Below are 113,363 nucleotides of genomic sequence, written 5' to 3' on the forward strand. Positions count from 1 at the left end.
AGGTCGCCGATCAGGTCGGCGTCCTCGGCGAACTTCTCGGTGAGGACGGCGCGGGCGCCCTCCAGGGCGGCGGCCGCGTCGGCGACGCCCTTGTCGGCGTCGACGAACGCGGCGGCGGCCACCGCCGGTTCGACGGAGGGGTCCGCCAGCAGGCCCTCGGCCAGCGGCTCCAGGCCCGCCTCGCGCGCGATCTGCGCCTTGGTGCGGCGCTTGGGCTTGAAGGGCAGGTAGATGTCCTCCAGCCGGGCCTTGGTGTCGGCCGCGTGGATCCGGGCCTCCAGTTCGGCGTCGAGCTTGCCCTGCTCGCGCACGGCGTCGAGGATCGCCGTGCGGCGGTCCTCCAGTTCGCGCAGGTAGCGCAGCCGCTCCTCCAGGGTGCGCAGCTGGGCGTCGTCGAGCATCTCGGTCGCTTCCTTGCGGTAGCGAGCGATGAACGGCACGGTGGAGCCGCCGTCGAGCAGCTCGACGGCGGCCTTGACCTGCCGTTCCCGTACGCCGAGCTCCTCGGCGATCCTGCCTTCGATGGACATCGTCACTGTGCGGTCCCGCCTGCCTTCGTTTGCGTGGAAGGCTGCCAATTGTGGCAGGTGGCGGTGACGGACGGCGGGAGCCCCTCAGCCCTTTCCGGTGAGGTCGTGGGGGAAGGCTCCCGCGCCGACGGCCCGGCGGACGAATCCGCCGCCGAGTTCGTGGAGCCGGGCGAGGCCGTCCGCGCCGAGGTGCTCGTACGGGGCCGCGTCGAGGCGGTCGGTCTCGGCCTCCAGCCGCTCGCGCAGGGCGGCGCCCTCGTCGGTGAGGTCGCCGTCGGCGCCGAGGACACCGCGCTCGCGCAGCCGGTGGGCGGCGGCGTCCAGGTCCGCCTGCTCCCAGCCGCGGATGGCCTTGTCCCACTTGGGCGTCATGCCGCGGCCGGTCGCGGCGTGGCTGACCAGGGCCTCCACGGGGTCGAGGCCGGTGAGGAGCAGCGCGGCCACGTGCCCGTCGCCCCGGTGCTCGCGCAGCAGGGTGGTGGCGTGCCACAGGCGCAGGTGCGGCTCCTCGGGGACGGGGAGGTCGGCGTGGGCGGCGTAGAGGGTGCGGCCGGAGCGGACGCAGCCCTCGGTGGCGCGCAGCGCGAGGTCGGCGGCTTCGGCGAGTTCGGGGGAGGCGATGGCCTCGGGGCCGAGGAGGCGGCGCAGGGTGCTGTCGGCGGCGCGCAGCCGGGCGGCGAGGGCCTGCTGCGGGGTGATGGTGTCCCAGACCGCGGGGAGGTGCGCGGTGACGTAGTCGTGGCGGTAGTTGTAGAAGGTGGCGGTCACCGTACCGGGTCCGACGGCGCCCAGGGCCGCGGAGCGGCTGGCGAGGTTGACGGCGACCCGGTGGGTGACGCCGAGCGCCGCGAACTCGGTGCCGAGGTCGGGCGAGAAGTAGATCGTGGCGTGCAGGGGGTTGACGGCGGCGTGCCAGCAGCGCCGGGCGGCGTACGGAGGAAGCGTCATGCGCCGCAGGTTACCGACTGCTCAGTATGCGGGGTACCCCCAAGCCCCGGGCCCCTCCCGGGCCGAGTACGCGGGCGTCCCCGCGTCGGCGCGTGCACCCTGGTCGGGACCGGGAACGACACCGCCGTCCGCCACACGGGCAGCACGACCCGCACCGGTGGGAGCGGGGGCTGAGATCCGGCCAATGTGTCGCGGGCTGGTGACGGCGCGCCAGGAGGGTCCGGCCGACCGGAAGTCGCCCCCGGAGCACGCCCTCGGCGCGGGCGGGCCCGGTGCGCGACCCCGTACCGCACCGTTCACCGAGCCCCCGTCACCCGTACGGCGGGCTCCTCGCCATGTCCTGATTCCGACGCACCGATACCCGTCCGGCCAGGCCGGTGACCTCGGCTTCCTTGCGGCCGGATGGCGATCGTGTGACAGCAGGGGCCATGGACATGACCTGAGCGGCCAGGGGTGAATACGGTCGGACGACCAGACCCGAACCGATCTGCCTCCCCTACCCCTTGGAGCTCTTCGTGCGCCGCAAAGTCATCGCCCCGAGCGTGCTCGCCGCCTCCCTGCTGCTGGTGATCCCGGCGTCGGCGGCCAGTGCCGGTCCGGGTGCCCCGGGTATCGGCGACTCGTACTACCCGGCCAGCGGGAACGGCGGGTACGACGTCTCCCACTACGACCTGCGCCTGCAGTACCAGCCGAAGACCGACCTCCTGGAGGGCACGGCCACCCTCCTGGCCACCGCCAAGCAGGACCTGTCCCGCTTCAACCTGGACTTCGGCCTCAAGGTCAGCGAGATCCGCGTCAACGGGGTCAAGGCGAAGTTCGCCACCTCCGGGACCCAGGAGCTGGAGGTCACCCCGGCACAGCCGCTGCAGAAGGGCAAGGAGGCCTCCGTCGTCGTCAAGTACTCCGGCAAGCCCTCGGAGTACAAGGTCGACGGCTGGTCCGCCTGGCAGCGCACCCCGGACGGCGGCATCGCCGCGCAGGAGCCCGACTCGGCGGCGTGGTGGTTCCCGAGCAACGACCACCCGCTGGACAAGGCCACCTTCGACGTGTCGGTCAACGTCCCGGACGGCACCCAGGCCATCAGCAACGGCGTGCTCCAGTCGCAGAGCTCCCGGCTGGGCTGGACCCGCTACAACTGGCGTTCCAACAAGCCGCAGGCCACCTACCTGGCCACCCTCGCGGTCGGAAAGTTCGACATCACCACCGACAAGACCGCGAGCGGTCTGCCCGTCCTGAACGCGTACAGCAAGGACCTCGGCGACAACGCGGGTGCGGCGCGCGCGAGCGTGGAGCGGACCACCGAGGTCGCGGAGTGGCTGGAGGGGGTCTTCGGCCCGTACCCCTTCAACGCGCTGGGCGGCTACGTTCCGAACGTGCCCTCCGGTTTCGCGCTGGAGACGCAGACGCGGCCGTTCTACAGCCCGCGCCAGTTCGCCAACGGGGCGAACGTCTCGGTGGTCGTGCACGAGCTGGCCCACCAGTGGTACGGCGACAGCGTGTCGGTCGACAACTGGAAGGACATCTGGGTCAACGAGGGCTTCGCCCGCTACAGCCAGTGGCTGTGGTCGGAGAAGGAGGGCGAGGGCACCGCGCAGGAGCTCGCCGACTGGACGTACGCCTCCCGCCCGGCCGAGGACCCGTTCTGGCAGGTCAAGCCGGGTGACCCGGGTGCGGAGAACCAGTTCCACGGGGCCGTGTACGACCGCGGTGCCATCGCGATCCAGGCGCTGCGCAACGAGATCGGCGACGAGAAGTTCTTCAAGATCCTCAAGGGCTGGCCGACCGAGCGCGCCTACGGGAACGCCAAGGTCGGGGACTTCGTCCGGTACGCCGAGAAGATCTCGGGCAAGCCGCTCGCCCAGCTCTTCGACACCTGGCTCTACACCCCGGGCAAGCCCGCCTTCGCCCCGCCGGCCACGGCCGCCAAGGGTGCGGGCGCCCGCTCGCAGGCCCCGGCCAAGCCCGCCGCGGAGCCGAAGTCCTGGAAGAAGATCGCCGCGACGAACAACCTCCACGAGCACTGACCGACCCCGCGGACGCGCGCGCCGGTGCCCCTCAGCGGGTGCCGGCGCGCCGTCGTGCGCGGGCGGCGCGGGCCAGCGGCAGGTAGCGCAGCCGCTCGGGCAGCAGCGGTACGAGGATCCGCAGGGCCGTGCTCATCCGCCGCAGCGCGCGCTCCTGGGCGGGGGTCCACTCCAGGCCGAGGACGGCCCGCGCGTCGGGCGGCATGTACCCGACGGTGACGAAGGCCCGGAAGCGCAGGTACGCGGTGCGCAGCAGCGGCCAGCCGATCCGCAGCAGCAGCCGCAGGGCCGGGGAGGCGACCTCGGGGCGGGGCAGGTCGGTGTCGGTGGCGAGCAGCTCGCGGGCCACCTTGGTGGGCTCGATCTCCTCGGCCAGCATCCGCCGGTAGTACGGCCAGAACTCCTCGACCGTCTGTGGCATGTCCCGGTCGCGAAGCCCGAGGATGCGGCCCACCTGGAGCCACTCGCGGTAGAGCAGGCGCTCCTGTGCGGGGGTGATGCGGCGGAAGAGGTACCGCCCGGAGTGCAGGGCCACGGGGAAGCCGGTGGCGTGCACCCAGGCGTAGCAGGCCGGGTCGAGGGAGTGGTAGCGGCGCCCCCGGGTGTCGGTGCCCTGGATCTCCTTGTGCAGCCGGCGCACCCGGCGGCCCTCGGCGGCGGCCTCGTCCCCGCCGTACACCCACAGCTGGACGGAGCGCAGGGAGCGTTCGCCGCGGCCCCAGGGGTCGGTGCGGAAGACGGAGTACTGGTCGACGCCGGCGCCGACGGCCGGGTGGGCGACCTGGAGGGTGAAGGCGGCGGGCAGGGTGAGCAGCGACCGGATGTCCCCGGCGGTGGTCCACAGCACCCCGCCCGGCGGGGGCGGCTCGGGGTCCCGGCCGCGTACGGCGGTCGCTCCGGTGGTGGTGTCCGTGCTCATCCCTGCTGCTCCCCCGGTCTCGCCCCGCGCGCGTCGCGGTCCCTCCATTATCGCCGCCGCGGGGCCCGCGTCCCGCCCGGCGGGTCACCCCGGCCCCACGTTGTCGTGGCCCGGACAGAAAGTCTTGTCATGGGTGTTACCCCGAAGTAACCGTGGCTGCTTGGATGACGGCGTCGATCTTCCCCCGCAGGAATGACGGAGACCTTCATGCTGCTCACCCCGAACCGCCGCAACCGGGCCGCCGCCACGGCCGTCGCGGCGATCGCCGTCGGCACGCTGGCCCTCACGACCGCCCCCGCGGCCACCGCCGCCGGGACCGGCGCGACGCCCCGGCTCAGCGTCCTGACGTACAACACGTTCCTGATGAGCAAGAACCTGTACCCGAACTGGGGCCAGGACCACCGGGCTTCGGAGATCCCCAAGGCCTCCTTCTTCCAGGGCCACGACGTGGTGGTCCTCCAGGAAGCCTTCGACAACGGCGCCTCGGACGCGCTGAAGGCGAACGCGGCCGCGCAGTACCCGTACCAGACCCCCGTCGTGGGCCGCAGCAAGAGCGGCTGGGACGCGACGGGCGGCTCCTACTCCTCCACCACCCCGGAGGACGGCGGCGTCACGGTCCTCAGCAAGTGGCCGATCGTCCGCAAGGAGCAGGTGGTCTACAAGGACGCCTGCGGCGCCGACTGGTGGTCCAACAAGGGATTCGCCTACGTGGTGCTGGATGTCAACGGCACCAGGGTGCACGTGGTCGGCACCCACGCCCAGTCCACCGACCCGGGCTGCGGCGCGGGCGAGGCGGCGGAGATGCGCGCCCGGCAGTTCCGTGCGATCGACGCCTTCCTGGACGCCAAGAACATCCCGGCGGCCGAACAGGTCATCGTGACGGGCGACATGAACGTCGACTCGCGCAGCCCCGAGTACGCCAGCATGCTCGCCAACGCCGACCTGGCCGGCGCCGACAGCCGCACGGGCCACCCGTACTCCTTCGACACGGCGCTCAACTCGATCGCGAACTACCGCTACCCGACGGACCCCCGCGAGGACCTGGACTACGTCCTGTACCGCAAGGGCAACGCCCGCCCGGCGGACTGGAACAACAACGTGGTCAAGGAGCAGTCGGCCCCCTGGACGGTCTCCAGCTGGGGCACCTCGTACACCTACACCAACCTCTCGGACCACTACCCCCTCATCGGCTCCTGACCCCGAAGCCCCCTCTCACCTCGGGGCGGGAGGGGGCTCTGTCGAGTGTCCGGGGCCGTCACTAGGCTGGCCCGCATGACGATTCGCGCTGTGGTCTTCGACGTCGGTGAGTGCCTGGTGGACGAGACCCGGGAGTACGGCACCTGGGCGGACTGGCTCGGCGTCCCGAGGCACACGTTCGCGGCCGTGTTCGGGGCGGTCATCGCCCAGGGACGCGACTACCGGGATGTGTTCCAGGAGTTCCGGCCGGGATTCGACCTCACCGAGCAGCGCGAAGCGCGGGCCGCCGCCGGCAAGCCCGAGTGGTTCGGCGAGGACGACCTCTACCCCGACGTGCGGCCCACACTCGCCCGGCTCCGTGCGGACGGCCTGTGGCTCGCCATCGCAGGGAACCAGACGGTTCGCGCCGGCGGGCTGCTGCGCGAGCTGTTCACGAAGGACGTGGACCTGATCGGCACCTCGGATGACTGGGGCGCCTCGAAGCCGGACCCCGAGTTCTTCGAGCGCGTCGCCGCCGTCGTCCCGGCCGAGCCGTCGGAGATCCTCTACGTCGGTGACCGGGTCGACAACGACCTGCGCCCCGGCGCCGCCGCGGGAATGCACACCGCGCTCGTCCGGCGGGGCCCGTGGGCCACGATCCAGTGGGACAGCGTCGAGGCCCGCGAGCTGCCGACCTTCCGCATCGAGAGTCTCGCCGAACTGTCGCCCCGGATCGCCGAGTTCAACACGCGAGAGCGCTGACCACCGCACCCCAGCCGTACAGCCGGTCATCGAGGTCGCGGACGTACTGCTCGTGCTCCCACGGGCCGAGCGCGCGCCGCACCTCGCGGACCCGCTCCAGTCCGGTGGCATACCAGTGTGCCTCCAGCAGTTCCAGCGCGCGAAGGGCGTACTGCGCCGCCTCCTCCGGATTCCTGGCAGCAGCCTCGACCGCGCCGAGGTCGCCGAGGATGACCGTGCGCTGCTTGTCGGCGTCCCCGGGAAGCTCGTCGAGCACGTGCAGCAGCGTCTCGCGGGCTTGCGGCAGGTGTCCGGCGGCCAGTTGGACGTTGCCCTTGAAGGCAGCGAGCCGGATCGAGCTGAACCAGTCCATCCACTCGGGGGTCGGCTGGCCGGCAGTGTCCTCGACGACGGTCTCGCCGTGCGCGATCAGGTTGAGGGCGGCTCGCGTGTCTCCGCAGCGGGTGGCGCACTCGGCCTCTACGGCGTCGAGCCAGGCGATGACGTGGCCGTTGGCCTGCCCGCGGCGCGCGTAGGTGCGGGCTGCGGTCATGCGCTCCGTAGCCGCGGTGCGCTGCCCAGCCCACCCGGGAATGAAGGCCATGTGGGCGAGGATCGCAGCGCCGAGCAGCGCATCGTCGGCCTCTCCGGCCGCCTGGAGTGCACGAACCCAGGTGTCGCCGGCACGATCGGGTTCGCGAAGGTCGAAGAACTCGATGCGGCCCGCCAAAAGCCAGCTCTCCGCGAGGGCGGCGGCAAGGGTCTGTCGGGTACGGCCCGTGGTCGCGTCGAGGAGTTGTCCGCCGAGGGTGGCGTGCGCGGCGGCGGCCGGGTGCAGCATCGCCGGGGCGACGGTCCAGTACAGCCGGCGATGAGCGCGGGTGACCGCGAGGAAGTCGGCCCCGGCGGTGGCGGGCTGTGGTGCGCTGGACGTACGGAGTGGGCCTCGGTTCGCGGGCGCGATGAGGCTGGCGGTGACCTGAGGCCCGGTGCCGGGAGGCACGTTGAAGCCGAGTTCGTCGAGGGGCAGGCCGAGTAGGTCGACGAGGGCTTGCCGTACTTCTGGGTTCGGAAGGGGCGGATTCGCACCCTCGTAGCGGCGAGCCTGCCGTAGTCCGATGTGGAATCCGCGAGCCGCGAGGGCATCCACGAGTTCCTGCTGGGTCCGGTAGCCGGCGGCTTGGCGGGCTGCTTTGAACCGGGCGTTTCCGGTAGGTCGGCTCATTCCAACTCCCATAGTACGTAGGCGTCCTGACCTACTGTCTCAGGGAGCCCTCTTGACTGCCAGAGTTCACGGAAAAGGGACCCCAAAGCCCTACCAGAGGACCACAAAAGGCCGCTCCAAGGTCCTCGTAATGGGACTTTTACGGGTCCATGGTGTCTCTCACCACCCGCTGATGACGGTAGGGAGCACCCCATGAATTCCGGCGAAGCGCAGATCGAGAAGCTCATCGGGCAGGCACTGGCCCCCTACTCTGAACGGCCGGACGCCGAGGGCGTCGTCCGCCTCACCGCCGCCTTGATCACGAGCGGGCAGGCCCTGCACGCCCAGGTCTCCGCGACCCCGCCCGGCCGGCGGACGGAGCGCGCCCACGCGGCCCTCACCGAGTGGTCGTACTTCGTCGACGCCGGCCCGACGGGGCGGGGTGACCACGCGGCCTGGAACCACGCGCGCGTCCTGGCCCGCATCCTGCGGAACATGCTCGCGACCGTGGAGCAACAGTCGAGCCGGGTCCGGTGACCGAGCGCCTGCGGCAACTGCTGTACGTCGTGATCCTGCTCGGCGCGCTCGCCGTCATCGTCATCGGAACCCACTGATCCCGCATCCCGTCCAACCGAGAGGACAGCAGCATGACCACGCCCACACGCCCACCGCCCTGAAGCCGTCCGCCCACCACCTCCTCTCCGAGGAAGGGTTCGCCCGGGTGGTCCACCTCGTACAGCGCGACAACGACGGCGTCGAGGAGGCACTCGCCGTCCGCATCGTCGACGAGGCTCTGAAGTTCGTGGCCGCCGCGACCCGAGCCACGGGACGGCGCCTGCGACCGTCCAAGCTGGTCGAGCTCGGATGGCACGCCCTCATCCTCCGCACGGCCGTGTACCGGGAGCTGTGCACGGCGGGCGGCCGCTTCGTCGACCACCGTCCGGAGGGCCCGGACACGTTGCGGCGCCACGCCGACACGCTGACCCACACGATGGACGCGATCAGGGAGGCCGGCTACGAGCCGGACCAATACCTGTGGGGGCGCAGTAGTGGCCACCTGGGGTTCGCACCAGGTTGTGAGACGTCCCGGAGGGCGTCCACGCCGCGTTTGCCCGCATGGATCCGGGGTGATTCTGATGGTGGATCCCGAAACGGCCGCGCCTCGGAACGTCGAGTGCGGCGCGTGCTTCTCGCCTGAGGGCTGAGTCATCGAACGCCGCCCCGGCCGACAGTCCCCCCTGTCGGCCGGGGTTCCCCGGTGCGGTGCGGATCGGGTCGGGAGGTGCCCCGCGCGGGCACCCCTCGGCGGGCAGGGGCTCAGTCGCGCAGGGGACTGTCCGTGGGGAGTTCCACCCAGCGGCGGGGCGGGCCGAGCACGGGGCCCGGGTCGGTGATGCGCAGGTGTGCGCGGTCGCAGGCGTAGGCGAGGGAGCCCGTCCCGTACATGTCGCCGTACGGTCCCCACTGCCAGAAGCGGTGCAGCCAGAACCCCTCCGGGGAGTCCTCCCCGGCATGGAGGCCGATCTCCTCGTGGTGCACGGCGCCGCCGTCCACGGACAGGTGCCCGAACGTGCCGCCCTTCGGGTTGAAGTAGACCCCGTACGCACGCCCGCCCGGCGACACCGCGGCCAGGACGGCGGGCGAGGAGGCCAGGTAGCCGGAGGGATGCGTCAGGACGCAGCCGCCCGGCACCCCGCTCACCCCGAGGAACCACCTGGCCCGCGGTCCGTACGGGTCGAAGCCGTCGGGGCCCGTCCCGTACGGTCCGGGCTCCGCGTCGAGGTCCAGGACGGGGACGCGGTCCGGGTCCGCGCCCAGGCGGCGGATCACCTCCTCCTCGTCCACCCCGGCGACGAAGGCGACCGCGAGCCCCTCGGTGTGCACGCCCCGGAACACCCGGGCCTGCTCGTCGGCCGCCCGCTGCGCCGCCACCCGCGCGGGGTCCGGGTGCACCGCGCCCGGCAGGTCGGCGAAGAGGGGGGCCAGCTCGGTGGTGAGCGCGAGGCTCCCGGGCGAGCGGCCCGCGACGCGGGGCGTCCAGGCGTCGGCCCCGGCCGCCAGCAGGGCCGCGGCGTTGTCGGCCCGGCCGTGCGCCACCGCCTGCCAGAGCGGGGTACGGCCCTCCTCGTCGACCGCGTCGACGTCCGTGACGAGACGGGCCAGTTCGGCCACCGACTCCTCGGCGCCCTGCCCGGCCAGCCGGTGCAGCGGCCGCTCCACGGGGTCCTGCGGGTCCGCCCCGGCGGCGAGCCGGGACCGGATCAGCCCCGGGTCGCCCCAGCCCTCGTACCCCATCCCCTGCCAGTCGGCGCGGGGCGCTTCGGGCCCGGGCGGTGACGGGGTGGGGCGGGGCTCCGGCCGGGGGACCGCGAGCGCGTGGGAGGAGGGCGGGGGCGTGCCGCGCTCCCTGTCCGCCCCGGCGGACGGCGGTCGCGGGCCGGGCCAGACCTCGACCGCCTCGGCGGCCGCGGCACGCAGCCTCGTGGCGTCGAAGACGGTCCGTGTCTCGGGGACGCCCTGGGCGGGCCATTCGGTCACCAGGAGCAGCTCGCCGTCCGGCGGCAGTTGCGACAGGTGCAGGTTCACCCGCTGGTGGAAGGTGCCGCCGGAACCGCCGAGCGCGGTGAGGACGGGTCTGGGCCCCGCGCCCGTGGTCGGGGGAGCCGGCCAGGCCGTCCCGTCCAGGGTGGTGACGCGGCGCCCGTCCGCCAGCAGCAGGCCGAAGCGCAGCCCGTCGGCGCCGGGCCGGGGGTGGACCGGCCCGCGGAGGCCGTCCCTGGCGACCCGGCGCCGGAAGACCTCGATCCCGATGACCAGGGACCGGGGCCACACCTCCCACCCGGTCAGTACGAGCCGGGTGTCGGGTCCGTCCCCGACCCGGGCCGTCTGCGGGATCCTGGCCGGGACGAACCAGTCCGAGGGAGGGTGCTCCTCGTGCGGAGGGGGCTCGTAGGCCCCGAGGCGCCATTCGAGCGGTTCGGCCGCCGGGGGCGGGTCGGCCACGATCAGCCCTTCGAAGAAGCTCATGGGCCGATCGTGACACCCGCCACTGACAACCGGTCAGGGCTCGCTATTCCTGCCGCGGGGCCTCGTAGAGCTCCTCGATCAGGGGGCCGTACTTCTCCCGGACCACCCGTCGGCGCAGTTTCAGCGAGGGCGTCAGCTCCCCGGTCTGCGGGCCCCATTCCTCGGCGAGCAGCCGGTACCGCTTGATCTGCTCGGTGCGGTTGAGGCGGGCGTTGGCGGCGGCCACCGCGCGGGCCGTCTCCTCCAGCACGGCCGGGTGTCCGGCGAGCTCGGCCAGGGAGGCGGTCCCGATCCCCCGGGCGGCCGCCCAGGCCGGGGCCAGTTCGGGGTCCAGGACCAGGAGGGCGACGAGGTAGGAGCGGCCGTCGCCGTGGACGAGGGCCTGGCCGATCAGCGGGTGTTCCTTGACGGTGTTCTCCACCAGGGCCGGGGAGACGTTCTTGCCCGTCGAGGTGATGATCAGTTCCTTCTTGCGGTCGGTCAGCCACAGGAAGCCGTCCGCGTCGAGCCGGCCCACGTCCCCGGTGGGGAACCAGCCCTCGGCGTCGTGGGCGCTCTCGACCGTCCCGTCGGGGCGCAGGTAGCCGTCGAAGACGGTGGCCCCGCGGGTGAGGATCTCCCCGTCCTCGGCGATCCTCAGCTCCAGCCCCTCGATGGGCCGGCCGACGGAGCCCAGCCGGAAGGCGTCCCGGCTGTTGACGGTGCACACGCCGGAGGTCTCGGTCAGCCCCCAGGCGTCCATGATCGTGATCCCCCAGCCCGCCCAGAAGCGGACCACGTCGATCGGCATCGGCGCGGTGGCGCTGGCCGTCCATTCGAGCCGGTCCAGTCCGGCCCGCCGCAGCAACGGGTCCAGCACCCGCTCCTTCGCCTCGGCGTAGGAGGCTTCGAGCGCGGCCGGCACCTCCTCGCCGCGCTCCCGGTGCCCGGCCCTGGTGCGCGCCAGGGCACCGGCCCCCTCGATGGCCCGCTGCTGCTCCTCGGGCAGCCCGGCGATGACGGCCTTGACGGCGGCGGCGAGCTTCTCCCAGACCCGGGGGACCCCGAAGAACTGCACGGGGTGGCGTTCGCGGACCGCGGCGGCCACGGCGGTGGGGTCGGCGACCAGCCGGACGTGGGCCGCCCGCAGCAGCGGCAGGTAGATGCCGAGGATCCGCTCGGCGATGTGCGCGAAGGGCAGGTAGCAGAGGTGCTCGGCGTGTTCGGGCAGGTCCGTGTGGCGGTCGAGCCGCACCGACTGGAGCAGGATGTTGCGGTGGGTCAGCCGGACGCCCTTGGGGTCGCCGGTGGTGCCCGAGGTGTAGACGACCGTGAGGGGGTCCTCGGGGCGGCTCTCGCGCCAGCCCTTCTCGAAGGCGTCGGCCCGGTGCAGCCGCACGCCGTCCGACCGCACGGACGCGTACGTGCGGTGCGGGCCCGCCTCGGCGGCCTCGGCGACCACCAGCCGCTCCAGGGGCACCTCGGGGTCCTGGAGCAGCGGCTCCCAGCGGGCCAGTTCGCGGGCGCCCTCGACGACCGCCAGCCGGGCCCGGCTGTGGCGGGCTATGTGGGCGATCTGCTCGGGCGCGGAGGTTCCGTAGACGGTGACGGGGACGGCGCCGAGGTGGACGAGCGCCAGATCGCTGAGCCAGTGTTCGGGCCGGTTGCCCATCATCATCAGGACGTGTTCGCCGCGCTCGACGCCGAGGGCCGCGTAGCCGGCGGCGAGGACGGCGACCTCGTGGCGGACCTCGCTCCAGGTGAGGGTGCGCCAGTCGGCGGCGTCCCCCTCGCGCCAGGAGAGGGCGGGCAGCTCGCCGTGTTCGGCGGCGTTGCGGACCAGCAGGGCGGGCAGGGTGAGTTCTTCGGGTCGTCCGGGCAGTCGCAGGTTCGTGGTCATGGGCAGCTCCTGGCCGTTTCACATCGTTGGTGCGACAGCAATACTGTTGAACCCAAGCTGTGGAGCAGAGAGCGAGGAGCGGACGATGGCCGACCGGGCGACCGAGCCGATGCTCACCGTGGACGAGCTGGCGTCCCGGGCCGGTGTCACCGTCCGCACCGTACGGTTCTACAGCACGCGCGGGCTTTTGCCCCCTCCCGTGATCGGACCCCGTCGGGTGGGCCACTACGGACCGGAGCACCTGTCGCGGCTGGCGCTCATCGAGGAGCTCCAGCACCAGGGCATGACCCTGTCGGCGATCCAGCGCTACCTGGACGCGCTCCCCGACGACCTGAGCGCGCACGATCTGGCCATCCACCGGGCGCTGGTGGCCACCTGGGCCCCGGACGCGGCCCGGGAGTTCTCGCGGGCGGAGCTGGAGAAGCGGGCCGGGCGGAGCCTGTCGGACACCGACCTGAGCAGGCTCGCCGCGATGAACGTGCTCGCGGAGGCGGGTGAGGGGTTCCGGGTGGACGTGGGGCTGCTGCGGCTCGGGGTCGCGCTGCTGGACGTGCCGATCGCGCACGGGACGCTCCTCGCGGCCCGCACGGTGCTGATGGAGCACGCGCGGACGGCGGCGCACGAACTGACGGCCCTGTTCCGGGACGAGGTGTGGGGGCCCTTCACGGAGGGCGAGAGCGATCCGGAGCGGGTGGAGTCGATGAAGGCGCTGTCGGCGCACATGCAGCCGATGGTGGTGCAGGCGCTGGTGACGGCGTTCCAGCGGTCCCTGAAGGCGGAATTGCGGGCGGCGTTCGCTCCGGAGGAAGGGTAGTTTCGCGGTCATGGCAGTCATCCACCACACCACGCTGACCCCGACCAAGCTCGAACTCCTGGCCGAATGGCTCCCCTTGAGGCCCTGGTACCAGGGGGCCGGGGACGTCTCGCGGCTCGCCCGCGCGGGCGGGTTCCGCCTCGACGACCCCGAGGGCGAGGTGGGCATCGAGTTCATGGTGGTCACCGACGCCGCCGGGGACGGGCCGGTCGCGTACCTGGTCCCGCTCACCTACCGCGGGGCCCCGCTGGACGGCGCCGGGGACGTGCTGGTCGGCACGCTCGAACACGGGGTGCTGGGCAAGCGCTGGGTCTACGACGGTGCCCACGACCCGGTCATGGTCGAGCAGTTGCTCGCGCTGCTGGCGGGCCGCGCCGCGGCGCAGGCCCAGGGCGAGAGCGACACCCCCGACCCGACCGTCGGGGTGCTGGCCGGTCCGGCGGGCGTACCCGCGGCCCTGACGGGGGCCGGGAAGGTGTCCGACACCGCCGGCGCCACCGTCGTGGTGGTGGGCGCGGCCGGGGAAGCGGGCCCCCTCCACGACCTCACGCTGATCCGGGTGCTGCGCCCGGGTCCCGCCGTCGGCGACGGGATCCGGGGGCAGGTGCTGGCCGGGTGGACCGCCCCGGACGGCGCCGCGGAGCGCGGGGCGTTCGCGTTCCTGGGCGACACCGGCCGCTGAGCCCGCCGGCGTCCCGGGCCCGCTCGCGCGGGCCCGGGACGGACGGGTCAGTCGGTGTACGTCTCGCCGCGCTCGGCCTTGGCCACGAGGGAGGCGGGCGGGGTGAAGCGCTCGCCGTAGGTGGCGGCCAGCTCGCGGGCGCGGGCGACGAAGCCCGCCGGGCCGCCCTCGTAGCCGTTGATGTACTGGATCACGCCGCCGGTCCAGGCCGGGAAGCCGATGCCCATGATGGAGCCGATGTTGGCGTCGGCGATCGAGGTGAGCACGCCCTCGTCGAGGCAGCGGACGGTGTCCAGGGCCTCGGCGAAGAGCATCCGCTCCTTCATGTCCTCGAAGGGGATGCTGGCGTCCGGCTTGGCGAAGTGCTCGCGCAGACCGGGCCAGATGCGGGTCCGCCGGCCCGTCTCGTCGTACTCGTAGAAGCCGCCGCCGCTGCGGCCGGGGCGGCCGAACTCGTCCACCATCCGGTCGATGACGGTGTCGGCGGGGTGCTCGGTCCAGGTGCGGCCCTCGGCCTCGAAGGCCTTGCGGGTCTCGTTGCGGATCTTGCGCGGCAGGGTGAGGGTGAGCTCGTCCATCAGCGAGAGCACCTTGGCCGGGTACCCGGCCTGGGCGGCGGCCTGCTCGACGGAGGCGGGCTCCACGCCCTCGCCGACCATGGCCACGCCCTCGTTGATGAACTGGCCGATGACGCGCGAGGTGAAGAAGCCGCGCGAGTCGTTGACCACGATCGGGGTCTTGTTGATCTGGCGGACCAGGTCGAAGGCGCGGGCGATGGCCTCGTCGCCGGTGCGCTCGCCCTTGATGATCTCGACGAGGGGCATCTTGTCGACGGGCGAGAAGAAGTGCAGGCCGATGAAGTCGGCGGGACGCTTGACGCCCTCCGCGAGCCCGGAGATCGGCAGGGTGGAGGTGTTGGAACACAGCAGCGCGTCGGGCGCGATGACGTCCTGGACCTCCTGGAACACCCGGTGCTTGAGGGCGGTGTCCTCGAAGACGGCCTCGATGACGGCGTCGCAGCCCGCCAGGTCGGCGGCGTCGGCCGTCGGGGTGATCCGGGCCAGCAGCTCGGCGCGCTTGGCCTCGGTGGTGCGGCCCCGGGAGAGCGCCTTGTCGAGGAGCTTCTCGGAGTACGCCTTGCCCTTGGCGGCGGCCTCGGCGGTGACGTCCTTGAGGACCACCTCGATGCCCGCGCGGGCGCAGGAGTAGGCGATGCCGGCGCCCATCATCCCGGCGCCGAGGACGGCGACCTTCCTGACCTGGCGGGGCGCGACGCCCTGCGGGCGGCTGCGGCCGGCGTTGACGGCCTGGAGGTCGAAGAAGAACGCCTGGATCATGTTCTTGGCGGTCTGGCCGGTGACCAGCTCGGTGAAGTACCGGGCCTCGATGGTCAGCGCGGTCTCGAAGTCCACCTGGGCGCCCTCGACGGCGCAGGCCAGGATGTTGCGGGGGGCCGGGTACGGGGCCCCGTTCAGCTGCTTCTTGAGGTTGGCCGGGAAGGCCGGGAGGTTGGCGGCGAAGCGCGGGTTGGACGGGGTACCGCCGGGGATCTTGTAGCCGGGTACGTCCCACGGCTGCTTCGACTCGGGGTTGGCGTCGATGAAGGCGCGGGCCTTGGCGAGCATCTCCTCGGGGGTGGCCGCCAGTTCGTGCACGAGGCCGTTGTCGAGGGCGCGCTGCGGGGTGTACTGGGTGCCCTGGAGCAGGACCTTGAGCAGCGCGTCGGCGATGCCCATCAGGCGGACGGTACGGGTGACACCGCCGCCGGCCGGGAGCAGGCCGAGGGTGACCTCGGGCAGGCCGATCTTGGAGCCGGGCGCGTCGAGGGCGATCCGGTGGTGGGAGGCGAGGCAGATCTCGTAACCGCCGCCGAGGGCGGCGCCGTTGATCGCGGCGACCACGGGCACGCCGAGGGTCTCGATGCGGCGCAGCGAGCGCTTGATGGCGGTGCCGGTCTCGAAGGCGAGGCCCGCGTCCTCGGGGCGCAGCCGGATCATGTCCTTGAGGTCGCCGCCGGCGAAGAAGGTCTTCTTCGCGGAGGTGTAGACGATGCCCCGGATGGAGTCCTTCTCGGCCTCGGCGCGGTCGGCGATCGCCGCGATGGAGTCCTTGAAGGCCTGGTTCATGGTGTTGGCGGACTGGTCCGGGTCGTCGAGGACCAGCGTGACGATGCCGGTCTCGTCCTGTTCCCAGCGGATGGTGCGGGTCTCGGTCATGGGGTGGGTCTCCGTGGAAGTCTGGTTCGGCGGGGCCGGGCGGAAGGCGCCGGGCCCGGAGGGGGCCGGGAGGGTCCGGCTCGGGCGCACCGCGCGGCGGTCGGGCCCGGTGGCCGGGCCTTCGCCGCGCCGTGCTGCTGGTCGTCCGGTGCGGATCCCGGCGCGCGGGCGGGGCGGGATCCGGGAGGGACTAGAGGCGTTCGACGATGGTGGCGACGCCCATGCCGCCGCCGACGCAGAGGGTGACGAGCCCGTAGCGCTTGTCCTGGCGCTCCAGCTCGTCTACGACGGTGCCGAGGATCATGGCGCCGGTGGCGCCGAGCGGGTGGCCGAGCGCGATGGCGCCGCCGTTGACGTTGACCTTGTCGAGGGAGAGGCCCATGTCCTTGACGAAGCGCAGCACGACACCGGCGAAGGCCTCGTTGATCTCGACCAGGTCGATGTCGTCGATGGTCAGTCCGGCCTTGGCGAGGGCCTTGCGGGTGGCCGGGGCGGGGCCGGTGAGCATGATGGTGGGCTCGGAGCCGGAGACGGCCGCCGAGACGATCCGGGCGCGCGGGCGCAGGCCGTGGCGTTCGCCGGCCTCGCGGGACCCGATGGCGACGAGGGAGGCGCCGTCGACGATGCCGGAGGAGTTGCCCGCGTGGTGAACGTGGTCGATCTTCTCCACCCAGTGGTACTTCTGCAGCGCGACGGCGTCGAAGCCGCCGAGGTCGCCGATGTCGGCGAAGGAGGGCTTCAGCTTGGCGAGGGTGTCGGCGGTGGTGCCCGGGCGGACGAACTCGTCGTGGTCCAGGACCACGAGGCCGTTGCGGTCGGTGACCGGGACCACGGATCCGGCGAAACGGCCGTCCTTGATTGCCGTCGCCGCGCGCTCCTGGGAGAGGGCGGCGTACTCGTCGACGTCCCGGCGGGAGAAGCCCTCGATGGTGGCGATCAGGTCGGCGCCGATGCCCTGCGGGACGAAGTTGACGTCCCAGTTCGTCATCGGGTCGTTGAACCAGGCTCCGCCGTCGGAGGCCATCGGGACCCGGGACATGGACTCCACGCCGCCCGCGAGGACCAGGTCCTCCCAGCCGGAGCGGACCTTGGCGGCGGCCAGGTTGACGGCCTCCAGGCCGGAGGCACAGAAGCGGTTCTCCTGTACGCCCGCCACGGTGTCCGGGAGGCCGGCGGCGATGGCCGCGATGCGTGCGATGTCGGAGCCCTGGTCGCCGACGGGGCCGACGACGCCGAGCACGATGTCGTCGATGCCGGCGGGGTCCAGGCCGGGGTTGCGTTCGCGCAGGGCGTGGATGAGGCCGACGACCAGGTCGATCGGCTTCGTGCCGTGCAGGGCGCCGTTGGCCTTGCCGCGGCCGCGCGGCGTGCGGATCGCGTCGTACACGTACGCTTCGGTGCTCACTGGTCAAGCCTTTCTGAAGGTCCGGCGTCAGCCGAGGAGGGAGCGGCCGATGATCTCTTTCATGATCTCGGTCGTACCGCCGTAGATGGTCTGGATGCGGCCGTCGGTGAAGGCACGGGCGACCCGGTATTCGCTCATGTAGCCGTACCCGCCGTGCAGTTGCAGGCAGCGGTCGGCGACGCGCTTCTGGAGTTCGGTGGCCCACCACTTGGCCATCGAGGCGTGGACGTGGTCCAGTTCGCCGTTCGAATGGTCGGTGATGCAGCGGTCGAGGAAGGCCCGGGTGACCGCGCACTCGGTGGCCATCTCCGCTATCTCGAAGCGGATGTGCTGGAGCTTGGCGAGGGGCCTGCCGAAGGCCTCGCGCTCCTTCACGTACTGCGTGGTGATCTCCAGCAGGTGTTCGGCCGCGGCGATCGCGGCCATCGCGATGCCCATGCGTTCCTGCGCGAGGTTGGTCATCAGGTGGACGAACGCGCCGTTCTCCTCGCCGAGCAGGTTCTCCTTGGGGACGCGCACGTCGTGGAAGAAGAGCTCGGCGGTGTCCTGCGCCTTCTGGCCGATCTTGTCGAGGTTGCGGCCGCGCTCGAAGCCCTCCGTGCCCCGTTCGACGACCAGCAGGGACAGGCCGTGGGCGCCGCCTTCGGGGGTGGTCTTGGCGACCACGATCACCAGGTCGGCGAGGATGCCGTTGGAGATGAAGGTCTTGGAGCCGTTGAGCAGCCAGTGGTCGCCCCGGTCCTCGGCGCTGGTGCGGATCCCCTGGAGGTCGCTCCCCGCGCCCGGCTCGGTCATCGCGATCGCGGTGATGGTCTCGCCGGAGCAGAAGCCGGGCAGCCAACGCCGCTTCTGCTCCTCGGTGGCCAGCGAGGTCAGGTAGGGGCCGATGATGTCGTTGTGCAGGCCGATGGCGAGGCCGGGGGCCCCGGCCCGGGTGAACTCCTCGGCGATCACTGCCGCGTAGCGGAAGTCGGGGTTGCCGCCGCCCCCGTACTCCTCGGGCACGGCGAGGCCGAGGAGGCCCTGGCGGCCCGCGGCCCGCCAGGCCTCGCGGCTGACGATGCCGTCCTTCTCCCACTGGTCGTAGTGCGGCAGCACCTCCTTGTTCAGGAAGGTGCGGACGGTCTCGCGGAACGCCTCGTGGTCGGCGTCGAAGATACGGCGTTGCATCGGTCCGGTCCCCCTAGAGCCAGCTCTTGACGGTTTCGATCAGCCGGGCCGGCTCGGGGCCGACGGGCGTGACGTTGAGCATGGTGACGCCCGCCTCCCGGAACGCCTCGACGCGCTCGCGCACGTAGCCCTCGGGCCCGCACAGGGTCATGAGCTCGCAGAACTCGTCCGGGACGGCGGCCGCGGCGTCGCGCTTGCGTCCGGCGAGGTAGAGCTCCTGGATCCGACGGGCCTGCTCGCCGTACCCGTAGGCGACGGCGAGGTCGTTGTAGAAGTTCTTCCCGGGCGCGCCCATGCCGCCGACGTACAGGGCGATCTGCGGGCGCGCGAGGTCCCGTGCGGCGGCCGCGTCCTCGCCGATGGCCAGCAGGCCGCCCGCGACGGTCTGCAGCGGGCCGAGTTCCGGCGCCCGCTTGGCGGTCCCCTCGGCGAGCGGGCCGCCCCACACCGCGGCGGCCTTCTCCGGGATGAAGAGGGTGGGCAGCCAGCCGTCCGCGATCTCGGCGGTCATCCGCACGTTGGCCGGGCCGAGCGAGGCGATGTAGACGGGGACGGTGGGACGCACCGGCCGGGTGAGGATCTTCAGGGGTTTGCCGAGCCCGCTGCCCATGGGGGCCGGCAGCGGCATGTGGGTGATGCCGTGGTGGTCGATCGTCTCGCGGCGCCAGACGCGCCGGCACAGCTCGACGGTCTCCCGGGTCCGCCCGAGCGGCCTGTCGTACGGCTTCCCGTGCCAGCCCTCGACCACCTGCGGCCCGGAGGCGCCGAGGCCGAGCAGGGCCCGGCCGCCGGAGACCGCGTCCAGTCCGGCGGCCGTCTGGGCGATGAGCGCCGGGGTGCGGGAGTACACGTTGAGGATGGCCGAGCCGATCTTCATCCGCTCGGTGCGGGCCGCCAGGTACCCCATGATGGTCGGGGAGTCGAAGCCCCAGGCCTCGGCCACCCACACGGCGTCGAGCCCGGCCGCCTCCAGCGCCGCGGCCTCGTCGGCGGCCTTGCGGGGATCGCCCGCGTAGTCGAGCAGCATCGAGAGTTCCATCAGGCGCCCTCGCCCCTTTCCGTCGCGGTCCGCGTCGTTGTTCCCGTCAGGCCCGGCACGTCCCAGTCCCGGGCCACCGCCGCGGTGTCGGCGCCCGGCAGGGCGGGGCCCGCGGTGACGGCGGCCGGGGTCGCGGAGAACCGGGGCGCCGGGGCGGGCTGGGTGATCCCGCCGATGTCGGTGAAGGTGGCGCGGGCGGCGAGGTGCGGGTGGTGCGGCGCCTCGCGCAGGGAGAGCACGGGGGCCACGCAGGCGTCGGTGCCCTCGAAGACCTCGGTCCACTCGGCGCGGGTACGGGTCCTGAAGCGGGCGGCGACGGCTTCGCGCAGCGCGCCCCAGCGGGCCGGGTCCTTGCGGGCGGCGGCCTGGTCCTCGATGCCGAGGAGTTCCACGAAGGTGTCGTAGAACTGCTGTTCCAGCGCGCCGACGGCCATGTACCGGCCGTCGGAGGTCTCGTAGGTGCCGTAGAAGGGGCAGCCGCCGTCGAGGAGGTTGGCTCCGCGCCGGTCCTGCCAGCCGCCGGCCGCGACCATCCCGTGGATCATGGCGGTGAGGTGGGCGGTGCCGTCGACGATCGCGGCGTCCACCACCTGGCCGGCGCCCCCGGGGGTGCGGGCGTGCTGGAGGGCGGCGAGGACGCCGATGACGAGGTAGAGGGAGCCGCCCGCGTAGTCGCCGACCAGGTTGGCGGGCACGGCCGGGGGCCCGTCCGGGTCGCCGATCATGCCGAGGGCGCCGGTGACGGCGATGTACGCGATGTCGTGCCCGGCGGTGTGGGCGAGCGGGCCCTCCTGGCCCCATCCGGTCATCCGGCCGTAGACCAGCTTCGGGTTGCGGGCGTGGCAGTCCGCCGGGCCGACGCCGAGCCGCTCGGCGACCCCGGGGCGGAAGCCCTCGATCAGCACGTCGGCCCGTTCGACCAGGTCCAGCACCCGGGCGGGGCCGTCGGCGGACTTGAGGTCGAGCACGACGGAGCGCTTGCCCCGGTTGGTGATGTCGTAGGCCGGGTCGATGGCCAAAGCGCCGCCGCCGGGCCGGTCCACGCGCACCACGTCCGCGCCGAGGTCGGCGAGGACCATCGCGGCGAACGGCCCCGGTCCGATGCCGGCCAGTTCGACGACGCGTACTCCCGCGAGCGGGCCTGCTGTCACTGCCATCGAGCCCCCAGCATCCTGGTGTGCGCTTCCGAGGCGCCTGCGCATACGTGTGACACAACTGATGTAACACCAGCGATGCTAGGAACGTGTTCCACGCAGCACAAGAGCAAGCGCTTAGTCGATTTCCCGCGTGGCCGGTTCCGGGCTCCGGGCGTCCAGTTCCCTCACGTGCCGCTTGAGGGCGACGGTCCGGTAGCTCTCCTCCACCCATTCGCACAGCACCTCGGCCGACGGGGCCCCCTTCTCCCCCAGCGGTACGGAGACCCAGCCCGCCCGGCCGAGCCCGTACCCGGTGGGCGCCGCACCGGGAGCGGTCATCGCGTGCCCGTGCAGGGCCTCGTCCTTGAGCTTCACGGACAGGCCGGGCGGTTCGGGGCCGTCGGCGTTCCCCAGGAAGACGAAGATCTTCTTGTTGACCTTCACCACACCGTCCTCGGGCCCCCAGGGATGCTCCTCCACCGCCTCGGGCAGCCCGAGGGCAAACGCGCGCACCGTCTCCCACTTGCGCACCGCAGCCTTCATCGACGCTCCTCCTCACCACCGGTCACACCGGCCCGTCACCCGCCCGCGCGGGCGGCCGACCCCCACGCTAGCCTCAGCCACCGATACCAGCTGGGAGGAGCGGTTCATGAACGAGCACGTCCGGCGGAGCCGACCGCAACGGGCCTACGACATCGTCCTCTTCGGCGCCACCGGGTTCGTCGGGGCACTGACCGCCGAATACCTCGCGCGCCACGCCCCGGCCGGTCTGCGGTGGGCACTGGCCGGCCGCGACCTCGGCAAGCTGGAACGGCTGCGCGAGCGGCTGGCCGACCTGGACCCGGCGTGCGCCCGCCTGCCGCTGCTGCGGGCCGACGCCGCGGACACCGGCGCCCTGCGCGAACTCGCCGCCTCCACCGGAGTGCTGGCCACCACCGTGGGCCCGTACATCTGGTACGGGGCCGAGCTGGTCGCGGCCTGCGCCGAGGAGGGCACCGACTACGTGGACCTCACCGGGGAGCCCGAGTTCGTGGACCGGATGTACGTCGAGCACGACGCGCGGGCCCGGGAGACGGGCGCGCGGCTGGTGCACGCGTGCGGGTTCGACTCCATCCCGGCCGACCTGGGGGCGTACTTCACCGTGCGCCTGCTGCCCGCCGGGGTGCCCCTGCGGGTGGACGGCTTCGTCCGCTCCAACGCGCTGTTCTCCGGCGGGACGCTCGCCTCCGCCCTGACCGCGCTGGGGCGGGGCCCGCAGACCCTGGCCGCGGCGCGCGCCCGCAGGCTGCACCAGCCCCGGCTGCCGGACCGCCGGGCGCGGGGTCCCGTGGGCGCCCCGCGCTTCAGCCGGGAGACCGGGACCTGGGCCCTGCCGCTGCCCACCCTGGACCCGGCCGTCGTGGCCCGGTCGGCGGCTGCGCTGGAGCGGTACGGGCCGGACTTCCGCTACCGGCACTACGCCTCGGTGCGCCACCTCCCGGTCGCGGTCGGCGGGGCGGCGGCCGTGGGCGCGACGGTGGCCCTGGCTCAGGTCCCGGCCGCCCGGCGGTGGCTGATGGGCCGTTGGGAACCGGGCAGCGGGCCCGACGCCCAGCGCCGCGCGCGCAGCTGGTTCACGGTCCGCTTCGTCGGCGAGGGCGGCGGGCGGCGGGTCTTCACCGAGGTGTCGGGCGGGGACCCGGGCTACGGGGAGACCGCGAAGATGCTCGCCGAGTCCGCGCTCTGCCTGGCCCAGGACGCCCTGCCGGAGCGGGCCGGCCAGCTCACCACGGCGGTGGCGATGGGCGACGCCCTGCTGGACCGGCTCCAGAAGGCGGGGATCCGCTTCCGGGTGGCCGATTCCCGCTGAGGCGCGCCGCCGGGGTGGGCCGGCGGGGTGGGCCGGCGCTCAGGAGGCCTCGCGCAGGGCGCGCCGGCACAGCGAGTCGGCACGCCGGGTGGTCTCGGGGATCCGGTACGCGGGGCTCAGCGCGAGGGCGTGGGCGCAGGCGTTGTCCAGCGAGACCCGGTGGCCCACGGACACGTACACGGGCTTGACCCCGTCCCGGGTGCGCAGCGCCCGGCCGACGACGGCGCCGTCGGGCGCGAGGAGCGGGGAGGAGTCGCCGCGCCGGGCGCCCGGTTCCCCGTAGGAGAAGGTGAACGGGTTCTTGGCGACGCCCATGCTCGGCAGCCCGGTGACCACCCCGAGGTGGCAGGCGAGGCCGAAGCGGCGGGGGTGGGCGAGGCCGTAGCCGTCGCAGACGACGAGGTCCGGGACGACCGTGAGGGCGTCGAGGGCTGCCAGTACGGTCGGCAGTTCGCGGAAGGCCAGCAGCCCGGGGACGTACGGGAAGCTCACGTGCCCGACGGCGGTCGCCTCGCCGACCGGCTCCAGGGTGGCGGCGTCGAGGACCACGGCCGCGGCGGCGACCAGGTCCCGCTCGTCGTCGTAGGCCACGTCCACCCCGGCGACCAGTCCCCGGCCGGGGAGGGGGCCGGTCTCGTCGAGCACGACCCGGTCGCGGAGTTCGTCCTGTATCGCGCGGGCCTCGGCCTCGTCGGCGGGGGTCTTCACAGTCGTCATGGAGTGCGAGAGTAGCCTGGCGATCATGTTCGTCATGGAGCTCACCTACATCGCGCCCGTCGAATCCGTCGAGGAAGAGATGGACGCCCATCTCGCCTGGCTGGACGGGTACTACGCGTCCGGCGTCTTCCTGGCCTCGGGCCGCAAGGTCCCGCGCGACGGCGGGGTGATCCTGGCCGCGGGCGTCTCGCGCGCCGAGGTCGAGAAGATCGCGGCCGAGGACCCCTTCACGGTGGCGGGCGTGTGCGCCTACCGCATCACCGAGTTCATCGCCACGAAGACCTCCTCCCACCTGGCCGAGCTCCGCGAAACCCTCCCGGCCTGACCCTTCCCCCCGGCCCGGCCACCCGACGCGGACCGAACCCGTGGGCCCACCCGGCCTGCCACGAACCCGTCGGCTCGCCCGGCCGGGCCTCACCACCCGGCCGGGCCTCACCACCCGACCTGATCCGACCCGTCCACCGGGCCGCCGGGGTCACCGCGGGCCGCTACCCGTGGACGGACCTGATCGTCGAGGACCCGCTCAGCGGCCCGGCGTGCTGATCACCTCCAGGCGGGCCACCCGCCCCTTCTCCCCCGCCGCCCAGCAGCCGCCGTCGGGCGTGCAGTCGACGGTGTCGTAGGAGCCCGTGTCCAGGGTCCGCCAGGTGCGGCCCGCGTCCGTGGTGACGTCCGTGCCCGTCGGGCCCACCGCCAGGGCGGTCGAGCGGCCGTACGGGAACCAGGCCGCGCCCGAACGGTAGGCGGGCGGCGGGGTGTCCGCCCGGCTCCAGCCGCGGCCCGCGTCGGCGGTGCGGGCGGCGGCCTGCGGCGAGGCCTGGCCGGTGCGGTAGTCACCGCCGACCGCGAGGCCCGTCGTACGGTCGCGGAAGGCCAGGGCGAAGACCCCGCGGGCCGGGTCGCCGGCCGGGACCGTGGAGTCGGCGGCCCGCCAGGTCAGCCCCCGGTCCGAGGAGTGCAGCACCCGGGCGACCGGGCCGCCGCCGGTGGCCAGCCGGACGTCGCGCGGCCCGGAGGCCACCAGACACTGCCCGCTCGCCGCGAAGCCGGCCTCGCCGGGCAGGGCCGCCGGCATTCCCGCGTCCGGCAGCACCCGCCAGCTGCGGCCGCCGTCCTCCGTGGCCAGGATGCGGAACTTCCCGTCCACCGGGTCGCTCACCGCCAGTCCGTGCCGGGTGTCGAGGAAGGTCAGGCAGTCGTAGAAGGCCCGCGGATCGGGGTTGCGGAAGGTCTCGGTCCAGGTGGCGCCGGCGTCCTCGGTGCGCAGCACCCGCGAGGCCCCGCCCTCGCCGATGGACAGGGCGACCGCCCGCCGCGCGTCGAAGGCCTCGATGTCGCGCAGCTCCAGGCCCTCGGCGACCGCCCCCGGCGGTGACACGTCCTGCCAGCTGCGCCCCCCGTCGCCGGTGCGCAGGACGGTCCCCTTGGAGCCGGCGACCCAGGCCGTGCTGCGGCTGACGGCCGCCAGCCCGCGGAACCGGGCCTCCTTGCCGGTCGCCTTCGGTGCCCAGCCGACGCCGCGTAATCCCGGACGGGGGGTGTCCCCGGCTCCGGTGTCCGCCTGCGCCGGCGCGACGGCCAGCCCCACCAGCAGGGCTGCCGCGCACATGCCAACTCCCAGAAGTCTCATGGCGCGGGAAGCTAACGCACCCCACATCCGCCGTCCAGGGTGCGTCGGGAGCGCCACGTTCCTACTGTGGGGCCATGCCCTCCAACGGACCGAAGGCCTACGAAGGCAAGAGCGTCACCGTCACCTACGACTCCGGGCGGTGCCTGCACGCGGCCGAGTGCGTCCGCGGCCTGCCCGAGGCGTTCGACACCGGGCGGCGCCCGTGGATCGACCCCGACGGGGCCGGTCCGGAGCGGGTCGCCGAGGTGGTCCGGCGCTGCCCCTCGGGCGCGCTCCAGTACCGGCTGTCCGAGGGCCCGGTGGAGGAGGGGGACCGGCCGACCGGCGTCACGCGCTCTCCCGTCGGCCAGTTGGTACTGCGCGGGGAACTCAGCGTGACGACCCCCGACGGTCGTGCGCACCGGGAGACCCGGGTGGTCCTTTGCGCCTGTGGAGTGAGCGGTAACCAGCCTTATTGCGATCACTCCGGGGCCTGCGGCACCGACTGACCACCCCGCGTCCGGACTGTTCTCGCCCTCACTCTGTGCGATCACACAGGGGAGATCAGGCCAATCGGTGACACAGCTCACGTCATCCGCCGTGCACGGATTTGCCGATTCCGGCGTCTATCCGGTTGCCGGGTCCCACCCCACAGCCCGGCCACAGATCCGCCGCAAGGGAGTGTGCCTTGATCACTGTCATCGAGCAGGCCGTGCAGGCCCGTCTGGTCGCCACCGCGCCGAAGGTCGAGACCGTGCCCGTCACCCTCTGCTACGACCGCGCGGATCCCTTCGCCGTTCGCATGGCCTTCCCCGCGCCGGCCACGCTGGAGGGCGTGGAAGTCTCGTGGACCTTCGCCCGCGAGCTGCTGACCTCCGGCCTCCAGCACCCGGCCGGCTGCGGCGACGTGCGCGTGCGGCCGTACGACGGGGACCGGACGACGGTGGAGTTCCACGCGCCGGAGGGCGTCGCGATCGTGCTGATGCTGACGGCCGAGCTCCAGCGGTTCCTGGAACGGGCCTCCGCGCTGGTGCCACCGGGGCTGGAGCACATGTACCTCGACATGGACCACAGCCTGGACGAGCTGATGCGGGGCTCCTGCTGACGCGGGGCCCCTGCTCACCCCTCCCCCGTCCGCACTCCCCCTCGATCCCGGGCCGTGCCCCGTCGACCGCGCCCGCCCGGCGCGGTCCACGGGGGACGGCCCTAATTCGTTTGCGGACGCCTCCGGCCCTCCGTACCGTCGTGAACGCCCCATCGCCGTCGAAACGGAGCAGGACGTTGCTCTTCTGAGGTCCGAGACACCGACCGCCACCACATCCCTGTGACCGACACGTCGGCTGTCTCCCCGCGTTGCACTCACCACTCACGCAACCTGGAGGCCTCCATGAGTCACCCCTCTGCTTTTCTCTCCTGCTCCGCCCTGTCCTTCGACTGGCCTGACGGAACTCCCGTGTTCGACGGGTTCCAGCTGACCGTCGGACCCGGCCGCACCGGCCTGATCGGGCTCAACGGCTGTGGGAAGTCCACCCTGTTGAAGCTCGCCGCCGGTGAACTGACCCCTTCCGGGGGCCGGATCTCCGTCGCCGGGACCCTCGGCCACCTCCCCCAGGACGCCACCCTCGACACCGCCCTGCGCGTGGACGAGGCGCTCGGCATCCGCGCCGCCCGCACCGCACTGCACGCCATCGAGGCGGGCGAGGCCACGGAGGCGAACTTCGCCGCCGTGGGCGACGACTGGGACGTGGAGGAGCGGGCCCTGGCCACGCTCGACCAGCTCGGGCTCGCCCGGATCAGCCTGGACCGCACCGTCGGCGAACTGTCCGGCGGCGAGTGCGTCCTGCTGCGGCTCGCGGCACTGCTGCTCGCCCGCCCGGACGTACTGCTGCTCGACGAACCCACGAACAACCTGGACCTGAAGGCCCGGCAGCGCCTGTACGCGGCCGTCGAGTCCTGGTCCGGGGTGATGGTCCTGGTCAGCCACGACCGGGAGCTGCTGGAGCGGGTCGACCAGATCGCCGACCTGCACGACGGCGAAGTCCACTGGTACGGCGGCAACTTCAGCGCGTACGAGCGGATGCTCGCCACGGAACAGGAGGCCGCCGAACGGACGGTCCGGGCCGCCGAGGCCGACGTACAGCGGCAGAAGCGCGAACTGGCCGACGCCCACCTCAAATTGGCGCGGCGCAAGCGGTACGGCCAGAAGATGTACGACACCAAACGCGAACCGAAGATCGTCATGGGTGCCCGCAAACGCTCCGCCCAGGAATCGGCCGGCAAGCACCGCATCATGCACACCGAGCGGCTGGCCGACGCCCGCGAGCGGCTGGACCAGGCGGCCGAGGCGGTCCGCGACGACGCCGAGATCCGCATCGAACTGCCCGCCACCGAGGTACCGCCGGGCCGGCGGGTGCTCACGCTGAGCGATCTGCACCTCGCCCACGGGGCCTCGGCGCCGGGCGAGTGGGAAGTGCGCGGCCCGGAGCGGATCGCCCTGGTCGGCGGCAACGGCTCGGGCAAGACCACCCTGCTGCGGACCGTCGCGGGGCTGCTGCCCCCGGTGTCCGGCGAGGCGGTCACGCACGTGCCGGCACGCTTCCTGCCGCAGCGGCTCGACGTCCTGGACGACGACCGCTCGGTGGTGCAGAACGTGGCGCGGTTCGCCCCGCAGGCCACGGACAACCAGATCCGGGCGCGGCTGGCGCACTTCCTGTTCCGGGGCGCCCGCGCGGACCGGGCAGCCGGCACCCTCTCGGGCGGCGAACGCTTCCGGGCGACGCTGGCGGCCCTGCTGCTGGCGGAGCCGGCCCCCCGGCTGCTGATGCTGGACGAGCCGACGAACAACCTCGACCTGGCGAGCGTCCGGCAGCTCGCCGGAGCCCTGGACTCCTACGAGGGCGCCCTGGTGGTGGCGAGCCACGACGTGCCGTTCCTGGAGTCCATCGGGATCACGCGGTGGCTGCTGCTCGACGGCACGCTGCGCCCCACCTGCGCCGAGGAGGTCCGCGAGTCCCGCTGGCACGACTGATGACGGGCCCGGGGCCTCCGCACGCCCGTCCCCGCCGTCAAGGCGGGGGCGGGCGACCACCTTCTGGCGTGAATCTCACCTTTCTGAGGCCCCGGGAGACCCCCTCAAACTGCACAAATAACCGGACGTAACCGGACATACCGACGGGTGGGGCTTGGCTGGCCTTGATGTCGCGCTTAACCTACGACTCCGTAGGCTACGGAACCGTAGGTAATTCGCTTTGTCCCCAGGAGCACCCGTGACGATCACCTCTCCCCACCTCGGCAGCTCGGAGGCGTGGACCGACGCCAAGCTGCTGTACGCGCTGGAAGAGGTGGTCGAGAAGGAGCTGAACCGCCATCTGAAGGTCACCAAGGACTGGATGCCCCACGAGTACGTCCCGTGGAGCGACGGCCGGAACTTCCCGGGCTTCTTCGAGGACGGCGAAGCCTGGGACCCGCAGCAGTCCAAGGTCACCGACATCGGCAAGATCGCCCTGGTCGTCAACCTGCTGACCGAGGACAACCTCCCCAGCTACCACCACGAGATCGCGACGCTCTTCGGCCGCAACGGCGCCTGGGGCACCTGGGTGCACCGCTGGACCGCCGAGGAGGGCCGCCACGGCATCGTGATGCGCGACTACCTGCTGGCCTCGCGCGCCGTGGACCCGGACAAGCTGGAAGCGTTCCGGATGCAGCACATGTCGGAGGGCTTCGAGTCCGACAACAGCCACTCGATGCTGCACTCGGTGGCCTACGTCGCCTTCCAGGAGCTCGCGACCCGCATCTCGCACCGCAACACCGGCCACCAGTCCGGTGACCCGGTCTGCGACCGGATGCTGGCACGCATCGCGCAGGACGAGAACCTGCACATGATCTTCTACCGCAACCTGCTGGGCGCCGCCTTCGAGATCGCCCCGGACCTGACGATGCAGGCCGTGCGGGACGTGGTCGTCAACTTCCGGATGCCCGGACACGGCATGCCCGGCTTCGAGCGGATGGCCGCGCAGATGGCGATCGGCGGGGTCTACAACCTGCGGATCCACCACGACGACGTGCTGAGCCCCGTGATCCGCTTCCTCAAGATCATGGACATCGACGGGCTCGGCCCCGAGGGCCAGAAGGCCCAGGAGGAGCTCGGGCTCTTCATGAACGGGCTGGACTCCGAGGCCCGCAAGTTCGACGAGCGCCTGGCCGCCCGCGCCGCGCGCCTGGCCGCCCGCAAGGGCTGACCGACACCGACCACGGGCCCCTGAGGGGCCCGGTCCGTACGCCCGTACGGGGTGAAGCCCCGGCAGGTCCTCCTGCCGGGGCTTCACCCCGTACGGGGCCTGGCGGCGGGCGGCGCTCAGCGACGCGGGCGCAGGGCCTGCCGTTCCGTCTCCGAGAGGCCGCCCCAGACGCCGAAGCGCTCGTCGTTGGCCAGGGCGTACTCCAGGCACGCCGCCCGCCCCTCACACGCCCCGCACAGCCGCTTCGCGTCCCGGAGCGAGGAACCGGGCTCCGGGAAGAAGAAGGCCGGGCCCGTCTGGGCGCACAGCGCGAGGTCGTACCAGGCGGGGGCGGTGGTGGCAGTGGTGTTCATCGACATGCCGCCGATCCTGCTGCGCCCCGATGGACGTCCGATCAACAGCTCATCAACAGCAGGTCAGCCACAGCGCGAGGGCGTCGAAGTCCGCGGGCGTGAGACCCGAACGCGGATCGACCCGGTGCAGCAGCGCGGGCGCCGGGTGACGGTCGGCCGCCCAGGCCCGGTCGGCGGCGGTGATCTCGTCGTCCACCCAGACGAAGGGGCGCCCCTGCGCGCGGGCGAGGAGCGGACGGGTCTTCCAGTGGAGGCCGCCTCGCCCCTCGTCCTCCGTGGGCTCCGGCCAGTCGACCACCGGCAGCCGCGGCAGCCCGATCCGCGGGGCGATGGTCTCGTTGGCCTCCTCGCCCCAGGTCGTGGCCCACACCAGCTCGCAGGGCAGCGCCAGCAGCCGGGCCCCGTGACCCGGATCGAGCCGTCCCAGCAACGGATGACCGGCCGTGGCGGCCACGGGGTGGCCCGTTCCCCCGAAGGGGATCAGGGGCCCGTCGACATCCAGGAAGAGCAGCGGCCGCGCATCGGAGGTCCTCACGGGCCCGAGCCTAGTGCGGCGACCGCGAGAAGCCGCCGGGGTCGCGGTCTCCGGGCGTGGTGCACCGCGGAACGGAGCGCCCCGGTTTCCGGCTACGGGACGAGGACGAGCCGGCCGCGCAGGCCGCCCCGCTCCAGACGCCGGTGGGCGCGGACGGCCTCCGACAGGGGCAGCGTACCGGCCACCCGCAGGGTGAGCCGGCCCTCGTCCACCAGCGCGGCCAGTGCGGCGAGCTGCGCCCCGTCGGCCGCGACCCACAGCTCGCAGACCCGGATGCCGCGCAGCCCGGCGGGGGCCGCCCCGGCGACGACGGAGACGAAGGCGCCCCGGTTGCGGACCGCGCCCAGGGCGGGGAGCCCCACCACGGCCGCGTCCAGCGCCCCGTCCACTCCCCCGGGCACCGCCTCACGGACCGCCCCGGCCAGGTCGGCTCCGCGCGGTACGAACCACCGCGCGCCCCGGGCCCGTACGAACTCCTCGTCCGCCGGGGCCCCCGAGGCCACCACGCGCAGCCCCCGGCGCACGGCGAGCTCCACCGCGAAGCCGCCGACCGCCCCGCCGCCGCCGGTCACCAGGACCGTCGCCCCCGGGGCCGCTGCGAGCAGGTCCAGCCCCTGCCAGGCGGTGAGCCCGTTCAGCGGCAGGGTCGCGGTGGCCGTCGCCGGCACGGAGCCCGGGGCCCGGGCGACCGCGCCCGCGTCCAGCACCACGCTCTCCGCGTAGGTGCCGAGCGGGACGTCCAGCCGGTCCCGCAGGCCGATCACCCGGTCTCCGACGGCGAACCCCCTCACCCCCGGGCCGGTCTCCTCCACCACGCCGGCCACGTCCCAGCCGATGCCGGTGACCTCCCGGGGCGCCATCAGCCCCGCCTCGACCAGCGCCCCCGAACGCGTCGCGGCGTCGACGGGATTGACCGCGGCACCCTCCACCCGGATCCGGACCGACCCCGGTCCGGCTCCGGGTACCCGCGTCTCCACGTACTCCAGCGCCTCGGGCCCTCCGGCCGCCCGCACCACCACTGCCCTCATGAGCCCCTCCCCGCTCCGGATCCCCCGTACGGATCACGGGATCACGGGATCACCGTAGGAACGGCCGTGACGGAAGGAGAAGAAGGCACTTCGAAGTGCGTATCGCACCCCGACGTAAGCGGACCGGCGGCTCAGTCCTCGTGCTTCGCCCGGCTCGGCTGCACCCGCTTGGGCTCGCCCGGCATCTTGGGATGGTCCGGCGGATAGGGCAGGTCGCCCAGCCCGTGCTCGTGCTCGTCCCGCGCGGCGAGTTCCAGCACGGCCTCCAGGCCGAAGGCGTGCTCGTCCATGTCGGCGTGCAGGTCGCCCAGTTCGGCGAAGCGCGCCGGCATGGTCACGATGTCGAAGTCGCGCGGTTCCGCGTCGTCCACCTCGTCCCAGCGCAGCGGCGCGGAGACCGGGGCGTGCGGGCGGGGGCGGACGGAGTACGCCGAGGCGATGGTCCGGTCGCGGGCGGTCTGGTTGTAGTCGACGAAGATGCGCTCGCCGCGCTCCTCCTTCCACCAGGCGGTGGTGACCTGTTCGGGCATCCGCCGTTCCAGCTCCCGGCCCAGGGCGATCGCGCACCGGCGCACCTCGGTGAAGGTCCAGCGCGGGGCGATGGGCACGAAGACGTGCAGCCCCCGCCCGCCCGAGGTCTTGGGCCAGCCGCGCAGACCCAGTTCGTCCAGCAGCGCCCGCAGTTCGTGGGCGGCGGCCACCGCGTGGTGGTAGTCGGTGCCCGGCTGCGGATCGAGGTCGATGCGCAGTTCGTCCGGCCGGTCGGTGTCCGCGCGGCGCACCGGCCAGGGGTGGAAGGTGAGGCAGCCCAGGTTGGCGGCCCACAGGACGGCGGCCGGCTCGGTCGGGCAGATCTCGTCCGCGGTGCGCCCGCTGGGGAAGGAGATGTGGGCGGTCGGGATCCAGTCGGGGAGGTTCTTCGGGGCGCGCTTCTGGAAGAAGGACTCGCCCTCCACCCCGTCCGGGTACCGCTCCAGGGTGGTGGGGCGGTCGCGCAGCGCGCGGGTGATCCCGTCCGCCACGGCCAGGTAGTACTCGGCGACGTCCCTCTTGGTGAGGCCGCGCTCGGGGAAGTACACCTTGTCCGGACTGGACAGCCGTACCGTCCGCCCGCCGGCGTCGAGCTCGATCGCACCACCCGCAGCACCCATGAGCGCCACGGTAGGCGGGCCCGGCCGGGCGCGCACACCGGGCGGGTCCGCACGTACCACCGCAGAATCGACGGCATGGACCTGCCGGTGATGCCCCCCGTGAAGCCGATGCTCGCCAAGTCCGTGGCGAAGATCCCGCCCGGAATGCAGTACGAGGCGAAGTGGGACGGTTTCCGCGCCATCGTCCACCGCGACGGCGACGAGCTGGAGATCGGCAGCCGCACGGGAAAGACCCTGACCCGGTACTTCCCGGAGCTGGTGGCGGCCCTCAAGGAGAACCTGCCGCCCCGTTGCGTGGTGGACGGGGAGATCGTGATCGTGCAGGGCGGTCGGCTCGACTTCGATCGGCTCACGGAGCGGATCCACCCCGCCGCGTCCCGCGTGAAACTCCTCGCCGAGACCACCCCGGCCAGCTTCGTGGCCTTCGACCTGCTCGCCCTCGACGACGGGTCCCTGCTGGACACCCCGCTCGCCGACCGCCGTACCGCCCTGGTCAACGCCCTTTCCACCGCTCGGCCCCCCGTTCACCTCGCGCCCGCGACCACCGACCCCGCGCTCGCGCGGGAGTGGTTCGAGCGGTTCGAAGGCGCCGGACTCGACGGGGTCGTCGCGAAACCCCTCGACCTCCCCTACCGGCCCGACGCCCGCCTGATGTTCAAGATCAAGCACGAGCGTACGGCCGATGTCGTCCTCGCGGGTTTCCGTTTCCACAAGAGCGGTCCGATTGTCGGATCGCTGCTCCTGGGCCTGTACGACGACCGGGGCGCGCTCCAGCACGTGGGGGTCTGCGCCGCCTTCCCCATGAAGCGCCGCGCCGAGCTGGTCGAGGAACTGGACCCCCTGCGCATGCCCGACCCGGAAGGACACCCCTGGGCGGCCTGGACCGAGGAGTCGGCGCACGAGAGCGCCCGCCTCCCGGGCGCGCAGAGCCGGTGGACCGGCAAGAAGGACCTGTCCTGGGTCCCCCTGCGCCCGGAGCGGGTCTGCGAGGTGAAGTACGACCACATGGAGGGCGACCGCTTCCGCCACACCGCCCAGTTCGCCCGGTGGCGCCCCGACCGCACCCCGGAGACCTGCACGTACGCCCAGCTGGAGGAGGTCGTCGGCTACGACCTCGCCGAGGTGCTGGGGACCGGCGGGTAGGGGGTCAGCCCGCCGTCAGTTTTTCCCACTCCGCGCGGTCCGGTCCCACCGCGTTCGGGGCGTACTCCGGCCGGGCCGCGAGCCAGCGGGTGACGCGGGCGCGGATCAGGGGGTGGGCGTAGGCCCGGGCGGGCGGGTCGACGAGGTGGCGGACCCTGGCCCGGGCCCGCATCACCTCCGGATCCTCCAGTGCGCACTCGAACAGCGCGGCCGCCTCCCGGGCCGTTCCGGTCCGGGAGGCACGGGTCGCGAAGCGGTCCCCGATGGCCGCGTCGGCGACGACCTGGTAGTCGAACCAGGGCTTGACCGTACGGACGGCCCAGTCGTGGTACTCGGCGGCGAAACGGTCGGACCCCGGGTCCTGGTGCGCGGTCCGTGCCACCCGGTGCGCGGCCCACAGGGCGAGGGAGGTCCCCTGCCCCAGGGTCGGGTTCGTGTGCGTGAGGGCGTCCCCGACGGGCACCAGTCCGCTCACCACCGGGCCCCGGTCGTCCGCGAGGGCGCTCCACCGGTTGTCCAGGCCCGCGGTGGCCAGGACCCCGGACAGCGGAGTGGCGCCCAGGCCCAGCCAGGCCTCGCCGGGCGGGAAGGACCGGGCCGCGGCCTCGAAGACGACCGGCTCGCGCAGCGCCGAGCGGGTGGGGTCCTCGGTGTGGACGAAGAGGGTCACGGCGAAGGTGGCGTTGTCGGCCGGGAAGACGGCGCAGCCCGCGAAGCCCCCGCCGGTCACCGTCCAGGGCCTGCGCGGACCGTCCTCCATCCCGGCGGGCAGCCGGTACCAGCGGCAGAAGTAGGCGAGGCCGGTGCGGTGCCGCTCGACGGTGACCGGGCGGCAGCCTGCCGCGGCCAGCCACCGTTCGACGCCGCCCCGCCGCCCTCCGGCGTCCACGACGAGGTCCCCCTCGTACGCGCCGGCGGCCGTGGTCACCCCGGTCACCCGTATCCCCGGTCCCGCCCCCGTACCGCCCCCCGTACCGCCCCCCGCCCCAGCCCCCGACAGGGCCGTCGCCGCGGACCCGGCGACGGCCGTCAGACCCGAGACCGGCTCCCCGTAGCGCACCACCGCCCCCGGCTCGGACCGCAGCGCGGTGGCCAGGGCGCTCTCCAGCACGATCCGGCGCGCCTGGAGCATGATCAGGTCCTCGTCGCCCGGCCGGGCCGGCGGGCGCACGTCGAACCAGTCCAGCTCGTGCCGTTCGCGCGCGCCGAGCCGGAGCATCTCGGCGTGCACGTCGGGCAGTTCGGCGACCAGTACCTTGCGGGCGGCACCGAGCAGGGCGTGCGGCTGGGCGGCCTGGGGGACGGCCGGGCGGCGCCAGCCGAAGAAGTCCCGGTCCAGGGCGGTACCGGGGGCGCGGGTGTCCCGCTCGAACAGCTCGACGGTGTGTCCCCGCCGGGCGGCGAGCAGTGCCGCCGCCAGGCCCGCGACCCCTCCGCCGATGACCAGCACGTGTGCCATTGCGCCCCCCTGAGCCGACGGACCGTACGACGATCGGACCGCCCAGAGCCTGCGCGGACAGCCCCTGACCGAAACCCGTACAGCTGTCCGATTCCATGCGTTCGGCGGCTCACGGGCCCGGCCGGGTTTGACAAAGGATCGGGCGGGACCGGCAAATGGAGCCATGGCTACCGAAGATCAGGCCGCCGCCGCGACGGCTCCGGCCGTACGGGCCGTCCCCCAGCCCAACGCCGTCGTGGGCGTCGGGCTGATCGTGCTCGGCTCCGACGGCCGGCTGCTGCTCGGGCAGGCGCACGACGGCCGGTGGGAACTGCCGGGCGGCAAGGTCGATCCCGGGGAGGGCTTCGAGCAGGCCGCCGCGCGGGAGCTCGCGGAGGAAACCGCCCTGCGGGCCGCGCCCGAGGGCATCGAGGTGCTCGCGGTGCAGATCGACGCGGGCTCCGGCCTGACCCGGCTGACGGCCGCCGCCCTCACCCGGTCCGCCGAGGGCAGCCCCAGCGTCACCGAGCCGCACAAGATCGCACGCTGGCAGTGGTTCGCCCCGGACGAGGTCCCCTCCGCCCTCTACCCGCCCACGGCGGCCGTGCTGCGCAGCTGGCGCCCGGACCTTCCGATGCTGCCGCACGTGCCCTCGTACGACTACCCGACCGGCCCGGCCACCGGGGCCCCGCGGAGCACCCCGTAGGGCACCCGGCCGTTCAGACCGTCGTGGAGGCGGCCATGACCACCGTGACGGCCGCCACCGCGGCGTGCATGTCCCGGATGGCCGCGCGGACGCCCTCGCCCGCCCACTGCCCGGCGGCTATCTCCCCCATCCGCGGCGCCACCAGCCGGGACGGCCGGTCCGGGAAGGCGAGCCGGTGCAGCCCGGCCGCGTGCAGCAGGGCGATGAGGCCCGCCGTGCGCCCGTCGGGGTCGCCACCCGCCAGGACCACGGCCCCGAGCCGGTCCCGCAGCTCGCGCTCCACGGCGGCGTCGGCCTCGGGGTAGCGGCGCTGCGGGAACACCCCGAGCACCTTGTGTACCTGCGACCCGACGATCCCCCGCTCGCCGAGGCCGTCCAGCGCGGCGCCGACCGCCTTGGCGTGGTCCTTCGTCAGCCAGTCCGTCACCCGCCGCTTGCTGCGCCCCCGCAGCCAGGACTCGATCATCAGGATCCGGCCGTCCAGCAGCCGCTCCCCGGTGGGGGCGGTACTGCGCAGTTCGAGGTACTTGCCGGTCACCGAGACCCGCTCCGCCATGACCAGTTCGAGGAGGATGCCCCCCGCGGCGGCCCAGCCCGCCGACTGCCGCTGCCTCGCCGCCCCCGACGCCCCGTCCAGGGACAGCAGCACGACCTCCTCCGCCAATGTGATCGCCATGAGCGGTACCCCCCGCCTTGCCCGTACGCGACGCCCTTCGCCGGGAAGGACGTCCGGCGGCCGACGCGGGTTCCCCGGCCCTACCCCCGCGGCACCAGCCGTGGCGCGAAATTGCCGTCGCGCAGGTCCTCCGCGAGCAGCCGCTTCGCGATCGCGTCGGCCGCCGCCCTCAGTTCCGCGCTGCGCGGCCGTCCCCGGTCCTTCTCCAGCTGGTCGCCGAGCCACTGCGCCCACGCCGCGGAGATCACCCCCGCCTCCCGCTCCCCGCCCGCGGTCAGCGCGAAGTAACCGTTCTGCCGGGTCAGGAAGCCCTCCTCGGTCATCCGGTCGAACACAGGCAGCAGCACCTCGGGCGGGACCGACCGGCGCGCCGCGATCAGCCCGAGGCCGGCGTGCCCGACCGTCCGGGTCAGCAGGTCCACCTGCATCACGGCCCACGCGCCCGCGATGTCCAGCCGCGTGTCGGAGCCCTCGACGATCGCCCGTGCCGTGTCCTGGCCCATCCCGCGCACGAGTTTGCCCACGGCCAGCTCCAGCAGTTTGGCCGAATCCCCCGAGGCCGAGGCCGGCGAGGCGAAGCCCTCGCCCATGTCCGTGGACGCGGCCCGCGCGCTGTCGCGCAGGTGGACCTCCTTGAGGAACAGCGCGACGACGAAGCCGACCAGCGCCACCGGCACGGTCCACAGGAACACCGTCTGCAGGGCCTCGGCGTACGCGTCGACGACCGGCCCGGCGGCCGCCGGGTCGAGACCGTGCACCCCCTGCGGGCTCTGCGCCGCCGCCGCCAGCTGTGCCGGATCGGCCCCCGTGGCGCGGGCGGCCTCGGCCACGCCCGCCTTCAGCGCGGGCTCCAGGCTGTTGGCGTAGATGGTCCCGAAGACGGCGGCCCCGAAGGAGCTGCCGAGCGTACGGAAGAAGGTGACGCCGGAAGTGGCGGTGCCCAGGTCGGCGTAGTCGACGGTGTTCTGCACGGCGATGGTGAGCACCTGCATGCACAGGCCGATTCCCGCGCCCAGGACGAACATGTACAGGGATTCCAGCCAGGCGCCGGTCTGCGGCCCCATCCGCGACAGCAGGTACAGGCCGACCGCCATGACCGCGCTGCCCACGATCGGGAAGACCCGGTAGTGGCCCGTCCTGCTGGTGACGGTGCCGCTGAAGACGGACGCGATGAGCAGGCCGATGACGAGCGGCAGGGTCCGTACGCCGGAGACGGTGGCCGAATCCCCGTCCACGTACTGGAGATAGGTCGGCAGGAAGGTCATCGCGCCGAGCATGGCGAAGCCGACGATGAAGCTCAGCACCGAGCAGACCGTGAAGACGGGGTTGCGGAACAGCCGCATCGGCAGCATCGGTTCGGCGGCCCGCGTCTCCACCAGGCAGAACAGCGCCAGGGCCAGCGCGCCGCCCGCGAACAGGCCGATGATCACCGGGGAGTTCCAGGCGTACTCGTTCCCGCCCCAGCTGGTGGCGAGGATCAGCGCGCTCGCACCGACCGCGACGAGCGCGATGCCCAGGTAGTCGATGACGGGCCGCCCGGCGGCCCGCACCGAGGGGATGGTCCGGGCCGCCGCCACGACCACCAGGATGGCGATCGGGACGTTCACGTAGAAGGCCCAGCGCCAGCTCAGGTGGTCGGTGAAGAAGCCGCCGAGCAGCGGCCCGATCACCGTCGCGACGCCGAAGACGGCGCCGATCGCGCCCTGGTACTTGCCTCGTTCGCGCAGCGGCACGACGTCGGCGATCAGCGCCATCGAGGTGACCATCAGACCGCCGGCGCCGACGCCCTGCACGCCCCGCCACAGGATGAGCATCGTCATGTTGGAGGAGAGGCCGCACAGGAAGGAGCCGGTGATGAAGACGACGGCGGAGATCTGGAAGACGAGCTTGCGGCCGAAGAGGTCGCCGAACTTGCCCACCAGCACCGTCGCGACGGTCTCCGCGAGCAGGTACGAGGTCACCACCCACGACATGTGTTCCGCGCCGCCCAGGTCCGCGACGATGGTGGGCAGGGCGGTGCCCACGATCGTCTGGTCGAGCGCGGCCAGCAGCACGCCCAGCATGATCGTGCCGAAGACGACGTTGCGCCGCCGCCGGTCGAGCACGGGGGGCGCCCCGGCCGGGGCGGGAGCAGTGGTCACTCTCGCACTCTCACAGCGGACCGCCGCCCCCGCATGCCGCAAGCCGCCGTACGGGTGACCGGCCCGCCCGCCCCCGGGCTCCGGCCTCAGCGCAGGTAGCCGAGGCCCGGGTGCTCCTTCGCGTACCCGTCGAGCAGCCGCCGGGCCACGGCCACGGAGTCCACCAGCGGGTGCAGGGCGAAGGCCTTGACGGCGTCGGCCCGCGCACCGCTCGCCGCGGCGGCGAGCACCTCCCGCTCGGCGGCCTTCACCGAGGTCACCAGCCCCACCGCGTGCAGCGGCAGCGGATCCACGGCGACGGGGTGGGCCCCGTTGGCGTCGACCAGGCAGGGCACCTCGATCACCGCCTCGGCGTCGAGCACCGACAGGGTGCCGCGGTTGCGGACGTTGAGGATGAGGGTGGCCCGCTCGTCCCGGGCGATGGCCCGCATCAGCGCGAGGGCCACCTGCTCGTAGCCGCCGGACTCCAGGTCGCTCTCCTCGCGCTCCCCCACGCCCGCCACCTCGCGGTTCTCGGACATGTACGTGGCCTCGCGCTCGGCCCGGGTCCGGTCCCAGGCGGCGAGCGCCGACCCGGGCGGCCCGTCCGGCCGTCCGGTCCCGGCGTAGAAGGCGCGCTGCTGGTCGCGCAGGAAGGCGCCGCGCGTCCGCTCGGCCTCCTGGTAGGCCCGCACGGTGTCCCGGTTGAAGTAGTAGTAGTGCAGGTACTCGTTGGGGATCGCGCCGAGCGAGCGCAGCCACTCGGCTCCGAAGAGGCGGCCCTCCTCGAAGGACTCCAGTGCCACCTCGTCGGCCAGCAGCCGGGGCAGCTCGTCACGGCCGCCCACGTGCAGGCCGCGCACCCATCCCAGGTGGTTGAGGCCCACGTAGTCGATCCAGGCGTCCCGCGGCCGGGCGCCGAGCAGCCGGGCGATCCTGCGGCCGAGTCCGACGGGCGAGTCGCAGATGCCGATGACGCGGTCGCCGAGCACCTCGGCCATGGCCTCGGTGACCACCCCGGCGGGGTTGGTGAAGTTGATGACCCAGGCCCCGGGGGCCGCGCGGGCGATCCTGCGGGCGATCTCCCGCACCACGGGAACGGTGCGCAGCCCGTACGCGATCCCGCCGGCGCCGACCGTCTCCTGGCCCAGCACGCCCTCGGCCAGGGCGATCCGTTCGTCGGCGGCCCGGCCCTCCAGTCCGCCGACGCGGATGGCGGAGAAGACGAAGTCGGCCCCGCGCAGGGCCTCGTCGAGGTCCCCGGTGGCGGTGACGGCCGGGGCGTCCGCCACGCCCGGTGCCGCGGCCTGGTCGGCCAGCACCCGGGTCATGGCGGTGAGCCGGCCGGGATCCTCGTCGTACAGCGTCACGTGGGACACCCGGCCCTCGCCGCGGTCCCCAAGGAGTGCTCCGTAGACGAGCGGGACGCGGAATCCGCCCCCGCCGAGGATGGTCAACCGCACGCCCCTACCGCCCTTCCGCCGTCACGACCGGTGCCACGGACCACGACCGCGCGCCGGGCGGTGTCCCGTCCCGGCGCCACGGCGGATGCCACGATCCGTGACATCCGCGCGATGCCACGGATCGTGGCATCCGCCCGGCGGCACCCCCTTCGGGGTCCCGCGGCACACGCTTCAGGGCACCAGTGTCCCCCGCCCGCTCAGTCCACCGGTGACGGCACGGCCCGCAGGCGGGCCCCCTGCTGCTGCGGGAAGCCGGTGGTCCCGCGCACCGGACCGGTGGGCAGGCCCTGCGGGGCGGAGAGCACCAGGGTGATCCGGGTGAGACCCATGCCCTCCAGCATTCGGCTGGATTCCGCCACCATCCGGCACCTCACCACGCCCCGTCCGGGGTCGGGATGACGGACCGTCCGGACGGCGCCGTCCTGCTCCGCGGCGCGTTCTCCGTGGGCGCTCAGCCAGTGCGGGACCCCGTACCGGTAGGCGGCCTCCATGAACGGGTCGCGAGCCACCTCCTGACGGATGCTCCGCAGCCCCTCGTCGTCCGGCGCGGCGCCGAGTGCGGTGGCGAACTGCGCCAGCAGCGGTACGCACCAGGCCGGTTCGTGGTCCTCCAGCACGGCCGCGGCGTCCGGGTGGAAGAGCACGAAGCGCAGGAAGTTGTCGTCCGGAAGGGCCGTCGGATGCGGCCTGACCGACTGGAACAGCCGGTCGAAGGCCGAATTGGTGAGGGCCACGTCCCACCGGTGGTCCACCAGGAAGGACGGGTAGGGGACGGCCTCCATGAGGGCCGCGTAGTCGCACAGGTAGTCGCGCTGGGCCGGATCCTGCGGCAGCCGGTTGTCCTCGGCCGCACGCCAGGTGGGCGGCGGATCCCGGTCGACCATGACCCGGAAGAGCCAGAAGCACTGCCGCTCGCTCATCTCCAAGGCCTCTGCCAGGGCGAGGAGTTTGCGGTCCGTCCATTCCTTGACGAGCCCGCGCTCCCAGTTTCCGTACGCGCGCACGCTGATGCGCAGTCGTGACGCGAGGTCTTCCTGGCTCAGGCCCAGCTCCTCACGGCGCTGGCGCAAAATCTCCTTGCGTCGCTCCGACCGCACTGCGCCACGGGCGGACTCCTCGCCCGCCAGGCGTTCCTCACCGGCTCGGACGAGGCCATCAGACGGGCCCACCGCTGCGAGATGTGGCACCGAGAGCTCCCCCTCCTCACGGTCTGGATCTTCATTTCCGTGTGGCGATCCTGCTACCGACTTCATTCGAGTGTCAACTATTGTGGCAATTCCAGCCTTGCGACAGCTCATTCCCGCCACAGCTGTGGCAAGTTCTAGCTCTCCCAAAACAAACCGGATAGATTCCCTGAGGCCGACCACGTGCCCACTGACCTCGCGCGATCTAGGAGAACCACTGGTGACAGACGGCTTCCCGGCTCCCGTCGCGGTGGCCAACGCGCCCCTGGCAGCGACCGTCACGCGGGTCGCCGAACTCGCGAACAAATTGGGCCGCGCCCGGAACCAGGTCTTCGACCTCCGGCGGCTGTCGGAGGCCTCCGGGGTCCCCGCCGACGTGATCAAGACCCTGCTCGACGGGCGCCCGGCCGGCGAACCCGATCTCCAGGCGCGTTTCCTCCAGCGCCTCGACCTGCTCCGGCGGACCCGGGTGAAACCCAACGGGCGCCGCTACACCCAGCAGGAGATCGCGGACGGCGCCGGAATGTCGCGGCAGCAGGCCGGCGCCCTGATCAACGGCGACCGCCGCCCCACGATGGAGCACTGTGACGCCATCCAGCGCTTCTTCGGGGTCCACGCGGGCTTCCTCACCGCCCACGACGCCGACGCCCTCACCGACGCCCTCCAGCGGACCGAGCAGCAGCTGCTCCAGGACTTCGCGGGCCGCGAGCGGCAGCCCGTACCGGCCGAGACCGCTTCGGCGGGCGATCCGCTGGCAAGACTCCTGCAGAACCACGGCGTACGCGGCATCGCGTGGCGGGCCGCCCAACTGCCCAGCGACAAGCACCGGGACAAGGTGACCGAATGGCTGGACATGCTTCTCGAAAGCGTCAAACCGAACGAATCATGACCCAGTCGAAAGTCTGGATCTGATCCTTGAGTCCTGATCCGGATCCGCGCCGACGGGGAGAACGGTGAGCATAGGCAGAGCACAGCGGCGTTTGTGCGGGGAGCTGGTGGCCGGCATCAAGCTGCCCGCCCCCGTGGAGCCCCTGGACCTCTACGCCGCCCTCTGCGAGGGCATGAGCCGGCACCGCGGCCGCCCGGTGGAGTTCCGCATGGCCGCCTTCCCGCAGGGGACGGCCAGCGGGCTCTGGCTCGACATGGAGGACCGCGATCTGGTGGTCATCGAGGAGCGCACCGCACCCGACCACCAGCTGGTGATCCTGGGCCACGAGCTGTGGCACATGAAGGCCGGCCACTGCAGCCACCACGTCGACGGCGCCGCCGTCGCCGCCCGGCTCCTGGCCGACGGCGCCGACCTCGGCGAGACGGTCCGCAGCGTCGCGGCGCGCACCCGCGCCGACGTCCAGGAGGAAACCGAGGCCGAGACCTTCGGCCTCCTGCTGGGCAGCAGATGCCGCACCTGGCTCGCCGGCTCCTCGGGACTGCGGGCCCCGGCCCAGCGCGACGAGCTGGCGGGCCGCATCGAAACCTCCCTCGGCTACCGGGGGCACAGGAACGACCGTTGAACGGACAGGACTACTACATCCCGGCAGCCGCGATGGCGGTCTCGCTCGTCTGCAAACTGCCGGCCCTGCGCTCACAGTGGCGCGACCCTCTCCTGAGGTCCGTCTGCGCACTGCTGGTCCTGGCCACGGCGGTGTTCACCTTCGCCGCCCCGCCCACCATCGAGGCCGTCAACCGCTGGACGGGGATCCCGAACTTCTCCGCCCCGCTGGTCTACTGCCTGATGACGGCCTTCAGCGCCTCCTGCCTGGTGCTGATGTTCAACTGGCGCGGCGGTCCCGCGCAGGAGATCCGGCGCACCTCGGTGCGCTGGATCACGGGCTACTCGGTCGTGGTCGTGGCGATCGTGGTGTTCTTCCTCCTCGGCGAGGCGTCCGTCGAGCGGCTGCGCGACTTCGACACGTACTACGCCAACACCCCCTACGTCCGCCTGATGATCGTCTCCTACCTCGTGGCGCACAGCGTGGCCGCCGCCACCATGGTCGCGATGTGCTGGCGCTGGTCGGTCCAGGTCCGCGGCTGGCTGCGGGCCGGGCTGGTGATCATCGTGTCGGGGTACTCCATCAGCCTCACCTACGACGCCACCAAGCTCTCCGCGGTCGGCGCGCGCTGGCTCGGTCACGACCTGGACGTCCTGAGCACCTACGTGGCCCCGCCGCTGGCCTCCGCCGCGGCGCTGGTCAGCGCGGTGGGCTTCGTGCTGCCGCTGGTCTGCCAGCGGGTGTCGGACAGCTGGCAGACCTGGACCACGTACCGGCGCCTGGGCGCGCTGTGGCGCGAGGTGAGCAGCACCGCCCCCAGCGGCAGCCCCTGCGTGCGGATGTCCTGGTGGTCCCCGGCCGAGATCCGGGTGATCCAGCGGGAGTCGGACATCCACGACGGGTTCCTGCGGCTCGGCCCCCGCTTCGACCGCCGCCACCGCGACCGTGCCTACGAGCGGGCCCGCGCGGCCGGCGCGGACGAGGAGACCGCCCGCGCCGTCGCGGACGCGGCGATGGTGGCGGCCGCCGTACGCACGCCGTCCGCCGCCCCCGGGGGGACGGCGGACGGCGGGGCGGACGGGGAGCGGGTGCTGGTGACGGCCGACGGTCCGCGCGACCTCGTCCGCATCTCCGACGCCCTGCGGCACTCCCCGGTGGTGGCCGCCGCCCGGCACCGGGCGGCCCCGGCCGGGGGCTGACCCGGGCCGGGACCGCACGAAGGCCTGGCTTGCGGAGCACGACCCCCGGTGCGGGACCTCAGCGGGAGGCCGTCACCGTGACGGCCGGGAACAGGTCCTGGAAGGGCCCGGCGGAATCGGTCCCGTCCCGCCCGTACGGGGCGTCGAAGCTCCAGACCATGAAGAGCAGGAACACGATCAGCGCGCTGAAGAGGCCCGCCAGCAGCAGTTCCCGGCCGGAGCGCCGGATCTGCAGGGTGAAGATCAGCCCGATGGTGACGAGCCCGCCGACCACCAGCCCGACCCAGACCACGCTCGGCAGGGTGGACTCGTCGCTCTGGGTGCGCGAGTGGCGGGCGTCGTCGGCGGCCGCGATGTGGTCGAGCAGCGGCTGGTAGGCCTGTGCCTGCAGCTCGTTGGCGGGGCTCTGGTGGGTGACGTCGCCGCGCAGCTTGCCGAGCAGTTGCGCCCCCTCGTCGGAGGCGCTCTGCCCGGAGACCAGCCGCGGCCAGTCCACGTTGACCGTGTGGGAGACGTACGCGTCCACCTCGCCGCGGATCCGGTCGCGGACGGGTGCCGGGTAGACGTCGGCGCGCTGGCTGACCTCGTAGAGGGACTGCGCCTCGCGGCGCACGCTGTCCTCCGCCCCGCCGCGCGCCTCCCAGACCCCCGCGATGGCCAGGCCCAGGACGATCGCGTAGACCACGCCGACCATCATCGTCATGTACTCGATGACGTCAGGGGTTTCGCTGGTGTCCTCGTCGGCCGCGACCCGGCGGTGCCGGATCGCGGTGATGGCGAGGACGACGGCGCAGACGAGCGCCATGGCGATGGCCAGGACCAGCCATTCGGACACGAGAAATCTCCCGTTCGTGGGTGCGTGGGTGCATGGGGTGCGTCAGCCGCGGCTCTTGGAGCGGGGGCGCAGCGCGGCGGCCGCGAGCACGGCCGGGGTGGTGACCACCACCATGAGCATCATCGTGCTCAGGCCGTTCGGGCCGCGCCGCTCCAGGGCCGCGGAACGGTACGGGCGCACGTGGAAGGCGCGCACGGGCGCGGCGGCCCGCACCGCGGGCGGGGCGGGGGCCGCCGCGGGGACCGGCTCCGGTCCGGGCGCGGGCGCCGGCGGAGCCGGGGACGGCTGCGCCGGCGCGTCCGGCACCGGGGCGTCGGGCCCGGGCGCCGCCGGGAGGCCGGGGGCCTGCCCGGGGTGGTGCACGGTGGGCCGCTCCACGCCGGGCAGGGTCACCCGCACGGAGGGAACGGCCACGGGCGGCCCCGGCACCTCGGGCACCGGCGGCGCGGGCGGCCGCACGACGGGCGGCTTCGGATGCCCGCCCGGCACGCACAGGTCCACCCGCGCCCCGCGGCCGTGACCGTGGCCGTCGGCGTCGCCCGCGACCGCCACATGGCCGTGCAGCGGGCAGAGCGCCGCCACCAGACCCGCCCCGGCGAAGTACTGCCAAGCCGTCACCGCGCTCCTCCCGATTCGGCAGCCGATATGAGGGTTACGGCTGAAGAAACGATCAAGGCGCCGGTTCGACACGCGGCAGACAGGTCAAGATCCGCCCTCGGAGGGTGACTTCGGGGCGGCGGGAACGACGGAGGGCCCGCCTGATCGTTCGTCAGGCGGAGTCCGGATGACGGCCCGGGCGGGTCGTCGGCGGGGAATCAGGCGCCGTCCGCGCGCTCCACGTTGGCGATCATCGTGCGCAGGACCCGGAGCGCGGCGACGTAGTCCTCGTCGGCGATGCCCTCGTGGACCACCGCGCGCAGTTCGGTCACCACGGCCCGCACCCGCGTCCTGGCCGCCTCGCCCGCCCCGGTGAGGTACAGCCGCTGCCCGGCGTCGGCGCACAGCCAGCCCCGGTGCACGAGCCGGTCGACCACCCGGGCGATCTCGTCCGGACCGTCCGCGAGCGGCGTCAGCTGGACCACGGCCTCCGCGCGGGTGGGGGCCGCCGGGCCGCCGTGGACGCGGTTGAGCACCCAGTACTCGGGCTGGGTGACGTCGATCCGGGCCAGGGCGTCGCGCAGGTGGCGGGTGACCTTCGCGTGGGCCAGGCCGCTCCAGTAGCCGATGGGCTGGGTGGCCAGGGCCTCGTCGGTCGCGGCCGGGTCTGCGGGGGCCTGGTCGGCGGCGGTGCGGGTCGCGGATGTCATGGCCCCCACGCTAGCCGCCGCGTCCGGCCCGCCCCTCGGGTCGCGCCGGAGTCCCCGCGGCACCGGCGCCGGAGCGGCCGGTCACCCGCCCGGACCCGTCCGCCACCGCGCCCGCCGCCTCCCCGCCCCGTGATCGGAGCACGCGGGTCGCACCGGAGGACGGTGGCGCTCCCGGAACCGGGCGCCGCGACGTGACGGCCCGTCGGCCCGCGCGCCACAGACCTTAGGCTGGGACCCATGTCCGGTTCCACCACCCCGCTCCCCCCTCCGACGGTGACCGTGTGGGCGGTGGCGCGGCGGCCGTGGCGGTTCCTGCGGTCGTGGTGGCCGTGGCGGTGCTGGGCGTATTTGGGCAGCGGGTTCCCCCTCGGGTACGCGGTGCTGGTCGCCCTGGTGCTGCTCGTGGGACTCGGGGTGGTGCTGGCGGTCGCCGGGGTCGGACTCCTGCTGCTGGTCGGCGCCGTCGCCGGTGCCGTGCCGCTGGCGGAGCTGGAGCGGCGACGGCTCCGGTGGGTCGAACCGGCTCCCGTCGCCGATCCGCACACCTCGCTCGCCGGGGCCGGCGCGGCCGCCTGGCTGCGCACCCGGCTGCGGGAACGGGCCACCTGGCGGGAGTTCGGCTACGCCGCCCTGCTGGGGCCCGTGTTCGGCGCGGCCGGTCTCGGGGTGCTGGCGCTGCTGGCGTTCTCGCTGATCCTCGTGGTGTCGCCGGTCGTGGTGTGGGCGCTGGCCCCGGAGCCGGTGATGCTGATACCCGGGCGGGCCGTGGCGGGGCCGCTGGAGGCGCTGGGCGGGACGGCCGCCGGGCTGGCGGGGCTGGTGCTCGCGGCGTACGCGGGTGCGCTCATCGCGGGGGCGCAGGTGAAGACGGCCCGGCTGCTGCTCGGGCCGCGCGAGGAGGACGGCCGGGTGCTGGAGCTGACCCGTTCGCGGGTCCGGCTGGTGGAGGCCTTCGAGGCGGAACGGCGGCGCATCGAACGGGACCTGCACGACGGGGCCCAACAGCAGCTGGTCGCCCTCAGCATGACCCTGGGCCTCGCGGAACTGCGGCTGCGCGGGGTCCCGGAAGCGGCGGAGGCGACGGCCCTGGTCGGCCGGGGGCGCGCCGAGGCGAAGCTGGCCCTGGAGCAACTACGGGACCTCGTACGCGGCATCCACCCCCAGGTGCTGACCGACCACGGCCTGGCGGCGGCCGTCGCCGAGGTGGCGCTGCGCCATCCCGTCCCGGTCACGGTGGACCTCGCCGGCCTGCCCCGGCTGCCCGGACCGGTGGAGACCACCGCCTACTTCACCGTCACGGAGGCCCTCGCCAACGCCGCCAAGCACAGCGGCGCCTCGCAGGTCGGCGTCGCCGGTAGGGTCGAGGGGGACCGGCTCACTCTCACCATCACGGACGACGGCCGCGGCGGGGCCGATCCCGGCGCGGGAGCGGGCCTGGCGGGTCTCGCGGACAGGGTGGCGATGTTGCAGGGCAGGCTGACGGTGTCCAGTCCGGTGGGCGGTCCGACCGAACTGCGCGTGGAGGTCCCGTGCTCCGGGTGATCCTCGCGGAGGACTCCGTGCTGCTGCGCGCCGGCCTGACCGAACTGCTGACCCTCGGCGGCCACCGGGTCCTCGCCGCCGTGGGCGACGCCCCCGCCCTGCTGGAGGCGGTGGGGGCCGAGCGGCCCGACGTGGTCGTCACGGACGTCCGGATGCCGCCCGGACTGCGCGACGAGGGGCTGCGGGCCGCCCTCGAACTACGGGCCCGCGACGCCTCGCTGCCGGTCCTGGTGCTCTCCCAGTACGTGGCCACGGCGTACGCGGCCCAGCTGTTCACCGGCGCTTCGGCGGCCGGGCTGGGCTACCTGCTGAAGGACCGGGTCGGTGAGGTGACCGAATTCCTCGACGCCCTGGAACGGGTCCACGGCGGCCAGACGGTCATCGACCCCGAGGTGGTGCGCGTCCTGCTCGCGCCACCGGCGGCCCCGGACCGCCCGCTGGCCCGTCTCACCCCCCGGGAGCGCGAAGTGCTCGCGCTGATGGCCGAGGGTCTCAACAACCAGGCCCTGGCGGCCCGGCTGTTCATCACCGAGGCCGCCGTCGTCAAGCACGCGGGCAGCATCTTCACGAAGCTGGACCTGGACCCCACGGAGGGCAATCGCCGCGTCCTGGCGGTCCTGGCCCACCTCCGGGGCCGGGAGGCCGCGTAGGGCTCCCGCACGCCCCCGCCGACGGGCCGCCGCCAGGGCGCCTCAGTCGAAGGGGTCGATCTCGACGTGGCCGGGGGACGCCGAACAGACCTGCCACACCCGGTCCGTGCGGCGCAGGTCGAGGGAGTAGGCGACGGCGGGACCGTCGCCGTACCCGAGGTCGACGTTGACCGTGGCCTCCCCGCCGCTCTGGGTGGAGGAGACGATCCGGTGGCCGAACCGGGCACCGTGACGGTGCAGTTCCGCCCCCGGGTCGGTGGTGGCGCCCGCGCAGGGGGCTGCGGGCGCGCCGCCCCCCGTACCGACGCCGTCCAGGTACGCCTCCACGGCGCGGTACAGCGGGCTGCGCGCCGGATCGCCCGCCCGGACCAGGGCCGTCACCCCGAAGCCGACCGCCGAGAGCATCAGCAGCACACCCGCGACCAGCACCACCCTGCCGGTGCGGACCGGCCGTCCTGCGCGCACGATGCCTCCGTCGGCTCCGGGAAAACGGCTTGTCCCGGGAGGGACGCCGTGCGGCCCGCAGCCGTTCCCGGACGCACGGCGCGATCACCCGGCCCCGTGCCCGGCGGCGTCGCCGCACGCGAGGCCGCCGCCGTGGTCGGCCGGCCCGGATCCGCCGTGCGCGGCCCCGGCCCCGGCCGCGGCCGCCCGCGAGCGGGCCACGACCCGCGAAGGGACGCCGGCCTGCGCGCCCGCCCCGCGCGCCCACACCACCAGCAGCAACGGCAGCGCCAGGTAGCCGAACCGGCCCGCCGGGGCCAGCAGGAACGCCAGGGTCAGCCCCAGCGCGAGCCGGTCCGCGGCGGCGGCGAGCGTGCGGGGCGGGCGCACCCACAGGGAGAGCCCCACCCCCAGTCCGGCCAGGACCAGCAGGGCCACCGTCACGTGCCAGCCCCACGGGCCGAGTCCGGCGAGCAGGTGCCCCGGCAGGGGGCTGCTCGCCGGGGTCGGCACGTCCGCCCGGCCCGTCGGGAACGCGAACACCTGCCGCCACAGCTCCGTCGGCTGGAGCAGCGCCCCCGGGAGCACCAGCACCGCCGTGAGGGACGCGGCCACCACCGCGCAGCGCACCGCCGCCCGGGCGCCGCGCAGGGCGCCGAGGAGGGCGACGGCCACCGCCACGGCGGGCAGCGCGGTCCACTTCATGGCGCACGCCGCCGCGAGCGCCGCCCCGGCCACCGCCGGACGGCCCGAGGCGGCCGCCGCGAGCGCCAGGCAGCACAGCCCCGCCAGCGGCAGGTCCACCCCGCTCACCACCAGCGGAAAGGCCACCACCGGAGAGGCCACCAGCAGCGGGAGCAGCGGCGAGGGGGGAGTGCCGAGCATCCGGCGGCCGGCCCACAGCGAGGCGAACAGGGCCGCCCCGCACCAGATCCGGGCGTCGCCGAGGAGGCGGACCGCCCAGCCGTCGCCGCCGCCCAGCAGGGCGCGCGGGAGGCCGAGGAGGGCCATGCCGGGCAGGTAGGGGGTGTACTCACCGACTCCGGCGGGCTGCTCCACGTAGAGGCGTCCGGACTCCAGCAGGAGCCGCCCGGACCGTTCGATCACGCCCACCTCCGACTGGCCCTGACCGGTGAGGACCAGGTACAGCAGGGGCAGGACGACGGCTCCGGTCAGGGCCGCGGCGCGCGCCTGGCGCGGGTGGCCCAGGGCGGTGGCCCTGGCGGCCACCAGGTACCCCGCGGCCGCGCAGCAGCCCCACAGCCGGTGCGGGCCGAGCGCGGAGAACAGGGGGAACGCCAGCGCCCAGACGGCCGCGAGCAGCCAGCCGGCCGTCCACCGGGCGGCGGGCGGGGCGGGCAGGGGACGGGAGGCCGCGCGGGGGAGCGGGCGGGCGGAAGGGGTCATGGACCCATTCCAGCCGTGCGGCCCCCCTCGGGTCTGCACGCCCAGGCGGAGCCTTCGTGGTGGGGTTTTCCCTACCCCGGCCGCTCCCCCGCCCTCCCCGCCCCCGCCCCCTGCGCCGACCGCCGCCGCTCACGCCGAAGGGCGCGACCTCTGCAGGTCGCGCCCTTCGGGGGGCCGATGTCGGCGGGGCCGATGTCGGCGGGAGCCGGTGTCGGCGGGGCCGGTCAGGCCTCCGGGGAACCGCCGAAGCGGTCCCGGTAGGACTCCAGGTCCTCCTCGGTGACCCTCGCGAAGAGCACCGGCGGCACGGTGAACGGGGTCCCGGCCGGAACCGCGTCCAGCGCCTTGGCCTGCTCCGGGGTCACCCACGCCGCCGTGTCGTCCGCGAGGTCGAACGCGGAGCGCATGGCGCGCGCGGAGGCCGGGATGAAGGGCTCGGAGACCACCGAGTAGAGGTGGATGAGGTTCATCGCGGTGCGCAGGGTGAGGGCCGCGCCCTCCAGGTCGGTCTTGACCTCCAGCCAGGGGGCCTTCTCGTCGAGGTACGCGTTTCCGGCCGACCACAGGGCGCGCAGCGCGGCCGCCGCCTTGCGGTACTGGAGGGTCTCCATGTGGCCCTCGTACTCGGCGAGGAGCTCGGCGATCTGCTCGCCCAGCCTGGCCTCGGCCGCGCCGGCCGCGGTGCCCGCGGGGACCTCGTCGCCGAACTTCTTGCGGGAGAAGGTCAGCACCCGGTTGACGAAGTTGCCGAGGGTGCCGCCGAGGTCCTTGTTGACCGTGGCGGCGAAGTGCTCCCAGGTGAACGACGAGTCGTCCGACTCGGGGGCGTTGGCGATGAGGAAGTAGCGCCAGAAGTCGGCCGGGAGGATCTCCAGCGCCTGGTCGGTGAAGACGCCGCGCTTCTGCGAGGTGGAGAACTTGCCGCCGTAGTACGTCAGCCAGTTGAAGGCCTTGACGTAGTCGACCTTCTTCCACGGCTCGCGGGTGGCCAGCTGGGTGGCGGGGAACATCACCGTGTGGAACGGGACGTTGTCCTTCGCCATGAACTGGGTGTAGCGGACGTCCTCGGCCTCGTACCACCAGGCCTTGTAGTCGCGGTTCGCCGGGTCGAGGTCGGCCCACTCCTTGGTGGCGCCGATGTACTCGATCGGGGCGTCGAACCAGACGTAGAAGACCTTGCCCTCGGCGGCCAGTTCGGGCCAGGTGTCGGCGGGCACCGGGACGCCCCAGTCGAGGTCACGGGTGATGGCGCGGTCGTGCAGGCCCTCGGTCAGCCACTTGCGCGCGATGGAGGACGCCAGCTGCGGCCACTCCTCCTCGTGCTCGGCGACCCAGGCCTCGACCTCGTGCTGGAGCGCGGACTGCCGCAGGAACAGGTGCTTGGTCTCGCGGACCTCCAGCTCGGTGGAGCCGGAGATGGCCGAGCGGGGCTCGATCAGGTCCGTGGGGTCCAGGACGCGGGTGCAGTTCTCGCACTGGTCGCCGCGGGCCTTGTCGTAACCGCAGTGCGGGCAGGTGCCCTCGACGTAGCGGTCCGGCAGGAAGCGGCCGTCGACCGGCGAGTAGACCTGCCGGATCGCCCGCTCCTCGATGAAGCCGTTCTCCTGGAGCCTGCGCGCGAAGTGCTGGGTGATCTCGCGGTTCTGCGCGGAGGAGCTGCGGCCGAAGTAGTCGAAGGACAGCTCGAAGCCGTCGTAGACCGCCTTCTGGGCGTCGTGCGCCTGCGCGCAGAACTCGGCGACCGAGATCCCGGCCTCCTTGGCGGCGAGTTCGGCGGGGGTGCCGTGCTCGTCGGTGGCGCAGATGTACAGGACGTCGTGGCCGCGCTGGCGGAGGTACCGGGAGTACACATCCGCCGGAAGCATCGACCCGACCATGTTGCCCAGGTGCTTGATCCCGTTGATATAGGGAAGCGCGCTGGTGATCAGGTGTCGAGCCATCCTCGGATGCTCCATTCGTTTCATTTGTACGGGTTCATGCGTGACGGCGTGCCGTGACGGATTGTGATGCGGTTCATCGTATCGAACCGCCGAAAGGGCACGCGCCCGCATTTCGTCCGGGTGGACGTGACGCAAAAACAGCGAGGGCAGTGACCTCTGCGTCACGGCCCTCGCAATGGGCCCATGTTACAGCCGTGCCGCGGAGCCCAGGACCGGTGTCCGGGGTACGGGCGTCCCGTACGCGTCCCGTACCGGGCGGCGCCCTCCGGGTCCCGCGCCGGGTGCCTCCCCCGGCCGCTCGGTCACGGCCGCTCAGTCACGGCCGCCCGCCCCTCCGTCGAGGGCGGTGATCCGGGCGCCGCCGGTGAGCCGGCCCGTCAGGGAGACCGGGGCGCCCTCGGGTCCGGCGGGGGCGGTCAGGCTGCGGCCGTTCGCCTCCGCCCGGACGGCGCCGCCCGCGGTGATGGCGGCGACCTCGCGGCTCCCGGCGGCGAGCAGGTACCAGTGGCCCGCCGGGGAACGCCACCGGGTGCCCACGAGGAGGTGCCGGCCGAAGCGGCCGCAGGCGGCGGTGGACCGCGCCCGGACCACCTCCTGCGGGGGCCCGGCGGGCGGGCGCAGCCGTACGAGGACGTCGCCCGGGCCGGCCCAGCCGGAGGCCCGGGTGCAGCTCCAGGTGGCCCGGCCCGCGCCGTCGGGGAGTTCGGTGTCGGCGAAGTCCCAGACGTTCACGGCCCGGACGCCGGCGCCGCCCAGTTCGCGCAGTCCGCAGGCGCCCGGGGCCCAGGCCGCGCGGGCGGCCGCTCCGGTGGCCTCGCGGGGCTGCCGGGCGGGCACGGCGGCGGGGCCGTCGGGCAGCGGGATGTAGGTGAGGTGGACGGGGGTGAGCCCGCCCAGGTCGGCCAGGACGAAGGAGTGCTTCTCGACGATGCGCGGGGAGGAGGTCAGTTCGAGCGCGGGCCAGGTATCGCAGGCCCCGGTTGCGCGGGGGACGGCGGCGGGGGCCGTGACCCCGTCGGCGGCCACGGCCAGGGGCCGGGGCGCGTCCCCGGCGCGGAGCAGGTCGAGGGTGGCGGCGCCGGCGATCCAGGGGGCGAGCAGGTAGCGCGCGGCCGGGCCGCCCCGGTCCCGGGTCAGGGCGAGGGCGGCGGCGGTGGTGACGCCCGCCTCGTCGGTACGGGCGAAGTCGAGGGTGCGCGGGCCGCGCGGGCCCCGGGCGGCCTCGGTGTAGCGCACCACGCGGTCGCCGTCGAGCAGGAGCACGACCGCCGTCTCGGAGCCGGGCCCGTCCCCCCGCGTGCCCGCCCCGGGCACCTCCGCTGCCCCGGGCACCTGTGCCGCCGCCGACACGTTCCCGGCGTAGAGCAGCTGCGGCGGGTGCCCCGGCGGGTCGGTCGGGGTGCCGGGCGCGGCCGTCGTCCGGACCCCGCCGGGCCGGGCCGCCCAGACCCCGAGGGCGCGGGTGAGCAGGGCCCGGTCGGCGGTCCGGGAGCCCCGGGCGGGCCAGGCGGTGAAGTCCACGCGGGCGGTGTCGGCCCAGGCCTCCGCCGGGACCCTGGCCAGTCGGGCGGGGTCGAGCACCCCGGCGGCGACGGGTCCGGCGGCCGGCGCCGCTTCGGTGCGCGGGGGCGAGGAGTCGGCCGCGAGGACCCCGCAGACCAGGGCCAGTACGGCCGTAGCGGCCCACCCGGCGCGGACCCCGCGGCGGCGGCGCAGCAGGTCCGTGGGGCGGGCGCTGACCACGCTGGCGTCGAACTCCGGGTTCCGCAGGGTCGGCAGGAGCGTTTCCCCCACGGGTACGGCGAGCGCCTCGCGCACGGCGTCCGCCGCTCCGGCCGCGCCCGAGGCTCCGGCCGCACCCGCCGCGCCCAGCAGCCGGGCGACCGCCTCCTCGGGCAGTCCGTCGATCCGGTGCAGGACGAAGGCGGCCCGGACCGGGCCGGGCGCCTCCCCCAGCAGCCGGGCCGCCTCGTCGATGCCGCCGGCCGGGGGCCACAGCCGCAGCCCCCACACGTAGGGCGGGGTGGGCGGCCGGCCGGTCCGGGCCAGGAGGCGGCGGGGCCGCCCGGTGGGGGCGAGGACCGCGCGCAGGACGCGTACGCGCAGCTCCTCCAGGGGCCCGCCGGGGCTGTCGGGGCCGCCCGGCCCGCCGGGGTCGCGGCCGCCGGGCCCTCGGGGCAGGGCGTGCTGGACGGCGCGGTGCGCGAGGAGGACCCGGGTGTGCCGGCTCAGGGAGGGCGGGAGGGTCACGTAGGCAAGGCGGACCAGCCGGGGGTACTGCTCGACGAGTACCGCCTCGGCGCGCTCGAAGGCCGTCCGCCCCGGGGGCCCGGGCGGCGGCGCCGGGGGCGCGGGGGACACGGGCTCGGTCGGCCGGCCGGGCTGCCCGGAGCCGGATCGCGGTGTTGTGGCCACGGTCGGACAAACGAGTGAATCATGGGATGGTCACACGCGGTGTCGGCGACGGGTGCCCACGGTGGACGCGCCCCGCGTACCGGCATATGCGTACGCACTGGCAGGACCGCCGGCCGATCGATATCGATCACCAATCGATCATCACCGAACGTATTATTTCCAGGTTTCCTCTCTGCGCCCCCCGCGTGCGCCCGCGCTGCTTCCATGGACCCGCACAGGGGATGAGGTGGGGAACGGTGAGTGATGGCGGACCGGAGGAGTCCGGCGGGGCCGTGGGCCTGCCCAGCCGCAGGCGGCAGCCGACGCCCATGAGCCAGTGGGATCCGACCGCGCGCCTGTCGTACTGGGCCTTCCACGCCAACCGGCGGCCCCCGTACATGCGCTTCGCCTACCTCCAGCTCGGCTCGGACGCGGCCGCGGAGGACGCCGTGGACGCCGCCTTCGACTCGATCATGAACGAGTGGCACCGCATGCTGCACATGGACCGGCTCGACGCCTACGCCTGGACCGTGCTCAAGCGGCGCATCGTCGACTGGCAGCGGCGCCCCGGCCCCCGCCGCCACCGGCCCGAGCCAATGGACATCAGCGCCTTCGAGGCGGCCCTCAAGGAGGCCCACGCCGACCGGTACGAGGCGCTCACCGACACCATCCGCTTCTACTCGGCGGTCTCCCGCCTCGCCGAGCGCCAGCGCGACGCCGTGATGCTGCGCTACGGACTCCAGTGCACCCCCGGCGAGGCCGCCTCCGTGATGGGGGTCGACGAGGCCACCGTCCGCTCCCAGCTCGGCCAGGCCCACCGCCGCCTCGCCCGGCTCCTCGACGCGTCCGCCGGATCATGAGGCCCCACGAGACCGACGGCTCCCCCGGTGGGCGCCCGCGCCCGCTGGCCGAGTTCCTGGCCCGGGCGGGCGTGCGCGACCGCTACCCCCACTACGACCTCGGCGCGGCCGAGTCCCGGCTGCTGCGCCTCCCGCGCGCGCCCGGCGCGACCGCGGCGACGGCCGGGAACCGGCGCCGCCCCTTCGGCTGGAGCGACCCGGCCCGGGACCGTCCCCTCGACTCCGAACGGGCCCGCCGGGACCTCAAGGCCGCCTGCCTCGCCGTCGTCTGCGACCCCCGCGCCGCGCAGGACCTCGGGCGTTTCACCGACGGGCGGAGCGACCTGCCCGGAGCCCTGGTCTTCGGCTGCCTGCTGTACCTCGCCGGGCTGCGCGAGGGCTCCCGCTTCTGGTGGCAGTTCGCCGCGGGCTCCGGCAGCCCGCGCACCGCCCCCGCCGCGTACTGCCTCTTCCTCGACCACTCCCGCCGGGGCGAACACCACGACGCCCGGCTCTGGGCGCGGGAGCTGGGGCGGCGCGGCTTCCGCCCCGGCGGCCGCCGCGAGCTGCGCGAGGTACGGCTGTGCGCCCAGGCGGCCGTCCTGCGCTACGTCGACCAGTCCGACGACCCCGACCTGGGCCCGGTGCCGCTGCCCCGGGCGGGGCTGCCCGCGGTGCTCGACGCGTTCCTGCCGCCGCCCCCGCTCCCGGCGCGCCCGCCCGGCCCCGGACCGGGCCCGCTGCGACACCCCGCGCCGGCTCCGGCCGCGCGGGGGGCGGTCGTCCACGCCGACACGGGCGGGGCCCTGGCGGAGGCGCGGCGCGCACTGGCCGTCGTACGGGTCCTGGAGCGGCACCCCCTGGGGGTGCGGACCGCCCGGCTCGCACGCGACTCCGGCCTGACCGAGGCGGCGCTGCGCCCGCTGCTGGCCATGCTGTGCGAGGAGCAGTACGCCTACCGGCCGGGCGCGGGGGTGTACGCGCGCGGCCCGGCCCTGGACCGGCTCGCCGCCCCTGGCGGCACGGGCCTGGCGGGGCAGCTCCAGCGCACCCTCGGCCGGTACCCGGAGGGCGAGGTCCGGATCACGCGGACGGCGGGCGGGCCGGGGGCTGCGCCGGTGCGGGAGTGGGTGGACTTCCGTGCGGCCGTGCACGCCGGCGCGGTCGGCACGTGCCCGCTTGCCCGGCCCGACCCCACGGCCCGCCACCGCCCGGCCCGGCCGGCCCGGCCGGTCAGCGACGGCCGGACCCTGCTCGCCGCCCTGGACGCACTGACCCCCGGCACCCCCGTCTTCGACCTGCGCGAGTACTCCCCCGGGGCGGTCGGCGCGGCAGTATCGATCACCACCGAGGCCGCCGCCGGAAGCCTCGCGCTCTCGCTGCCCGCGGGCCACGCGCACCGGCTGCGCTCCGCGACCGAGGCCCTGCGCCGCAAGGCCGTACCGGTCCTGCTGGCCCTGCTCCTGTCCGGCGCCATCCCCCCGGATCCCGCCCCACCGCCCGCGCCCGCCCGCTCCGCCGGTCCGCCCGGTCCGGCGTCGGCGACCCGCATGACCCCGGAGACCCTGCGCCTGCTGGGCCGGCTCTTCCGCACCCCGCTGACCCGCGCCACCGCGCCGGAGGGCCCCCACCTGGTCAGCGACCCCGCGACGGCGGCGGCCTACCTCTTCGAGGCCGCCACCCCACCGGACCCCGACCGCCCCCGCCTCGCCCTCCCCCGCACCTTCACCCAGGTCGCCCCGGGCACCCTGCCCGCCCCGAACGGCCTGGTGGTCCTCCATATGTGACGGTTCATCAATTCGGGCCCGCATGACAGCCCAACGGAGCTGCGCGCATGTTCCCCAATCGGCCACAGCGGTTCCGCCGATGTGAGTAAGGTCATGTTTGAACCGCGGCACCCGGCCGGTTTGGCGCGGTGTCCGCTCACCCGCTCCCAATCCATGAGGTGGATGGATGGCGACTGCCAAGGTCGGGACCTTACTTCTGCGGAACAGGTACGAAATCACCGGAGGTCCGCACTCGGGCGACGGCGAATCCCAGGTCTGGGAAGCCTTCAGCGACGGCTACACGTACCTGCTCAAAACCTGGACCTACGAGGGCGGGCAACCGGACCGCGTGCAACGCGCCCTGTGGGACCAGGAGCTGCGGACCCTCTACAAGGTCGCGAGCAGCCCGAGGTCCGATGACGCCCTGGTCGTACTCAAGGACGCCGGCCTCGACCGGGAACACAACTGTTTCGTCATGGTCCTGGAGGCTCCGGGCTACGAGCGCGTCGCCGACGCGCTGCAGCGCCGGGCCCGCTACCCGTGGCTCTCCAACCGCGGAACGGCCGCGCGCGAACAGCTGTGGAGCGGTTTACGCCGCGTCGCCACAGGGCTGAACCTGCTCCACGAGCGGCAGGTACTGCACCGTGGCGTGAACGTCGACTCCCTCTTCTTCGACGAGGACCTCGGTGCCGAATCCCTTCGGCTCGGGGGCTTCGAATGGTCCGTCAAACTGGGCCGTCCGGTAGGGACCCAGCCCCCTGACGGCTGGCCGGTCCCACCCGAGCGCACCACGGGCGGCATGACCACCTGGCGGCAGGACGACGACTGGTTCGCCTTCGGCATCCTCTGCGCACGGCTGCTGCTCGACCTCGAACGCTTCACCACCAACCCCCCGCACGAACGCCACGCACGGGTTCTCCACACCATCGACACCGCCGTGCACGAGCTGACGGAGGCCGAGCGCAAACTGCTGCTCCACCTCGTCGCGGCGGACCCGCTGGAGCGGCTCACCGCGCCGTACGACATCATCAGCCGGATCCAGGACATCACCCGGGCACTGGCGAACCCCCTGCGCACCCAGCAGGAGGACGCACAGTACGTCCTGGCCCTCGATCTGCGGCGGCCGGAGTTCATCGACCACCTGATGGACAACGGACTGCGCGACCATCTGCGACTCGACCCCATGGGGACCTTCATCCCCATGGACCCGGTCCACCGCAAGGAGGCGTGCGAGTTCGTCCGCCAGGACCTGCAGAGGCCCCTCCTCTACGCCGTTCCGAACAGGCCCTACTTCATCCTGGTCGGAGGCAGGCTCTGTCTGAAGATCACGGCGCACCGGGGGAAGGACGGCACGTCCAGCTGGCAGGTCGCGGACTGCCGGACGGCCCAGCCGCTCCTGTTCAGCGAGGGCGACGACAGCTTCCGCGAACTTCCGCCGGGACGTGTCTTCGCCTACGCCAGGGACGAGGTCGCCCGGGACCGCACGATCGAGCAGAACGCCACGTCGTGGGAGCCCGTGCTGCCGAAGATCGACCGCAGTGCGCAGGTCTCGCGCGAGCTCGGCCGCTTCCACGAGTTCGTCCGCGTGAGCAACCAGATCGAGCTGCTCCTCCTCGACTCGCAGATCTTCCCGTACGAGGTGGTCCGCGGTCCGTGGCTGCAGGACGGCGTGGAGTGGGCCGTGGTCAAGGAGCGCCCGCGCCCGGAGGGACACGAGGTCTTCGAGGCGTTCCGGGTGGGCCTGATCGAGTTCCTGCAAAAGGAGGTGCAGGGCAGCGACCGTTCCAAGGTCATCCTCTCCGGAGCCCGCGACGGTGCTCGCCTGAACCTCCCGCCCCGCGACCCCCAGTCCGACGACGACGGCAACGTATGGCAGGTGGACGAGATGGATCAGGAGACCCATCTCGTCACACTCAGCCGCCAAGGCCTCAGCAAGGGGCGTGTGAAGCTGGAGAGGGAGGGATTCCTCCGCAGCGCCGGCATGCCCGGCCAGATCAGTCTGTTCCGGCGCCGCAAGAAGGCCATCGACGCTCTCGACCAGCACGGGTACCTCCTGCGGTCGCTGGCTTCACCGAGCCACGTCCGAATGGACACGGGGGCTTCCGAGCTTCCCGTCGAACTCGACCACGAACGGGTCGACGAGCCCAAGCGGGCCAGCATCGAAGACATCCTCCGGGTGCGGCCCATCTACACCCTGCAAGGGCCCCCCGGCACGGGCAAGACCACCCTCGTCGCCTGGCTCCTGCGCGAGATCCTCACCGAGGATCCCGTCGTCCAGGTACTGGTCACCGCCCAGGCCCACGGAGCCGTCGACGTGCTCAGGTCGAAGGTCGGTGAGGCGTTCCAGGACGTACCGGAAACCGACAGGCCGTTGCAGATCCGGCTGCGGGGGCCGCACAAGGCCGGAACCGCGTTGCCGGAGGACGGCGTCGAAGGCGTGGCGAGGCAGGTGCTCCAGCGCAGCATCTCCCAGCTCAGTGCCGTGAGTTCGCCCAGCACGGTGCAGCTCGCATGGCTGGACGACGCCAAGGCCATGGTGGGTGAGATCAACATGATGCAGGACCAGGGGGACCTCGGCCGTCGTTCGTCGGACTTCGTCGAGCTGGTCAAACGCGGTGCGAACCTCACGTACTGCACGACGAGCGCGGGCGACCTGGTCGCCCTCGCCGCGGGCCAGGCGTTCGACTGGTCGATCGTCGAGGAGGCGGGCAAGGCCCACGCGTTCGACCTCGCGCTGCCGTTGCAGGCAGGCCACCGCTGGTTGCTTATCGGGGACCACAAACAGCTGGATCCCTACCGGTACGAGGACTACCAGCAGGGGATCGAAAAGCTGGACCCGGTGGCGCAGACCCTCGGCCGGCTCAAGCCGAGGGCGTCCAGCCTGCTCGACCAGGACTGGCTCGACTCGTGGGAGCGGCGCAGCCAGGCGGACCGGGACGAGTTCCGCGAGTACGCCAAGGAATGGCTGAAGACCTTCCACCGCCTGTACGAGTACTGCGCCGTGGCCGCGGGGGCCGACCGTCTCGTCACGGACACCGAGGCCAAGGGCGCGTCCGCGGGACAGCTGATCGGCCAGCACCGCATGCACCCGAACATCGGTCGGCTCATCTCCGAGGCCTACTACCAGGGGCGGCTGGTCAACCGCACGCTGGACCCGGCGGGCGCGCCGGTGGAGCGCGTGCGGCACGGTTTCCAGACCCCGGAGGGCATCCGTGACCGGGCCGTGGTCTGGCTCGACGTGCCGTGGTGCCGCGACGACCCCACCACCCGTGAGGTCGGCCCGGACAGCGGCCAGTCGCGGTACACCAATCCGGCGGAGGCGCGAGCGCTCGCCAACTTCCTCCGGGCCCTGGGACCGGACGGCGGGTGTCAGGGCAAGCTCGCCGTACTGGCCCCGTACGCGCGGCAGGTGAGCCTGCTCAGCCAGCGGTTGCGCGGCACTCACCTGCCCGCGGGACTACAGGTCCAGCTCGGTCTCAAGGCCGAGGCGATCGACGGCAACCGGTTCCCCACCCACACCGTCGACTCCTTCCAGGGCAACCAGGCGGACGTCGTCGCCATCAGCCTGGTGCGCAACAACGAGGAGGAGATCGGCCGCGGCCTGGGGTTCCTCGACGACCCGGGCCGGATGAACGTCCTCCTGTCGCGGGCGGAACGCCTGCTGATCCTCGTCGGTTCCTGGAAGTTCTTCCACCACCAGGTGCAGGCGGTGCCCCTCGCGGACGAGTCCCAGCCGCTGTGGTCCTTCAAGAAGATCGTCACCCTGCTCGAAGAGTGGTTCGGCGACGGCCGGGCCGTACGCATCGAGGCTGACCTCAGGGAGCACTCGTGATCGTCCTCATTCCCGTGAGCATGTTCAGCGTCAACTTCAGCGTGGCCCGGGGCCGCCCGTACAGCCGTCTGGAGCGGCGGGTCCTCGAAGAGATCGGCGCACGGGCCGATGTCACCCCCCACCAGGGCGCGACCCTGACCTCGCTGTGCGACACCTTCCAGGTCCACGAACGGCTGATGGTCGAAGCCGTGGTGACCCTCGTCGGTGCCGGCTGGGTCGCCGTCACCAGCGGCCGGGAGGCCGCCTTCGTCCTCACCGACGAAGGTCAGCAGGCGTGTTCGTCCGGAAAGGAACCGGCGTCGGTCGTCGTGGCTCCGGCCGCGCCGTGCACCCTGGTCTTCGACCGGACGGCAGGACAGCTGGCCAGACGTGGTGAAGTACTGACCGTCCCGAAGCAGGAAGCACGGCTCGACCTCAATCCGTCCACTCCGGTCCGCATCCTGCGGGCCGCGCTGGACGAGTCCCAGATCCAGAAGCTGCTCCCGCGGAACAGCGGCGAGTGGGTCCGCAGCATCGGGCGGCCCCGGCTCGTGACGTTCAGGCGCTATCTGCCCGTGCGCGTCGACCTCGCCGACCGGGCCATCACCGGGCTCCCCCGAGGCTGGCACCAGGCGCTGTCGAACGAGATCCTGGCCGTGGCGCACACCAGGCAGGAGGAGTCGGAGGAAGCCCGGGTTTCCTTGCCGGCGCCCCGCGCCACCGCCAGGACGGAATCACTCCCGGCAGCGGTTCCGGCATCCACCACCGCCCCGTCGCGTCGGCCGACGCCCCTGAGCATCCCGGGGCGCAAGCTCCCGGCCGCCGTGTCGGCGTCCCCCCGACCGGGCACCTCCTTCCCCTGGCTGGACGAGGCCGATCCCGGCGTCAACGGCTCCGACGGTCCCACCGATCAATCGACCGTGGCGACCCTGTTCTCGGAGGTGTCCGGCGAGGAGGCCCATCAGCTCTTGATCAACGAGGCACTGGCCACGGCCACCCGACACGTCCTGATCGCCTCGCCCACCGTGAGCGTGGAGCGCCTGTCGAAGCTCGGCGAGGCCGTCCAGGCGGCGGTGACACGAGGCGTTCGAGTGGACCTCCTCTACGGCGACACGGAGGACGGAACGACCCCGAAGCGCGTCGTCGACCTGGTGCACCGGATCGGTTACCACGCCGCGGAGCGTCTGGGCCGCGACCTCCTGAAGCCCGCCAGGCAGCCGACGGGCAGCGGTGCGGGCCTTCTGATCTTCGACGGGAGGAACGGAGCGCTCGAAGCGGTCATCGGCGACTACGCGTGGACCGGCACACCCGGAGACCGGCCCGCGCGCTCCGTCCACGTGAGCGGAACCGAGTTCATGGCCCAGGTGGCACGAGCGGCCGCGGGCCTGTGGACGTGGAGCGACGATCCCGACTCCGCCGACCGCTGGCGTCGTGTGGCGGACCTCTGCCAGGACGACACGGCCGTCTCCGACGCTCGGGGGGACGACGTGGAGGACCAGGTGCTCGCCGAGCTGATCGTGGACGACGAGCACGCCCGGATCCCCCGGGAAGGCGACGCAGGTGCCCTCCGGATCGGCGGCTCGCGCCGACACGAGAACGGGCCCGCAGCGGGCATCCGGGGTATCTCGGCCGTGATCCGCCGCCAGGAGGGCCGGGGCACTCCGTGAGAACGCCTCCCGCGCCGCCACGGGCGGCGCGGGAGGGCGCCCGGGCCGTCCGCCCCGGGCCGTGGCGCCGGTCGGACGGTGACTTCACCGCCGGAAAAGAGAAGAACCCCACCGAAGTGGGGTTCCCGCTGGTGTCCGAGGGGGGACTTGAACCCCCACGCCCGATAAAGGGCACTAGCACCTCAAGCTAGCGCGTCTGCCATTCCGCCACCCGGACAGGTGGTCGGCCCCGGTTTCCCGCGGCGACACGGAGAACTTTACCAAGGCCTCGGAGTACTGTTGACCAGGCCTTTCACCCCCGGAAACGCAAAAGAACCCCACCGAAGTGGGGTTCCTGCCGGTGTCCGAGGGGGGACTTGAACCCCCACGCCCGATAAAGGGCACTAGCACCTCAAGCTAGCGCGTCTGCCATTCCGCCACCCGGACAGGTGATCTGCCCCGGTTTCCCGCGGCGACATGGACAACCATAGCAAAGGATCGGCGGGGCTCCGACCACTTATCCGGGGGGCCGCCGGTCCGACGCGCCGCGCTGACCTGCGGGCATGCGTGACCGGCGACGGCGAGACGGGTCGTCTCGGGTGGTTGCCGGCGGCTCGCCGGGAGCCCGTCGCGGTACGGGCGCGGGCGAGGCCCGCCCCGGGTGGGACGGGCCTCGTGCGTGGCTGTACGGGTGTGCCGCGGCTAGGGGCAGTGGATGACCTGGCCCGCGTACGAGAGGTTGCCGCCGAAGCCGAAGAGCAGGACCGGGGCGCCGGAGGGGATCTCGCCCCGCTGGACCAGCTTCGAGAGGGCCATCGGGATGCTGGCCGCCGAGGTGTTGCCGGAGTCGACGACATCGCGGGCGACGACGGCGTTCACGGCGCCGATCCTGGCCGCGAGCGGCTCGATGATCCGCAGGTTCGCCTGGTGCAGGACGACCCCCGCCAGGTCCTCGGGGGTGATCCCGGCCTTCTCGCAGACCTTCCGGGCGAGCGGCGGGAGCTGGCTGGTGGTCCAGCGGTAGACCGACTGGCCCTCCTGTGCGAAGACCGGCGGGGAGCCCTCGATGCGTACGGCGTGGCCCATCTCCGGCACCGAGCCCCACAGGACGGGGCCGATGCCCGGTTCCGCGGCGGCTTCGACGACGGCCGCGCCCGCGCCGTCGCCGGTCAGCACGCAGGTGGTGCGGTCGGTGTAGTCGGTGATCTCGGTCATCTTGTCGGCGCCGATGACCAGGGCGCGGGTCGCGGCACCGGCCCGGATCGCGTGGTCGGCGGTGGCCAGGGCGTGGGTGAAGCCCGAGCAGACGACGTTGATGTCCATCACCGCGGGCGCTCCGCCCATGCCCAGCTTCGCGGCGACCCGCGCGGCCATGTTGGGGGAACGGTCGATGGCGGTGGAGGTGGCCACCAGGACGAGGTCGATGTCGTCCGGGGTCAGGCCGGCGTTCGCGAGGGCCTTGCCGGCGGCCTGGTAGGCCAGCTCGTCCACGGGCTCGTCGGGGCCCGCGACGTGCCGGGTCCGGATGCCGACGCGCGACCGGATCCACTCGTCGTTGGTGTCGACCATGGCCGCGAGGTCCTCGTTGGTGAGCACTTTCGCGGGCTGGTAGTGCCCTAGCGCCACCACGCGTGAACCGGTCATGGGCGGGGTCCCCCTCTGTACGGCGGTCAGGAATTACCCAGCTTTGCCTGCTACCGGTGGGTACGGGTGCGCGTGACCCGACAGGATTCCTGCACCGTAATTTGGAGAATTCCGAGCAACTTCCTGCCGGGAGCCCCGCGGGCCGCGGATCCGCGAGAATGTCCTCGTCAAGAGCACGTCGAGGACGGAACGGGTGGCTGATCGCCATGGGACGGGTCACCGAGCGGCGCCGGGTCGTACGGATCCGGGGCGGGGCGGTCGGGGCGCGCCCCGACACGCTGGTCGCGGAGGAGCCGCTGGAGATCCGGCTCAACGGAAAGCCGCTGGCCATCACGATGCGCACCCCGGGTGACGACTTCGCGCTGGCGGTGGGCTTCCTCGCCAGCGAGGGCGTGGTCGCGCACGCCTCGGACGTCCAGGCCGTCACCTACTGCGAGGGCGCGACCGAGGACGGTTCCAACACGTACAACGTGGTCAACGTGCAGCTGGCGCGCGGAGTGCCGGTGCCCGACATCACGCTGGAGCGGAACGTCTACACCACCTCCTCCTGCGGTCTGTGCGGCAAGGCCAGCCTGGACGCGGTCCGTACGGCGACCCGTTTCCCGGGGCTCGCCGCCGACCCGGTGCGGGTGGGGGCCGACCTCCTCGGCGAGCTGCCCGACCGGCTGCGCGCGGCGCAGAAGGTCTTCGACCGCACGGGCGGGCTGCACGCGGCCGGGCTGTTCTCGGCGGAGGGGGAGCTGCTCGACGTACGGGAGGACGTGGGGCGGCACAACGCCGTGGACAAGATCGTCGGGCGGGCGCTGCAGGCGGGGCGGCTGCCGCTGGCCGGTGCGGTGCTGCTGGTGTCGGGCCGGGCCTCCTTCGAGCTCGCGCAGAAGGCCGTCATGGCCGGGATCCCGGTCCTGGCGGCGGTCTCGGCGCCGTCCTCGCTGGCGGTGGACCTGGCGCTGGAGTCCGGGCTGACCCTGGTGGGCTTCCTTCGGGGCCCGGACATGAACATCTACGCGGGCGAGCACCGCATCGTGCTGCCCGCGGGTCGGCAGTAGGCGCGCCGGCGCTCGACAGGGCCTAGCGGCGGCGGCCCCGGCGCGGGGTGGTGGGCTCCTTCGGGGCCGGGGGGTCGATGCGGTGCAGCTCCAGGGTGTCGGGGAGCGGGGTGCTGCCGGGACCTCCGGACCGGGCCCAGTCGATGATCTCGTCGGTCGCGGTGTCGTCGAGGGCCCAGCCGAACCAGACGGCCCGGGCGCCCCGGCTCCGGGCCTCGCTGGTGGGCTGGACCACGATCACGTTGGCCTGCGCGCACGGTCCGAGGCAGTCGCTGGTACGGACCGCCAGCCGGCCCCCGGACGCGGCGGCGGCCTCCCGCAGCCGGGCGAGCTGGCCGGCGTGGTCGGAACCGGGGTTCTTGCGGGGGTCACCGCAGCAGCAGCCGCGGCAGACCACCAGGGTGCAGGGGCGCGGGGCGTGGGCGGCGAGCGGGCGTATCCAGGTCACCGCCGCACGTTACCGGCCCTGCGGCGCCGGGTGTTGGGCCGGGGGCGAGACCTCCGCCACACGCCCCGGGGGGAGTTCGCCCCCGACGGCCTCGGGGTCCCGCGCGCGGCGGCGGGCCAGGACCGCGCAGACCATCAGCTGCATCTGGTGGAACAGCATCAGCGGGAGCACCGCGAGTCCGGCCTGGGCGCCGAACAGGACGCTGGCCATGGGGAGTCCGGCGGCGAGGCTCTTCTTCGACCCGGCGAACTGGATGGCGATCCGGTCCTCGCGGCCGAATCCGAGGCGTCCGGCCCCGTACCAGGTGACGAGGAGCATCACGGCGAGGAGTACGGCCTCCACCGCCAGCAGCGCGCCGAGGTGCGGGAGGCTGACCCGGTGCCAGACCCCGGCGGCCATGCCCGCGCTGAAGGCGGCGTAGACGACGAGCAGGATCGAGCCGCGGTCGACGTAGCCGAGCGCCTTCTTATGGCGGACCAGGAAGCCGCCGACCCAGCGGCGCAGGGCCTGGCCGAGGAGGAAGGGCAGCAGCAGCTGGACGACGATCTTGACGAGGGAGTCCGGGGAGAAGCCTCCCGCGTCGGCGCCGAGGAGGCCGGCGGCAAGGAGGGGGGTGAGGACGATGCCGGCGAGGCTGGAGAAGGAGCCGGCGCAGATCGCGGCGGGGACGTTGCCCCGGGCGATGGAGGTGAAGGCGATGGAGGACTGGACGGTCGAGGGGACCAGGCACAGGAAGAGCAGGCCGCTGTAGAGGGGCTGGGTCAGCAGGGTGGGGACGAGGCCGCGGGCGGCCAGGCCGAGCAGCGGGAAGAGGACGAAGGTACAGGCCAGCACGGTGACGTGGAGGCGCCAGTGGCGCAGCCCGTCGAGGGCCTCGCGGGTGGAGAGCCGGGCCCCGTAGAGGAAGAAGAGCAGGGCGACGGCGGCGGTGGAGGCGCCGTCGGCGACGGTGGCGGCCGGGCCCCGGGCCGGGAGCAGCGCGGCGAGGCCCACGGTGGCGAGCAGCGCCAGCACGTACGGGTCCAGGGGCAGCCGGGCGGGGAGGCGGGGGCGGCGTCGCATGGGCGGTGTCCACTCGCTGTCGGTCGGGGCGGGGGTGCGCGGACGGAAGGGGGTCCTCCGTTCATGCTGGCGGCTGCGCGGTCATCGGGAAACACGCATACCGCACTGACTGCCATCACGAACCGCAATAGGCTGGTCCCATGTACGACCCCGTTCAGCTGCGGACCTTCCTCACCGTGGCCCAGACGCTCAGCTTCACGCAGGCCGCGGCCCGGCTCGGCGTCCGGCAGTCCACGGTCAGCCAGCACGTGCGGCGGCTGGAGGAGGCCACGGGGCGGACGCTGTTCGCCCGGGACACGCACAGCGTCGGGCTCACGGAGGACGGCGAGGCGCTGCTGGGCTTCGCGCGGACCATCCTGGAGGCGCACGAGCGGGCGGCGGCCTTCTTCGCGGGGACGCGGCTGCGCGGGCGGCTGCGGTTCGGGGCGTCGGAGGACTTCGTGCTGACCCGGCTCCCGGAGATCCTGGAGGGGTTCCGGCACGAGCATCCGGAGGTGGACCTGGAGCTGTCGGTCGAGCTGTCGGGGACCCTGCACGAACGGCTGGACGCGGGGCGCCTGGACCTGGTCCTGGCCAAGCGGCGCGGGCCGGAGGACGAGCGGGGCCGGCTGGTGTGGCGGGACCGGATGGTGTGGATCGGGGCGGAGGGGGTGCGCGTGGACCCGGAGCGTCCGGTGCCGCTGATCGTCTTCCCGCCGCCGGGCATCACCCGGGCACGGGCCCTGGAGGTGCTGGAGCGGGAGGGGCGGGCGTGGCGGATCGCGTGCACGAGCGGCAGCCTGAGCGGTCTGATCGCGGCGGCCCGTGCCGGGCTCGGGGTGATGGCGCACACCCGGGGGCTGATCCCGCCGGGGCTGGTGCGGGTGGGCGGGCTGCCGGAGCTGGGGCCGGTGGAGTTCGCCCTGCTCCAGGGGCGGCGCCCGACCCCGGCGGCCGAGGCGCTGGCGGCCGCGGTCCTGGCGGGCGGCGACCGCCTCAGCCGGCCGGCGTAGGGCGGCGGCCTCTGCCGCGCCGGGCCGGGCCGGGCCGGGCCGGGCGGCGTCGCGTCGCGTCGCGCCGTTCTGTTCCGTGCCGCGCCGCGTCTCGGCTCTCCCGGCAGGCCGTCGCCGTCGTCCGCGCTGCGGGTCGGGACGGCGGACCGGGTGACGCTCCTGCGGGCCACGGTCGCACGAGTGCGCAGGTGGCGGGGCATGGCGCGCGGGGGGATCTTGTGGAGGTTTCCGCAGGGGTGCCGGGGGGCGGGGCCGGTGGGGTAGCGTCGCGGCGCCCGGCAGGAGAGGAGCGGAATGTTGCGCGAGTTCGGCGTTCCACCCGTGGTCACGGGCCCTGTGGTCGGCGGACTGGCCGACTGCGTCTTCCGGTACGCCGGGGAGGAACCCGAACGGGTGGTGCTCGGGCGCAAGGTGGACGGCGTCTGGCGGGACGTGACCTCCGGGGAGCTGGCCGCCGAGGTGCTGGCGCTCGCCAAGGGGCTGCTGGCGCGGGGGATCGGGTTCGGGGACCGGGTCGCCGTGATGTCCCGTACCCGCTACGAGTGGACCCTGTTCGACTTCGCCCTGTGGGCGATCGGCGCCCAGCCCGTCCCCGTCTACCCGACGTCCTCGGCGGAACAGGTGCACTGGATCCTCTACGACTCCGGCTGCGCCGCCTGCGTCGTGGAGGACGAGGACCAGGCCATGACGGTCGGCTCGGTGATCGAGCGGCTGCCGGGGCTGCGCCTGCTGTGGCAGCTCGACGCGGGGGCGGTCGCGGAGCTGGTGGAGGCGGGCCGGTCGGTGGACGGGGACGTGGTGCACCGGCACCGCCGGGCCGTGACCCCGGACGCGGTCGCCACCGTCATCTACACCTCGGGCACCACGGGCCGGCCCAAGGGCTGCGTGCTCACCCACGCGAACTTCATGTTCGAGGCGGACACCCTGGTGGACCGCTGGGAGTCGGTGTTCCGCAGCGGATCGGGCGAGCAGCCGTCGACGCTGCTCTTCCTGCCGCTGGCCCACGTCTTCGGGCGGATGGTGGAGGTGGCCGCCGTACGGGCCCGGGTCAAGCTGGGGCACCAGCCGGTGCTCGCCGCCGCCGAACTGCTGCCGGACCTCGCGGCCTTCCGGCCGACCTTCGTGCTGGGGGTCCCGTACGTCTTCGAGAAGGTGTTCGCGGCGGCCCGCCGCAAGGCGGAGGCGGAGGGGCGCCGGGGCCCCTTCGACCGGGCGGTGGACACGGCGGTGCGGTACGCGGAGGCGCGCGAGCAGAAGGCGTTCGGTACCGGGCCGGGGCCGTCGGCGGGGCTGCGGATGGAACACCAGCTCTTCGAGAAGCTGGTGTACGGGAAGGTGCGCGAGGCACTGGGCGGCCGGGTCCGGCACGCGATGTCGGGCGGGTCGGCGATGTCGCGGCGGCTGGGGCTGTTCTTCGACGGTGCCGGGATCACGGTGTTCGAGGGGTACGGGCTGACCGAGTCCTGCGCCGCCGCGACGGCGAACCCGCCGGGGGCGACGAAGTACGGGACGGTGGGGCGGCCGATCCCCGGCAGCACCGTGCACATCGCGGACGACGGGGAGGTGTGGCTGCGCGGCGCGCACGTCTTCTCGGGGTACCTCAACGACCCCCGGGCCACGGAGGAGGTGCTGCGCGGCGGCTGGCTGGCGACGGGGGACCTGGGGCGCCTCGACCACGACGGGTACCTGACGATCACCGGGCGCAAGAAGGAGATCCTGGTGACCTCCAACGGCAAGAGCGTGGCGCCGGCCGCGCTGGAGGAGCGGGTGCGTTCGCATCCGCTGGTGTCGCAGTGCGTGCTGGTGGGCAACGACCGGCCGTTCATCGCGGCGCTGGTGACCCTGGACGTGGAGGGGATGGCGCACTGGCTGTCGATGCGCGGGCTGCCGCAGCGGCCCGCGGAGCAGCTGGTGGGCGACCCGGAGCTGGCGGCGGAGGTGCGGCGGGCGGTGGTGGCCGCCAACACGCTGGTCTCGCAGGCGGAGGGGATCCGGGCCTTCCGGGTGCTGCCGGGGCAGTTCACCGAGGAGCGCGGGCTGCTGACGCCGTCGCTGAAGCTGAAGCGGCGGGCGATCGAGAAGGCGTACGCGCGGGAGGTCGCGGAGCTCTACCCGTCCTGAGGCGGGGGCCGCGGAGCTCTGCCCGTCCTGAGTCGGGCGGCCGCGAAGAGCTCCGCGGGAGCCTGCGCACCTTACCTGACGGGCCGCCATTTCATTCCGTCACTCATATTGACGGTCCGTCAGGTCGCCCACAGAATGCGGGGATTCCTACCGGAGGGGTCCTCACCATGTCGCGAACCGTCCGCGCCCTGGCCGCCGTGGCGGCCGCCCTCGCGCTCGTCTGCGCCTGCAACTCCGCCTCCACCTCCCAGGGCCCCGCTCCCGGCGGGCCGTCGGACCGGGCCGGGAACGCGCGCGGGGTGAGCGCGGACTCGATCAAGGTCGGCGGCATCGTGTCGATGACCAGCGCGAGCGGTTACAGCAAGAAGGACACCGACCTCGGGGCCCGGGCCCGGTTCCTGAGGGCCAACGCCGAGGGCGGCGTCGCCGGGCGCAGGATCGACTACATCGGCGCGGAGGACGACGGCCAGGACCCGGCGAAGAACCTGGCGGCGGCCCGCAAGCTGGTCCAGCAGGACAAGGTCTTCGCGGTCTCCCCCATGAGCTCGGTGACCTTCTCCGGCGCCGACTTCCTGCAGAAGGAGAAGGTCCCCACGTTCGGCTGGGGCACCCTGCCGTCCTTCTGCGGGCCGGAGTACACCTACGGGTTCAACGGCTGCCTGGTCCCCTCCCCCGGCGGCACCCTCAACCAGACCTGGCCCGAAGGCATCGGCCGGGTGCTCGGCGGGGCCCGGGGCAAGTCGGTCGCCATCATCGCCAACGACAGCGACGCCGGGAAGTTCGGGATCCGCACCTTCCAGCAGGGGTTCGCCGCCGCCGGGTTCACGGTGTCCTACGCCAAGGCCTCCGTACCGGCCACGGCCGTACCCAGCGACTGGTCGGCCTACGTCAAGGAGCTCCTGGCCGGCCCCGACGGGAAGGCCCCGGACGCCGTGGTCTCCGTCATGCAGACCCCCAACAACATCGGGCTGTTCACCGCGCTCAAGCGGGCCGGCTACCGGGGGGTGCTCACCGACCCCACGGACTACGACCCGGGGCTCCTCGCCAAGGACGCCACCAAGCAGGCCCTCGACGGGGTCTACGTGCTGCTCCAGTTCCAGCCCTTCGAGTCCGCGGACCCGCGGATGGAACGGTTCAAGGCCGACATCAAGGCGGCGGCGGGCGGACAGGACTCGCCGCCGCTGAACATGCACATGCTCACCGGGTACATGTCGGCCGACCTGTTCCTGTCCATCGCCGCGAAGGCGGGCCGCGACCTCACCGTGGAGTCCTTCCAGGCCGCCGCCCGGGGCTTCTCCGACACGGGGACCCTGGTCGGCGACCGGTCGGAGCCCAAGGGCCAGAAGGACAGCTTCGGCTGCGGCGCGCTGGTGCGGCTGAAGGACGGGGCGTACGAGGTGGCCGTGCCGTTCGCCTGCCACGAGCCCATCCCCTTCAAGTAGGGGCCCGGCATGGGGGATCTGCTCGTCTTCGTGCTGAGCGGTCTGGTCTCCGGGGCCCTGTACGCACTGCTGGCCACCGGGCTGGTGCTGTCGTACTCGGCGTCCGGGCTGTTCAACTTCGCCCACGGGGCCACCGCCTACCTGTGCGCCCTGGTCTTCTACGAACTGCACTCCGGGCTCGGCTGGCCCGCGGTCCCGGCGGCCCTGCTGGTGGTCTGCGTACTGGCGCCCGGACTCGGGTGGGGGCTGGACCGGATGATGTTCCGGCGGCTCGCGCGGGTCGGGGAGAGCGCGCAGATCGTGGCGACCATCGGCCTGCTGGTGGCGCTCCCGGCCGCCGGACTGTGGGCGGTGGAACTGCTCGCGGACGCGGGCGCGCCGGTCAGGCCGGCGGAGAACCAGTTCGGGCTGCCGGGGGTCGGGCCGAGCCCGGCGAGGTCGTGGCGGCTCGCGGACGGCGTCGGCGTCGACTCCGACCAGCTGATCACCTGGGCGGTCACGGCGCTGGTGGCGGCGGCCCTGTGGGTGCTGCTGCGGCACACCCGGCTGGGGCTGCGGCTGCGGGCCTCCGTGGACGACCGGTCGCTGACCGAGCTGCGCGGGATCAGCGCCGACCGGCTGTCGTCGGTCGCGTGGATGATCGCGTCCGGGCTGGCGGGCCTCGCCGGGGTGCTGGCGACCCCGCTGCTGGGGCTGTCCGCGCACGACTTCACCCTGTTCCTCTTCGTGTCCGCGACGGCCGCGGTGATCGGGCGGTTCGCCTCCGTGCCGCTGGCGTTCGCGGGCGGGCTGGGACTGGGGGTGCTGCAGAACCTGGTCGCCGGGTACGCGTCCTTCGCCGAGTCGGTCACCGGCTTCAGGACGGCTGTGCCCTTCCTCATCCTGTTCGGCGGACTGCTGGTGCTGACCCGGCGGGCGCGGACGGCCGGGGTCGCCTCGGCGGACTCGCCGCCGCCGGACCATCTGGCCGGGGCCCCGTGGGGACGGCGCTGGGGGGTGTGGGCGGCCGGGGCCGGGCTGCTGTGCGTGGCCCTCTACACCGTCACCACCCCGTTCTGGAGCGGGCTGCTCGCGCAGGGGCTCGCCGTCGGCCTGGTGTTCCTGTCCTTCACGGTGGTGACCGGACTCGGTGCGATGGTCTCCCTGGCGCAGGCCACCTTCGTGACCGCCTCCGCACTCGTGGCGGGGCTGCTGATGAGCCGGGGCTGGCCGTTCGTGGCGGCGCTGGCGGTCGGCACCTGCGCGGCCGCCGCGCTGGGGGCGCTGGTCGCACTGCCCGCCCTGCGGCTCGGCGGACGGTCGCTGGCGCTGGCCACCCTGGCGCTGGCGTTCCTGGCCGACCAGGTGCTGTTCCAGATGCGGTGGCTGCGGGGCGGGGACGCCGGGTGGGCGGTGCCGAGGCCCGTGGTCGGGCCGGTGGACCTGTCCGACGACCGGGCGCTGGGAGTGGCGCTGGTGGTACTGATCGCGCTGGTGGCGGCCGGGCTGGGGGCGCTGCGCGACTCGCCGTCGGGGCGGGCGATGCTGGCCGTGCGGTCGGCTCCGGCGGCGGCGATGGCCTCGGGGGTGTCCGTGCTGCGCACGAAGCTGCTGCTGTTCACCCTGTCGGCGGGGCTGGCGGGCTTCGGGGGCGTGATGTACGCCTCGTACAACACCCGGATCGCGGCCACGGACTTCACCGCGATGACGGGGCTGGTGTGGCTGGCGGTGGTGGTCGCGGCCGGGGTGCGGAGGCCGCCGTACGCGGTGGTGGCCGGGCTGGTGTACGCGGTGGCCCCGCGGCTGCTGTCGGACTGGGTGACGGAGTCGGCGCACCTGCCGGTGATCCTGTTCGGGCTGGCCGGACTGGCGCTGGCCAACGACCCCGACGGGTACTGCGCGGCCGTTCCCCTGCGCTGGGCGAAGCGGAGGGCCCGTGCCGGGGCCGGCCGGACGGCGGCTCCGCGGGCCGGGACGGCCCCCGGGGCGGAGCCTGCCCCGCCGGCCGCGCCGCGCTCGGGGCAGCCGTCCGACGCGGCGGGCGCCCGCCCCGGGCTCCCGGCCGGGGTTCCGGGACCGGCCCCCTCGGGGCGGGCCCCGGCCCCGCCCGGTACCGGTGGGACCCCGGCCCGGCGCGGCGTGGTGCCGGGGCCCGCGCTCCCCGCCGGGCGCGGGGTCGCGCTGGAGCTGCGCGGGATCCGGGCCGGGTACGACGGGGGGAACGTGCTGTGCGGGGTGGACCTCGGTGTGCGGCGCGGGGAGGTGCTGGCGGTGCTCGGGCCCAACGGGGCCGGGAAGAGCACCGCCTGCCGGGTTGCCGCCGGGCTGCTGCCCGCCACCGGCGGGTCGGTCCTGGTGGCCGGGCGGGACGCCACGCGCGACGGGCCCGTACGGCGGGCCCGGGCCGGGGTGCTGCTCGCTCCCGAGGGGCGGGGGATCTTCCCGGCGCTCACCCTGGAGGAGAACCTCGCCCTGTACCTGGAGGACGCCGGGGATCGGCGGGCCGTGTACGACCGTTTCCCCCGGCTCGGCGAGCGGCGCGGGGTGGCCGCCGGGGCCCTGTCGGGCGGGGAGCAGCAGATGCTGTCGCTGGCCCCGCTGTTGCAGCGCCCGCCGGCGGTGCTGATCGCCGACGAGCCCTCGCTCGGCCTCGCGCCGCGCCTCGTGGAGGAGGTGTACGCGCTGCTGGCCGAGCTCCGCGGGGCGGGTTGCGCGGTGCTGCTGGTGGAGGAGAGGGCCGACGCCGTGCTCGGGATCGCCGACAGCATCGCCTTCCTCGCCCGGGGCCGGGTCTCCTGGTGCGGCCCGCGGGCCGAGGTGGACGCGGAGCGGCTCACCGAGTCCTACCTGGGGGTGGCGCGGTGAGCGGGTACGTGTTCGAGGCGCGCGGGGTGGGCGTGCGGTTCGGCGGGGTGCGGGCCCTGACCGGGGTGGACCTCGGGGTCCGGGCCGGGGAGGTGTGCGGGCTGATCGGGCCGAACGGGGCCGGGAAGACCACCCTGTTCGACGTGCTGTCGGGGATCCTGCGGCCGGACCGGGGGCGGATCCTCCTCGACGGGGTGGACGTCACTCGCCGTTCCCCGGTGTGGCGGGCCCGGTACGGCGTGCGCAGGACCTTCCAGCGGCGGCAACTGTTCGGGCAGTTGAGCGTGGCCGACAACGTGCTCGTCGCCCAGGAGTGGCGGGGCGGCGGGGGCGGTCTGGCCGCCGACCTGCTGGCGGCGCCGGGCCGGCGGGCGCGGGAACGGGCCCGCCGGGAGCGGGGCGCGGCGCTGCTGGCGGAGTGCGGGATCGGGGAGCTGGGGCCCTCGTACGCGGGCGGGCTGCCGGCCGGCCGGGGCCGGATGGTGGAGCTGGCCCGGGCGGTGGCCGACCGGCCGCGGGTGCTGCTGCTGGACGAGCCCGCCTCGGGGCTGTCGGGCACGGAGCGGGAGCGGCTCGCCGCGGTGGTGCGCAGGCTCGCCGGGGAGGAGGGCTGCGCGGTGCTGCTCGTCGAGCACGACGTGGCCTTCGTGATGGAGCTGTGCGCGCGGGTGGTGGTCCTGGACCTCGGCACGGTCCTCGCCGAGGGAACCCCGGCCGAGATCCGGGCGGACCCCCTGGTCCGGGAGGCGTACCTGGGCCCGCGCTGAGCCCTGCCCGGTGAGTCCGGGTGGGGGCGGGTCGGTGGTGGGAATAGGAGGGCGGGGTGGCCGGTTGTCGGGGCTTGTACGTCGTGGCACGGGCCACACCGCACCGAACCCGAGGGAACGACCAGACGTGAAGCAGGTCCCCAGCATCAGGCTCAACAACGGCACGGCCATGCCCCAGCTCGGCTTCGGCGTCTGGCAGGTCCCGGACTCCGGGGCCGAGTCGGCCGTCGGTACGGCGCTGGAGGCCGGTTACCGGAGCATCGACACCGCGGCGATCTACGGCAACGAGCGCGGCACCGGCCGCGCCGTGGCCGCGTCCGGGGTGCCGCGCGGGGACCTGTTCGTCACCACCAAGCTGTGGAACGGCCCGAAGCAGCGCTGGGGCCGGGACCAGGTGCTGCGGGCCTTCGACGACTCGCTCGACAAGCTGGGCCTCGACCACCTCGACCTGTACCTGATCCACTGGCCGCGCCCGATGCGCGACGACTTCCTCGCCATCTGGAAGACCTTCGAGGAGATCGCGGCGTCCGGCCGGGCCAAGGCGGTCGGCGTGTCGAACTTCCGCCCCGCGGACCTGGAGCGGCTCCGCGGCGAGAGCGACCTGGTCCCGGCGGTGAACCAGATCGAGCTGCACCCGCTGTTCCCGCAGGAGGAGCTGCGGGCGCTGCACGCCTCCCTCGGCATCGTCACCGAGGCCTGGTCCCCGCTCGGCCAGGGCAAGGAGCTGCTCACCCTTCCCGCGGTCGCCGCCGTCGCCGCCAAGCACGGGCGCAGCGCCGCTCAGGTGGTGCTGCGCTGGCACCTGCAGCTCGGCAACGTCGTGATCCCGAAGTCGGTGACGCCCGCCCGGATCCGGGAGAACCTGGACGTGTTCGGCTTCGAGCTGGACGCCGCGGACCTCGCGGAGCTGTCCGCGCTGGGCTCGGGCGCGGCGGCCCGCCGCATCGGTCCGGACCCGGCCGTCTTCGACGTCTGAGGGGCGGGCGCGTGAACCTCGCGGACGGGGTCTACCGGATCCGCAACGTGGACAGCGGCCTGGTGCTGCAATTGGAGGGCGCCTCCCGGGTGCGGGTCGGCCCGGACGGGCCGCCCGCGCCGGCCGCCGCCCGAAGGTGGCGGATCTCGCCGGTGCACAGCGGCGGCGGGATCTTCCACGTGGTGAGCGAGGACAACGGGCGGCGCCTGGACGTGGCGAACGCCTCGACGGACAGCGGGGCCCGGGTGCAGGTGTGGCGGGCCAATGCCTTCGGGGCGCAGGAGTGGCTCGTCGAGGAGCACCTCGACGACCCGGGGGTGGTGTCGTTGGTCGCGTGCATCAGCGGGCTGCCGCTGGAGGCCGACGCCGAGGGCCGGGCCCGGCAGGGCGAGGACACCGACTCCCCGTCGCAGTGGTGGCGGCTGGAGCCGGTGTGAGCCCGTGTCAGGCGCGTACGAAGCTCCGTACCCGGTACGCCGGCCCGGGCGCGCCACGTCCGGGCCGGGCAGCGCGGCCAGCCGGGCGGTGACGATGCCGGTGCCGCAGCCGAGGTCGAGGCCGAGGTCGAGGTCGAGGTCGAGCAGGGTGCGCGGCGTGCGGCGGGAGCAGGCCGGGGACCGCCGCGGCGGCGGCCCCGGCGCGCGGGACGCCGCCGCGCGTGGCGTCGTAGGCCTCGGCTTCGGCGTCGTGGTCGAGCAGGGCGGCGGCGTCCGGCATCAGCTCGCGCCGTGGGCGGGTACGAGGGATTCGACGCGTTCGGCGAGGTCAAAGTCCTTCTCGGTGACCAGGCCGCCGGCGTCGTGGCTGTTGACCGACAGGCGGACGGTGTCGTAGCCGAGGGTGAGGTCCGAGTGGTGGTTCAACTCGTCCTGCACCACGGCGATGTGGGAGACCAGCGCACTGGCGGCCCGGTGCGTGGCCAGCCGGTAGGTGCGGACGAGGTGGTCGTCCTCGAAGGCCCAGCCGGGGAGTTCCCGCAGCCGGTCCTCGATCTCCTTCTGCGAAAGCGGTTCGCTCGGCATCCGCGTTCTCCTTCCCCGTGACGTGTGGTCAGTTTCCCACAGGAGCGCCGGATCGAACCTTTCGCGCCATAGTGCGACCGGGTGCTCCCACGCGCTATTCCGGGCCCCGGGCGGGCCCCCTATGCTCCTGCGCCGAATGAGCGTTACCACCGGTAACAAGGAGGCGGGGCATGGCGGCTCGTACGGGCGGTTCCAGGCGCGCGTTCATCGCGGGCGCGGCGGCGACGACCGCGGGGGCCCTGTCGGCCGCGGGGGCGGGCACCGCGCGGGCGGCCGCGGAACCGGGCGCCGCCCCCGCGACGGGCCGGCGCACCGTCGCCGTCCTCGGCGGCGGGGTGGCCGGGATGACCGCCGCGCACGAGCTCGCCGAGCGCGGGTACTCCGTCACGGTGTACGAACGCCGGGCGCTCGGGGGCAAGGCCCGCAGCATGGACGTCCCCGGCAGCGCCCGGGGCGGGCGGCGCCCGCTGCCCGCGGAACACGGGTTCCGCTTCATCCCCGGCATCTACCGCAACCTGCCCGACACCCTGCGGCGCATCCCCTTCCCCGGCAACGCCAACGGGGTGTGGGACAACCTCGTCGCCCCCCGCGAGATGATGTTCGCCCGCTCGGGCGGACGCGAGGACCTGCGCGCCCCCATCCCCTGGCCCGGCCACTCCCCCGCCCCGCTGACGCCCGAGGAGATCGGCCGCGCCCTGACCGGGATCCTCCAGACCCTGGTCCGGCTGCCCGCGCACGAGACGGCGTACTTCGTCAACCGCGTGCTCGTCTTCCTCACCAGCTGCGAGGAGCGCCGCGAGGAGGTGTGGGAGCGCACCCCGTGGTGGGAGTTCACCCGGGCGGCGCGGATGTCGACCGAGTACCAGCGCATCCTGGCGATCGGCGTGACCCGCAACATCGTGGCCACCAAGGCCGAGGAGGCCTCCACCCGCACCGTGGGCACCCTCGGCGAGGCCTTCGTCTTCAACCTGCTGGGGCGGGGCGCCGACGGCCCGCCGGACCGGATCCTCAACCTCCCCACCAACGAGGCCTGGATCACCCCGTGGGAGACCCACCTGCGCTCCCTCGGAGTGGAGTTCAGGATCGGCTGGAGCGTCGAGGAGGTCCGCTGCGAGGACGGCCGGGTGAGCGGGGTCGCGGTGCAGGAGCCGTCCGGGGCCCGCCGTACGGTCACCGCCGACCACTACGTCAGCGCGCTGCCCGTGGAACGCGCCCGCCGCACCTGGAGCCCGGCCCTGCGGGCCGCGGACCCGATGCTGGGGCGCTGCGACGCACTGCGGACGGACTGGATGACCGGCATCCAGTTCTACCTCACCGAACGCGCCCCGCTCGTCCACGGACACCTCAACTGCATCGACTCACCCTGGTCGTTGACGGCGATCCAGCAGGCCGAGCACTGGCCCTCCCGCGACTTCGCCGCGGACTACGGCGACGGAACGGCCGTGGACTGCCTGTCCGTGGACGTCTCGGAATGGGACAGGCCCGGGATCCTGTACGGGAAGACGGCCAAGGAGTGCACGCGCGAGGAGGTGGCCCGCGAGGTGTGGGCGCAGCTGAAGGCCTCCCTGAACGACACCGGGACCACCGCGCTCCGGGACTCCGCGCTGCACTCCTGGTTCCTGGACCCCGGGGTCGACGGCCTCGGCACGCCGCACCCCACCAACGAGGACGAGCTGCTGATCCACCCCACCGGCACCTTCCACAACCGGCCGAGCGCGGGCACCCGCGTCCCCAACTTCTTCCTCAGCGGGGACTACGTGGCGGTCGACATCGACCTCGCGACGATGGAGGGCGCGAACGCCTCGGCCCGGGCGGCGGTCAACGCCCTGCTGGACCGGGACGGTTCGGCGGCGGACCGGTGCACGGTCACCGGTCTTCACCGGGCACCCGAGCTGGAGTCCGCCCGGCGGCACGACCTGTGGCGCCACCGTCTCGGCCTGCGGAACGTCCTCGACCTGGGCTGAGCGGGACGGGTTACCGTCGGGGCATGACGACGGCGAGTGTGGGAGCGCTGCTGCGCACCTGGCGGGAGCGGCGCGGGATCAGCCAGCTGGAGCTGGCGGGCCGCGCCGACTCCTCGTCCCGGCACATCAGTTTCGTGGAGAACGGCCGGTCCCGGCCGAGCGAGGAGATGGTGCTGCGGCTCGCGGACCACCTCGACGTGCCGGTGCGGGAGCGCAACGCCCTGCTGCTGGCGGCCGGCTACGCACCCCGGTACGCGCACACCCCGCTGGACGCGCCCGCCATGGGTGCCCTGCGCGCGGGCATGGAGCAGCTGCTGACCGGCTACGAGCCGTACCCGGCGCTGGTGGTGGACGGGACCTACACGGTGGTGGCGGCCAACCGGGGCATCGCGATGCTGCTGGAGGGGGTGCCCGAGGACCTGCTGGAGCCGCCGCTCAACGCCATGCGGCTGACCCTGCACCCGCGCGGGCTGGCCCCCAGGATCCGCAACCTGCGCCAGTGGCGGGGCCACCTGCTGGCGCAGATGGAGCGGCAGATCGCGCTGGCGCGCTCGGAGCCGCTGCGCGCCCTGTACGAGGAGGTGGCGGCGTACCCGCTGCCGCCGGAGCCGGAGCCGGGATCCGGCACGCACCGGCCGGGCGGCCCGGACGACGCGGAGGCGCCCGTCCCGTACATCGCGCTGCCCCTGCTGATCGAGCACGACGGCCACCTGCTGTCGTTCGTGTCCTCGATCTCGACCTTCAACACGCCGCTGGACGTGACCGTCGCCGAGCTGGCCATCGAGACCTTCCTGCCGGCCGACCCGGCGACGGTGAAGTACCTGCGTTCACTGGGTCCCTGAGCCGGCCGCGCGCAGCGCCAGCTGCTGGAGCAGCGCGAAGCCGGCGACCGTGAGCGCCTGCGCCGGGATCCACACCGCGCCGGCCGTGGTGGGCGAGAACCAGAGGACGAGGGAGAGCAGGCTGACGGCCGCCCAGGCGTAGTTGGCCTCGATGACGAACTTCACCGGGAGGACCGGCGGCCGGCGGCGCGAGGCGAGCCGGCCGACGCCCGCGCCGTAGGCCGTGAGGAAGAGCCCGAGTCCCAGCAGGGTCGGCCCGGGAACGCCGAGCAGCCGGCCGAGGGGTGCGCCGAAGAGGGCGTAGGCGAGGCCGTTGCCGGTGGTGACCACGGCGTCGAGGGCGAGGAAGCGGCGCAGCGCGGTCTGCGGGACGGTGGTGCGGGCGAAACCGGCGAACAGGGTCGCGGACATGGCGGATCAGCCTCCGTCGAGGTCGGTCGGTGGTGGTCGGGGTGCGGGTCCCGGGGCCGAGTGCGCGGCCCCGGAGCCCGTGGACCCCACTGTGCCCGCGCACGCGCGCAGGGGTCGATTACCTCCGGGGTCATGACGGGGCCCGGGGCCGCCTTTTGGGACGGCGCTGGTTGGGGGGCGGGAACGGCGGCTAGGCTGCGCTGAAAACAAACTGATCGAACGTCTTGTCGACATATGGAGAACGACCCCGTGCGAGCCGCCGCCCGGCCCCACCCCGTCGGGGGTGAGGCGCCTTGAGGACCACACGGACCATGCGCAGGCTCGGCGCCGACCTGCTGGCCGGTACGCGGATCAGCGGGCCCACCGACGCCGCCGGGGTCATCGGCGCCCTCTGTGCCGCGTTCGAGCGCCGGCGCGCCGGACGGCCGGTCGACTTCCACTTCGCCCCGTTCCCCCCGGACTCGGCCAGCGGGCTGTGGCTGGACCTCGACGACCGCGACCTGATCGTCATCGAGGCGCACACCCGCCCCGAGCACCAGCTCGTCATCGCCTGCCACGAGCTGTGGCACGTGGACGAGGGGACCTCCTTCGACCTCGGTCCGGGCATGACGGTCGCCGCCCGCCTGACGGGGCGCCACGGCTGCCTCGCCGGACTCGTGGAGTCCGAGACGGGGCTGGCCTCGGTGATCCGGCGGGCCGCCGCCCGTGCCGACCTGGGGGACCCGGCGGAGATCCGGGCCGAGACCTTCGGCCTGCACCTGGGCAAACTCCTGCGGCCCTGCCTCCAGGCCCCCCGGGAGGATCGGCTGCCCGAGGCGATCGAGCGCATCAGCACCTCGCTCGGCTGGGGGAGCCCCGGCCTCCGCCGGTGAACCGCGCCCCCACCGGCCGCCGCCCCCGCGCGCCGCTGCCCCCGCCGCGGCCCCAGACAGAGAGCACGCCACGATGACCCAGTCCTCCGCGCCCCGCCACGCCGTCGTCATCGGCGGCAGCCTGATCGGCCTCCTCGCGGCCGCCGTACTGGCCGAGCACGCGACGGTCACCGTCATCGACGCGGACCTGCTGCCCGAGGGCCCGGCACCGCGCCGGGGACTCCCCCAGGCCCGCCACACCCACCTGCTGTGGTCGGGCGGGGCACGCGCCATCGAGCGGATCCTGCCGGGCATCACCGATGAATGGACGGACGCGGGCGCCCTGCGCCGCAGCCTGCCCACCGACCTGGTCACCATGACCGCCCAGGGCTGGCTCCCGCGGTGCGGGGAGAAGCAGTTCAACATCTCCTGCAGCCGCGACCTCCTCGACTCGGTGGTCCGCGCCCGGGTGACCGGCCTCGAAGGGGTCTCCACCCTCCAGCGGAGCCGGGTCCGCGGCCTGGAGGGCACCGCGGAGCGGATCACCGGCGTCCGGGTCGACACCCCCGACGAGCAGGACCGGCTGGTGAGCGCCGACCTCGTGGTCGACGCGAGCGGACGCGGTTCGCGGGCCACGTCCTGGCTCGGGGCGCTGGGCGTGAACGGCATCCGGCGGGCCGAGGTCGACTCCGGTCTCGTCTACGCCACGCGGATCTTCGAGGCTCCGCCGGGGGCGCACGCGGCGGGGTTCCCCATCGTCAACGTGCAGTCCGACCCCCGGGTGCCCGTACCCGGGCAGACGGCCACGATCGCGCCCATCGAGGACGGCCGGTGGCAGGTCACCCTCTCCGGCACCCGGGGCGGCGAGCCCACCGGGGACCCCGACCTGTTCGTACCGTTCGCCAAGGGGGTGCGGGACCCGATCGTCGGCGAACTGCTGGAGGGCAGGAAGCCCCTGACGGACGTCGCCGTCACCCAGGGCACCGCCAACCGCCGCGTCTTCTTCGAGAAGGCGGAGCTGCCCGACGGTTTCTTCGCCGTCGGCGACGCGGTCGCCACCTTCAACCCGCTGTACGGGCAGGGCATGTCGGTCGCCGCGCAGGGGCTGCTGGCCGTACGGGAGCTGCTCCGGGCCAAGGGGCCCGGCCACCCCGGCATCGGCCGCGAGGCTCAGCGCGCGCTCTCGCCGACGGTGAGCACCGCCTGGGAGCTCGCCACCGCGCAGGACATCCTCTACCCGGGGGCCACCGGCACGGAGCCGCGGCCCGGGGCCGGGCCCCTCGGCGCGTACGTCGGCCGGCTGATGAAGGGCGCCACCACCGACGAGGTGCTCACCGGAGCCCTGTTCGACGTCATCACGATGAGCGAGGTGCCCGCCCACTGGCTGCGCCCCTCGGTGTTCTGGCACGTCCTGCGCGCCTCGGACCGGGGCGCGTCCCCGGTGCCGCCGCTCACCGCGGCGGAGCGGGCCGTCGCCGGCCTGGCCCCGGCGGCCGACCCGGCGAACCCCGTCGGGCGGGGCCGGTGAGCGGCGGGATCCTGGTGCAGCTGCCGGGAATCCTGATGGTCCTGGCGCTGCTGATCAAGGCGCCGAGCATGCGCCGGGACTGGGACCAGCCACTGAACCGGACCGCGTGCGCACTACTGGTCCTCGGCGCCCCCATCAACTTCCTGGCGTCGCCGCCGACGATCTCGGCGGTCAACCGTTTCACCGGTGTGGTCAACTTCTCCGCCCCTCTGGTGTTCTGCCTGGCCACCCTGTTCTCCGGGGCGTGCGTCGTCCTCGTCCTGCAGTGGCGGGGCGGCCCGCCCGCGGCCGTGCGGCGGGCCACGCGGCGCACGATCGCCGTCTTCGGCGCGGCCACCATCGCGATCATCGCCCTGTTCGTGATCGGCGACGCGCCGGTGGAGCGGCTCCGGGACCTGGACACGTACTACGCCACGACGCCCTGGATCCGCGAGATGATCGTGTGCTTCCTGGTGGCGCACACCGTGGGCACCGCCGCGCTGACCTGGCTGTGCGGGAAGTGGCTGTGGCGCACGGACCGCTCGCTGCGCCCGTTGCGCAGCGGGCTGGCCCTGATCGTGCTCGGCGGGTCGCTGGACCTGTCCTACCTCGCCGCCAAGTGGGCCTCGGTGGCCGCCCGCTGGGCCGGCCGCGACTGGGTGTACCTGTCCACGGACGTGGCGCCCCCGCTGGCCGCGGCGGCCGGCGTGATGGTCGGGGCGGGGTTCATCGTGCCCCTGGCCGGCGGCTCGGAGGCCTGGCGGGACTTCAGCCAGTACCGCAGGCTGCGCCCGCTGTGGAAGGCGCTGCGCCATTTCGCGTCCCGCAACGTGACGACGGTCCCGCTGACCTGGTGGTCACCGGTGGGGATCCGGCTGATCCACCGCGAGTCGGTGATCGACGACGGGCTGCTGGCCCTGGCCGGCTGGTTCGACCCCGAGGTGCGTACGCAGGCGTACGGGGCCGCGCGCCGCCAGGGCCTGGACGAGCCGGCCGCCTCCGTGGTGGCGGACGCCGCCATGCTCGCCGCGGCCTGCCGGCTGCGGGCGGCCGCCGACCGGGCGGGCGACGGCGCCCCGCGGGCCGGGGCGCGGCGCAAGGACTCCGTCCCGCACCGGCTGGACGCCCAGCCGCTGGCGGCGCTCGCCCGGGAGTTCCGCGCGTCCCCGATCGTCGCGGCGGCCCGCCGGGGAGCGCCGGCGACGGGCTGAGCCGCCGGAGCGGCCCCGGCTGCCGCGGCGACGCCCTCGGCGCCCCCGCGCGGAGACGGCGAACGCCCCGGACCGCAGGGTCCGGGGCGTTCGGCGTACCGCGTACGCGTCGCGCGCGCGGCGGGGGTCAGAGCTCCGCGAGGTCCAGACCGGCCTGCGCCGCCGCGGCCTGCACCGTCTGCTCCAGCAGGACGGCGATGGTCATCGGGCCGACACCGCCGGGCACCGGGGTGATCAGGGAGGCGCGGGCGGCGGCCGACTCGAAGTGGACGTCGCCGACGTTGCCCTCGTTGTAGCCGGCGTCGAGCACGACCGCGCCCGGCTTGATGTCCTCGCCGCGGATGAACTCGGCCTTGCCCACGGCGGCGACCAGCACGTCGGCCTGGCGGACGATCGAGGGCAGGTCCACGGTGCGGGAGTGACAGTAGGTGACCGTGGCGTTGCGCTCCAGCAGCAGCATGCCGGCCGGCTTGCCCAGGATGGCGCTGCGGCCGACGACGACGGCGTGCTTGCCGGTGAGGTCGACGTCGTAGGCCTCCAGGAGGCGCATGATGCCGCCCGGGGTGCAGGAGACGAAGCCCGGCAGGCCGAAGCCCATGGCGGCGAAGGAGTGCATGGTGACCCCGTCGACGTCCTTGCCCGGGGCGATGGCCTCGAAGGCGGCGCGCTCGTCGATGTGGTGCGGGACGGGGTGCTGGAGCAGGATGCCGCTGATCTCCGGGTCCTCGGAGAGCTCGGTGAGGGCCGCCACCAGCTCCTCCGTGGTGGTCGAGGCGGGCAGCTCCACGTGGCGGGAGGTGATCCCGGCCTTGGCGCAACGGTTCTGCTTCATGCGTACGTAGGTGACGGACGCGGGGTCCTCGCCGACGAGGACGGTGGCGAGACAGGGCGCGGCGCCGGTGCGCTCGGTGATCTTCGCCGCGAGGGCGGCGGTCTGCTCGGAGATGCGGCGGGCGAGGGCGGTGCCGTCCATCAGCTGGGCAGTGGCGGTCGTCATGGGGTCTCCTGAACGTCGCTGCGGATCGCGGATCGCCCAGGCGCGCGGCAGTCGACGTACGGAGGTGGGTACGCCGGGCCGCTCCCCGGTGGTGATCCACCCGAACGCCAGTCACGGCCCGCCGCACAGTCTAGTCGACATATCCGGTGGTCGGCCGGGACCCGACCTGGGACGATCGGGGCATGACGCGCACTTTCGACCATCTCGTCGCCGAAGCCGAGACCGTCTCCGTGGACGGCTGGGACTTCTCCTGGCTCGACGGCCGGGCCACCGAGCAGCGGCCCTCCTGGGGGTACCAGCGGCTGCTGGGCGAGCGGCTGGCACGGGTCCGGTCCGTCCTGGACATCCAGACCGGCGGGGGCGAGGTGCTGGCGGGCGCGGGCCCCCTTCCCCCGCTGACGGCGGCCACGGAGTCCTGGCCGCCGAACATCGACCGGGCGACGCGGCTGCTGCACCCGCTCGGCGCGGTGGTGGTGGCCGACGCCGACGAGCCGCCCCTGCCCTTCGGCGCCGAGGCCTTCGAGCTGGTCACCAGCCGGCACCCGGTGACCATCTGGTGGGAGGAGATCGCACGGGTGCTGACGCCGGGCGGGACGTACTTCTCGCAGCAGGTCGGTCCGGCGAGCGTGTTCGAGCTCGTCGAGTACTTCCTGGGCCCGCAGCCGGAGGAGGTGCGCCGCGCCCGCCACCCCGACGACGCGGTCGCCGACGCCAAGAAGGCGGGCCTCGAAGTGGTCGATCTGCGCTCGGAGCGGCTGCGGACGGAGTTCCACGACATCGGAGCCGTGATCTACTTTCTGAGGAAGGTGATCTGGATGGTGCCCGGCTTCACGGTCGGGCAGTACCGGGACCGGCTGCGCGAGCTCCACGAACGGATCGAGCGCGAAGGCCCGTTCGTCGCACACACCGCCCGTTTCCTGATTGAAGCTCGCAAAACGGACTGAGGTCGGACCGGCGGAAGGTGCGGATCCGGCGCGGACGGATCCACGCCGGATCGGTTGCGCGGCCACAGCGTGGCGCAGGTCACTCAATTCAGCGCGTAACGAATCGACTCGGGCATGCGATGAACCGACAGGTGTCCTCGCGCGGCCCCGGAATACAGACCCCCCTCGGGTCTGTTTCCCGAGTTCGCGCGATGATGTCCCGCCCACCCCTTATCTGTTCGCAACGAGAGGCTCCTTGTGTCGCTCAGCCCGTCCCGTACGTTCCCTCCGGAGATCGCCGAATCGGAGGCCCTCGTCGCGCTCGTCGAGCGCGGCCGCGAGCAGGGTCACATCAACGGTGACGATGTGCGCCAGGCCTTCGAGGCCGGCCGCATCCCGGTGGACCAGTGGAAGCGGGTCCTGCGCAGCCTGAACCAGGTCCTGGACGAGGAGGGTGTCGCCCTCCACGTCAGCGCCGCCCCCGCCACCAAGGCTGCCGCCAAGAAGCCCCGCAAGGCGGCCGCCGCCCCCGCCCGCACCGTGACGAAGAAGGCCGCCGCCCCGCCGCGCCCCATCGGCGCGCGCAAGACCTCGGCGGCGGCCCCCGCCGCCGCGGCGGCGATATCCGCTCCGTCGGCCGCCGCAACCGGGGACGAGGCGACGGCCGAGGCCGCCGCCGAGCCGAAGAAGCGCACGGTCAAGAAGACCGCCGCCAAGAAGGCCACGGCCACCAAGAAGACCGCCGCCACGAAGAAGGCCGGCGCCAAGGACGGCGACGACGCCGAGAACCCGGCCGTCGAGGGCGAGGACTGGGCCGTCGAGGACCTCGCCGACGAGGCCGAGGAGGAGACGCCCAAGGCGGGCGGAACCCAGGGCTTCGTCCTGTCCGACGACGACGAGGACGACGCCCCCGCGCAGACGGTCATGGTCGCGGGCGCCACCGCCGACCCCGTCAAGGACTACCTGAAGCTGATCGGCAAGGTGCCGCTCCTCAACGCCGAGCAGGAGGTGGAGCTCGCCAAGCGCATCGAGGCGGGTCTCTTCTCCGAGTACAAGCTCGAAGAGGAGGAGGACCACAAGCCCGCGTTCAAGCGCGAGCTGGAGATCCTCGTCGAGGACGGCCGCCGCGCCAAGAACCACCTGCTGGAGGCCAACCTCCGCCTCGTGGTCTCGCTGGCCAAGCGTTACACCGGCCGCGGCATGCTCTTCCTGGACCTGATCCAGGAGGGCAACGTCGGTCTGATCCGCGCGGTGGAGAAGTTCGACTACACCAAGGGCTTCAAGTTCTCCACGTACGCGACCTGGTGGATCCGGCAGGCGATCACCCGCGCCATGGCCGACCAGTCGCGCACCATCCGCATCCCCGTCCACATGGTCGAGATCATCAACAAGCTCGCCCGTGTGCAGCGCCAGATGCTCCAGGACCTCGGCCGCGAGCCCACTCCGGAGGAGCTGGGCAAGGAACTCGACATGACCCCCGAGAAGGTCATCGAGGTCCAGAAGTACGGCCGCGAGCCGATCTCCCTGCACACCCCGCTGGGTGAGGAGGGCGACAGCGAGTTCGGTGACCTCATCGAGGACTCCGAGGCGGTCGTCCCGGCCGACGCCGTGTCCTTCACCTTCCTCCAGGAGCAGCTCCAGTCCATCCTGGGCACGCTCTCGGAGCGCGAGGCGGGCGTGGTCTCCATGCGCTACGGCCTCAACGACGGGCAGCCGAAGACCCTGGACGAGATCGGTCGCGTGTACGGGGTCACCCGTGAGCGCATCCGCCAGATCGAGTCCAAGACCATGTCGAAGCTGCGCCACCCGTCGCGTTCGCAGGTGCTGCGCGACTACCTCGACTGATCCGGCCCCGGCCCCGCGGGCCGGTGGTGGAACGCGGAAGCCCGCGCCGTTCTCAACGGCGCGGGCTTCCGCGTTCGGGCCGCGTCCCTCAGGCGGCCGGGTGTTCGAGCATGTGTTTCAGCTTCTCCTCGCCCCGGGGCATCTCCTTGCGGGCGAAGGGCCGCACCAGGAGCGGGACGAGGGCCCGCCCGACGCCGTGGCCCTCGAAGTCCATGGCGAGGGTCACCCGGGAGCGCCGGCCGTCGCCGAGGGGTTCGATGGTGCCCCGCACGTCGGGCCGTACGGGGCCGTCGATCCCGTGCAGGTGCCAGCTCCTGGGCGGGTCCAGTTCCAGGAACTCGATGGTCGTGGGGAACTCCCGCCCGCCGATCCGCCGGGTGACCTCCACCTGGGAGCCGACGTGGACCGGCATGTGGCCCAGCGGGCGGACCGACACCGCGCTGTCCTGCCATTCCGGCAGGTGGGTCGGGTCCGTCACGTAGGAGAAGACCTCCGCCGGGCTGCGGGAGATGTCGATGGTTTCTCTGATCGCCGACATGGCGACCCCCTTGCGACCCCCTGGTCGGTCCCCTGTGACCACGCTACCCGGCGGACCGGGCGGCGGACCGCTGTTTGCGGGCGGCCATCAGCGCGTAGAGCAGGACGCCCGCGAAGAGGAACAGCACGCCCTGGTACACGGCCGCGTAGCCGGATCCGGCGACCAGCCACATGGAGAAGGCGAAGGCCAGAGCGGCGAGGACGGCGTCGCGCACCAGCCGCCCGCGCCGGACCCGCTCCCCCTGGCCGGAGGCCAGGAAGTAGAGCTGTGCGGCGGTGGACAGCAGGTAGGGGACGGTGGCCGTGAAGGTGGTGACCAGCACCAGCGTCTCGAAGACGCCCGCGGAGCCCGCCGTGTAGTTGTAGACGGTCAGCGCGGAGGCCAGCACGGCGGTGACCAGGACGCCGACCACCGGGACCCCGCGCCTCTTCGTCTCGAAGACCTTGGGGAAGAGCCCGTCCCGGGCGGCGGCGTACGGGGTCTGCGCGCTGAGCAGGGTCCAGCCGTTGAGCGCGCCGACCATCGAGATCACCGCGGCGCAGGCGACGGCCGTGCCGCCCCAGGTGCCGCCGAACATCGCGTCGACGGCGTCGGAGAAGGGGGCCTGCGAGGAGACCAGCTTCTCGTGGGCGACCAGCCCGAAGACGGAGAGGGTGCCGAGGAGGTAGACGACGGCGGCGCCCGCGGTGCCGAGGATGGTGGCCCGGCCGACGTTGCGGGCCGGGTCGCGGACCTCGCCCGCGCTCACCGCGGCGGATTCCACTCCGAGGTAGCTGAAGAGCAGGATCGCGGCGGAGGCCGAGACGGCCCCGACGGGGCTCTGGCCGGTGGCCTGGAAGGGGCCGAGGTTCGCCGGGTCGAAGAAGAACAGCCCGCCGACGGCCACCAGCAGCAGCGGGGCCAGCTTCAGGACGGTCGCGACGAGCTGGACGGCGCCCACGTAGCGGGTGCCGGCGAGGTTGGCGAGGGCGGGCAGCCACTGGACGGCCAGGGCGGCCAGGCACATGGACCACCGGTGGGCGCCGACGGCCGGGAAGAGCACCCCGAGGTAACCGACGGCCGCGACCGCGAGGGCGGCGTTGGAGACCCAGGTGGTGATCCAGTAGCTGTAGGCGGCGAGGAATCCCGCGAAGTCGCCGAACGCGGCGCGGACGTACACGTACGGTCCGCCGGTCTGCGGGTGGCGCTCGGCGAGCCGGCCGAAGACCAGGGCCAGGGCGATCGCACCGGCGGTGAGGACGCCGAAGGCCACCAGGCTGACCGTGCCGAACGGTGCCACCGAGGCGGGGAGCAGGAAGATCCCGCCCCCGATGACGTTGCCCATGACCAGGCAGATGGCGACCGGCAGGCCGAAGCGGCGGGCGTGCCGGTCCCCGGGGCGGGCACCCGACGGGGCGGCGGCGGACCCGGGGGCCGTGGGTGCCTCGGGGGCCGTGGGGGCTTCGGGGGCCCGGTCGGCCTCGGTCGGCGGGGCTGCGGTGCTGGTCATCGGTGGTGCGCCTCGGGATGTCTCACATGGTGGGCAGGTCAGCACATGGTTGACCACGCCGGAGTCGGCACCAAATCACCGGTTTTCGTCCGGCGCCGACACCCCTGCGGAAGGAAGGGTTCCGCCCAGCGGGCCGTCCGGCCGGTGATCTTCCGGACGCCGGCCGGTGCCCGTCAGCGGGACCTGCGGGCCGTCCGCCTCCCGCAGCCAGCGGCGCAGTACGTGGTGCACGGCCTCCGCGCCGACCGGCGCCGGGCCGGGATCCGACAGCTCCGTCGGCCACATCAGGAAGGGGTGGCCCTGCTCCCCGCCGAGGCCCCCGTGCGAGCCGATCTGCTCCTCGAAGGCGTGCACGGCCCCGGTCTCCGGGTCGTAGGCCGAGTTGACCATGATGTCCGCCGCGTGCGGGAACGAGTCCGTCCGGCGGACCGCGTCGGCCGCGCCCGGGCCGAAGGCCGCCAGCAGCTCCTCCGCCGCGCCGGGCACGTCCAGCCGGGCCGCCGCCCCGCCCGGCCCGAGCACCTCCCCGTCCACCAGGAGGAAGCCCACGCCCGGATGGCCGGCCAGGGTGGGCAGCAGGGCGGGGTGCGTCCGCTCGATCCACCTCCGTGAGGCCCGCCCCGGCACGTCCGGGAAGGAGATCAGCCCCAGGTTGCCCGAGGCCAGCACCACCGGATCCGGCCCGGGCTCCGGGCGGACCTCCTCGTCCGCCTCCTCCACCGGCCGGTGCAGGGCGGCCCGTACGGCCGCGCGGGCCTCGGCCCCGCTGCGGGTCCGGCCGGCCCGGCGCGGGACGGGCAGCCCGCAGCCGGCCCGGACCAGGTCCTTCAGGCTCAGCCCGTAGCAGCCGAGGAAGGTCTCCCCGGGACTCTGGCCGTGGTCCGACAGCAGGACGATCCGGTACTCCCGCGGCGCGTGCTCGGCGACCCGGGCGATCAGCGCCAGGCTCCGGTCGAGGCGGGCCAGCACCTGGTCGGTGTCGCGGCCGTGCGGTCCCGAGTGGTGCGCGACCTCGTCGTAGGCGACCAGGTCGGCGTAGACGCAGGTGCGGCCCGCGAGCATGTCCCCGATCACCGCGTAGACGACCACGTCCCGTTCGATGACCGTCGCGAAGGCCCTGATCAGCGGGTACAGGCCACCGCGGGAGATCCGGGGCGTCACCTTCCGGACCCGGGCGCGCAGCGACTGGCCGATCTCCCGGACCACCTCGGCGGCCAGCGACAGGGTGGTGCGCACCGCGTTGGCCGGATCGGAGAAGTAGGCGAAGTACCCGGAGCGGGAACGGTTGGCCGGGCCCCGGCGGGCGGCCACCGACAGCACCAGGGCCAGTTGGTCGGCGCCCCCGCCGAAGAGGTTGCCGCGGCTGGCGCCGTCGAGGGTGAGCAGGCCGCCGTCGGCGGTGCGCTCGACGGCGCGGCGCTGGAGTTCGGCCGCGCTGGTGGGCCGGTTGCAGACCATCACCTCGCGGGTGTCCTTCTCGTACCAGCGGAAGGCCGGGACGTCGAAGTTCGAGCCGTGCAGGATGCCGAGCTGGCTGGCGCCGGTCTGGCTGGACCAGTCGGTGCGCCAGGACGTCACCCGGTGGCTGCGCTCCAGCCAGTCCGCCACCGTCGGCATCAGGCCCTCGGCCGCGGCGCGCCGCAGCACCTCGAAGCCGACCCCGTCGAGCTGCACGAACACCAGTCCGGGGCTGCCTCCCGGGGGCGGGCCGTGGCGGCGCCGGCGGCGGTCGGCGAGCCGGTACAGGCGGCGCCGGTACGCCTCGTCGTCGCGTACCGCGAGGGCGGTGGAGGTGGCCGAGGCCACGGCGGACATCACCGCCGCGACGACCACCGCGGTGTCGGGGGCGACCTCGGCGCCCCGCTCCCCCGGGATCAGGTTCAACGCCATCAGCAGCAGCGAGCCGTTGAGGAAGAACACCAGCAGCCCGAGGACCAGGGCGGGCACGAGCAGCAGGGCGCGTACGAGGGCGGGCCAGACCAGGGCGCTCAGCAGGCCGAAGGCCCCGGCGGCCCAGGCGGCGGTCAGCCCGACCCGGGTGACGCTGTCCCCGTCGGCGGACTGGAGGCGGAAGTCGGGCAGGAGCGCGGCGAGCGCCAGCATGGTGAGGGTGGACACCGCCCACACGACGAGTACCCGTACCAGTGCGCCGCCCGCGGCCCGCCACCGCAACCGCCCTCGCCTCACGCCGTACCGCCTCACTCCACGAACCGCGCCCCGCCCGCGGTCCCCTCGCCAGCGTCGCACAGGGCGGTGGACCGGGCCGCCCGACACGGGTGGCGCACGGATGCGGTGCACGGGCGTGCGGGAGGGGTGTGCGGAACGGGCGGCCGGGCGGCCTACGTGCCGTCGTACCCGGCGGTGGGCATGGACAGCCGGCGGTGCACCTCGGCCTTCATGGCGGGGGTGTAGTGCGGTTCGTCGAGTCCGGCGGTCTCCAGGCGGACCCCGCGGCGGGCACACTCGGCGGTGAACTCCTCGACGGAGCGCAGCGCGCGGGCGAGGACGCGCCGGTTGGGGGCGACGAACAGGTCGACCTGTCCGGCGTCCACGTCGCACCAGAGTCCGCAGTGGTCGGCCCGCAGCCCGTAGAAGAGCAGGTGGCGGGTGACCACGTAGCCCTGCTCGGCGGCCCAGCGCGCACACATGGCGTGCTGGCTGCGGGTGTCCACGGCGAAGGGGTCGGCGTCGAGTTCCTCTAGCGGGGCCAGGCTGGCGATCGCGGCCACGCGCAGCTCATCCATGGCGCCCGACCCTACTCCGATCCGGGCTCCGGGAGGAGGGGGCCGTCGGGTTCCGGTTGTCCGCGACCGCCTTGCGCGCGGATCGGCGGGGGAAGACCTACGCTCGGTGGACCGCGGGGGCCGAGGGAGGGAGTGCCGGGGTGCCGGTGGAGATCACCTGGTGGGGTCATGCCACGTGCACGGTACGGGATTCGGGGGTGCGGGTGCTGACCGACCCGTTGTTCGCCCGGCGGTTCGCGCACCTGCGGCGGCGCCGCGGTGCGGTGCCCCCGCCGGAGGCGGCGGAGGCGGACGTGGTGCTGGTGTCGCACCTGCACGCCGACCACCTGCACCTGCCGTCGCTGGCCCGGCTGCCGGTGGGCAGCCGGCTGGTGGTGCCGCGCGGGGCGGGCCGGGCGGTGCCGGGGCTGGCCCGGCTGGCGCGGATCCGCCGGCTGGCGGTGACGGAGGTGGCTCCGGGGGACGAGGTCGCGGTGCGGGAGGGTGTACGGGTACGGGCCGTCAGCGCCCGGCACGACGGGCGGCGGCTGCCGTTCGGACCGCAGCGGGCGCCGGCCCTGGGGTACGTGGTCCAGGGCGCGGCCCGCACGTACTTCGCCGGGGACACCGGGCTGTTCGAGGCCATGGCCGAGGAGGTCGGGCCGGTGGACGTGGCCCTTTTGCCGGTCGGTGGCTGGGGGCCCTACCTGGGGCCGGGGCACCTGGATCCGGAGCGGGCGGCGCGGGCGGCGGCGCTGCTGGGGCCGACGGCGGCGGTGCCGGTCCACTACGGGACGTACTGGCCGATCGGCATGGACGCGGTGCGGCCGCACGAGTTCCACTCGCCGGGCGAGGAGTTCGCCCGGTGCGCGCTGCGGCTCGCGCCGGAGGTGGCCGTACGGGTCCCCGGGCACGGGGAGCGGGTGCGGCTGCCGTGACGCCGTGGTGGGTGGCGGCGGAGGTGGTCGGCCGGGTGACGCCGGAGACCACGCAGCGGGCGGTGGGATATCCGGCGCTGTTCGTGCTGGTGGCCCTGGGGGCGCTGGTGCCGGTGGTTCCGACGGGGGCGCTGGTGAGTTCGGCGGCCGTGGTGGCCTTCCATCAGCAGTCGCTGCCGTTCGGGGTGCTGGGGGTGTTCGCGGTGGCGTCGGTGGCGGCCTTCTGCGGTGACGTGGCCCTGTACTGGCTCGGGCAGCGGGGGGTGCGGTCGCGGGGCGGCTCGCGGGGGCTGGAGTCCCTGCGGGGGCGGGCCACGCCGGAGCGGCTGGAGCGGGCGCAGGCCCGGCTGGACGAGCACGGGGTGCTGGTCCTGGTGCTGTCGCGGCTGGTCCCGGCGGGGCGGATCCCGGTGATGCTGGCCTGTCTGCTGGGCGGGGTGCCGCTGCGCCGGTTCGTGCGGGGGGACGCACCGGCGTGTCTGGCCTGGGCGGCGACGTACGCGCTGATCGGGATCGTGGGCGGCTCGCTGTTCTCCGAGCCGTGGAAGGGCGTGGTCCTGGCGGTGCTCCTGACACTGCTGATCAGCGCGGTCCCGGCGCTATGGCGCCGACTGCGACCCGAGGAACCGTACGGACCGGGCCGGGACAACGGCCCGGACGGAACGGACCCGGCGGGCCCGGCGGGCCCGTGAGCCCGGGCGGGCCGGTGGGGCACGGCTGCTCCGGCGGCGGGGCCCGGCCGGGGTCGCTGTGGGGTTGTCAGAGGGCCAGGCCGGGGATGCGGTGGGCCCAGGGGCGGGCGGCTTCGAGTTGGGCGCAGACCTGGAGGAGGGTCGCCTCGTCGTGCTGCCGGCCCACCAGCTGGACGGCGAGCGGCAGTCCGTCCGTCCCGAAGCCGGCCGGGAGGGAGGCGGCGGGGTTGCCGGTGACGTTCCACAGGGCCGTGTAGGCGATCATCGGGAGGGAGCGCAGCATCGCCCCGGCCAGGCCCGCCCCGTCCAGGGCGCCCACCCGCCGGGGGCGCCGGGCGAGCGTCGGGGTGAGCAGCAGGTCGGCGCGGTCGAAGACGCGGTTGGCCCGTACCGCCATCCGCTCCCCCGCGCGCACGGCCCGTTCCACGGCCGCCTCGGGTACCAGCCGGGCGAGCCGCAGGGTCTGCCGGGTGCGGCGTTCGAGCAGTTCGGGCCGGTCGGCGGTGCGGGCCTCCGCGCGGACGCCCCCGCAGAACTGCGGCAGGAACGCCGCCGTGGTGTCGGGGTAGCGGGGGTCGACCTCCCGTACGTCGTGGCCCAGTTCGCGCAGGGCCGTCACCGTCCGCCGCAGGGCCGCCACGTGTTCGGGGTGGGGGCGCACGCCGGGTACCGCGGGGGTGGCCGACCAGCCGATCCGCAGCCGGCCGGGCTCGGTGGAGGCCGCCCGCACGAAGCTCGTCGGGGCGGGCCGGGCCGCCCAGCGGTCGCCGGGGGCCGGGCCGTCGAGGACGTCGTAGAGCAGGGCGCTGTCGAGCACGGAGCGGGTGAGCGGTCCGATGGTGCCCAGGGCGTACCAGAGGTGGGGGTGCGGGGCCGTGGAGACGCGGCCCCGCTGCGGTTTGAGGGCGAAGAGCCCGCAGCAGGCGGCCGGGATGCGCAGGGATCCGCCGCCGTCCCCGCCGAGCGCGGCGCCGGCCAGTCCGGCGGCGACGGCGGCGGCGCTGCCCCCGCTGGAGCCGCCGGTGGTGCGGGCGGTGTCCCAGGGGTTGCGGGCGTAGCCGTGCGCGGCCGACTCGGTGAACGGCCACTGGCCGTACTCCGGCATCGCCGTCTTGCCGATGATCACGGCGCCGGCCGCCCGCAGCCTGCGGACCGCCTCGGAGTCCCGGGCGGCCGGGACGCGGTGGGCCGCGCCGCCGAACGTGGTGACCTCACCGGCGACGTCGAGCTCGTCCTTGACGGCGACGGGCACCCCGAGCAGGGGCAGGTCCCCCTCGCCGGCCGCGCGGGCCGCGTCGCGGGCGTCGGCCTCGGCGAGGGCCGGTCCGGCGAGGACCGCGCGGAACGCCCCGAGCCGGGGGTCCAGGCGTTCGGTCCGCCGGAGCGCGGCCTCGGTCAGCGCCCGCGCGGTGACCTTCCCGGACCGTACGAGGTCGGCCTGCCGGGCCGCCCCCAGGAACAGCAGTTCGCCGTCGTCCACGTACGCGCCCCTCACGGTGATGTGTGCCGGAACCGGCACGGTATGCCAGGCGGGGCCGGGTGCGACAGGGGGCGACGGGGACGGCGCCGCGGTGTCAGGGCGCGCCGGAGCGGGCGAGGCGGAAGCCGACGTCGTCGACGCGGAAGGCGGGGTGGCTGCGGCGGCGGGCCGAGGCGCGGCAGCTCCAGTGCTCGTCGAACCAGCCGCCGCCGCGCAGCACCCGGTAGGTGCCGTAGACCTCGGGGTCGTAGACGTCCCAGCACCAGTCCCAGACGTTGCCGAGCATGTCGTGCAGGCCCCACGCGTTGGGGAGCTTGCCGCCCGCCTCGCGGAGGGTCCCGTCCGAGTTGCCGCGGTACCAGGCGATGTCGTCGAGGGGGCCGTAGCGCGGGCCGTCGGTGCCGGCGCGGCAGGCGTGTTCCCATTCGGCCTCGGTGGGCAGCCGGTAGCCGTCGGCGGAGGTGTCCCAGGCGGCGCTCTCGCCGTCGAGGCGGTAGGCGGGGGCGAGGCCCTCGTGCAGGGAGAGGGCGTTGCAGAAGCGGACCGCGTCCCACCAGGAGACGCCCTCGACGGGCAGCCGGTCCCCGTGGACGGTGCTCGGGCGCAGACCGGTGACCTGCGCGTACAGCCCCTGGGTGACGGGGAGGGCGGAGAGCCGGCAGGGTTCGAGGGCGACCTGCCAGCTCTGCTGCGTGCGCCGGTCGGACAGGGTCACCCGCCCGGCGGGGATGGAGATCATCGTGAGGTCCGTACCGAGGTCCATGATCAGGTGATCCTATCGGTACGGCCCCCAACCGGTCCGTCCGCGAAGGCTGTTGGGCCCGGGAGCGGCGGATCCGGGGCGGGGGACGGGGCGCCGAGGGTGCGGGAGCCGCCGATGGGGAGGTCCCAGAGGTCCTGGCGGGGCAGGCCCGCGCGGGCCCAGGCGGCGCGGGCGCGGTGCAGGGGTTCCATGACGGGTTCCGCGGAGAGGACGAAGGTGGCCCAGTGCATCGGGGCCATCCGTCGGGCCCCGAGGTCGAGGCAGGCCCGGACGGCCTCCTCCGGGTCGGTGTGCACGTCGCGCAGCCACCAGCGCGGGGCGTAGGCCCCGATGGGCAGGAGCGCGAGGTCGATCCCGGGGTGGCGTCGGCCGATCTCGGCGAACCAGTGGCCGTAGCCGGTGTCCCCGGCGAAGTAGACCTTCCGGCCGGCGGCCGTGTCGGTCAGCACCCAGCCGCCCCACAGGGTGCGGCAGGTGTCCAGCAGCGAGCGCCGGGACCAGTGGTGGGCGGGGACGAAGTCGAAGCGTACGCCGCCCAGTTCGGCGGACTCCCACCAGTCGAGCTCGGTCACCCGGGTGAAGCCCCGGCGGCGGCACCAGCGGGCGAGGCCGGCCGGGACGAACAGGGCGGTGTCGCGGGGCAGCCGCTTGAGGGTGGGGGCGTCGAGGTGGTCGTAGTGGTTGTGGCTGATCACCACCGCGTCGACGGGAGGCAGTTCCTCCCAGCGGACCCCGACGGGGGTCATCCGGGCCGGGGTTCCCAGGATCCGCCGGGACCAGACGGGGTCGGTGAGCACGGTCAGCCCGCCGGTCCGCAGCACCCAGCTGGCGTGGCCGGCCCAGGTGACGCAGACGGCGCCGGGGGTGGCGGCGGGCAGCGGGGCGGGCTCGTACGGCAGGTCGGGGATGCCGCGCAGCCCGTCGGGGCCGGGACGGAAGGCGCCCTCGCGGGCCAGCCGGGCGAAGGCCCGGACACCGGGGAGCGGGGTCGTCAGCCGGTCCGCGAACGAACGCGGCCACGTCCGTGGCCGACCGGCCGCCCGGACCACGGCACCGCCCGTCGTCCCGAAGCCGGGCGGGGCGGGGGCCGCGGAGGCGGCGGGGGCGGGCGGGGGCGCGGCAGCGGCCGCGACGGGCGGGAGCGCGGACGTGGGCAGGGGTGTGGGGGTGGGTGGCGCGGGGGCTTCCGTCTGGTCCCTCATCGGGGAGTCTCCGTTCAGCGCGACCGGTTCGGGCGGGGAAGGTCAGTCGGCCAGCCCGGCGAGCACCGAGCCGAGCCGGTCCAGCGCACCCCGGACGTGCGGCAGCCCCAGCGGATCGCGGGCTCCGAGCGTGGCGAGCCGTTCCTCCGGGGTGGCCCCCAGCAGCGGCCCCGTCGACAGCCGCACGCGCAGCGCGCCCAGGTCGTCCGCGAACCGCTGCCCGCCGGGGGTCGGCGCGCCCAGCCGGGCGCCGAACCAGTCCTCCAGCTCCATCGCGTCGCCCACCCCCTGCCGGGCCAGCCCGGCGCGCAGCGGGTTCAGGTCCGCGTACAGGTGCCGCCCGGCCTGCGGCGGGCGGGCGAGCGCCCCGACGGCCAGCAGTTCCCGGTGCGCGGCGGCGGCGACCGCACCGTGCAGCACGGCGGCCGCGTACGCCCGCCCGGCGACGGCGTCGGGTTCGTCGAGCGCGTGCGCGGCGGCTCCCGCGACGGGCCCGGCGACGAGCGCCCCGGTGGCCGTGAGGACGTCGAGGGTGCGGGCCCTGAGCCAGGTGCCCCGCGAGGTGCCGGGGAAGCGGAGCACGGCGGCGGGCCAGCCGGGCGGCAGCAGGGATCCGGCCAGGTCCACCAGGACGGCGGCCTGTTCGGGGAGCATCTCGGCGGGGCTCAGCACCAGGGTGTCGTACGGCCGGTGCACGGTGTCGCGCCAGCTCTCGTCGCTGACCACGAACAGCCCGGCCGACTCCGCCGCCTCACAGGCCTCCCGCAGCATCTCGGGCGGCGGCACCGTCGCGGTGGGGTCGTCGGCCACCGACAGCAGCAGGACGCGCGGGTCGCCGCCCTCGGCCCGGACCCGCCGGACGGTCTCCAGCAGCGCGTAGGGGTCGGGGATGCCGCCGCACTCCGCCGGGGTGGGCACGTGGTAGGCCCGGCGTCCCAGCAGCCGGACCTGTGGCGTCCACCAGGCGGGACAGGGCCTGGGCAGCATGACGTCGCCGCCGTACGCGGCGAGCAGGGCCAGCAGCAGGGCGGGGGCGCCCGGCCCTGCGGCCACGTTCTCGGGGGCGGTGGCGAGCCCGCGCCGGGCCCAGTGCCGGCAGGCCGCCTCGTGGACGGCCTCACCGCCGCCCGGGGGTTCGGGGGCGGCCCGCCCGGCGGCGTCCGCGAGCACGGCGGTCAGCTCCGGCAGGACGGGCAGGCCGGGCTGAGGCGCGGGCGGGCCGTAGCGGACCGGACCGCGTCCCCGCGCGGCCGAGCGCCAGTCCCCCGACACTCCGGCCGGCCCGTCCGCCATCCCCACCACGTGTCCGCCTCCCGCCGCTGCCACCGCCACCACTGCCGTCGCCGCTGAACGATCAACCCTGACCTTTATACGATTATTCGTCCCGCTGTGCCCGCCGGCCGCGCGCCCTCAGCCGCGCCTCCCGGTCATGGCCAGCAGCCGGGTCTGCGCGTCCGCCCCGGCGGGTACGTCCAGCGGCGCGGCGAACATGCCGCTCGCCGCGAGGCTGTCCACGTAGGGCATGACCTCCTTGATGGCGAACTCCACCAGCCCGTCCGGCAGCCGGTCGTCGGCGCCGATCGCCCGCGCGAGGTCCCAGGTGTGCACGACGCAGTCGGTGGTCAGCTCCGAGCAGTACGCGGACCCGCGCGTGGGCCCGTACGAGAGCGCGACGGTCCGCTCCAGCGCACCGGGCGCGGCGAAGGCGGCGAGCGCAGCGGCCGCCGCCCGGTCCCAGGCGGCCACCGGGTCCGCGCCGAGCAGGTCCCCGTCGAGCCCGTCGCCGACCTCCGCGACCGTGCGGCCCTCGGTGAGCAGGGGCGGGATCCAGCGCTGTTCGCCGGTGACGTGGTTGACCAGGTCCCGCACGCTCCATTCGGTGCAGGGGGTCGGCGCGTCCCACTGGGCGTCCGCGACCTCGCGCACGCGCTCGCCGAACAGCCGCAGCGCCGCGGCGTGCTGTTCGAGCAGCGTCTCCGGCATCGGTCTCACCGTCCTCCGCGGTCGGGTCCCCCCTGGGGCCCACTGTCCTCGCCCCTGCCTTTCCCTGCCACCGACCCGCCCAATCCCCATGGAACACAAGGACCGTGTCCACATGTCAAAACACAGATCTCACATGCCGACCGAGCGGCTACCGTGATCACCACGCTTCGACGACCTTCGACGACGAGGAGTGCCGCCATGAACGCCCCGCACGAAACCCCCCGCGAGAACGCCGTCTACACGCACGGCCACCACGAGTCGGTCCTGCGCTCCCACCGCTGGCGCACGGCGGCCAACTCGGCGGCCTACCTGATCCCCGAACTGCGTCCGGGCATGCGCCTGCTGGACGTGGGCTGCGGACCGGGCACCATCACGGCGGACCTGGCACGGCTGGTGGCCCCGGGCGGCCGGGTCACGGCGGTCGACGCGGCGGCGGACGTCCTGGAGCAGGCGGACGCCCACGTGCGCGAACACGCGCCGGACGCGGTCGTCGACTTCGCCGTCGCGGACGTCCACGCGCTGGGCTTCCCCGACGACTCCTTCGACGTCGTCCACGCCCACCAGGTGCTGCAGCACGTCGGCGATCCGGTACGGGCCCTGCGCGAGATGCGGCGGGTCTGCCGCCCCGGCGGGATCGTGGCCGTGCGGGACGCCGACTACGCGGCGATGACCTGGTACCCGGCCTCCCCGGTCCTGGACGAATGGCAGGCCCTGTACCGCCGGGTCGCCCGCGCCAACGGCGGGGAACCGGACGCCGGGCGGCGGCTGCGCGCCTGGGCCCGGGAGGCGGGCTTCACGGACGTGACCTGCTCGGCCACGGCCTGGTGCTACGCGACGCCGGAGGAGACCACCTGGTGGTCGGCGCTGTGGGCGGACCGTACGACGGCCTCCGCCTACGCGGACATCGCCGTCCGGGGCGGCCACGCCACGCCCGCCGGCCTGGACTCCATCGCCGGGGCCTGGCACGCCTGGGGAGCCCACCCCGACGCCTGGTTCTCCGTCCTGAACGGCGAACTGCTGTGCCGGGTCTGACGGGCCCCGCACCGGCCCCGCCGCGGCCCCCGGGCGCTACCCCTGGGGACGCATGCGGAAGTCGTAGGCCGCGGGCAGCGGGGCGTCCGTGAGGGTGGACCAGATCTCGGAGAGGGTCTCCTCCCCCTCCCGCAGGTCGGGGAGTTCGAAGCCGTCCTCGAAGACCCGGCGGGCGGCGCCCACGTGCCCCTCGGCCGCCAGCAGCCGCGCCGCGAGCAGCCGGAAGCGCCCCTGCTCGCGCAGCACGGGCCGCAGCCGGTCCCAGACCGCGCGGGCCGCCGCCAGGCGTCCGGCGGCGAGCAGCGCGGTCATCGCCTCCCGCCCCAGCGCGGACTCGGCGGCCTCCCACCGCTCGCCGCCCCGGCTCTCCCCCGCCAGGTCCTCGAAGGCCTCCGCGTACCGGTCGGCGGACCGTTCCCGGTCCCCGGCCAGCGCGTCGGCCACGGCGAGGGCGCGCAGCAGCGGCCAGCGGGAGGGCGCCAGCGCCAGCCCGCGTTCCCAGCTGCGCACGGCCTGCGCGGTGTCGCCCGCGTGCCACTGGGCCACGCCCAGGTGGTACTCGGTCAGCGGGTCGGCCGGGGCGGTCTCCAGCATGTCCCGCCAGTGCGGGGCGACCAGCGCCGCCCCCGGCGGCACCACCTTGCGCGGGGTGGGGAACACCCCGCTGCGCCACAGCTCCAGCCAGGGCCGCTGTTCCTCCCCCAGGGTGGACTCGGGGAAGGGGGTGCCGGGGAGCTTGAAGCCCCCGCACAGCACCTCCAGCGCGCCCCAGCCGGAGCCTTCGGCCAGCCGCTCCCCCGGTTCGGTGTCGGCGTGCCCGCGCCACGCCCGGTGGGCGGCCTCCAGCGCCTCGGCCGGCAGCGCGGCGTCGAGGGCCGCCGAGGCCGCGCCGCGCGCCGCCGCCCAGTCGGCGCCGTGGACCGCCGAGGGCTCCGCCGAGAGCGGCCCGTACGCCTCGGTCCAGGCGAACTCCGCCCCGGCCTCCAGCCGTACGTGTTCCAGCTGGGTCCGGGCCAGCCCGGCCTGGATCTCGGCGTAGCCGCCGGTGCCCGGCGCGGTGAGCCATTCCTGCCAGCGCCGGCCGCCCGCGCCCGCGCCCCACACGAACAGCTTGCGGCCGCGCAGCCGCCCGGTGGAGGCCTGCACGAGGCCGTGCCCGTCGGCGTCGAGGGAGGCGATCCAGGGCCGGGCCGCGTCCTGGACCTCGTAGAAGAAGTCCGCCGGGTGGGCGCTGTTCAGCGGGTACGTGCGGTCGGCGTCCTCCCAGCGGGGCACGGGGATCCGGCGCAGCGAGCGCTCGTACCCGAAGTGCCAGGCCTCCTCGGCGGGGGCGAGGACGCGGCGGCCCGGTTCCTCCGGGACGGCGGTGTTGGACCACCAGTACACGGGGACGGGCCGCTCGTGCGGGTTGCGCACGCGGACGCCGACGTGGAGGAAGTCCGAGTCCGCGGGGAGCCACAGGTCCACCTGGAAGGGCAGGTCGCGCAGCCGTTCCCACTCCCACAGCCGCAGCATCGCGCCGCCGTCGGGGGCGGGGACGAGCGCGGCGTGCAGGGGGGCGCAGGACAGGGTGGTGTGTCCGGTGGCGCCGATGTTCCACTCGATGCCGCCGGAGAACCAGGCACCGTTGAGGGCGAAGTTGGCGGGCTGGAACACCGGGTTGCGATAGAGGAGTTCGCGTCCGGTGGGGAGGTGGACGAGGGAGTGGACCCGCCCGCCCAGCCCCGGCAGCACCGTGGCGCGCAGGCGGCCGTTGTCGAGGACGACCGCCTCGAACTCCCGCTCCGCGCGCTCGCGTCCGTAGCCGTCGCGGACCTGTACCGGCAGCAGGGAGCGCAGCGGTTCGTGGCCGATCTGGCGGGCCATGTCGCGCGGCAGCCCGTGGCGCGACCGCTCGTCCAGCTCGTGCACCCCGTCGGGCGCGCGCAGGGCGGGGAGGGGGTTGTCGGGTCCCAACGGGGCTGCCGGGAGGGTCAGTAGGGCACGTCGGACGGTGGTGGCCATGAGGGAATGGAACACGCCGTCCCGGCCGGTGCACAGGGGTTCCGCGCATCACCACCGGTCAGGATTACGCAAAGGAGCCCGTGGCCGGTCCGGCGGGCCGCGGGGTCGCACACATGTCCGCCGTCACGGCCCAGCGTTCGTGGTCCCGCCAGGCTCCGGCCACGTGGAGGAAGTCCGGCGAGAACCCCTCCAGACGGAAGCCGCGCCCGCGGACCAGGGCGATGGAGGCGGCGTTCCCCGGCTGGACGTTCGCCTCCAGGCGGTGCAGTCCGAGGCCGCCGCCCTCCGGCGGGGCGAAGGCGTGGGCGAGGACCAGGTCGAGGGCCTCGCCGAGGAGCCCGCGGCCGGCGGCGTGCGCGAAGGCCCCGTAGCCCAGGGCCCCGCACCGGAAGGCGCCGAGGACGATGTTGTTGATGTTGACGAAGCCCGCGAGGGCCCCGGTGGTGCGTTCGCGGACGAGGAATCCGGCCCGTCCCTCGCCCCCGGCCAGCCGGGCGGCGTAGGGCTCGTACTCCTCCTGCGTGGTGGGCGGGAACAGCCAGGGGGCGTGCAGGGCGCGGCTCTCCCGGGCGCGGGCGGTGAACTCGGGCCCGTCGGCGGGGCGGTAGTGGCTCAGGCCCACCCTCGGGCCCGTCACGAGGTACGCAGGAAATGACATCGCCCCAGGCTAGGGGGTGTGGCAGCATCCCGCTGTGATCATCACCCCCCGGGATTCCGAGGCCGACGGCACGGCGGCCCTGCTGCTCGCGGCGGCCCGCAACAACGCCGAGTGGGTCGCGGCCGTCTGCCGCGACGGCGCCTTCCGCGGCTCCGTGTGGAGCAGCGCGCGGCGCACCCCGCCGCTCTACCCCGACGCGGTCTCCCTCACCCCGCGGGCCTCGGCGGCGGACGTGGTGGCCGGGATCGACACCGGCTCCCCCGGCTGTTCGGTCAAGGACAGCTTCGCCGTGCTGGACCTGGCCCCGGCCGGCTTCGAGGTGCTGTTCGAGGCCCGGTGGATCCACCGCCCGGCGGGGCCGCCCGGACCGGCGGCCCCGGAGGCCTCGGGAGCCGTGCGGTGGTCCGGGGTCCGGACCGCCGCGGAGCTGGCGGCCTGGGAGGCCGCGTGGGGCGGCGGGGCGGGCACCGGGCTGTTCCATACGGAGCTGCTCGCCCGGGACCTGGTCTTCCTCGCGGGGCGCTCCGGCGGGCGGATCGTGGCGGGGGCCGTCGCGAGCGCCGGGGGCGGTGTCGTCGGCGTGTCCAACCTCTTCACGGCGGACGGGCCGGAGTCCGACCCGGCCGGGGCGGTCGACGCGGCCTGGGCGGCCGTCCTGGGAGCCGTCGCGGCCCGCTGGCCGGGCCTGCCGGTGGTGGGGTACGAGCACGGTGAGGACCTCGACGCCGCCGTGCGCGCCGGGTTCACCCCGATCGGCCCGCTGCGCGTCTGGCTGCACACCGCCTGATCCGCCTGACCCGCCCGGCCTACCGCCTGCGCCGGCGGGCCAGGTAGGCCCCGCAGACGGCGCCCAGCAGGGCCGCGGCCAGCAGGGCCACCCACAGCGGCAGCGTGACCTTGGGGACCAGCACCCGGATCTGCGTCGACTGGGTGTTCTGGAAGATCAGGACCAGGGTGAGGACCACCAGGGCGAGGAAGCCCACGCGGCCGGGCGTGAGCAGTGCGCGGCTCCCGCGGCCGTCCTTCGGTGCGTGGCGGGTCATGGCCCCATGATCGCCCCGCGCCCGCCGCGGGGGTCAGCCGTGCAGGGCCAGACGGGGGACGTCGTCCCGTTCGAAGCCGAAGACCTGCGCGTACAGGGACAGCTCCGCCTCCAGCGCCCGCACCATCGTCTCCGCGCGCCGGAAGCCGTGCCCCTCGACCTCGAAGGCGACGTACTCGTGCGGCACGCCGCGCCCCCGCAGCGCGGCCAGCAGCCGCTCGGCCTGGGCGGGCGGACAGACCGGGTCGTCCAGGCCCTGGAGCAGCACGAAGGGCGCGGCGATCCGGTCGGCGCGGGCCACCGGGGAGCGCTCGCGGCAGCGCACGGCCAGGGTCCGCGGGGGTCCGGCGAGACCGTCCACGTAGCGCGATTCCAGGTCGTGGGTCTCGGCGGCGAAGCCCCGCAGGTCCAGGACGGGGTAGATGATCGCGGCGCAGGCGTACAGGTCCGTGGCGGCGAGCGAGGCCGCCGCGGTCCAGCCGCCCGCGCTGCCGCCGCGGATGGCGAGCCGGCCGGGGTCGGCGGTGCCCTCGGCGGCCAGGGCGCGGGCGACGGCGGCGCAGTCCTCCACGTCGACGACGCCCCACTGCTCGCGCAGCCGCTCCCGGTAGGCACGGCCGTAGCCCGTGGAGCCGCCGTAGTTGACCTCGACGACACCGATGCCGCGCGAGGTGAAGTAGGCGATGTGCAGGTCGAGCACGGGCGGCACGTGGTCGGTGGGGCCGCCGTGCGCCCACACCACGTACGGGGGCAGTTCGTCGGCGGGGGCCCGCCGGGCGGGGTGGTGCGGCGGGTAGACGTGGGCGTGGATCTCCCGGCCGCCGGGGCCGGGGAAGGTCCTGCTCTGCGGTTCCGGGTAGTGGGCGGGGTCTACCGGGTCGGTGGCGGGGGCGCCGACCACCCGGGTGTGGCCGGTCGTGGTGTCGAGCTCGACGACCTCGTAGCCGCTGCGGGGGCTCGCGGCGACCCCGTAGACCCGGGTTCCGCTGACGGCCAGCGCGGGCTGCCAGGCGGTCCAGGGGCCGGCCGCGTCGACCAGGTGGCCGCTCTCCGGGTCGAGGACGCCGAGGACGGCGGCGCCCTGGCCGTGCAGGACGGCGATCAGCCTGTCGGGCAGCGGGGCGAGCCAGCTCAGTCCGGGCTTCCACAGCGCGCCGCCGAACTCCTCCTCGCGGGGGCAGAGGTTGACGGCCGCTCCGCCGTGCGGGTCCACCCGGTACGGGTTCCACCAGCCGCTGCGGTCGCTCACCGCGAGCAGCGTTCCGTCGGCCGCCCACGCCACCTGGGCCACGGCCTCCTCGGGGCCGCCGAGGACGGTGCGGGGGGCGGTGAGGGTGCCGTCGGGGGTGATGTCGGCGAGCTGGAGTTCGGTGCCGTCCCAGGGCATCCGGGGGTGGTCCCACACCAGCCAGGCCGCCCGCCGCCCGTCCGGGGAGATCTTGGGGCCGGTCCGGAAGCGGTGGCGGTCGTCGGTGAGCTCCCGTACGGCGGCCCGGTCGTCGGCGGCCGATCCGTCGAGCGGGACGGCGGCCGTGACCCGGCGGACGTCGGCGGGCGCGGGGCCGGTGAACTCCTCCAGCACGCACCAGACCTCGGCGCCCCGCAGCACCGGGTCGGCCCAGCGCAGGCCGCCGCCGACCGGGGAGAGGGGGGTGAGGGGACGGGGGTCCGGACCGCCGGGCGCGTCGGGCTCGTACGCGTACATCCGCTGGTCGGCGTGGTGGACGAACACCACGAGCGGGCCCCCCGCGGGGCGTGGGGCGCCCGCCCAGGGCAGGCCCCCGTACTCGGTGAGGCGGCTGCGCACGTTCCACGGCGCGGGCAGCACCGAGCGGGCGGGGCGGCCGTCGGCGGGCCGGCGCACCAGGGTCCGGCGGCCGCCCTCGCCGGGGCGGGGCTCGGTCCACCACACCTCGTCGCCGACGGTCCCCAGGTACTCGGGGCGGCCGTCGTGGGCTGCGGCGAGCGCGGCGTCGATCGGCGAGGGCCAGCTGCCGTAGGGGCCGTCGGAGGCGGGCGGAGCCATCAGCGGGCGCCCCTCACAGGGTCCGCAGCGCACGGTCGAGGACGCGGACGCCGAAGTGGAGGGCGTCGACGGGGACCCGCTCGTCGACGCCGTGGAAGAGGGCCCAGTAGTCGAAACCGGGCGGCAGCTTGAGCGGGGAGAAGCCGTAGCCGGTGATGCCGAGCCGGGAGAACTGTTTGGCGTCGGTGCCGCCGGCCATGCAGAAGGGGACCACGTGCCCGTCGGGGTCGAAGTGTTCGACGGCCTCGCGCAGGATCCCGTAGGTCCGTCCGTCCACGGGGGCTTCGAGGGCGACCTCCCGGTGGCGGAACTCCCAGTCGACGTGGGGCCCGGTGAGGACGTCGAGGGTGGCGGCGAACTCGGCTTCGCCGCCGGGCAGCGTACGCCCGTCGATGTACGCGGTGGCGCGTCCGGGAACGACGTTCAGCTTGTAACCGGCTTCCAGCATCGTCGGGTTGGCGCTGTTGCGGACGGTGGCCTCCACCAGGAGGGCGGCCGGTCCCAGCTTGCCGAGGACGGCGTCGAGGTCGAAGCCGGGGGCGCGGGGATCCACCGACAGGCCCTGGAGGGAGGCGAGTTCGGTGATGCAGGCGGCGACCGTGCCGGTGAGCCGGACCGGCCACTCGTGTTCGCCGATGCGGGCGACGGCGGCGGCGAGCCGGGTGACGGCGTTGGCCCTGTTGGGCTTGGAGCCGTGTCCGGTGGTGCCGTGCGCGGTCAGCTTCAGCCAGGCGGTGCCGCGCTCACCGGCCGCGATGGGGTAGAGGGACCGGCCCGGCCCGGTGTGCAGGGTGAAGGCCCCGGACTCGCTGATGCCCTCCGTGCACCCCTCGAAGAGGTGCGGGTGCTGGTCGGCGAGGAAACCCGACCCGTCGACGGCGCTGTCCTCCTCGTCGGCCGTGTAGGCGATCACGATGTCCCGGCGCGGCCGTACGCCCAGGCGCGCCCAGGCCCGTACGACGGCCAGCACCATCGCGTCCATGTTCTTCATGTCGACGGCCCCGCGGCCCCAGACCACACCGTCGCGGACCTCCCCGGAGAAGGGGTCCACGCTCCAGTCGGCGGCCTCGGCGGGGACCACGTCGAGGTGGCCGTGGACGAGGAGGGCGGGCGCGGTGGGGTCGGTGCCCTCGACACGGGCCACCACGTTGGTCCGGCCAGGGGTGCGTTCGAGCAGGGCCGGCTCCGTTCCGGCGGCGGCGAGGCGTTCGGCGACGTACTCGGCGGCGGGCCGCTCGCGGCAGTCGCCGCCGCCCCGGTTGCCGGTGTCGATCCGGATCAGGTCGGAGGTGAAGGCGACGACCTCCTCGAAGGCCGCCGCGTCGAGCGTGCCGTTTTCGCCGTCCACCCATCGCATGTCAGCCATACTGCTCCTCCACGGCCGCGGAGACGACCGTCGTGACGGCTTTGAAGGTCCGGATCCCCTCGTACATGGTCCCACTGGTGTAGGCGATCCGGCGTTCGGCGCAGCGTTCGACCCCGGGCACCACGGTGGCGGCCATCGACAGGTGTTCGGCGTCGAACTCCACCTCGACCGCGAACGGGCCGCCGCGCACGGGCTCGTACCGGACGGCGAGCGGGACCGCCTCGGCGGCGGCGGCCCGGATGTCGGCGGCGGTGCGGGCGGGGGTGCGGCAGACGGCGGCGTAGCGCGAGACGTGGTCCTTGACGGCGACGGTGCGCGCGTCGGGGGCGTAGGCGGCGGCGTCGGCGCAGGTGAGGTCGTCGCCGGTGACCAGGATGACGGGGACCCCGTACTCGGCGACGACGTGGGCGTTGAGCAGTCCCTCGCTGGCGCGCAGGCCGTTGAGCCAGACGCCGGTGATGGAGTTGGCGAGGTAGGTGTGGGCGAGGACGCCCTCGGCGCCGGCGCCCGTGTGGTAGCCGACGAAGGCGACGCCGTCGACGTCCCCGTGCTGCACGCCTTCGACCATGGAGAGGGACTTGTGGCGGCCGGTGAGCATCTCGGCGCGGGCGTCGAGCCGCTCCAGCAGCAGGTTGCGCATGGTCCAGTGGGCCTCGTTGACGAGGACCCGGTCGGCGCCCCCGTCGTAGAGGCCGAGCACGGCGGCGTTCACATCGGAGGTGAACATCGCGCGGCAGCGCTCCCACTGGGCGGTCCCGGGCAGTACGTCGGCGGGCCAGGTGACGCCGGTGGCGCCTTCCATGTCGGCGGAGATGAGGATCTTCATCGTGCCCCCGGTGGGTCGGGTCGCGGAAGGCCCCACCCTAGCCGCCGGGGCCCCTCCGGTCCCGGGGGCCACGCCCGGGGGCGCGGCGGCGGCCCGGGTCCCGGGCGGCTCACCGCGGCGGGGAAAACCACCCGAACCGGTGAGCCGCTCGCGGGGGCGTGGCGGCAACGGCCTTGCTCAGGACTCGACTTCCTTCGCGAGGTTCGCGAGGACGGTGTCGTAGATGCGGCCGAGGCCCTTGGGCGCGAAGGTGCGCTCGAAGAAGCCGCCGATGCCGCCCGCGCCGTTCCAGACGGTGCTGACCACGGCCTTCGACTTGCCCTCGCCCGCGGGGGTCACGGTCCAGGTGGTGACCATGGAGGAGTTGCGGTCCTTCTCCACGAGCTGGCCGTCGGTGGGCTCGGTGACCTCCAGCAGGCAGTCCCGTACGCGCTTGCTGGTGGCCTGGAGCTTCCAGTGGACCAGGGTGCCCTCGCCGTCGCCGCCCTCGCGGACCTCGTACTCGCTGAAGTGCTCGGGGAGCAGCTTGGAGCGGCTGCCGGTGTAGTCCGCGAGCGTGTCGAACACGGTCTCCGCGTCGGCCCCGATGATGCGCTCCGTGGTGGCCTCGACCTGCCCCATACCTGTTCCTCCAGCAATCGTTCTCGCTCGTCGGCGGCAAGCCAACCACCTCCGGGGCGGGCGCCCAAATCCGGGGTCCGGGAGACCGGGGCCCCCGGGGCGAGCCCCGTGACACCCGGGGGTACTCCATCTGCGGCCCGGGGCACACGAGCGGTCCGCGCCCCGGCCGCGGCGCCGCCGCTCCCGCCCGGCCGGGCCGCGCGCACGGGCGGGCGCGGGCGGACCGGGCGGGGGCGGCCCGGTACCGGCGCCCGGTCACCCGCCAAGTCCGCCGACCCGTGGCCGAATTCGGCGCCGGCCCGGCCGGGCACCGGGCGGACCGGGCCGCGGCCGCCGCGGAGCCGCCCCGGAATCCGGTTCCCGCGGGGCCCGCCCGGCTCCCCCCGCGGTGATCACCCCGATGGCCGCGCGCGCCTGCCGAGGGGTCATCACATCGGGCCAATAGGCTGCCCAATCCCGTCTTCCCGCGACGGTTTCCGGGACGATTCCGCCCAGAACCCTCGGCTGGGAGGCCCCATGCTGCACCCCGTTCCGCATCCGTCGAAGAAGCGCGCCGCCGTACTGCTGTCGCTCTCCGCCGTCGCCGCCGCCCTCGCGAGCCCGGTCGTCGCGGCTCCGGCGCCCGCCCCGGCACCCGCGCCGGCTCCCGCCGCGGCCGCCGCCCTGCGCTGGAGCGGCTGCGCGACGCCCCGCTACCCGACGCTCCAGTGCGCCTCCCTCAAGGTCCCGCTCGACCACGACCGCCCCGCCGGGCGGCAGATCTCCCTGGCCCTGACCCGGGTCCCGCACGCCGCGGCCACCTCCCAGGGCCCCCTGCTGGTCAATCCCGGCGGCCCGGGCGGCAGCGGCCGCACCCTGGCCGGCTTCGTCGCCTCCGCGCTGCCCAAGGACGTGGCCGCCCAGTACGACGTGATCGGCTTCGACCCCCGGGGCGTGGGCAGGAGCGAGCCCGCCCTGGACTGCGGGGCCGGTCACTTCAAGCCGGTCCGGCCGGACTCCGTACCGCTGGACCCGGCGACCGAGCAGGCCAACCTGGAACGGGTGCGGTCCTTCGCCGAGTCCTGCCAGACCAAGCACGCGGACGTCCTCCCGTACGTGGGCACCGTCTCGGCCGCCCGCGACCTGGAGGTGCTGCGCACGGCCCTGGGCGCCGAGCGGCTCAGCTACTTCGGCTATTCCTACGGGACCTACCTGGGCGCCGTGTACGCCCGCCTCCACCCGGACCGGGTGCACCGCCTGGTGCTGGACTCCGTGGTCGACCCGGGCGGGGTCTGGTACGAGGACAACCTCGCCCAGGACCAGGCCTTCGACGCCCGCCACAAGTCCTTCCTGGCCTGGGTGGCCCAGTACGACGCCACCTACCACCTGGGCACCGACCCGGCCGCGGTCGAGGAGCGCTGGTACGCGATGCGCACGGCGCTGCGGTCCGCTCCGGCGGGCGGGAAGGTGGGGCCGGCGGAGCTGGAGGACACCTACATGCCGGGCGGCTACTACAACGGCTACTGGCCGGCCCTCGCCGAGGCCTTCGCCGCGTACGCGGTGCGCGAGGACCCGAAGCCGCTCGTGGCGGCGTACGAACGGTTCGGGGCGGTGGAGCCGTCGGCGGGCAACAGCTACAGCGTGTACACGGCGGTGCAGTGCCGGGACTCGGCCTGGCCCCGGGACTGGAACACCTGGCGGGCCGACATGTGGCGCACGCACGCCAAGGCGCCCTTCATGACCTGGAACAACGCCTGGTACAACGCCCCGTGCGCGTTCTGGAAGACGGAGCCGCTCCGGACGCCGGACGTGACCAACCACGACCTGCCCCCGGCGCTGCTGTTCCAGGCCAGCGAGGACGCGGCGACCCCCTTCGAGGGCGCGGTGGCCATGCACGACAAGCTGGCCGGCTCGGCGCTGGTGGTGGAGGAGGGCGGCGGCAACCACGGCGTCGCCCTGAGCGGGAACAAGTGCCTGGACGAGAAGCTCGCCGCGTACCTGAGGACGGGTCAGGCCGCGGACGCCGCCTGCCCTGCCCAGCCCGCGCCGAAGCCCGCGACGGCCACGCGCGCGGTGCCCCCGTCGGCCGGGGGAGCCGCCCTGCACGGGCTGCTGGGGTTCCGCGGCTGACCCGTACCCGGCAAGATCGTGTCCATGACCACTTCTGAGAACGACGGCAGCGGGCTCACCCGGATCACGGCGCCCGAGGGGGTCGCCCCCGGACACGGCTACCACCACGTCGTCTGGGGGACGGGTCGGTTCGTGGCCGTCTCCGGGCAGTGCGCCCTCGACGAGAAGGGCGAGGTGGTCGGCGAGGGCGACCCGGCGGCCCAGGCCCGGCAGGTGTTCGAGAACCTGCGCCGGTGCCTGGCCGCGGCCGGGGCGGGGTTCGAGCACGTGGTGAAGCTGACGTACTTCATGACGGACACCGCCCACTTCCCGGCCGTCCGGGCCGCCCGTGACGCGGTGCTCCCCCCGCACCTGCTGCCGGCCTCCTCGGCGGTGGTGGTCTCGGCCCTGTTCCGGCCGGAGCTGCTGATGGAGGTAGAGGCGTACGCGATCGTCCCGGAGCCGGGCGGCCGCTGAAGGCCGGGCCCGCCGGTCACGCCACCAGGCCCTGTCGTCGAAGTGGCGCCCGGCCCGCGGCGCCGCTTCGACGACAGGACCTAGGCGTCCGGGTGGCCCGCCAGCAGGCGGCCGAGGGCGTCGGTGGCCGCGGACGCCAGCCGGGGGTGGGCCTGGGCCCGGACCAGGACGTCGCGGGCCCGCGGGTCGGCCAGCGCCCCCAGCCCCTCGACGCAGGCCAGGGCCACCCGCCAGTACGGGTCGTGCGGCGCGAGCAGCCGCGACAGGGTGGCCATCAGCGCCGGCGCCGACTCGGGGGCCCGCAGCGCGGCCAGCAGCCGGACCGGGTGCAGGGCGTAGGCGGTGCGCAGGGTGTTCGTCGCCAGCGAGGCCGCCGCGCGGGCGGTGCGCGGGTCCCCGAGGACGGCGAGCGCCTGCGCGGCGGCCTCGCAGCGCGCCGGGTCCCGGTGGTTGAGCAGCAGCACCAGCGGCTCGAAGGCGCGCCGATCCCGGGCCAACCCGAGCCGGTAGGCCGCCAGTTCGCGCGCCCACAGGGGCCGCCCGGCGGAGGTCAGCGACGCGGCCAGCGCATCGGGACCCGCCACGAGCAGCTCCTCGTACTCCGGCGATCCGTCCGCCTCGGCCCGCAGGCGCTCCAGCACGTCGTTCACACGGCCACCCTAGGGCTCGGCGGGCCTCGCCACGCCCCGTTCGGCGGAGTTCCGCGACCCCGGCTGATCGATCATCGATGATCGGTACATTTGGGCGGTACAGGTCACATCTCCGTGCTCTGGCGCGCCAGTTACCGCGGGGTTAATGTCGATCCCACACGCACGGGACCGGCCTGGTGACGCAGCCGCCCCGTGCCAGTCGGTTCACCGCACCTCTCGTACACACGGCAGGACCCCGGGACAGGGTCGTGCCGCCCAGGCCCGCCGCACCCGGTCTTCCCGGGCGCGAGCACCGTGGGCCCGCCCCGCACGGCACGCCCGTACGGCTCCGCGCGCACCGCGTCGACGCCCCGCGTCCCCGCACCGCGTTTCCGCACGTTCCGCCGTTCCCGCCGTTCCCGCACCCCTTCGCCGTACGGCACCCCGCGCGCGCACCGTGCCCCGCGCGCGCTTCCCAGTCGTCACCCTCATTCCACTGGAGTCCCGCGATGGACCTTCCGTCCACGTCCAGTCAGTCCACCCCGTCCAGCAGTCCGCGCACCGTCGCCGTCGTCGGCCTCGGCACGATGGGCACCGGCATCGCCGAGGTCCTCGCCCGGGCCGGCCGCGAGGTCATCGGCATCGACGTCAGCGAGGCCGCCGCCCGCCGGGCCACCGCCTCCCTCGCCGCCGCCACGGCCCGCTCCGTCGCGAAGGAGCGCCTCACCGAGCAGGAGCGCGAGGGGGTCCTGGCCCGCTTCCGCACCTTCACCGACCTCGGCGCCGCGGCCGACGCGGACCTCGTCATCGAGGTGGTCCCGGAGGACTACGACCTCAAGCACCGCCTCTTCGACGAGCTCGACGCGATCGTGCGCCCCGACACGATCCTGGCCACCGGCACCAACGCCCTGTCGGTGACCCGGCTCGCCGCCGAGTCGCTGCGCCCCGAGCGGGTGCTCGGCCTGCACTTCTTCAACCCGGCCCCGGCGATGAAGCTCGTCGAGATCGTCTCCTGCGTGCTGACCGCCCCGCCGGCCGTCGAGGCGGTCACCGAGCTGGCCCGCGAGCTGGGCAAGCAGCCCGTCGCGGTCGGCGACCGGCCCGGTTTCGTCGCCGACGGCCTGCTCTTCGGCTACCTCAACCAGGCCGCCGCCATGTACGAGGCGAAGTACGCCTCCCGCGAGGACATCGACGCGGCGATGCGGCTGGGCTGCGGGCTGCCGATGGGTCCGCTCGCGCTGCTCGACCTGATCGGCGTGGACACCGCCCGCACCGTGCTGGAGGCCATGTACGCCTCCTCCGGCGACCGGCTGCACGCCCCGGCCCCGATCCTCGGCCACCTCGCCGAGGCCGGGCTGACCGGCCAGAAGTCGGGCCGCGGGTTCTACACGTACGAGGCGCCGGGCAGTGCGGTGGTCGTCCGCGACCTGCAGACCCCGCTGGACGGCTCCCTGCTGGGCACGGGCCGCCCGGTCTCC

Annotated in this window: 99 protein-coding genes, 2 tRNA genes and 1 riboswitch (2 of these 102 cut by a window edge); of the genes, 46 read left to right on the top strand and 55 right to left on the bottom strand. The window is 74.2% G+C overall.

Going from position 1 to position 113,363, the window contains the following annotated elements; translation table 11 throughout:
• Both SLAV_RS07540 and SLAV_RS07545 read right to left on the bottom strand, forming a co-directional pair.
• On the bottom strand, positions 1-536 hold the 5' portion of the coding sequence (locus tag SLAV_RS07540) for a Tex family protein (protein WP_030224773.1). 1,933 nt of this gene lie to the left of the window's left edge; the window shows 536 of its 2,469 coding nt (coding positions 1-536); it begins with the start codon at positions 534-536; the stop codon falls past the left edge of the window.
• Positions 537-614: 78 nt separating this feature from the next.
• Positions 615-1,478 carry an SCO6745 family protein gene (locus SLAV_RS07545; RefSeq protein WP_030224775.1) on the bottom strand — a complete coding sequence of 288 codons (864 nt, stop codon included), beginning with the start codon at positions 1,476-1,478 and terminating at the stop codon, positions 615-617.
• Between the two features lie 515 nt (positions 1,479-1,993).
• On the opposite strand from SLAV_RS07545, the gene SLAV_RS07550 reads away from it, so the two are divergent.
• Positions 1,994-3,502, top strand: a complete 1,509-nt coding sequence (locus SLAV_RS07550) for a M1 family metallopeptidase (protein ID WP_030224776.1) — start codon at positions 1,994-1,996, stop codon at positions 3,500-3,502.
• Between the two features lie 31 nt (positions 3,503-3,533).
• Here the strand turns inward: SLAV_RS07550 and SLAV_RS07555 are convergent, their stop codons facing one another.
• The gene (locus SLAV_RS07555) at positions 3,534-4,421 is read right to left on the bottom strand and encodes an oxygenase MpaB family protein (protein WP_030224777.1); all 888 of its coding nucleotides are present in this window, start codon (positions 4,419-4,421) and stop codon (positions 3,534-3,536) included.
• Between the two features lie 207 nt (positions 4,422-4,628).
• On the opposite strand from SLAV_RS07555, the gene sph reads away from it, so the two are divergent.
• Both sph and SLAV_RS07565 read left to right on the top strand, forming a co-directional pair.
• On the top strand, positions 4,629-5,618 hold the full coding sequence (sph, locus tag SLAV_RS07560; RefSeq protein WP_030224778.1) for a sphingomyelin phosphodiesterase: 990 nt from the start codon (positions 4,629-4,631) through the stop codon (positions 5,616-5,618).
• Positions 5,619-5,693: 75 nt separating this feature from the next.
• Positions 5,694-6,359 (top strand): HAD family hydrolase, encoded by a 666-nt coding sequence (locus SLAV_RS07565; protein WP_030224780.1) that lies wholly within the window; start codon positions 5,694-5,696, stop codon positions 6,357-6,359.
• Here the strand turns inward: SLAV_RS07565 and SLAV_RS07570 are convergent.
• Positions 6,340-7,563 carry an NsdA family TPR-like regulatory protein gene (locus tag SLAV_RS07570; RefSeq protein WP_030224781.1) on the bottom strand — a complete coding sequence of 408 codons (1,224 nt, stop codon included), beginning with the start codon at positions 7,561-7,563 and terminating at the stop codon, positions 6,340-6,342. The two genes, SLAV_RS07565 and SLAV_RS07570, sit on opposite strands and share 20 nt — an antisense overlap.
• A 192-nt stretch (positions 7,564-7,755) precedes the next feature.
• On the opposite strand from SLAV_RS07570, the gene SLAV_RS07575 reads away from it, so the two are divergent.
• A complete protein-coding gene (locus SLAV_RS07575; protein ID WP_030224783.1) occupies positions 7,756-8,079 on the top strand; it encodes a DUF6415 family natural product biosynthesis protein in 324 nt (107 codons plus the stop codon).
• A gap of 184 nt (positions 8,080-8,263) precedes the next feature.
• Positions 8,264-8,740, top strand: coding sequence for a glycine-rich domain-containing protein (locus tag SLAV_RS07580; RefSeq protein ID WP_051840152.1), 477 nt, complete (start codon positions 8,264-8,266; stop codon positions 8,738-8,740).
• Between the two features lie 119 nt (positions 8,741-8,859).
• Here SLAV_RS07580 and SLAV_RS07585 read toward each other — a convergent pair whose 3' ends face one another.
• Both SLAV_RS07585 and SLAV_RS07590 read right to left on the bottom strand, forming a co-directional pair.
• Positions 8,860-10,569 carry an ankyrin repeat domain-containing protein gene (locus SLAV_RS07585; protein ID WP_030224787.1) on the bottom strand — a complete coding sequence of 570 codons (1,710 nt, stop codon included), beginning with the start codon at positions 10,567-10,569 and terminating at the stop codon, positions 8,860-8,862.
• A 43-nt stretch (positions 10,570-10,612) separates the two neighbouring features.
• Complete coding sequence (locus SLAV_RS07590) at positions 10,613-12,448, bottom strand: AMP-dependent synthetase/ligase (RefSeq protein WP_030224788.1); 1,836 nt, start codon at positions 12,446-12,448, stop codon at positions 10,613-10,615.
• An 85-nt stretch (positions 12,449-12,533) separates the two neighbouring features.
• Here SLAV_RS07590 and SLAV_RS07595 point away from each other — a divergent pair, with 85 nt between their 5' ends.
• On the top strand, positions 12,534-13,262 hold the full coding sequence (locus SLAV_RS07595; protein WP_030224789.1) for a MerR family transcriptional regulator: 729 nt from the start codon (positions 12,534-12,536) through the stop codon (positions 13,260-13,262).
• 10 nt (positions 13,263-13,272) lie between these two features.
• Positions 13,273-13,944 (top strand): maltokinase N-terminal cap-like domain-containing protein, encoded by a 672-nt coding sequence (locus SLAV_RS07600; RefSeq protein ID WP_030224790.1) that lies wholly within the window; start codon positions 13,273-13,275, stop codon positions 13,942-13,944.
• Between the two features lie 47 nt (positions 13,945-13,991).
• Here the strand turns inward: SLAV_RS07600 and SLAV_RS07605 are convergent, their stop codons facing one another.
• The 6 genes from SLAV_RS07605 to SLAV_RS07630 all read right to left on the bottom strand — a co-directional run bounded on the left by SLAV_RS07605 (position 13,992) and on the right by SLAV_RS07630 (position 21,453).
• A complete protein-coding gene (locus SLAV_RS07605; protein ID WP_030224792.1) occupies positions 13,992-16,160 on the bottom strand; it encodes a 3-hydroxyacyl-CoA dehydrogenase NAD-binding domain-containing protein in 2,169 nt (722 codons plus the stop codon).
• A gap of 190 nt (positions 16,161-16,350) precedes the next feature.
• Positions 16,351-17,565: an acetyl-CoA C-acetyltransferase gene (locus tag SLAV_RS07610; protein WP_030224794.1), complete on the bottom strand. Its 1,215-nt coding sequence runs from the start codon at positions 17,563-17,565 to the stop codon at positions 16,351-16,353.
• A 27-nt stretch (positions 17,566-17,592) separates the two neighbouring features.
• Positions 17,593-18,735, bottom strand: coding sequence for an acyl-CoA dehydrogenase family protein (locus tag SLAV_RS07615; RefSeq protein ID WP_030224796.1), 1,143 nt, complete (start codon positions 18,733-18,735; stop codon positions 17,593-17,595).
• A 13-nt stretch (positions 18,736-18,748) separates the two neighbouring features.
• On the bottom strand, positions 18,749-19,774 hold the full coding sequence (locus SLAV_RS07620) for an LLM class F420-dependent oxidoreductase (protein WP_030224797.1): 1,026 nt from the start codon (positions 19,772-19,774) through the stop codon (positions 18,749-18,751).
• Entirely contained in the window at positions 19,774-20,931 is a 1,158-nt protein-coding gene (locus SLAV_RS07625) for a CaiB/BaiF CoA transferase family protein (protein WP_030224799.1), read from the bottom strand. Before SLAV_RS07625 ends, SLAV_RS07620 begins: the two co-directional genes overlap by 1 nt.
• Before the next feature lie 114 nt (positions 20,932-21,045).
• Positions 21,046-21,453 carry an MmcQ/YjbR family DNA-binding protein gene (locus tag SLAV_RS07630; protein ID WP_030224801.1) on the bottom strand — a complete coding sequence of 136 codons (408 nt, stop codon included), beginning with the start codon at positions 21,451-21,453 and terminating at the stop codon, positions 21,046-21,048.
• A gap of 106 nt (positions 21,454-21,559) precedes the next feature.
• On the opposite strand from SLAV_RS07630, the gene SLAV_RS07635 reads away from it, so the two are divergent.
• Positions 21,560-22,759 (top strand): saccharopine dehydrogenase family protein, encoded by a 1,200-nt coding sequence (locus SLAV_RS07635; RefSeq protein WP_030224802.1) that lies wholly within the window; start codon positions 21,560-21,562, stop codon positions 22,757-22,759.
• Between the two features lie 39 nt (positions 22,760-22,798).
• Here the strand turns inward: SLAV_RS07635 and SLAV_RS07640 are convergent, their stop codons facing one another.
• Positions 22,799-23,476 (bottom strand): endonuclease V, encoded by a 678-nt coding sequence (locus SLAV_RS07640; RefSeq protein WP_030224804.1) that lies wholly within the window; start codon positions 23,474-23,476, stop codon positions 22,799-22,801.
• 25 nt (positions 23,477-23,501) lie between these two features.
• On the opposite strand from SLAV_RS07640, the gene SLAV_RS07645 reads away from it, so the two are divergent.
• Positions 23,502-23,801 carry a YciI family protein gene (locus SLAV_RS07645; protein ID WP_030224807.1) on the top strand — a complete coding sequence of 100 codons (300 nt, stop codon included), beginning with the start codon at positions 23,502-23,504 and terminating at the stop codon, positions 23,799-23,801.
• A 198-nt stretch (positions 23,802-23,999) separates the two neighbouring features.
• On the opposite strand, the gene SLAV_RS07650 is transcribed toward SLAV_RS07645, so the two are convergent.
• Positions 24,000-25,085, bottom strand: a complete 1,086-nt coding sequence (locus SLAV_RS07650; protein ID WP_030224809.1) for a WD40/YVTN/BNR-like repeat-containing protein — start codon at positions 25,083-25,085, stop codon at positions 24,000-24,002.
• A 95-nt stretch (positions 25,086-25,180) separates the two neighbouring features.
• Between SLAV_RS07650 and SLAV_RS07655 the strand changes: the two genes are divergently transcribed.
• From SLAV_RS07655 to SLAV_RS07670, 4 genes are all read left to right on the top strand, one after another.
• Positions 25,181-25,594: a (4Fe-4S)-binding protein gene (locus SLAV_RS07655; protein ID WP_030224811.1), complete on the top strand. Its 414-nt coding sequence runs from the start codon at positions 25,181-25,183 to the stop codon at positions 25,592-25,594.
• 179 nt (positions 25,595-25,773) lie between these two features.
• Positions 25,774-26,190: a spore wall synthesis regulator SsgD gene (ssgD, locus tag SLAV_RS07660; protein WP_030224813.1), complete on the top strand. Its 417-nt coding sequence runs from the start codon at positions 25,774-25,776 to the stop codon at positions 26,188-26,190.
• 282 nt (positions 26,191-26,472) lie between these two features.
• Complete coding sequence (locus SLAV_RS07665; protein ID WP_030224815.1) at positions 26,473-28,113, top strand: ABC-F family ATP-binding cassette domain-containing protein; 1,641 nt, start codon at positions 26,473-26,475, stop codon at positions 28,111-28,113.
• Between the two features lie 238 nt (positions 28,114-28,351).
• Entirely contained in the window at positions 28,352-29,323 is a 972-nt protein-coding gene (locus tag SLAV_RS07670) for an acyl-ACP desaturase (RefSeq protein ID WP_030224816.1), read from the top strand.
• 116 nt (positions 29,324-29,439) lie between these two features.
• On the opposite strand, the gene SLAV_RS07675 is transcribed toward SLAV_RS07670, so the two are convergent.
• From SLAV_RS07675 to ligD, 4 genes are all read right to left on the bottom strand, one after another.
• On the bottom strand, positions 29,440-29,682 hold the full coding sequence (locus tag SLAV_RS07675; protein ID WP_030224819.1) for a WhiB family transcriptional regulator: 243 nt from the start codon (positions 29,680-29,682) through the stop codon (positions 29,440-29,442).
• A gap of 46 nt (positions 29,683-29,728) precedes the next feature.
• A complete protein-coding gene (locus SLAV_RS07680) occupies positions 29,729-30,211 on the bottom strand; it encodes an HAD domain-containing protein (protein ID WP_030224823.1) in 483 nt (160 codons plus the stop codon).
• 92 nt (positions 30,212-30,303) lie between these two features.
• Positions 30,304-31,239 (bottom strand): NADP-dependent oxidoreductase, encoded by a 936-nt coding sequence (locus tag SLAV_RS07685; RefSeq protein WP_030224824.1) that lies wholly within the window; start codon positions 31,237-31,239, stop codon positions 30,304-30,306.
• Between the two features lie 131 nt (positions 31,240-31,370).
• Entirely contained in the window at positions 31,371-32,390 is a 1,020-nt protein-coding gene (gene ligD, locus SLAV_RS07690; RefSeq protein ID WP_030224825.1) for a non-homologous end-joining DNA ligase, read from the bottom strand.
• A 75-nt stretch (positions 32,391-32,465) separates the two neighbouring features.
• Between ligD and SLAV_RS07695 the strand changes: the two genes are divergently transcribed.
• Positions 32,466-33,533, top strand: coding sequence for an ATP-dependent DNA ligase (locus SLAV_RS07695; protein ID WP_030224827.1), 1,068 nt, complete (start codon positions 32,466-32,468; stop codon positions 33,531-33,533).
• A gap of 4 nt (positions 33,534-33,537) precedes the next feature.
• Here the strand turns inward: SLAV_RS07695 and SLAV_RS07700 are convergent, their stop codons facing one another.
• Positions 33,538-34,992 (bottom strand): NAD(P)/FAD-dependent oxidoreductase, encoded by a 1,455-nt coding sequence (locus tag SLAV_RS07700; RefSeq protein ID WP_100660810.1) that lies wholly within the window; start codon positions 34,990-34,992, stop codon positions 33,538-33,540.
• 163 nt (positions 34,993-35,155) lie between these two features.
• On the opposite strand from SLAV_RS07700, the gene SLAV_RS07705 reads away from it, so the two are divergent.
• A complete protein-coding gene (locus SLAV_RS07705; protein ID WP_030234837.1) occupies positions 35,156-35,677 on the top strand; it encodes a nucleotide triphosphate diphosphatase NUDT15 in 522 nt (173 codons plus the stop codon).
• Between the two features lie 13 nt (positions 35,678-35,690).
• Here the strand turns inward: SLAV_RS07705 and SLAV_RS07710 are convergent, their stop codons facing one another.
• The 4 genes from SLAV_RS07710 to SLAV_RS07725 all read right to left on the bottom strand — a co-directional run bounded on the left by SLAV_RS07710 (position 35,691) and on the right by SLAV_RS07725 (position 41,006).
• On the bottom strand, positions 35,691-36,353 hold the full coding sequence (locus SLAV_RS07710) for a GOLPH3/VPS74 family protein (protein ID WP_030234839.1): 663 nt from the start codon (positions 36,351-36,353) through the stop codon (positions 35,691-35,693).
• A gap of 80 nt (positions 36,354-36,433) precedes the next feature.
• Positions 36,434-38,494, bottom strand: coding sequence for an MDR family MFS transporter (locus SLAV_RS07715; protein ID WP_030234841.1), 2,061 nt, complete (start codon positions 38,492-38,494; stop codon positions 36,434-36,436).
• A gap of 86 nt (positions 38,495-38,580) precedes the next feature.
• Positions 38,581-39,936, bottom strand: a complete 1,356-nt coding sequence (locus tag SLAV_RS07720) for a 6-phospho-beta-glucosidase (protein WP_030234844.1) — start codon at positions 39,934-39,936, stop codon at positions 38,581-38,583.
• A gap of 197 nt (positions 39,937-40,133) precedes the next feature.
• On the bottom strand, positions 40,134-41,006 hold the full coding sequence (locus tag SLAV_RS07725; protein WP_037687881.1) for an MmyB family transcriptional regulator: 873 nt from the start codon (positions 41,004-41,006) through the stop codon (positions 40,134-40,136).
• 334 nt (positions 41,007-41,340) lie between these two features.
• Between SLAV_RS07725 and SLAV_RS07730 the strand changes: the two genes are divergently transcribed.
• The 3 genes from SLAV_RS07730 (at position 41,341) to SLAV_RS07740 (ending at position 43,809) form a co-directional block, all read left to right on the top strand.
• Positions 41,341-42,009 carry a helix-turn-helix domain-containing protein gene (locus SLAV_RS07730; protein ID WP_030234847.1) on the top strand — a complete coding sequence of 223 codons (669 nt, stop codon included), beginning with the start codon at positions 41,341-41,343 and terminating at the stop codon, positions 42,007-42,009.
• Positions 42,010-42,073: 64 nt separating this feature from the next.
• Positions 42,074-42,631 carry a hypothetical protein gene (locus SLAV_RS07735; protein ID WP_030234848.1) on the top strand — a complete coding sequence of 186 codons (558 nt, stop codon included), beginning with the start codon at positions 42,074-42,076 and terminating at the stop codon, positions 42,629-42,631.
• A complete protein-coding gene (locus SLAV_RS07740; RefSeq protein WP_030234851.1) occupies positions 42,628-43,809 on the top strand; it encodes an MAB_1171c family putative transporter in 1,182 nt (393 codons plus the stop codon). The genes SLAV_RS07735 and SLAV_RS07740 overlap by 4 nt, the downstream gene beginning before the upstream one ends.
• Before the next feature lie 58 nt (positions 43,810-43,867).
• Here the strand turns inward: SLAV_RS07740 and SLAV_RS07745 are convergent, their stop codons facing one another.
• From SLAV_RS07745 to SLAV_RS07755, 3 genes are all read right to left on the bottom strand, one after another.
• On the bottom strand, positions 43,868-44,644 hold the full coding sequence (locus SLAV_RS07745) for a bestrophin-like domain (RefSeq protein WP_030234854.1): 777 nt from the start codon (positions 44,642-44,644) through the stop codon (positions 43,868-43,870).
• A 42-nt stretch (positions 44,645-44,686) separates the two neighbouring features.
• Positions 44,687-45,262: a hypothetical protein gene (locus SLAV_RS43085; protein ID WP_051841193.1), complete on the bottom strand. Its 576-nt coding sequence runs from the start codon at positions 45,260-45,262 to the stop codon at positions 44,687-44,689.
• Positions 45,263-45,459: 197 nt separating this feature from the next.
• Positions 45,460-45,951 (bottom strand): MarR family winged helix-turn-helix transcriptional regulator, encoded by a 492-nt coding sequence (locus tag SLAV_RS07755; protein WP_030234858.1) that lies wholly within the window; start codon positions 45,949-45,951, stop codon positions 45,460-45,462.
• A gap of 237 nt (positions 45,952-46,188) precedes the next feature.
• Here SLAV_RS07755 and SLAV_RS07760 point away from each other — a divergent pair, with 237 nt between their 5' ends.
• Positions 46,189-47,493 carry a sensor histidine kinase gene (locus SLAV_RS07760; protein WP_030234862.1) on the top strand — a complete coding sequence of 435 codons (1,305 nt, stop codon included), beginning with the start codon at positions 46,189-46,191 and terminating at the stop codon, positions 47,491-47,493.
• On the top strand, positions 47,481-48,143 hold the full coding sequence (locus tag SLAV_RS07765) for a response regulator (RefSeq protein WP_030234863.1): 663 nt from the start codon (positions 47,481-47,483) through the stop codon (positions 48,141-48,143). Before SLAV_RS07760 ends, SLAV_RS07765 begins: the two co-directional genes overlap by 13 nt.
• Before the next feature lie 42 nt (positions 48,144-48,185).
• Here the strand turns inward: SLAV_RS07765 and SLAV_RS07770 are convergent, their stop codons facing one another.
• The 4 genes from SLAV_RS07770 to SLAV_RS07785 all read right to left on the bottom strand — a co-directional run bounded on the left by SLAV_RS07770 (position 48,186) and on the right by SLAV_RS07785 (position 54,349).
• Positions 48,186-48,608, bottom strand: a complete 423-nt coding sequence (locus SLAV_RS07770) for a hypothetical protein (protein ID WP_030234866.1) — start codon at positions 48,606-48,608, stop codon at positions 48,186-48,188.
• Between the two features lie 84 nt (positions 48,609-48,692).
• Positions 48,693-49,994 (bottom strand): glycosyltransferase 87 family protein, encoded by a 1,302-nt coding sequence (locus SLAV_RS07775; protein ID WP_063760334.1) that lies wholly within the window; start codon positions 49,992-49,994, stop codon positions 48,693-48,695.
• 224 nt (positions 49,995-50,218) lie between these two features.
• A complete protein-coding gene (metG, locus tag SLAV_RS07780) occupies positions 50,219-51,934 on the bottom strand; it encodes a methionine--tRNA ligase (RefSeq protein WP_030234871.1) in 1,716 nt (571 codons plus the stop codon).
• 312 nt (positions 51,935-52,246) lie between these two features.
• Positions 52,247-54,349: a hypothetical protein gene (locus tag SLAV_RS07785; RefSeq protein ID WP_234333746.1), complete on the bottom strand. Its 2,103-nt coding sequence runs from the start codon at positions 54,347-54,349 to the stop codon at positions 52,247-52,249.
• A 236-nt stretch (positions 54,350-54,585) separates the two neighbouring features.
• On the opposite strand from SLAV_RS07785, the gene SLAV_RS07790 reads away from it, so the two are divergent.
• The 4 genes from SLAV_RS07790 to SLAV_RS07805 all read left to right on the top strand — a co-directional run bounded on the left by SLAV_RS07790 (position 54,586) and on the right by SLAV_RS07805 (position 62,411).
• Positions 54,586-55,188, top strand: coding sequence for a sigma-70 family RNA polymerase sigma factor (locus SLAV_RS07790; protein WP_234333747.1), 603 nt, complete (start codon positions 54,586-54,588; stop codon positions 55,186-55,188).
• Entirely contained in the window at positions 55,185-56,954 is a 1,770-nt protein-coding gene (locus tag SLAV_RS41780; RefSeq protein ID WP_051841194.1) for a helix-turn-helix domain-containing protein, read from the top strand. Before SLAV_RS07790 ends, SLAV_RS41780 begins: the two co-directional genes overlap by 4 nt.
• A gap of 166 nt (positions 56,955-57,120) precedes the next feature.
• Positions 57,121-60,765 (top strand): AAA domain-containing protein, encoded by a 3,645-nt coding sequence (locus tag SLAV_RS07800; protein WP_030234882.1) that lies wholly within the window; start codon positions 57,121-57,123, stop codon positions 60,763-60,765.
• Positions 60,762-62,411: a phospholipase D-like domain-containing protein gene (locus SLAV_RS07805; RefSeq protein WP_030234884.1), complete on the top strand. Its 1,650-nt coding sequence runs from the start codon at positions 60,762-60,764 to the stop codon at positions 62,409-62,411. The genes SLAV_RS07800 and SLAV_RS07805 overlap by 4 nt, the downstream gene beginning before the upstream one ends.
• Before the next feature lie 129 nt (positions 62,412-62,540).
• On the opposite strand, the gene SLAV_RS07810 is transcribed toward SLAV_RS07805, so the two are convergent.
• The 3 genes from SLAV_RS07810 to SLAV_RS07820 all read right to left on the bottom strand — a co-directional run bounded on the left by SLAV_RS07810 (position 62,541) and on the right by SLAV_RS07820 (position 64,034).
• Positions 62,541-62,628, bottom strand: a tRNA-Leu gene (locus SLAV_RS07810).
• Between the two features lie 124 nt (positions 62,629-62,752).
• A tRNA-Leu gene (locus SLAV_RS07815) sits at positions 62,753-62,837 on the bottom strand.
• A 255-nt stretch (positions 62,838-63,092) separates the two neighbouring features.
• Positions 63,093-64,034 (bottom strand): beta-ketoacyl-ACP synthase III, encoded by a 942-nt coding sequence (locus tag SLAV_RS07820; protein WP_030234887.1) that lies wholly within the window; start codon positions 64,032-64,034, stop codon positions 63,093-63,095.
• Between the two features lie 206 nt (positions 64,035-64,240).
• On the opposite strand from SLAV_RS07820, the gene fdhD reads away from it, so the two are divergent.
• Complete coding sequence (fdhD, locus tag SLAV_RS07825; protein ID WP_030234897.1) at positions 64,241-65,083, top strand: formate dehydrogenase accessory sulfurtransferase FdhD; 843 nt, start codon at positions 64,241-64,243, stop codon at positions 65,081-65,083.
• Positions 65,084-65,105: 22 nt separating this feature from the next.
• Here fdhD and SLAV_RS07830 read toward each other — a convergent pair whose 3' ends face one another.
• Positions 65,106-65,531 carry a hypothetical protein gene (locus tag SLAV_RS07830; RefSeq protein ID WP_030234900.1) on the bottom strand — a complete coding sequence of 142 codons (426 nt, stop codon included), beginning with the start codon at positions 65,529-65,531 and terminating at the stop codon, positions 65,106-65,108.
• Between the two features lie 9 nt (positions 65,532-65,540).
• Positions 65,541-66,593, bottom strand: coding sequence for a bile acid:sodium symporter family protein (locus tag SLAV_RS07835; RefSeq protein ID WP_030234901.1), 1,053 nt, complete (start codon positions 66,591-66,593; stop codon positions 65,541-65,543).
• 140 nt (positions 66,594-66,733) lie between these two features.
• On the opposite strand from SLAV_RS07835, the gene SLAV_RS07840 reads away from it, so the two are divergent.
• From SLAV_RS07840 to SLAV_RS07870, 7 genes are all read left to right on the top strand, one after another.
• Positions 66,734-67,585 (top strand): LysR substrate-binding domain-containing protein, encoded by an 852-nt coding sequence (locus tag SLAV_RS07840; protein WP_030234904.1) that lies wholly within the window; start codon positions 66,734-66,736, stop codon positions 67,583-67,585.
• Positions 67,586-67,882: 297 nt separating this feature from the next.
• Entirely contained in the window at positions 67,883-69,706 is a 1,824-nt protein-coding gene (locus SLAV_RS07845; protein WP_030234907.1) for an AMP-dependent synthetase/ligase, read from the top strand.
• A gap of 167 nt (positions 69,707-69,873) precedes the next feature.
• Positions 69,874-71,148, top strand: a complete 1,275-nt coding sequence (locus tag SLAV_RS07850) for an ABC transporter substrate-binding protein (protein ID WP_030234909.1) — start codon at positions 69,874-69,876, stop codon at positions 71,146-71,148.
• Positions 71,149-71,157: 9 nt separating this feature from the next.
• Complete coding sequence (locus tag SLAV_RS07855; protein ID WP_030234912.1) at positions 71,158-73,992, top strand: ABC transporter permease subunit; 2,835 nt, start codon at positions 71,158-71,160, stop codon at positions 73,990-73,992.
• Positions 73,989-74,759 carry an ABC transporter ATP-binding protein gene (locus SLAV_RS07860; protein WP_030234914.1) on the top strand — a complete coding sequence of 257 codons (771 nt, stop codon included), beginning with the start codon at positions 73,989-73,991 and terminating at the stop codon, positions 74,757-74,759. The genes SLAV_RS07855 and SLAV_RS07860 overlap by 4 nt, the downstream gene beginning before the upstream one ends.
• A gap of 127 nt (positions 74,760-74,886) precedes the next feature.
• Positions 74,887-75,735 carry an aldo/keto reductase gene (locus SLAV_RS07865; protein ID WP_030234916.1) on the top strand — a complete coding sequence of 283 codons (849 nt, stop codon included), beginning with the start codon at positions 74,887-74,889 and terminating at the stop codon, positions 75,733-75,735.
• Positions 75,736-75,746: 11 nt separating this feature from the next.
• Positions 75,747-76,172: an RICIN domain-containing protein gene (locus tag SLAV_RS07870; RefSeq protein ID WP_030234918.1), complete on the top strand. Its 426-nt coding sequence runs from the start codon at positions 75,747-75,749 to the stop codon at positions 76,170-76,172.
• A 279-nt stretch (positions 76,173-76,451) separates the two neighbouring features.
• On the opposite strand, the gene SLAV_RS07880 is transcribed toward SLAV_RS07870, so the two are convergent.
• Positions 76,452-76,757: a 4a-hydroxytetrahydrobiopterin dehydratase gene (locus tag SLAV_RS07880; RefSeq protein ID WP_030234921.1), complete on the bottom strand. Its 306-nt coding sequence runs from the start codon at positions 76,755-76,757 to the stop codon at positions 76,452-76,454.
• Between the two features lie 170 nt (positions 76,758-76,927).
• Here SLAV_RS07880 and SLAV_RS07885 point away from each other — a divergent pair, with 170 nt between their 5' ends.
• Together SLAV_RS07885 and SLAV_RS07890 are read left to right on the top strand one after the other, a co-directional pair.
• Positions 76,928-78,721, top strand: a complete 1,794-nt coding sequence (locus SLAV_RS07885; protein ID WP_030234923.1) for a hydroxysqualene dehydroxylase — start codon at positions 76,928-76,930, stop codon at positions 78,719-78,721.
• Positions 78,722-78,744: 23 nt separating this feature from the next.
• A complete protein-coding gene (locus SLAV_RS07890) occupies positions 78,745-79,563 on the top strand; it encodes a helix-turn-helix domain-containing protein (protein ID WP_030234926.1) in 819 nt (272 codons plus the stop codon).
• On the opposite strand, the gene SLAV_RS07895 is transcribed toward SLAV_RS07890, so the two are convergent.
• Entirely contained in the window at positions 79,549-79,974 is a 426-nt protein-coding gene (locus SLAV_RS07895) for a hypothetical protein (RefSeq protein ID WP_030234928.1), read from the bottom strand. The two genes, SLAV_RS07890 and SLAV_RS07895, sit on opposite strands and share 15 nt — an antisense overlap.
• A gap of 293 nt (positions 79,975-80,267) precedes the next feature.
• Here SLAV_RS07895 and SLAV_RS07900 point away from each other — a divergent pair, with 293 nt between their 5' ends.
• The 3 genes from SLAV_RS07900 (at position 80,268) to SLAV_RS07910 (ending at position 83,543) form a co-directional block, all read left to right on the top strand.
• Complete coding sequence (locus tag SLAV_RS07900; RefSeq protein WP_158740766.1) at positions 80,268-80,846, top strand: toxin-antitoxin system, toxin component; 579 nt, start codon at positions 80,268-80,270, stop codon at positions 80,844-80,846.
• 73 nt (positions 80,847-80,919) lie between these two features.
• Entirely contained in the window at positions 80,920-82,353 is a 1,434-nt protein-coding gene (locus tag SLAV_RS07905) for an NAD(P)/FAD-dependent oxidoreductase (RefSeq protein WP_037687884.1), read from the top strand.
• Complete coding sequence (locus SLAV_RS07910; protein ID WP_051841195.1) at positions 82,350-83,543, top strand: MAB_1171c family putative transporter; 1,194 nt, start codon at positions 82,350-82,352, stop codon at positions 83,541-83,543. The genes SLAV_RS07905 and SLAV_RS07910 overlap by 4 nt, the downstream gene beginning before the upstream one ends.
• A gap of 127 nt (positions 83,544-83,670) precedes the next feature.
• Here SLAV_RS07910 and SLAV_RS07915 read toward each other — a convergent pair whose 3' ends face one another.
• Complete coding sequence (locus SLAV_RS07915) at positions 83,671-84,540, bottom strand: bifunctional 5,10-methylenetetrahydrofolate dehydrogenase/5,10-methenyltetrahydrofolate cyclohydrolase (RefSeq protein ID WP_030234937.1); 870 nt, start codon at positions 84,538-84,540, stop codon at positions 83,671-83,673.
• 27 nt (positions 84,541-84,567) lie between these two features.
• Positions 84,568-84,665: riboswitch (ZMP/ZTP riboswitch) on the bottom strand.
• 57 nt (positions 84,666-84,722) lie between these two features.
• Here SLAV_RS07915 and SLAV_RS07920 point away from each other — a divergent pair.
• Together SLAV_RS07920 and SLAV_RS07925 are read left to right on the top strand one after the other, a co-directional pair.
• The gene (locus tag SLAV_RS07920) at positions 84,723-85,484 is read left to right on the top strand and encodes a methyltransferase domain-containing protein (RefSeq protein ID WP_030234939.1); all 762 of its coding nucleotides are present in this window, start codon (positions 84,723-84,725) and stop codon (positions 85,482-85,484) included.
• A gap of 237 nt (positions 85,485-85,721) precedes the next feature.
• Positions 85,722-87,308 (top strand): RNA polymerase sigma factor, encoded by a 1,587-nt coding sequence (locus SLAV_RS07925; protein WP_030234942.1) that lies wholly within the window; start codon positions 85,722-85,724, stop codon positions 87,306-87,308.
• A gap of 88 nt (positions 87,309-87,396) precedes the next feature.
• On the opposite strand, the gene SLAV_RS07930 is transcribed toward SLAV_RS07925, so the two are convergent.
• The 4 genes from SLAV_RS07930 to SLAV_RS07945 form a co-directional block, all read right to left on the bottom strand.
• On the bottom strand, positions 87,397-87,846 hold the full coding sequence (locus SLAV_RS07930; protein WP_030234946.1) for an SRPBCC family protein: 450 nt from the start codon (positions 87,844-87,846) through the stop codon (positions 87,397-87,399).
• Between the two features lie 43 nt (positions 87,847-87,889).
• Positions 87,890-89,335, bottom strand: a complete 1,446-nt coding sequence (locus SLAV_RS07935) for an amino acid permease (protein WP_030234947.1) — start codon at positions 89,333-89,335, stop codon at positions 87,890-87,892.
• A gap of 75 nt (positions 89,336-89,410) precedes the next feature.
• Positions 89,411-91,522, bottom strand: a complete 2,112-nt coding sequence (locus tag SLAV_RS07940) for a phage holin family protein (protein WP_199922198.1) — start codon at positions 91,520-91,522, stop codon at positions 89,411-89,413.
• 152 nt (positions 91,523-91,674) lie between these two features.
• Complete coding sequence (locus SLAV_RS07945; protein WP_030234953.1) at positions 91,675-92,079, bottom strand: hypothetical protein; 405 nt, start codon at positions 92,077-92,079, stop codon at positions 91,675-91,677.
• Positions 92,080-92,219: 140 nt separating this feature from the next.
• Between SLAV_RS07945 and SLAV_RS07950 the strand changes: the two genes are divergently transcribed.
• Together SLAV_RS07950 and SLAV_RS07955 are read left to right on the top strand one after the other, a co-directional pair.
• Positions 92,220-92,996 carry an MBL fold metallo-hydrolase gene (locus SLAV_RS07950; RefSeq protein WP_030234956.1) on the top strand — a complete coding sequence of 259 codons (777 nt, stop codon included), beginning with the start codon at positions 92,220-92,222 and terminating at the stop codon, positions 92,994-92,996.
• On the top strand, positions 92,993-93,688 hold the full coding sequence (locus tag SLAV_RS07955; RefSeq protein WP_234333748.1) for a DedA family protein: 696 nt from the start codon (positions 92,993-92,995) through the stop codon (positions 93,686-93,688). The genes SLAV_RS07950 and SLAV_RS07955 overlap by 4 nt, the downstream gene beginning before the upstream one ends.
• Before the next feature lie 67 nt (positions 93,689-93,755).
• Here SLAV_RS07955 and SLAV_RS07960 read toward each other — a convergent pair whose 3' ends face one another.
• From SLAV_RS07960 to SLAV_RS07980, 5 genes are all read right to left on the bottom strand, one after another.
• Entirely contained in the window at positions 93,756-95,168 is a 1,413-nt protein-coding gene (locus SLAV_RS07960) for an amidase (protein WP_030234961.1), read from the bottom strand.
• A 94-nt stretch (positions 95,169-95,262) separates the two neighbouring features.
• Positions 95,263-95,931, bottom strand: coding sequence for a formylglycine-generating enzyme family protein (locus SLAV_RS07965; protein ID WP_030234964.1), 669 nt, complete (start codon positions 95,929-95,931; stop codon positions 95,263-95,265).
• 2 nt (positions 95,932-95,933) lie between these two features.
• Complete coding sequence (locus tag SLAV_RS07970; protein ID WP_078950492.1) at positions 95,934-97,133, bottom strand: MBL fold metallo-hydrolase; 1,200 nt, start codon at positions 97,131-97,133, stop codon at positions 95,934-95,936.
• A 42-nt stretch (positions 97,134-97,175) separates the two neighbouring features.
• Entirely contained in the window at positions 97,176-98,426 is a 1,251-nt protein-coding gene (locus SLAV_RS07975) for an aminotransferase class I/II-fold pyridoxal phosphate-dependent enzyme (RefSeq protein ID WP_051841200.1), read from the bottom strand.
• Between the two features lie 117 nt (positions 98,427-98,543).
• Positions 98,544-99,116, bottom strand: coding sequence for a TIGR03086 family metal-binding protein (locus tag SLAV_RS07980; protein WP_030234972.1), 573 nt, complete (start codon positions 99,114-99,116; stop codon positions 98,544-98,546).
• Between the two features lie 198 nt (positions 99,117-99,314).
• On the opposite strand from SLAV_RS07980, the gene SLAV_RS07985 reads away from it, so the two are divergent.
• A complete protein-coding gene (locus SLAV_RS07985) occupies positions 99,315-100,148 on the top strand; it encodes a methyltransferase domain-containing protein (protein WP_030234975.1) in 834 nt (277 codons plus the stop codon).
• Positions 100,149-100,184: 36 nt separating this feature from the next.
• Here SLAV_RS07985 and SLAV_RS07990 read toward each other — a convergent pair whose 3' ends face one another.
• Both SLAV_RS07990 and SLAV_RS07995 read right to left on the bottom strand, forming a co-directional pair.
• The gene (locus SLAV_RS07990; RefSeq protein ID WP_030234976.1) at positions 100,185-102,152 is read right to left on the bottom strand and encodes a DUF5107 domain-containing protein; all 1,968 of its coding nucleotides are present in this window, start codon (positions 102,150-102,152) and stop codon (positions 100,185-100,187) included.
• A gap of 64 nt (positions 102,153-102,216) precedes the next feature.
• Positions 102,217-102,810: a GNAT family N-acetyltransferase gene (locus SLAV_RS07995; protein WP_030234979.1), complete on the bottom strand. Its 594-nt coding sequence runs from the start codon at positions 102,808-102,810 to the stop codon at positions 102,217-102,219.
• Between the two features lie 34 nt (positions 102,811-102,844).
• Between SLAV_RS07995 and SLAV_RS08000 the strand changes: the two genes are divergently transcribed.
• On the top strand, positions 102,845-103,597 hold the full coding sequence (locus SLAV_RS08000; RefSeq protein ID WP_234333750.1) for a hypothetical protein: 753 nt from the start codon (positions 102,845-102,847) through the stop codon (positions 103,595-103,597).
• A 19-nt stretch (positions 103,598-103,616) separates the two neighbouring features.
• Here the strand turns inward: SLAV_RS08000 and SLAV_RS08005 are convergent, their stop codons facing one another.
• The 5 genes from SLAV_RS08005 to SLAV_RS08025 all read right to left on the bottom strand — a co-directional run bounded on the left by SLAV_RS08005 (position 103,617) and on the right by SLAV_RS08025 (position 108,691).
• Positions 103,617-103,853: a lipopolysaccharide assembly protein LapA domain-containing protein gene (locus SLAV_RS08005; protein WP_030234984.1), complete on the bottom strand. Its 237-nt coding sequence runs from the start codon at positions 103,851-103,853 to the stop codon at positions 103,617-103,619.
• A 33-nt stretch (positions 103,854-103,886) separates the two neighbouring features.
• On the bottom strand, positions 103,887-105,878 hold the full coding sequence (locus SLAV_RS08010; protein ID WP_100660811.1) for a prolyl oligopeptidase family serine peptidase: 1,992 nt from the start codon (positions 105,876-105,878) through the stop codon (positions 103,887-103,889).
• A 13-nt stretch (positions 105,879-105,891) separates the two neighbouring features.
• A complete protein-coding gene (locus SLAV_RS08015) occupies positions 105,892-107,235 on the bottom strand; it encodes a M20/M25/M40 family metallo-hydrolase (RefSeq protein ID WP_030234989.1) in 1,344 nt (447 codons plus the stop codon).
• A gap of 1 nt (position 107,236) precedes the next feature.
• Positions 107,237-108,070, bottom strand: a complete 834-nt coding sequence (locus tag SLAV_RS08020; RefSeq protein ID WP_030234993.1) for a M55 family metallopeptidase — start codon at positions 108,068-108,070, stop codon at positions 107,237-107,239.
• A gap of 177 nt (positions 108,071-108,247) precedes the next feature.
• Positions 108,248-108,691: an SRPBCC family protein gene (locus SLAV_RS08025; RefSeq protein WP_030234995.1), complete on the bottom strand. Its 444-nt coding sequence runs from the start codon at positions 108,689-108,691 to the stop codon at positions 108,248-108,250.
• Positions 108,692-109,207: 516 nt separating this feature from the next.
• Between SLAV_RS08025 and SLAV_RS08030 the strand changes: the two genes are divergently transcribed.
• Both SLAV_RS08030 and SLAV_RS08035 read left to right on the top strand, forming a co-directional pair.
• On the top strand, positions 109,208-110,800 hold the full coding sequence (locus SLAV_RS08030) for an alpha/beta hydrolase (RefSeq protein ID WP_030234997.1): 1,593 nt from the start codon (positions 109,208-109,210) through the stop codon (positions 110,798-110,800).
• 24 nt (positions 110,801-110,824) lie between these two features.
• Positions 110,825-111,256 (top strand): RidA family protein, encoded by a 432-nt coding sequence (locus SLAV_RS08035; RefSeq protein WP_030234999.1) that lies wholly within the window; start codon positions 110,825-110,827, stop codon positions 111,254-111,256.
• An 80-nt stretch (positions 111,257-111,336) separates the two neighbouring features.
• Here the strand turns inward: SLAV_RS08035 and SLAV_RS08040 are convergent, their stop codons facing one another.
• Positions 111,337-111,906: a HEAT repeat domain-containing protein gene (locus tag SLAV_RS08040; protein WP_030235002.1), complete on the bottom strand. Its 570-nt coding sequence runs from the start codon at positions 111,904-111,906 to the stop codon at positions 111,337-111,339.
• 488 nt (positions 111,907-112,394) lie between these two features.
• On the opposite strand from SLAV_RS08040, the gene SLAV_RS08045 reads away from it, so the two are divergent.
• Positions 112,395-113,363, top strand: partial view of a 3-hydroxyacyl-CoA dehydrogenase family protein gene (locus tag SLAV_RS08045; protein WP_030235005.1) — the 5' portion only. It continues 846 nt past the right edge of the window; the window shows 969 of its 1,815 coding nt (coding positions 1-969); its start codon is at positions 112,395-112,397; its stop codon lies off the right edge, out of view.

The sequence above is a fragment of the Streptomyces lavendulae subsp. lavendulae genome (assembly GCF_002803845.1).
GTDB classification, from domain to species: domain Bacteria; phylum Actinomycetota; class Actinomycetes; order Streptomycetales; family Streptomycetaceae; genus Streptomyces; species Streptomyces lavendulae.

Coding starts and splice junctions, on each gene's coding strand:
- SLAV_RS07710 (WP_030234839.1), bottom strand. CDS start 36,353: ATGGCGATCACATTGGCGGAGGAGGTCGTGCTGCTGTCCCTGGACGGG.
- SLAV_RS07930 (WP_030234946.1), bottom strand. CDS start 87,846: ATGTCGGCGATCAGAGAAACCATCGACATCTCCCGCAGCCCGGCGGAG.
- SLAV_RS07995 (WP_030234979.1), bottom strand. CDS start 102,810: ATGTCATTTCCTGCGTACCTCGTGACGGGCCCGAGGGTGGGCCTGAGC.
- SLAV_RS08030 (WP_030234997.1), top strand. CDS start 109,208: ATGCTGCACCCCGTTCCGCATCCGTCGAAGAAGCGCGCCGCCGTACTG.
- SLAV_RS07985 (WP_030234975.1), top strand. CDS start 99,315: ATGAACGCCCCGCACGAAACCCCCCGCGAGAACGCCGTCTACACGCAC.
- SLAV_RS07600 (WP_030224790.1), top strand. CDS start 13,273: ATGGCAGTCATCCACCACACCACGCTGACCCCGACCAAGCTCGAACTC.
- SLAV_RS07890 (WP_030234926.1), top strand. CDS start 78,745: ATGACGACGGCGAGTGTGGGAGCGCTGCTGCGCACCTGGCGGGAGCGG.
- SLAV_RS07545 (WP_030224775.1), bottom strand. CDS start 1,478: ATGACGCTTCCTCCGTACGCCGCCCGGCGCTGCTGGCACGCCGCCGTC.
- SLAV_RS07640 (WP_030224804.1), bottom strand. CDS start 23,476: ATGACGACTGTGAAGACCCCCGCCGACGAGGCCGAGGCCCGCGCGATA.
- SLAV_RS07570 (WP_030224781.1), bottom strand. CDS start 7,563: ATGAGCCGACCTACCGGAAACGCCCGGTTCAAAGCAGCCCGCCAAGCC.
- SLAV_RS07760 (WP_030234862.1), top strand. CDS start 46,189: ATGTCCGGTTCCACCACCCCGCTCCCCCCTCCGACGGTGACCGTGTGG.
- SLAV_RS07885 (WP_030234923.1), top strand. CDS start 76,928: ATGGCGGCTCGTACGGGCGGTTCCAGGCGCGCGTTCATCGCGGGCGCG.
- SLAV_RS07605 (WP_030224792.1), bottom strand. CDS start 16,160: ATGACCGAGACCCGCACCATCCGCTGGGAACAGGACGAGACCGGCATC.
- SLAV_RS07555 (WP_030224777.1), bottom strand. CDS start 4,421: ATGAGCACGGACACCACCACCGGAGCGACCGCCGTACGCGGCCGGGAC.
- SLAV_RS07850 (WP_030234909.1), top strand. CDS start 69,874: ATGTCGCGAACCGTCCGCGCCCTGGCCGCCGTGGCGGCCGCCCTCGCG.
- SLAV_RS07975 (WP_051841200.1), bottom strand. CDS start 98,426: ATGGCGGACGGGCCGGCCGGAGTGTCGGGGGACTGGCGCTCGGCCGCG.
- SLAV_RS07695 (WP_030224827.1), top strand. CDS start 32,466: ATGGACCTGCCGGTGATGCCCCCCGTGAAGCCGATGCTCGCCAAGTCC.
- SLAV_RS07595 (WP_030224789.1), top strand. CDS start 12,534: ATGGCCGACCGGGCGACCGAGCCGATGCTCACCGTGGACGAGCTGGCG.
- SLAV_RS07855 (WP_030234912.1), top strand. CDS start 71,158: ATGGGGGATCTGCTCGTCTTCGTGCTGAGCGGTCTGGTCTCCGGGGCC.
- SLAV_RS07615 (WP_030224796.1), bottom strand. CDS start 18,735: ATGCAACGCCGTATCTTCGACGCCGACCACGAGGCGTTCCGCGAGACC.
- SLAV_RS07835 (WP_030234901.1), bottom strand. CDS start 66,593: ATGCGACGCCGCCCCCGCCTCCCCGCCCGGCTGCCCCTGGACCCGTAC.
- SLAV_RS07820 (WP_030234887.1), bottom strand. CDS start 64,034: ATGACCGGTTCACGCGTGGTGGCGCTAGGGCACTACCAGCCCGCGAAA.
- SLAV_RS07675 (WP_030224819.1), bottom strand. CDS start 29,682: ATGTCGATGAACACCACTGCCACCACCGCCCCCGCCTGGTACGACCTC.
- SLAV_RS07685 (WP_030224824.1), bottom strand. CDS start 31,239: ATGAGGGCAGTGGTGGTGCGGGCGGCCGGAGGGCCCGAGGCGCTGGAG.
- SLAV_RS07970 (WP_078950492.1), bottom strand. CDS start 97,133: ATGAGGGACCAGACGGAAGCCCCCGCGCCACCCACCCCCACACCCCTG.
- SLAV_RS08025 (WP_030234995.1), bottom strand. CDS start 108,691: ATGGGGCAGGTCGAGGCCACCACGGAGCGCATCATCGGGGCCGACGCG.
- SLAV_RS07935 (WP_030234947.1), bottom strand. CDS start 89,335: ATGACCAGCACCGCAGCCCCGCCGACCGAGGCCGACCGGGCCCCCGAA.
- metG (WP_030234871.1), bottom strand. CDS start 51,934: ATGGCTCGACACCTGATCACCAGCGCGCTTCCCTATATCAACGGGATC.
- SLAV_RS07590 (WP_030224788.1), bottom strand. CDS start 12,448: ATGACCACGAACCTGCGACTGCCCGGACGACCCGAAGAACTCACCCTG.
- SLAV_RS08020 (WP_030234993.1), bottom strand. CDS start 108,070: ATGAAGATCCTCATCTCCGCCGACATGGAAGGCGCCACCGGCGTCACC.
- SLAV_RS07575 (WP_030224783.1), top strand. CDS start 7,756: ATGAATTCCGGCGAAGCGCAGATCGAGAAGCTCATCGGGCAGGCACTG.
- SLAV_RS07620 (WP_030224797.1), bottom strand. CDS start 19,774: ATGGAACTCTCGATGCTGCTCGACTACGCGGGCGATCCCCGCAAGGCC.
- SLAV_RS07895 (WP_030234928.1), bottom strand. CDS start 79,974: ATGTCCGCGACCCTGTTCGCCGGTTTCGCCCGCACCACCGTCCCGCAG.
- sph (WP_030224778.1), top strand. CDS start 4,629: ATGCTGCTCACCCCGAACCGCCGCAACCGGGCCGCCGCCACGGCCGTC.
- SLAV_RS07840 (WP_030234904.1), top strand. CDS start 66,734: ATGTACGACCCCGTTCAGCTGCGGACCTTCCTCACCGTGGCCCAGACG.
- SLAV_RS07905 (WP_037687884.1), top strand. CDS start 80,920: ATGACCCAGTCCTCCGCGCCCCGCCACGCCGTCGTCATCGGCGGCAGC.
- SLAV_RS07655 (WP_030224811.1), top strand. CDS start 25,181: ATGCCCTCCAACGGACCGAAGGCCTACGAAGGCAAGAGCGTCACCGTC.
- SLAV_RS07645 (WP_030224807.1), top strand. CDS start 23,502: ATGTTCGTCATGGAGCTCACCTACATCGCGCCCGTCGAATCCGTCGAG.
- SLAV_RS08035 (WP_030234999.1), top strand. CDS start 110,825: ATGACCACTTCTGAGAACGACGGCAGCGGGCTCACCCGGATCACGGCG.
- SLAV_RS07880 (WP_030234921.1), bottom strand. CDS start 76,757: ATGCCGAGCGAACCGCTTTCGCAGAAGGAGATCGAGGACCGGCTGCGG.
- SLAV_RS07980 (WP_030234972.1), bottom strand. CDS start 99,116: ATGCCGGAGACGCTGCTCGAACAGCACGCCGCGGCGCTGCGGCTGTTC.
- ligD (WP_030224825.1), bottom strand. CDS start 32,390: ATGGGTGCTGCGGGTGGTGCGATCGAGCTCGACGCCGGCGGGCGGACG.
- SLAV_RS41780 (WP_051841194.1), top strand. CDS start 55,185: ATGAGGCCCCACGAGACCGACGGCTCCCCCGGTGGGCGCCCGCGCCCG.
- SLAV_RS07625 (WP_030224799.1), bottom strand. CDS start 20,931: ATGGCAGTGACAGCAGGCCCGCTCGCGGGAGTACGCGTCGTCGAACTG.
- SLAV_RS07705 (WP_030234837.1), top strand. CDS start 35,156: ATGGCTACCGAAGATCAGGCCGCCGCCGCGACGGCTCCGGCCGTACGG.
- SLAV_RS07635 (WP_030224802.1), top strand. CDS start 21,560: ATGAACGAGCACGTCCGGCGGAGCCGACCGCAACGGGCCTACGACATC.
- SLAV_RS07585 (WP_030224787.1), bottom strand. CDS start 10,569: ATGAGCTTCTTCGAAGGGCTGATCGTGGCCGACCCGCCCCCGGCGGCC.
- SLAV_RS07965 (WP_030234964.1), bottom strand. CDS start 95,931: ATGGACCTCGGTACGGACCTCACGATGATCTCCATCCCCGCCGGGCGG.
- SLAV_RS08010 (WP_100660811.1), bottom strand. CDS start 105,878: ATGGCTCCGCCCGCCTCCGACGGCCCCTACGGCAGCTGGCCCTCGCCG.
- SLAV_RS07800 (WP_030234882.1), top strand. CDS start 57,121: ATGGCGACTGCCAAGGTCGGGACCTTACTTCTGCGGAACAGGTACGAA.
- SLAV_RS07755 (WP_030234858.1), bottom strand. CDS start 45,951: ATGACATCCGCGACCCGCACCGCCGCCGACCAGGCCCCCGCAGACCCG.
- SLAV_RS07650 (WP_030224809.1), bottom strand. CDS start 25,085: ATGTGCGCGGCAGCCCTGCTGGTGGGGCTGGCCGTCGCGCCGGCGCAG.
- SLAV_RS07700 (WP_100660810.1), bottom strand. CDS start 34,992: ATGGCACACGTGCTGGTCATCGGCGGAGGGGTCGCGGGCCTGGCGGCG.
- SLAV_RS07945 (WP_030234953.1), bottom strand. CDS start 92,079: ATGGATGAGCTGCGCGTGGCCGCGATCGCCAGCCTGGCCCCGCTAGAG.
- SLAV_RS07990 (WP_030234976.1), bottom strand. CDS start 102,152: ATGGCCACCACCGTCCGACGTGCCCTACTGACCCTCCCGGCAGCCCCG.
- SLAV_RS08005 (WP_030234984.1), bottom strand. CDS start 103,853: ATGACCCGCCACGCACCGAAGGACGGCCGCGGGAGCCGCGCACTGCTC.
- SLAV_RS07630 (WP_030224801.1), bottom strand. CDS start 21,453: ATGAAGGCTGCGGTGCGCAAGTGGGAGACGGTGCGCGCGTTTGCCCTC.
- SLAV_RS07665 (WP_030224815.1), top strand. CDS start 26,473: ATGAGTCACCCCTCTGCTTTTCTCTCCTGCTCCGCCCTGTCCTTCGAC.
- SLAV_RS07920 (WP_030234939.1), top strand. CDS start 84,723: ATGACGCGCACTTTCGACCATCTCGTCGCCGAAGCCGAGACCGTCTCC.
- SLAV_RS07565 (WP_030224780.1), top strand. CDS start 5,694: ATGACGATTCGCGCTGTGGTCTTCGACGTCGGTGAGTGCCTGGTGGAC.
- SLAV_RS07915 (WP_030234937.1), bottom strand. CDS start 84,540: ATGACGACCGCCACTGCCCAGCTGATGGACGGCACCGCCCTCGCCCGC.
- SLAV_RS08015 (WP_030234989.1), bottom strand. CDS start 107,235: ATGCGATGGGTGGACGGCGAAAACGGCACGCTCGACGCGGCGGCCTTC.
- fdhD (WP_030234897.1), top strand. CDS start 64,241: ATGGGACGGGTCACCGAGCGGCGCCGGGTCGTACGGATCCGGGGCGGG.
- SLAV_RS07775 (WP_063760334.1), bottom strand. CDS start 49,994: ATGACCCCTTCCGCCCGCCCGCTCCCCCGCGCGGCCTCCCGTCCCCTG.